General features: G+C 67.0%; 101 protein-coding genes and 5 tRNA genes (2 of these 106 only partly in view). 43 read left to right on the forward strand and 63 right to left on the reverse strand.

Going from position 1 to position 115,343, the window contains the following annotated elements; translation table 11 throughout:
* The 3 genes from ACOQPE_RS15345 to ACOQPE_RS15355 form a co-directional block, all read right to left on the reverse strand.
* Positions 1 to 196 carry the beginning of an acyl-CoA thioesterase gene (locus tag ACOQPE_RS15345; protein ID WP_420609750.1) on the reverse strand. It extends 656 nt beyond the left edge of the window, so the window shows 196 of its 852 coding nt (coding positions 1–196); it begins with the start codon at positions 194 to 196; its stop codon lies off the left edge, out of view.
* A 63-nt stretch (positions 197 to 259) separates the two neighbouring features.
* Positions 260 to 565 carry a carboxymuconolactone decarboxylase family protein gene (locus tag ACOQPE_RS15350; RefSeq protein WP_420609751.1) on the reverse strand — a complete coding sequence of 102 codons (306 nt, stop codon included), beginning with the start codon at positions 563 to 565 and terminating at the stop codon, positions 260 to 262.
* 24 nt (positions 566 to 589) lie between these two features.
* The gene (locus ACOQPE_RS15355) at positions 590 to 856 is read right to left on the reverse strand and encodes a hypothetical protein (protein ID WP_420609752.1); all 267 of its coding nucleotides are present in this window, start codon (positions 854 to 856) and stop codon (positions 590 to 592) included.
* A gap of 179 nt (positions 857 to 1,035) precedes the next feature.
* On the opposite strand from ACOQPE_RS15355, the gene ACOQPE_RS15360 reads away from it, so the two are divergent.
* Positions 1,036 to 2,127: a Zn-dependent alcohol dehydrogenase gene (locus ACOQPE_RS15360; protein WP_419856034.1), complete on the forward strand. Its 1,092-nt coding sequence runs from the start codon at positions 1,036 to 1,038 to the stop codon at positions 2,125 to 2,127.
* Positions 2,128 to 2,170: 43 nt separating this feature from the next.
* A complete protein-coding gene (locus ACOQPE_RS15365) occupies positions 2,171 to 3,295 on the forward strand; it encodes a DUF418 domain-containing protein (protein ID WP_420609753.1) in 1,125 nt (374 codons plus the stop codon).
* A 42-nt stretch (positions 3,296 to 3,337) separates the two neighbouring features.
* On the opposite strand, the gene ACOQPE_RS15370 is transcribed toward ACOQPE_RS15365, so the two are convergent.
* Positions 3,338 to 4,249, reverse strand: coding sequence for an MBL fold metallo-hydrolase (locus ACOQPE_RS15370; RefSeq protein WP_420609754.1), 912 nt, complete (start codon positions 4,247 to 4,249; stop codon positions 3,338 to 3,340).
* A 10-nt stretch (positions 4,250 to 4,259) separates the two neighbouring features.
* Positions 4,260 to 4,523, reverse strand: a complete 264-nt coding sequence (locus ACOQPE_RS15375) for a hypothetical protein (protein ID WP_420609755.1) — start codon at positions 4,521 to 4,523, stop codon at positions 4,260 to 4,262.
* An 80-nt stretch (positions 4,524 to 4,603) separates the two neighbouring features.
* On the opposite strand from ACOQPE_RS15375, the gene modA reads away from it, so the two are divergent.
* From modA to ACOQPE_RS15390, 3 genes are read left to right on the forward strand one after another with little or no spacing between them, the layout of a single operon-like run.
* Positions 4,604 to 5,458: a molybdate ABC transporter substrate-binding protein gene (gene modA, locus ACOQPE_RS15380; protein WP_419856029.1), complete on the forward strand. Its 855-nt coding sequence runs from the start codon at positions 4,604 to 4,606 to the stop codon at positions 5,456 to 5,458.
* A complete protein-coding gene (gene modB / locus ACOQPE_RS15385; RefSeq protein WP_420609756.1) occupies positions 5,455 to 6,294 on the forward strand; it encodes a molybdate ABC transporter permease subunit in 840 nt (279 codons plus the stop codon). Before modA ends, modB begins: the two co-directional genes overlap by 4 nt.
* The gene (locus ACOQPE_RS15390; RefSeq protein ID WP_420609757.1) at positions 6,279 to 7,469 is read left to right on the forward strand and encodes a sulfate/molybdate ABC transporter ATP-binding protein; all 1,191 of its coding nucleotides are present in this window, start codon (positions 6,279 to 6,281) and stop codon (positions 7,467 to 7,469) included. Before modB ends, ACOQPE_RS15390 begins: the two co-directional genes overlap by 16 nt.
* Before the next feature lie 30 nt (positions 7,470 to 7,499).
* Here the strand turns inward: ACOQPE_RS15390 and ACOQPE_RS15395 are convergent, their stop codons facing one another.
* Positions 7,500 to 8,654: an epimerase gene (locus tag ACOQPE_RS15395; RefSeq protein ID WP_420609758.1), complete on the reverse strand. Its 1,155-nt coding sequence runs from the start codon at positions 8,652 to 8,654 to the stop codon at positions 7,500 to 7,502.
* A 93-nt stretch (positions 8,655 to 8,747) separates the two neighbouring features.
* Here ACOQPE_RS15395 and ACOQPE_RS15400 point away from each other — a divergent pair, with 93 nt between their 5' ends.
* Positions 8,748 to 9,464, forward strand: coding sequence for a hypothetical protein (locus ACOQPE_RS15400; protein WP_419856025.1), 717 nt, complete (start codon positions 8,748 to 8,750; stop codon positions 9,462 to 9,464).
* A 21-nt stretch (positions 9,465 to 9,485) separates the two neighbouring features.
* Here ACOQPE_RS15400 and ACOQPE_RS15405 read toward each other — a convergent pair whose 3' ends face one another.
* Positions 9,486 to 11,786 carry a N,N-dimethylformamidase beta subunit family domain-containing protein gene (locus tag ACOQPE_RS15405; RefSeq protein ID WP_420609759.1) on the reverse strand — a complete coding sequence of 767 codons (2,301 nt, stop codon included), beginning with the start codon at positions 11,784 to 11,786 and terminating at the stop codon, positions 9,486 to 9,488.
* A gap of 38 nt (positions 11,787 to 11,824) precedes the next feature.
* Positions 11,825 to 12,232 carry a rhodanese-like domain-containing protein gene (locus ACOQPE_RS15410; RefSeq protein ID WP_419916009.1) on the reverse strand — a complete coding sequence of 136 codons (408 nt, stop codon included), beginning with the start codon at positions 12,230 to 12,232 and terminating at the stop codon, positions 11,825 to 11,827.
* Positions 12,233 to 12,396: 164 nt separating this feature from the next.
* Here ACOQPE_RS15410 and ACOQPE_RS15415 point away from each other — a divergent pair, with 164 nt between their 5' ends.
* Complete coding sequence (locus tag ACOQPE_RS15415) at positions 12,397 to 14,787, forward strand: hydantoinase/oxoprolinase N-terminal domain-containing protein (RefSeq protein ID WP_420609760.1); 2,391 nt, start codon at positions 12,397 to 12,399, stop codon at positions 14,785 to 14,787.
* A gap of 21 nt (positions 14,788 to 14,808) precedes the next feature.
* Here ACOQPE_RS15415 and ACOQPE_RS15420 read toward each other — a convergent pair whose 3' ends face one another.
* A complete protein-coding gene (locus tag ACOQPE_RS15420) occupies positions 14,809 to 16,332 on the reverse strand; it encodes an amidase (RefSeq protein WP_420609761.1) in 1,524 nt (507 codons plus the stop codon).
* 66 nt (positions 16,333 to 16,398) lie between these two features.
* Here ACOQPE_RS15420 and ACOQPE_RS15425 point away from each other — a divergent pair, with 66 nt between their 5' ends.
* The 6 genes from ACOQPE_RS15425 to ACOQPE_RS15450 all read left to right on the forward strand — a co-directional run bounded on the left by ACOQPE_RS15425 (position 16,399) and on the right by ACOQPE_RS15450 (position 23,330).
* Complete coding sequence (locus ACOQPE_RS15425; protein ID WP_420609762.1) at positions 16,399 to 18,024, forward strand: flavin-containing monooxygenase; 1,626 nt, start codon at positions 16,399 to 16,401, stop codon at positions 18,022 to 18,024.
* 28 nt (positions 18,025 to 18,052) lie between these two features.
* Positions 18,053 to 19,204: an acyl-CoA dehydrogenase family protein gene (locus ACOQPE_RS15430; RefSeq protein WP_420609763.1), complete on the forward strand. Its 1,152-nt coding sequence runs from the start codon at positions 18,053 to 18,055 to the stop codon at positions 19,202 to 19,204.
* The gene (locus ACOQPE_RS15435) at positions 19,201 to 20,394 is read left to right on the forward strand and encodes an acyl-CoA dehydrogenase family protein (RefSeq protein ID WP_420609764.1); all 1,194 of its coding nucleotides are present in this window, start codon (positions 19,201 to 19,203) and stop codon (positions 20,392 to 20,394) included. Before ACOQPE_RS15430 ends, ACOQPE_RS15435 begins: the two co-directional genes overlap by 4 nt.
* 38 nt (positions 20,395 to 20,432) lie before the next feature.
* Positions 20,433 to 21,251 (forward strand): enoyl-CoA hydratase/isomerase family protein, encoded by an 819-nt coding sequence (locus ACOQPE_RS15440; RefSeq protein WP_420609765.1) that lies wholly within the window; start codon positions 20,433 to 20,435, stop codon positions 21,249 to 21,251.
* On the forward strand, positions 21,251 to 22,441 hold the full coding sequence (locus tag ACOQPE_RS15445; protein ID WP_420609766.1) for an acyl-CoA dehydrogenase family protein: 1,191 nt from the start codon (positions 21,251 to 21,253) through the stop codon (positions 22,439 to 22,441). The genes ACOQPE_RS15440 and ACOQPE_RS15445 overlap by 1 nt, the downstream gene beginning before the upstream one ends.
* 61 nt (positions 22,442 to 22,502) lie before the next feature.
* Entirely contained in the window at positions 22,503 to 23,330 is an 828-nt protein-coding gene (locus tag ACOQPE_RS15450) for an acyl-CoA thioesterase (RefSeq protein ID WP_420609767.1), read from the forward strand.
* A 24-nt stretch (positions 23,331 to 23,354) separates the two neighbouring features.
* Here the strand turns inward: ACOQPE_RS15450 and ACOQPE_RS15455 are convergent, their stop codons facing one another.
* A complete protein-coding gene (locus tag ACOQPE_RS15455) occupies positions 23,355 to 23,798 on the reverse strand; it encodes an ArsI/CadI family heavy metal resistance metalloenzyme (RefSeq protein ID WP_420609768.1) in 444 nt (147 codons plus the stop codon).
* 90 nt (positions 23,799 to 23,888) lie between these two features.
* Here ACOQPE_RS15455 and ACOQPE_RS15460 point away from each other — a divergent pair, with 90 nt between their 5' ends.
* The 3 genes from ACOQPE_RS15460 (at position 23,889) to ACOQPE_RS15470 (ending at position 27,211) form a co-directional block, all read left to right on the forward strand.
* Positions 23,889 to 24,668: a 2-keto-4-pentenoate hydratase gene (locus tag ACOQPE_RS15460; RefSeq protein ID WP_420609769.1), complete on the forward strand. Its 780-nt coding sequence runs from the start codon at positions 23,889 to 23,891 to the stop codon at positions 24,666 to 24,668.
* Positions 24,665 to 25,705, forward strand: coding sequence for a D-2-hydroxyacid dehydrogenase (locus ACOQPE_RS15465; RefSeq protein WP_420609770.1), 1,041 nt, complete (start codon positions 24,665 to 24,667; stop codon positions 25,703 to 25,705). The genes ACOQPE_RS15460 and ACOQPE_RS15465 overlap by 4 nt, the downstream gene beginning before the upstream one ends.
* 171 nt (positions 25,706 to 25,876) lie before the next feature.
* Complete coding sequence (locus ACOQPE_RS15470; RefSeq protein ID WP_420609771.1) at positions 25,877 to 27,211, forward strand: bifunctional o-acetylhomoserine/o-acetylserine sulfhydrylase; 1,335 nt, start codon at positions 25,877 to 25,879, stop codon at positions 27,209 to 27,211.
* A gap of 37 nt (positions 27,212 to 27,248) precedes the next feature.
* On the opposite strand, the gene ACOQPE_RS15475 is transcribed toward ACOQPE_RS15470, so the two are convergent.
* The 4 genes from ACOQPE_RS15475 to ACOQPE_RS15490 all read right to left on the reverse strand — a co-directional run bounded on the left by ACOQPE_RS15475 (position 27,249) and on the right by ACOQPE_RS15490 (position 32,651).
* A complete protein-coding gene (locus tag ACOQPE_RS15475) occupies positions 27,249 to 28,445 on the reverse strand; it encodes a CaiB/BaiF CoA transferase family protein (RefSeq protein WP_420609772.1) in 1,197 nt (398 codons plus the stop codon).
* Positions 28,446 to 28,449: 4 nt separating this feature from the next.
* Positions 28,450 to 30,165: an N-acyl-D-amino-acid deacylase family protein gene (locus ACOQPE_RS15480; protein ID WP_420609773.1), complete on the reverse strand. Its 1,716-nt coding sequence runs from the start codon at positions 30,163 to 30,165 to the stop codon at positions 28,450 to 28,452.
* Positions 30,166 to 30,237: 72 nt separating this feature from the next.
* Positions 30,238 to 31,254: a glycosyltransferase family 2 protein gene (locus ACOQPE_RS15485; protein WP_420609774.1), complete on the reverse strand. Its 1,017-nt coding sequence runs from the start codon at positions 31,252 to 31,254 to the stop codon at positions 30,238 to 30,240.
* The gene (locus tag ACOQPE_RS15490; RefSeq protein ID WP_420609775.1) at positions 31,251 to 32,651 is read right to left on the reverse strand and encodes a sugar transferase; all 1,401 of its coding nucleotides are present in this window, start codon (positions 32,649 to 32,651) and stop codon (positions 31,251 to 31,253) included. The genes ACOQPE_RS15485 and ACOQPE_RS15490 overlap by 4 nt, the downstream gene beginning before the upstream one ends.
* Positions 32,652 to 32,683: 32 nt before the next feature.
* On the opposite strand from ACOQPE_RS15490, the gene ACOQPE_RS15495 reads away from it, so the two are divergent.
* Positions 32,684 to 33,115: a hypothetical protein gene (locus tag ACOQPE_RS15495; protein ID WP_420609776.1), complete on the forward strand. Its 432-nt coding sequence runs from the start codon at positions 32,684 to 32,686 to the stop codon at positions 33,113 to 33,115.
* Here the strand turns inward: ACOQPE_RS15495 and galE are convergent.
* Positions 33,105 to 34,112 carry a UDP-glucose 4-epimerase GalE gene (galE, locus tag ACOQPE_RS15500; protein WP_420609777.1) on the reverse strand — a complete coding sequence of 336 codons (1,008 nt, stop codon included), beginning with the start codon at positions 34,110 to 34,112 and terminating at the stop codon, positions 33,105 to 33,107. The genes ACOQPE_RS15495 and galE overlap by 11 nt on opposite strands.
* 188 nt (positions 34,113 to 34,300) lie before the next feature.
* On the reverse strand, positions 34,301 to 34,618 hold the full coding sequence (locus ACOQPE_RS15505; RefSeq protein ID WP_420609778.1) for a hypothetical protein: 318 nt from the start codon (positions 34,616 to 34,618) through the stop codon (positions 34,301 to 34,303).
* Here ACOQPE_RS15505 and ACOQPE_RS15510 point away from each other — a divergent pair.
* The gene (locus ACOQPE_RS15510) at positions 34,605 to 35,426 is read left to right on the forward strand and encodes a DUF3048 domain-containing protein (RefSeq protein ID WP_420609779.1); all 822 of its coding nucleotides are present in this window, start codon (positions 34,605 to 34,607) and stop codon (positions 35,424 to 35,426) included. The two genes, ACOQPE_RS15505 and ACOQPE_RS15510, sit on opposite strands and share 14 nt — an antisense overlap.
* Before the next feature lie 22 nt (positions 35,427 to 35,448).
* On the opposite strand, the gene rsfS is transcribed toward ACOQPE_RS15510, so the two are convergent.
* A complete protein-coding gene (rsfS, locus tag ACOQPE_RS15515; RefSeq protein ID WP_420609780.1) occupies positions 35,449 to 35,868 on the reverse strand; it encodes a ribosome silencing factor in 420 nt (139 codons plus the stop codon).
* Positions 35,869 to 35,870: 2 nt separating this feature from the next.
* Positions 35,871 to 36,464 (reverse strand): nicotinate (nicotinamide) nucleotide adenylyltransferase, encoded by a 594-nt coding sequence (nadD, locus tag ACOQPE_RS15520; protein WP_420609781.1) that lies wholly within the window; start codon positions 36,462 to 36,464, stop codon positions 35,871 to 35,873.
* A gap of 353 nt (positions 36,465 to 36,817) precedes the next feature.
* Between nadD and ACOQPE_RS15525 the strand changes: the two genes are divergently transcribed.
* The gene (locus tag ACOQPE_RS15525) at positions 36,818 to 37,684 is read left to right on the forward strand and encodes a sigma-70 family RNA polymerase sigma factor (protein ID WP_323673526.1); all 867 of its coding nucleotides are present in this window, start codon (positions 36,818 to 36,820) and stop codon (positions 37,682 to 37,684) included.
* Complete coding sequence (locus tag ACOQPE_RS15530) at positions 37,662 to 39,092, forward strand: class II 3-deoxy-7-phosphoheptulonate synthase (RefSeq protein ID WP_420609782.1); 1,431 nt, start codon at positions 37,662 to 37,664, stop codon at positions 39,090 to 39,092. The genes ACOQPE_RS15525 and ACOQPE_RS15530 overlap by 23 nt, the downstream gene beginning before the upstream one ends.
* 9 nt (positions 39,093 to 39,101) lie before the next feature.
* On the opposite strand, the gene ACOQPE_RS15535 is transcribed toward ACOQPE_RS15530, so the two are convergent.
* The 18 genes from ACOQPE_RS15535 to clpX all read right to left on the reverse strand — a co-directional run bounded on the left by ACOQPE_RS15535 (position 39,102) and on the right by clpX (position 59,884).
* Positions 39,102 to 40,538 carry a vWA domain-containing protein gene (locus tag ACOQPE_RS15535; protein ID WP_323673528.1) on the reverse strand — a complete coding sequence of 479 codons (1,437 nt, stop codon included), beginning with the start codon at positions 40,536 to 40,538 and terminating at the stop codon, positions 39,102 to 39,104.
* Positions 40,539 to 40,570: 32 nt separating this feature from the next.
* Entirely contained in the window at positions 40,571 to 41,452 is an 882-nt protein-coding gene (locus tag ACOQPE_RS15540) for a MoxR family ATPase (RefSeq protein WP_323673529.1), read from the reverse strand.
* 112 nt (positions 41,453 to 41,564) lie between these two features.
* A complete protein-coding gene (locus ACOQPE_RS15545; RefSeq protein ID WP_420611407.1) occupies positions 41,565 to 42,797 on the reverse strand; it encodes a glutamate-5-semialdehyde dehydrogenase in 1,233 nt (410 codons plus the stop codon).
* 33 nt (positions 42,798 to 42,830) lie between these two features.
* Positions 42,831 to 43,925 (reverse strand): glutamate 5-kinase, encoded by a 1,095-nt coding sequence (proB, locus tag ACOQPE_RS15550; protein WP_420609783.1) that lies wholly within the window; start codon positions 43,923 to 43,925, stop codon positions 42,831 to 42,833.
* Between the two features lie 46 nt (positions 43,926 to 43,971).
* Entirely contained in the window at positions 43,972 to 45,228 is a 1,257-nt protein-coding gene (gene obgE, locus ACOQPE_RS15555) for a GTPase ObgE (RefSeq protein ID WP_420609784.1), read from the reverse strand.
* 48 nt (positions 45,229 to 45,276) lie between these two features.
* On the reverse strand, positions 45,277 to 45,528 hold the full coding sequence (gene rpmA, locus ACOQPE_RS15560) for a 50S ribosomal protein L27 (RefSeq protein WP_323673062.1): 252 nt from the start codon (positions 45,526 to 45,528) through the stop codon (positions 45,277 to 45,279).
* A gap of 46 nt (positions 45,529 to 45,574) precedes the next feature.
* Complete coding sequence (rplU, locus tag ACOQPE_RS15565) at positions 45,575 to 45,886, reverse strand: 50S ribosomal protein L21 (protein WP_420609785.1); 312 nt, start codon at positions 45,884 to 45,886, stop codon at positions 45,575 to 45,577.
* A 68-nt stretch (positions 45,887 to 45,954) separates the two neighbouring features.
* On the reverse strand, positions 45,955 to 47,781 hold the full coding sequence (locus ACOQPE_RS15570) for an Rne/Rng family ribonuclease (protein WP_420609786.1): 1,827 nt from the start codon (positions 47,779 to 47,781) through the stop codon (positions 45,955 to 45,957).
* Positions 47,774 to 48,670 (reverse strand): TIGR03936 family radical SAM-associated protein, encoded by an 897-nt coding sequence (locus ACOQPE_RS15575; protein WP_420609787.1) that lies wholly within the window; start codon positions 48,668 to 48,670, stop codon positions 47,774 to 47,776. Before ACOQPE_RS15575 ends, ACOQPE_RS15570 begins: the two co-directional genes overlap by 8 nt.
* On the reverse strand, positions 48,660 to 50,669 hold the full coding sequence (locus tag ACOQPE_RS15580) for a TIGR03960 family B12-binding radical SAM protein (protein WP_420609788.1): 2,010 nt from the start codon (positions 50,667 to 50,669) through the stop codon (positions 48,660 to 48,662). Before ACOQPE_RS15580 ends, ACOQPE_RS15575 begins: the two co-directional genes overlap by 11 nt.
* A 40-nt stretch (positions 50,670 to 50,709) precedes the next feature.
* The gene (rodA, locus tag ACOQPE_RS15585) at positions 50,710 to 51,879 is read right to left on the reverse strand and encodes a rod shape-determining protein RodA (protein ID WP_420609789.1); all 1,170 of its coding nucleotides are present in this window, start codon (positions 51,877 to 51,879) and stop codon (positions 50,710 to 50,712) included.
* On the reverse strand, positions 51,876 to 54,167 hold the full coding sequence (gene mrdA / locus ACOQPE_RS15590; protein ID WP_420609790.1) for a penicillin-binding protein 2: 2,292 nt from the start codon (positions 54,165 to 54,167) through the stop codon (positions 51,876 to 51,878). The genes rodA and mrdA overlap by 4 nt, the downstream gene beginning before the upstream one ends.
* Complete coding sequence (locus ACOQPE_RS15595; RefSeq protein ID WP_420609791.1) at positions 54,160 to 54,696, reverse strand: hypothetical protein; 537 nt, start codon at positions 54,694 to 54,696, stop codon at positions 54,160 to 54,162. The genes mrdA and ACOQPE_RS15595 overlap by 8 nt, the downstream gene beginning before the upstream one ends.
* The gene (mreC, locus tag ACOQPE_RS15600) at positions 54,693 to 55,535 is read right to left on the reverse strand and encodes a rod shape-determining protein MreC (protein WP_420609792.1); all 843 of its coding nucleotides are present in this window, start codon (positions 55,533 to 55,535) and stop codon (positions 54,693 to 54,695) included. The genes ACOQPE_RS15595 and mreC overlap by 4 nt, the downstream gene beginning before the upstream one ends.
* 53 nt (positions 55,536 to 55,588) lie before the next feature.
* Positions 55,589 to 56,647, reverse strand: a complete 1,059-nt coding sequence (locus ACOQPE_RS15605) for a rod shape-determining protein (protein ID WP_420609793.1) — start codon at positions 56,645 to 56,647, stop codon at positions 55,589 to 55,591.
* Positions 56,647 to 57,135 (reverse strand): nucleoside-diphosphate kinase, encoded by a 489-nt coding sequence (ndk, locus tag ACOQPE_RS15610; protein ID WP_420609794.1) that lies wholly within the window; start codon positions 57,133 to 57,135, stop codon positions 56,647 to 56,649. The genes ACOQPE_RS15605 and ndk overlap by 1 nt, the downstream gene beginning before the upstream one ends.
* 62 nt (positions 57,136 to 57,197) lie before the next feature.
* The gene (locus ACOQPE_RS15615) at positions 57,198 to 58,622 is read right to left on the reverse strand and encodes a bifunctional folylpolyglutamate synthase/dihydrofolate synthase (RefSeq protein WP_420609795.1); all 1,425 of its coding nucleotides are present in this window, start codon (positions 58,620 to 58,622) and stop codon (positions 57,198 to 57,200) included.
* Complete coding sequence (clpX, locus tag ACOQPE_RS15620; RefSeq protein WP_323673050.1) at positions 58,619 to 59,884, reverse strand: ATP-dependent Clp protease ATP-binding subunit ClpX; 1,266 nt, start codon at positions 59,882 to 59,884, stop codon at positions 58,619 to 58,621. Before clpX ends, ACOQPE_RS15615 begins: the two co-directional genes overlap by 4 nt.
* Before the next feature lie 213 nt (positions 59,885 to 60,097).
* Here clpX and tig point away from each other — a divergent pair, with 213 nt between their 5' ends.
* A complete protein-coding gene (gene tig / locus ACOQPE_RS15625; RefSeq protein ID WP_420609796.1) occupies positions 60,098 to 61,657 on the forward strand; it encodes a trigger factor in 1,560 nt (519 codons plus the stop codon).
* A 53-nt stretch (positions 61,658 to 61,710) separates the two neighbouring features.
* A complete protein-coding gene (locus ACOQPE_RS15630; RefSeq protein WP_420611408.1) occupies positions 61,711 to 62,346 on the forward strand; it encodes an ATP-dependent Clp protease proteolytic subunit in 636 nt (211 codons plus the stop codon).
* Between the two features lie 84 nt (positions 62,347 to 62,430).
* On the opposite strand, the gene ACOQPE_RS15635 is transcribed toward ACOQPE_RS15630, so the two are convergent.
* From ACOQPE_RS15635 to ACOQPE_RS15650, 4 genes are all read right to left on the reverse strand, one after another.
* Positions 62,431 to 62,505: transfer RNA gene (locus tag ACOQPE_RS15635), tRNA-Gly, on the reverse strand.
* Positions 62,506 to 62,541: 36 nt separating this feature from the next.
* Positions 62,542 to 63,627: a glycine cleavage T C-terminal barrel domain-containing protein gene (locus tag ACOQPE_RS15640; protein ID WP_420609797.1), complete on the reverse strand. Its 1,086-nt coding sequence runs from the start codon at positions 63,625 to 63,627 to the stop codon at positions 62,542 to 62,544.
* Positions 63,628 to 63,699: 72 nt separating this feature from the next.
* Complete coding sequence (locus ACOQPE_RS15645) at positions 63,700 to 64,650, reverse strand: SDR family NAD(P)-dependent oxidoreductase (RefSeq protein WP_420609798.1); 951 nt, start codon at positions 64,648 to 64,650, stop codon at positions 63,700 to 63,702.
* Positions 64,651 to 64,653: 3 nt separating this feature from the next.
* Entirely contained in the window at positions 64,654 to 65,166 is a 513-nt protein-coding gene (locus tag ACOQPE_RS15650; RefSeq protein WP_420609799.1) for a VOC family protein, read from the reverse strand.
* Positions 65,167 to 65,316: 150 nt separating this feature from the next.
* On the opposite strand from ACOQPE_RS15650, the gene ACOQPE_RS15655 reads away from it, so the two are divergent.
* On the forward strand, positions 65,317 to 66,813 hold the full coding sequence (locus tag ACOQPE_RS15655; RefSeq protein ID WP_420609800.1) for a CoA-acylating methylmalonate-semialdehyde dehydrogenase: 1,497 nt from the start codon (positions 65,317 to 65,319) through the stop codon (positions 66,811 to 66,813).
* 4 nt (positions 66,814 to 66,817) lie between these two features.
* Here the strand turns inward: ACOQPE_RS15655 and ACOQPE_RS15660 are convergent.
* A tRNA-Pro gene (locus tag ACOQPE_RS15660) sits at positions 66,818 to 66,891 on the reverse strand.
* Positions 66,892 to 67,031: 140 nt separating this feature from the next.
* Positions 67,032 to 67,223, reverse strand: coding sequence for a ferredoxin (locus ACOQPE_RS15665; RefSeq protein WP_419855975.1), 192 nt, complete (start codon positions 67,221 to 67,223; stop codon positions 67,032 to 67,034).
* A gap of 233 nt (positions 67,224 to 67,456) precedes the next feature.
* Here ACOQPE_RS15665 and ACOQPE_RS15670 point away from each other — a divergent pair, with 233 nt between their 5' ends.
* Positions 67,457 to 68,299: an LLM class F420-dependent oxidoreductase gene (locus tag ACOQPE_RS15670; RefSeq protein WP_420609801.1), complete on the forward strand. Its 843-nt coding sequence runs from the start codon at positions 67,457 to 67,459 to the stop codon at positions 68,297 to 68,299.
* A 77-nt stretch (positions 68,300 to 68,376) separates the two neighbouring features.
* Positions 68,377 to 69,033 carry an NUDIX hydrolase gene (locus tag ACOQPE_RS15675; RefSeq protein ID WP_420609802.1) on the forward strand — a complete coding sequence of 219 codons (657 nt, stop codon included), beginning with the start codon at positions 68,377 to 68,379 and terminating at the stop codon, positions 69,031 to 69,033.
* 15 nt (positions 69,034 to 69,048) lie between these two features.
* On the opposite strand, the gene ACOQPE_RS15680 is transcribed toward ACOQPE_RS15675, so the two are convergent.
* The 3 genes from ACOQPE_RS15680 to ACOQPE_RS15690 form a co-directional block, all read right to left on the reverse strand.
* Positions 69,049 to 71,958 carry an ATP-dependent DNA helicase UvrD2 gene (locus ACOQPE_RS15680; RefSeq protein ID WP_420609803.1) on the reverse strand — a complete coding sequence of 970 codons (2,910 nt, stop codon included), beginning with the start codon at positions 71,956 to 71,958 and terminating at the stop codon, positions 69,049 to 69,051.
* Between the two features lie 81 nt (positions 71,959 to 72,039).
* Complete coding sequence (folE, locus tag ACOQPE_RS15685; protein ID WP_420611409.1) at positions 72,040 to 72,645, reverse strand: GTP cyclohydrolase I FolE; 606 nt, start codon at positions 72,643 to 72,645, stop codon at positions 72,040 to 72,042.
* 132 nt (positions 72,646 to 72,777) lie between these two features.
* Positions 72,778 to 72,851: transfer RNA gene (locus tag ACOQPE_RS15690), tRNA-Arg, on the reverse strand.
* 136 nt (positions 72,852 to 72,987) lie between these two features.
* On the opposite strand from ACOQPE_RS15690, the gene ACOQPE_RS15695 reads away from it, so the two are divergent.
* A complete protein-coding gene (locus ACOQPE_RS15695) occupies positions 72,988 to 73,461 on the forward strand; it encodes a cupin domain-containing protein (RefSeq protein WP_420609804.1) in 474 nt (157 codons plus the stop codon).
* A gap of 42 nt (positions 73,462 to 73,503) precedes the next feature.
* On the opposite strand, the gene ACOQPE_RS15700 is transcribed toward ACOQPE_RS15695, so the two are convergent.
* The 3 genes from ACOQPE_RS15700 to ACOQPE_RS15710 form a co-directional block, all read right to left on the reverse strand.
* Positions 73,504 to 74,454 carry an NUDIX hydrolase gene (locus ACOQPE_RS15700; RefSeq protein ID WP_420609805.1) on the reverse strand — a complete coding sequence of 317 codons (951 nt, stop codon included), beginning with the start codon at positions 74,452 to 74,454 and terminating at the stop codon, positions 73,504 to 73,506.
* Positions 74,455 to 74,505: 51 nt separating this feature from the next.
* On the reverse strand, positions 74,506 to 74,922 hold the full coding sequence (locus ACOQPE_RS15705) for a hypothetical protein (RefSeq protein WP_420609806.1): 417 nt from the start codon (positions 74,920 to 74,922) through the stop codon (positions 74,506 to 74,508).
* Positions 74,923 to 74,991: 69 nt separating this feature from the next.
* Positions 74,992 to 75,501 carry a glycine/sarcosine/betaine reductase selenoprotein B family protein gene (locus ACOQPE_RS15710; RefSeq protein ID WP_420609807.1) on the reverse strand — a complete coding sequence of 170 codons (510 nt, stop codon included), beginning with the start codon at positions 75,499 to 75,501 and terminating at the stop codon, positions 74,992 to 74,994.
* 206 nt (positions 75,502 to 75,707) lie between these two features.
* On the opposite strand from ACOQPE_RS15710, the gene ACOQPE_RS15715 reads away from it, so the two are divergent.
* The 3 genes from ACOQPE_RS15715 (at position 75,708) to ACOQPE_RS15725 (ending at position 76,500) form a co-directional block, all read left to right on the forward strand.
* Positions 75,708 to 75,783: transfer RNA gene (locus tag ACOQPE_RS15715), tRNA-His, on the forward strand.
* 57 nt (positions 75,784 to 75,840) lie between these two features.
* Positions 75,841 to 75,917, forward strand: a tRNA-Lys gene (locus tag ACOQPE_RS15720).
* Between the two features lie 46 nt (positions 75,918 to 75,963).
* A complete protein-coding gene (locus tag ACOQPE_RS15725; protein ID WP_420609808.1) occupies positions 75,964 to 76,500 on the forward strand; it encodes a beta-class carbonic anhydrase in 537 nt (178 codons plus the stop codon).
* Here ACOQPE_RS15725 and ACOQPE_RS15730 read toward each other — a convergent pair.
* Positions 76,493 to 77,062, reverse strand: a complete 570-nt coding sequence (locus ACOQPE_RS15730; RefSeq protein ID WP_420609809.1) for a carboxymuconolactone decarboxylase family protein — start codon at positions 77,060 to 77,062, stop codon at positions 76,493 to 76,495. The two genes, ACOQPE_RS15725 and ACOQPE_RS15730, sit on opposite strands and share 8 nt — an antisense overlap.
* Positions 77,063 to 77,136: 74 nt before the next feature.
* Here ACOQPE_RS15730 and ACOQPE_RS15735 point away from each other — a divergent pair, with 74 nt between their 5' ends.
* Positions 77,137 to 77,706 (forward strand): peroxidase-related enzyme, encoded by a 570-nt coding sequence (locus ACOQPE_RS15735; RefSeq protein ID WP_420609810.1) that lies wholly within the window; start codon positions 77,137 to 77,139, stop codon positions 77,704 to 77,706.
* On the opposite strand, the gene ACOQPE_RS15740 is transcribed toward ACOQPE_RS15735, so the two are convergent.
* A complete protein-coding gene (locus ACOQPE_RS15740) occupies positions 77,703 to 78,953 on the reverse strand; it encodes an amino acid ABC transporter substrate-binding protein (RefSeq protein ID WP_420609811.1) in 1,251 nt (416 codons plus the stop codon). The genes ACOQPE_RS15735 and ACOQPE_RS15740 overlap by 4 nt on opposite strands.
* Positions 78,954 to 79,092: 139 nt before the next feature.
* Here ACOQPE_RS15740 and ACOQPE_RS15745 point away from each other — a divergent pair, with 139 nt between their 5' ends.
* Both ACOQPE_RS15745 and ACOQPE_RS15750 read left to right on the forward strand, forming a co-directional pair.
* Positions 79,093 to 79,545 (forward strand): very short patch repair endonuclease, encoded by a 453-nt coding sequence (locus tag ACOQPE_RS15745; RefSeq protein ID WP_420609812.1) that lies wholly within the window; start codon positions 79,093 to 79,095, stop codon positions 79,543 to 79,545.
* Positions 79,546 to 79,676: 131 nt separating this feature from the next.
* Positions 79,677 to 80,153 (forward strand): hypothetical protein, encoded by a 477-nt coding sequence (locus ACOQPE_RS15750; protein WP_420609813.1) that lies wholly within the window; start codon positions 79,677 to 79,679, stop codon positions 80,151 to 80,153.
* A 149-nt stretch (positions 80,154 to 80,302) separates the two neighbouring features.
* On the opposite strand, the gene ACOQPE_RS15755 is transcribed toward ACOQPE_RS15750, so the two are convergent.
* From ACOQPE_RS15755 to ald, 3 genes are all read right to left on the reverse strand, one after another.
* On the reverse strand, positions 80,303 to 81,286 hold the full coding sequence (locus ACOQPE_RS15755) for an HNH endonuclease (RefSeq protein ID WP_420609814.1): 984 nt from the start codon (positions 81,284 to 81,286) through the stop codon (positions 80,303 to 80,305).
* A 291-nt stretch (positions 81,287 to 81,577) separates the two neighbouring features.
* Positions 81,578 to 82,870: an ISL3 family transposase gene (locus tag ACOQPE_RS15760; protein ID WP_420608456.1), complete on the reverse strand. Its 1,293-nt coding sequence runs from the start codon at positions 82,868 to 82,870 to the stop codon at positions 81,578 to 81,580.
* A 289-nt stretch (positions 82,871 to 83,159) separates the two neighbouring features.
* Positions 83,160 to 84,272, reverse strand: a complete 1,113-nt coding sequence (gene ald / locus ACOQPE_RS15765) for an alanine dehydrogenase (RefSeq protein ID WP_420609815.1) — start codon at positions 84,270 to 84,272, stop codon at positions 83,160 to 83,162.
* Between the two features lie 100 nt (positions 84,273 to 84,372).
* Here ald and ACOQPE_RS15770 point away from each other — a divergent pair, with 100 nt between their 5' ends.
* The gene (locus ACOQPE_RS15770; RefSeq protein WP_420609816.1) at positions 84,373 to 86,055 is read left to right on the forward strand and encodes an AMP-binding protein; all 1,683 of its coding nucleotides are present in this window, start codon (positions 84,373 to 84,375) and stop codon (positions 86,053 to 86,055) included.
* A gap of 19 nt (positions 86,056 to 86,074) precedes the next feature.
* Here ACOQPE_RS15770 and ACOQPE_RS15775 read toward each other — a convergent pair whose 3' ends face one another.
* Positions 86,075 to 87,061, reverse strand: a complete 987-nt coding sequence (locus tag ACOQPE_RS15775) for an NADPH:quinone oxidoreductase family protein (RefSeq protein ID WP_420609817.1) — start codon at positions 87,059 to 87,061, stop codon at positions 86,075 to 86,077.
* A gap of 162 nt (positions 87,062 to 87,223) precedes the next feature.
* Here ACOQPE_RS15775 and ACOQPE_RS15780 point away from each other — a divergent pair, with 162 nt between their 5' ends.
* Positions 87,224 to 88,228 (forward strand): isopenicillin N synthase family dioxygenase, encoded by a 1,005-nt coding sequence (locus tag ACOQPE_RS15780; protein WP_420609818.1) that lies wholly within the window; start codon positions 87,224 to 87,226, stop codon positions 88,226 to 88,228.
* 31 nt (positions 88,229 to 88,259) lie between these two features.
* Here the strand turns inward: ACOQPE_RS15780 and ACOQPE_RS15785 are convergent, their stop codons facing one another.
* Both ACOQPE_RS15785 and ACOQPE_RS15790 read right to left on the reverse strand, forming a co-directional pair.
* Entirely contained in the window at positions 88,260 to 90,710 is a 2,451-nt protein-coding gene (locus ACOQPE_RS15785; RefSeq protein WP_420609819.1) for a CaiB/BaiF CoA transferase family protein, read from the reverse strand.
* Between the two features lie 58 nt (positions 90,711 to 90,768).
* Entirely contained in the window at positions 90,769 to 91,425 is a 657-nt protein-coding gene (locus tag ACOQPE_RS15790) for a hypothetical protein (protein WP_420609820.1), read from the reverse strand.
* A gap of 137 nt (positions 91,426 to 91,562) precedes the next feature.
* On the opposite strand from ACOQPE_RS15790, the gene ACOQPE_RS15795 reads away from it, so the two are divergent.
* From ACOQPE_RS15795 to ACOQPE_RS15805, 3 genes are all read left to right on the forward strand, one after another.
* A complete protein-coding gene (locus ACOQPE_RS15795; protein ID WP_420609821.1) occupies positions 91,563 to 93,071 on the forward strand; it encodes an amidase in 1,509 nt (502 codons plus the stop codon).
* A 63-nt stretch (positions 93,072 to 93,134) separates the two neighbouring features.
* On the forward strand, positions 93,135 to 93,944 hold the full coding sequence (locus ACOQPE_RS15800) for an alpha/beta fold hydrolase (RefSeq protein ID WP_420609822.1): 810 nt from the start codon (positions 93,135 to 93,137) through the stop codon (positions 93,942 to 93,944).
* Between the two features lie 11 nt (positions 93,945 to 93,955).
* Positions 93,956 to 95,119 (forward strand): CaiB/BaiF CoA transferase family protein, encoded by a 1,164-nt coding sequence (locus ACOQPE_RS15805; protein ID WP_420609823.1) that lies wholly within the window; start codon positions 93,956 to 93,958, stop codon positions 95,117 to 95,119.
* Between the two features lie 49 nt (positions 95,120 to 95,168).
* On the opposite strand, the gene ACOQPE_RS15810 is transcribed toward ACOQPE_RS15805, so the two are convergent.
* The 5 genes from ACOQPE_RS15810 to ACOQPE_RS15830 all read right to left on the reverse strand — a co-directional run bounded on the left by ACOQPE_RS15810 (position 95,169) and on the right by ACOQPE_RS15830 (position 101,554).
* A complete protein-coding gene (locus ACOQPE_RS15810; protein WP_420609824.1) occupies positions 95,169 to 96,074 on the reverse strand; it encodes an acyl-CoA thioesterase in 906 nt (301 codons plus the stop codon).
* 29 nt (positions 96,075 to 96,103) lie between these two features.
* On the reverse strand, positions 96,104 to 97,576 hold the full coding sequence (locus ACOQPE_RS15815; protein WP_420609825.1) for an amidase: 1,473 nt from the start codon (positions 97,574 to 97,576) through the stop codon (positions 96,104 to 96,106).
* Positions 97,577 to 97,653: 77 nt separating this feature from the next.
* Entirely contained in the window at positions 97,654 to 98,988 is a 1,335-nt protein-coding gene (locus ACOQPE_RS15820; RefSeq protein ID WP_420609826.1) for an aspartate aminotransferase family protein, read from the reverse strand.
* Between the two features lie 58 nt (positions 98,989 to 99,046).
* Positions 99,047 to 100,192 carry an aromatic ring-hydroxylating oxygenase subunit alpha gene (locus ACOQPE_RS15825; RefSeq protein ID WP_420609827.1) on the reverse strand — a complete coding sequence of 382 codons (1,146 nt, stop codon included), beginning with the start codon at positions 100,190 to 100,192 and terminating at the stop codon, positions 99,047 to 99,049.
* 9 nt (positions 100,193 to 100,201) lie between these two features.
* Complete coding sequence (locus tag ACOQPE_RS15830) at positions 100,202 to 101,554, reverse strand: aspartate aminotransferase family protein (protein ID WP_420609828.1); 1,353 nt, start codon at positions 101,552 to 101,554, stop codon at positions 100,202 to 100,204.
* Between the two features lie 133 nt (positions 101,555 to 101,687).
* On the opposite strand from ACOQPE_RS15830, the gene ACOQPE_RS15835 reads away from it, so the two are divergent.
* The 6 genes from ACOQPE_RS15835 (at position 101,688) to ACOQPE_RS15860 (ending at position 113,798) form a co-directional block, all read left to right on the forward strand.
* Entirely contained in the window at positions 101,688 to 105,713 is a 4,026-nt protein-coding gene (locus ACOQPE_RS15835; RefSeq protein ID WP_420609829.1) for a hydantoinase B/oxoprolinase family protein, read from the forward strand.
* A gap of 42 nt (positions 105,714 to 105,755) precedes the next feature.
* The gene (locus ACOQPE_RS15840; protein WP_420609830.1) at positions 105,756 to 106,553 is read left to right on the forward strand and encodes an alpha/beta fold hydrolase; all 798 of its coding nucleotides are present in this window, start codon (positions 105,756 to 105,758) and stop codon (positions 106,551 to 106,553) included.
* A gap of 151 nt (positions 106,554 to 106,704) precedes the next feature.
* Positions 106,705 to 109,017, forward strand: coding sequence for a xanthine dehydrogenase family protein molybdopterin-binding subunit (locus ACOQPE_RS15845; protein ID WP_420609831.1), 2,313 nt, complete (start codon positions 106,705 to 106,707; stop codon positions 109,015 to 109,017).
* Positions 109,018 to 109,109: 92 nt separating this feature from the next.
* On the forward strand, positions 109,110 to 111,920 hold the full coding sequence (locus ACOQPE_RS15850) for a class I SAM-dependent DNA methyltransferase (RefSeq protein ID WP_420609832.1): 2,811 nt from the start codon (positions 109,110 to 109,112) through the stop codon (positions 111,918 to 111,920).
* Positions 111,917 to 113,140 carry an AAA family ATPase gene (locus ACOQPE_RS15855; protein ID WP_420609833.1) on the forward strand — a complete coding sequence of 408 codons (1,224 nt, stop codon included), beginning with the start codon at positions 111,917 to 111,919 and terminating at the stop codon, positions 113,138 to 113,140. The genes ACOQPE_RS15850 and ACOQPE_RS15855 overlap by 4 nt, the downstream gene beginning before the upstream one ends.
* On the forward strand, positions 113,079 to 113,798 hold the full coding sequence (locus tag ACOQPE_RS15860) for an HNH endonuclease (RefSeq protein WP_420609834.1): 720 nt from the start codon (positions 113,079 to 113,081) through the stop codon (positions 113,796 to 113,798). Before ACOQPE_RS15855 ends, ACOQPE_RS15860 begins: the two co-directional genes overlap by 62 nt.
* Positions 113,799 to 113,967: 169 nt before the next feature.
* On the opposite strand, the gene ACOQPE_RS15865 is transcribed toward ACOQPE_RS15860, so the two are convergent.
* Positions 113,968 to 114,399, reverse strand: a complete 432-nt coding sequence (locus ACOQPE_RS15865) for a hypothetical protein (protein WP_420609835.1) — start codon at positions 114,397 to 114,399, stop codon at positions 113,968 to 113,970.
* 919 nt (positions 114,400 to 115,318) lie between these two features.
* Positions 115,319 to 115,343 carry the 3' end of an ATP-binding protein gene (locus tag ACOQPE_RS15870; protein WP_420609836.1) on the reverse strand. 1,247 nt of this gene lie beyond the right edge of the window, so the window shows 25 of its 1,272 coding nt (coding positions 1,248–1,272); its start codon lies beyond the right edge, outside the window; it ends in the stop codon at positions 115,319 to 115,321.

Consider the following 115,343-nt stretch of genomic DNA (forward strand, 5'->3'; position numbering starts at 1 on the left):
ATGTCTCGGCGGCGGCAGTGACCGCCGCAAGCGCGCAGCCGCCGTGCATCACACCGAGATAGTTGGCAACGTTCGGCGAGATGGGAAGGTGCCAGCGCAGCTCGTCGTCGGTGGCCTGCACGCCGAAGAACTCGACGACGTCTGCGAGCCGGTCGCCCGGCGACAGCGGCGCCGTGTCCCGTGTCTCTTGGGTCACCGCGCCGAAGCTAGACGAGCCTTCTGATGCATGGGCTCACGGCGCGCGCCGGCGCGCTTGGGCTCAACCCGCTGCCGCGGCCCACGGTGCAGATTGGCCAGCTTGGTAGTGGTCGGGCCGGATGCCGAAGGCTTCGATCATCCGATGCCAGCCGCTGCAGACGGCGAGCAGAGCTCCGAGCCGCAGGATCTGCTGCTCGTCGAAGTGTCGCTGCAGCCGCTCGTAATGCTCGGGCGGGATCTTCCCCGAGTGCTCATTGCCGGAGAGCCAGTCGGCCAGGGCGAGCGCAGCTTTCCAGCCGTCGTCGAGATCGGAGTTCTCGTAGTCGTCCAGCTTGGCCACGACCTCGTCGGTCAGCCCGGTGCGCACCAACGATGCGCTCTTGACCAGGCTTCAGTGGAAGCACTCGTTGCGGTTCGCCATGCGGATGCGGCACATCTCGAGCATGTGACGATCAAGCGCTCCGGGGTCTTCTTCGGGCGTGCCGCCATACACGGCGCCGACCCAGCCCAAGAACATGTCCATCGTGGTCTCATCCGCAGCCAGCGTCCGGAACAGGTTGTCGTCGGTGTAGGCCTTCGCATACCACGTGTCCAAGCGGCGTTGCTGCTTGTCGTCCAGCTCGGTCACCTTTGGCAAGTAGCCGTGCTCATTCGCCATGACTCCCCCTCGACGGCCGTGGCTCGCTGGAATCGACGCTACCGCAACGTCCACCCCGGCGACCGATGGCAGCCCGGACGCGAAGTGCGTCGGCGGGCACGCAGATTCCGCTGCGCGCCTAATCTCGGCAATGTCAAGCGAAGCCACTGACGTGGCCGTACAACGCGAGGGGGCGTCACATGAAGGCTGCTGTGCTCTGCGAACAGCCGGGCGATCTGGAGATCGAGGACTTGCGCATCGACGCGCCCGGACCGCAGGAGGTGCTCATCCAGACCGTGGGCGCTGGTCTGTGCCACAGCGACTTGCACTTCATGGAAGGCCTGTTCCGCACGCCTCTGCCCATGGTGATGGGCCACGAGTCGGCCGGCGTGGTGGAGGCCGTGGGCAGCGACGTGAGCTACGTGAAGCCCGGTGACCATGTGGTGGCGTGCCTGTCGATTTTCTGCGGCCAATGCCACCGCTGCCTGTCGGGCAACCCGCACCGCTGCACCAACATCCGGGCCACCTCGCGGGCCAAGGGCGCCGCAGCCCGACTGGAGCGTGACGACAGCACTGAGGTGGGCCAGATGGCTCGGCTCGGCGGCTTCGCCGAGCAGATGCTGGTGCATCAGAACGCCGTCGTGAAGGTGCGGCCGGACATGCCGCTCGACCGGGCATGCCTGATCGGCTGCGGCGTCACGACGGGCTTCGGTGCGGCGGTGAATACCGCAGGCGTCGGCGTGGGCAGCGTGGTGTGCGTGATCGGCTGCGGGGGTATCGGCCTGTCGGCCGTGCAAGGCGCCCGCGTGGCCGGCGCCGGTCGGATCATTGCAGTGGACATGACGGAGACGAAGCTCGAGACCGCCCGCCAGATGGGCGCCACCGACACCGTCAATGCCGCCGAGGTGGACGACGTGGTGACCGCCGTGAAGGACATGACCAAGGGCGGCGTGGAGTACAGCTTCGAAGCCATCGGCTTGGCCGAGACGGTGCAGCAGGCGTTCAACATGCTCGACATCGGCGGCACCGCCACCGTGATCGGCATGGTGCCGTCGAAAACCAAGGTCGAGCTGCGCGGCATCGACTTCCTGTCTGAGAAGAAGCTGCAGGGCTCGATGATGGGCTCGAACCAGTTCCGCAGCGACATCCCGATGATGATCGACCTCTACCTCGATGGCCGCCTCATGCTCGATGAGATGATCTCGGCACGCATCGACCTCGAGCAGATCAACGAGGGTTACGGCTGGATGAAGGCCGGCGAATCCAACCGCACCGTCATCACCTTCGACTGAGGTCGCTGCCGGCCCGCGAGCCTGCAGTCCTCGCCCGACTGCCATGACGTCGGGTCCGCTGGCAACGCGGGCCGCTGAACGCATCACGACGCTCGACGCCGTGCGCGGCGTGGCCGTGCTCGGCATCTTGACGATGAATGCCGTGGCATTCGGCCTGCCCGCCGCCGCCTACGCCAACCTCGATGCCGGCGGCTCGCGGACGGCGCTGGACTGGGTTGTCGGCGGCGCCGGAGAGATCTTCGCCGACCAGAAGTTCATGGGCCTGTTCTCGATGCTGTTCGGCGCAGGCGTAGTGCTGTTCGCCGAGCGGGCCGCGGCGAAGGGCAGGCGCAGCGTGCTGCTGAGCCTGTGGCGCAACGCGCTGCTGCTGGGCATCGGCATCGTGCACCTGTCGTTCTGGGACGGCGACGTGCTGTTCGCCTACGCCTTGTGCGCGCCGGTCGTGCTCGCACTGCGACGCCTGCCCGTCAAGGTCCTGCTCGCACTGGGCGGCGGGTGCTACGTCGCAGTGGCAGTCGTCTCGTGGTTCGTGCAGTCGTCGCTGCGCAGCTTCTCCAGCGTGCTGATCGACTTCTGGATCTATGGCGACTACTACGGCGTCATCGGGACGTGGTTCCTGACGGACTACTTCGGTCGAGCATTGGGGGCGATGCTCATCGGGGCGGCGCTCTACCGGACGGGTGTCATCGGCGGCAACCGGGCACCGTCGTTCTACCGCCGCATGGCCGCATGGGGCCTCGGCGCCGGGCTGCCGCTGTCAACTGCCGGATTCGCACTGATGGCCGCCACGGGCTTTGATATCGACTGGGCCGTGGCGGGCACCATCCCCAACACGCTGGCCACGGTGCCGCTGTGCCTGGGCTACCTCAGCCTGATTGCGCTGTGGAACTCGGCGAGCAACGGTGGCTTGCGGCGGCGCATCCGTGCTGCGGGACGCATGGCGCTCACCAACTACCTCACCCAGACAGCACTCGGCCTGCTTGTGCTGGGCGCTCTGCTGGACGATCTGAACCTGGGCCGCAGCGGCATCGCCGTGTTCGTGGTGGCCGTGTGGGTGGTGCGGCTGTGGTGGTCGAAGGCCTGGCTGGACCGGTTCGCCTTCGGTCCCGTCGAATGGCTGTGGCGCTGCGCCACGTACCGCCGCTGGCAGCCGATACGCGCTCGCTAGCGAACAGGCCGCACAAACGCAGCCCGTCAACCGCTATCTCGACTACGGCAGGATCGGCGTTGCTTCCATGTAGCCCGGTTCGAGGAACTCGACGTTCGGCGTGACCCGGGCCAGCTCGGCGGCAATGGACGTCGTGTCGGTCGGCACCGAGAAGCCCGGCAGCCAGTTGTCGTGGTGCCCCAGGATGACCTTGCGGGGCCGCAGCAGGTCGGCCTGGCGGCCGATGAACTGCGCCAGCGAGCCCTGGATGGGCTCACCGTCGATGTTGCCGCGGCCGGCCGCCGCGAGGATCGCCACGTCGGGGCGCAGGTCGCGCATCACGCCCGACCAGTGACCCGAGGTGTCCTGGAACAGCACCGAGCCGTCCGGCGCCTCCACCAGGAACAGCAGCGCTCCCCCGTCGCCCCGGTCGCTGTGACCGGCGGCCGACGCAGCGATGTGCGCGCTGGTGTCGGCATCGACTTCCGTCGCCAAGTACTTCATCAGCTCGGCGAACTTCTGCTGCTGCTCCTGCCAGGTCACGCCGAGGTCGCCCAGGCAGACGTGGTCGGGCTGGTCCATCTGGGTGTGCGACCAGACGCAGGAGTGCTGGCTCGGATACACCGACACCCGCACGCCAGCTCCGCGGTCTCCCCGAGCGAGATCCACCGTCTCGCCGCCGGCCACGCAGATCATCCGCTCTTCGGGCACTCCGGCCTCGGCCATCACCCGCACCGACTCGTAGGACGCGACGAGTGTGGCGTCGGTGTTGGCCACGATGCGCTCCGCCCCGTAGAGGTGATCGAAGTGCGAATGGCCCACCAGCACCCAGTCCGCTTCGGTGACATCGTCAGCGGTCAGGCCCGGGCCCACGGCGTTGTCGGCCCGGTCGATGTAGGCATCGAGAAAGATCACCAGGCCGGCCGTGCGCAGCCGGAACGTTGCGCACCCGTACCAGTCGAGCGTCGTAGCCATGCCGGGGACCCTACTCGTCCGCTGGCGGCGGCTCCGTTGCTGGCCCCGATGAGTCGCCGAGACGGGCGAAGAGGGCCTCCAAGCGCGCGACGCGTTCGCGCACCAGCACGATCTCCTCGGACTGATGGTCGATGCGACCGGCGAGATGGAACGTGATCGTCAAGCCCGTACCCAAGACCGTGACAAGCACGGTGACGACGATGCTTGCAGCTGCCACCAGCAGCACCCACGCGTCAACCACGATCGGAGTGGCGGCGAGGACCCCGGCGATCATGGCTTCACCATAGAACGCTTGCTGCTGGACATCGCGCCGGATTTTCGACAACCACGAGCGTCGGGCACACTGGCGAAGCTATGGGCGGCATCCGCGCGGCGACGCACGACACGGAGGTCGCGCACCGTGCGGCGTGGACACGCCGCTGTGCGGCACTGACGCTGCTGGCAATGGCGCCGCTTGCAGCAGGCTGCGCGGCGTCTGAAGGAGACGCCGATGCGGCCGACCGCTCCAGCGCATCCGTCAGCGGCGCGACGCTCGAAGGCAGCCTGCATGTCCTGGTCGCCGCATCCTTGTTGCCGGTCACCGAAGCAATCGCCGCGAGCTTCGAGCGGCAGCATCCCGCAGTCGAGGTGCAGATCTCGGGCGCCGGCAGTTCGGCACTGCGCGAGCAGGTACTCGCCGGTGCGCCAGCAGATGTCTTCATCCCGGCGGACCCGAGTCATGTACGCACGATCCGCAACGGAGTCGGCATCGACGGCCAACCCGTCGTTGTGGCACGCAACTCGCTCGTGCTCGCCGTGCCCGTCGGCAACAATGCCGGCGTCGATTCGCTCGCCGACCTGTCCCGGCCCGATCTGTTGATCGGGCTGTGCGCGTCAGAGGTGCCGTGTGGTGCACATGCTCGAGCCGGGTTGTCGGGCATGCAGATTGAGCCTGCCCCAGACACCGAAGAGCCCAATGTCCGCGCGCTGGCCACCAAGCTGGGTGCAGGAGAACTCGACGCTGCAGTTGTGTACGCCAGCGATGTGATCGCCGAATCCGATCGCATCACGAGCCTGGGCTGGCCCAGCGGGCAACAGCCGGAGGTGACATATGAAGCGGCTGTTCTGGCAGATGCCCCCAACGGCGCGGCAGCCGGTGCGTTTATCGCTTACCTGCAGACGGACACAGCACGCGGCGCATTCGCCGATTTCGGATTCGCAACGCCATGACCGACGCATCGACCGCAACTCCTAGGAGCGACGACAGCGGCGCGCGGCGGACGGCGCGTGACCTGCCGCCTTGGCCGGTCGCGCTGCTCGCCTGTATCGGCGTCGTGCTGTTCGCACTGCCACTCGTGGGCCTTGTTGCGCGTGCGCCCTGGACAGGGCTGTGGACGCACCTGTCGAGCCGGTTCGTGGTGGATGCTGCCGTGCTCTCTGTGGTGTCCTCGATCGCTGCTGCTGCGGTGGCCGCGCTGGTCGGCGTGCCGCTGGCATGGGTGCTGGCGCGGGTGTCATTCCCGGGCCGCTCGGCGATACGGGCGCTGGTGACGCTGCCGATGGTGCTGCCGCCTGTCGTGGGCGGCGCCGCGCTGCTGTTCGCGCTCGGGCGTCGGGGCGTGGTCGGCGGGCCGCTGCATGACGCCACCGGCCTGCTGCTGCCGTACTCGATCTGGGGCGTCATCCTGGCGAACGCCTTTGTGGCCACCCCGCTTGTGATCCTGACGGTCGAGGGTGCCCTGAGGAATCTCGACCGTCGCTACGAGCACGCAGCCGCCACGCTGGGTGCCTCGCGGCTGCGGGTGCTGTGGCGGGTGACGCTGCCGATGATCGGGCCCGCGCTGGGCGTCGCGGTGGTCGTGGCGTGGGCGCGAGCCCTCGGCGAGTTCGGCGCGACCGTCACGTTTGCAGGCAGTCTCGGCGGGCGCACCCAGACGCTGCCGCTGGCGGTGTTTGTGGCGCTGGAGTCGAACCGGGATGCGGCGGTGGCTATCAGCCTGGTGCTTGTCGCACTGTCGCTGGGTTTGTTGATCGCCCTGCGGGACCGCTGGTGGCCGAGCCGATGAGCTTCGACGACACCGGCGCGGCAGTCAGCGGATTGCAGGCCGACATCCGGCTGCGGCGCGGCGAGTTCGAGCTGGACGTGTCGCTGAGCGTCGAAGCGGGCGAGACCGCTGCCCTGCTCGGACCCAACGGCGCCGGCAAGTCCACGATCGTGGCAGCGATTGCCGGGTTGTTGCCTCTGGACGGCGGCAGCGTCCGACTGGCAGGCAGCGTCCTCGACGATCCCGCCGCCGGTGTCTTCGTTCCGCCTGAAGGGCGCCGCATCGGCGTCGTGTTCCAAGACCAAGTGCTGTTCCGGCATCTCAACGCGCTCGACAACGTGGTGTTCGGGCTGACATCTCGCGGCATGCGTCGAGCCCTCGCTCGCGAGCGGGCACAGGACTGGCTGGATGCCATGGATCTCGGCGATCTGGGCCATCGACGGCCTCGTGCGCTGTCAGGCGGCCAGCGCCAACGGGTGGCGCTCGCCCGCGCTCTCGCCTGCGAGCCGGACCTGCTGGTTGCCGATGAGCCGCTGGGCTCGTTGGACGTCACCGCTCGCAACCGTCTGCGGCGCAACCTGGCCGCCCATCTCAGCAGCGGGCGCAACGGCGGCAGTGCGTCGCCCACGGCGCCGCGCCACGGCGCGGGCGGTGTGCCGCGCCTGCTGATCACCCACGATCCCACCGACGCCTTCGTGCTGGCCGATCACGTGCACATCCTCGAGAACGGTCGCCTCACCCAATCGGGAACGCCGGACGAGCTGCGACGCGCGCCGGCTACCGCGTACGCCGCCGATCTGTCGGGCATCAACCTGGTGCGCGGCACCGCCCGCGACGGTGAGATCACCGTGGCGGACGACGACCCGACGCCGTCGCCGACCGGCCGTCGCCCGGCTGTGGTGCTGCACGCTGCGGACACATCGATGTTCGGGGCGGTCTTGGCCACGATCCACCCGCGGGCGATCGCCCTGCACCGGGAGCGACCCAGCGGCAGCCCCCGCAATGTCTGGCGCACCACCGCCGAAGCCGTCGAGCCGCTGGGCGACATCACCCGTGTGCTGCTCGGCTCTCCCCTGCCGCTCACGGCCGACATCACGCCGGGTGCTGCTCACGAGCTTCTGATCCGGCCCGGCACCACCTTGTGGGTCTCCGTCAAAGCCACCGAGGTCGATCTCGCCCCCGACAGCCGCGACTGATCAGCCGGAGCGGCTGACTGTGCCCATCGCTCAGCCGGAGCGGCTGACGGAAGTCCACCCCTTGCCGGCGCCGGGCCGGTCGTCGAATTCGGCGGCGTAGCGATCGAAGAAACCCGGGTCGGCCGCAGCCGCAGCAGCGGCGATGTCGTCGCGGGCGATGGCGGCCTGCCAAGCGTCCATCAGCCGATCCTCGGCCTCGTAGTCGAAGCGATCCACGATCGAACGCTCCATGGCACCCCCGGGCTCTGGGTGGTTCTCTTCACGAGCGAGCCAACGTGCGGTGTCCGTCAACCCCTCCACCGGATCCACGACATCGCGATACCCGAGCTGGTAGATCGCCTTGTCGCAGTTGATGACGCGGTGGTGGGGCGTGCTGCGCTGCGTGAGATGGTGCGACACGGCTGCGTGCTCCCACGGGATCGACACGATCTCGAAGCTGTGGTCGAGCGCCGCAGCAATGATCTCCACCCACTGCAGCAGCGTGGGAGTCCACTCGTCAGACACGTTGTATGCCTCACCGGACGACCGTGCGCCGGCATCGACCGCGGCCAGCACCATCGCTGCGGCATTGCGGGCGTCCGCAGACGCCTGCAATGTCACGCCACCGTCGGGCAGCACGATGCGAGTACGGCCATCGAGCACGCGGCGCACGATCTTCCACTCGCGCGGGCTGATCTGCCCGGGGCCGTAAATCCACGGGTAGCGCAGGTGCGATGCCGTGGGGTGCTCGCGGAACACGACGAGCTCCGTGTTGGCGATCTGGCGAACCTTGTTGTTGACGCGGAACTCAGGCGGCTCATCGGAAACCAGACGATCGTGCTCGCGCGTCGGCACCCGCATGCCAGCGGGCCACAGTGCATCGGCGTCGCCCCAGCCGCTGTAGACGGGAAAGCCACCGATGCTCACGAACTTGGACACGCGGCCGGCCATCACTCGCGCGATCTCGCGCAGCCGGCCGTACATGACCACTGACAGGTCATACGTGGCCGATCCGATGGCGGCAGCGAACCGGTCGGCATCGAACGGGTCCGTGTGGATGTGCTCGACCAGATCGGTGATCTCGTCGACCTCATGGCGTCCCGTGTGCAGGATCGTCACCCGGTAGCCGCGCTCCAGCAAGCCCTTCACCACGTGGGGCCCAGTCGGACCGGTGCCGCCCACCACCAAGGCTGTCTGCTCGCTCACGCCCTCTGAATCTACGACGGGTGCCGGTGAAGCTGACCTCATTCGCCGGTACGCTCCCGCAACGATGAGCGCGAGCGTCAGCGGAACCGGGTCATGAGCGAGTACAAGCGCGGCACCCGGGTAGTAGTCAACGAGGACCTCCCCGGCGTCCCCGAAGGCACGCCAGGCAAATGCGGCCGGGGCCTCGGCTTCGCCATCAAGCGCTACCGCGTGCGCTTCGACAACGACATCGAAGTCATCTCGGTGGCCCACAGCAAGCTGGTGCCCGAGGACGAGTGGCCGCAGTTTCTGGCCCGCAGAGCGCGAGAAGAGATCGAGGCCGCGCAGGAACGAGCGCGCATCGCCGAAGCCCGCGCTGCGGCTGCAGAGTCGCGCGGGCTGCCGGCAGCGAGCACCGACGAACCGGCGGCGGAACCCGCCGAGGCCGCGGCGGCAGATGCACCCGCGCCTGAGGCACCGGCCGCCGATGACGGCGGAGCGGATCCCCGACTTGCAGCGATACTCGCCCGTTCCAAGTCCGCACGCGAGGCAACCGGTGTCCCGGCCCCCGAGAGCAGTCCGGCCCCAGCGGCGGAGAGTTCGACAGACGCGGCAGAGAGCTCAGCTGCCGAGCCGACGCCGGCACCCGCGGCCGAGCCCGCTGCACCCCCACCGGCACCCGCAGCCGCGCCGGAGCGTTCAGCGCCGCCGTCTGGTCCCGAGCGCGTCGAGATACCGGAGTTCGTGCCGGGCCCCGAGGTCGATCCCGACTACGCCCCGGCGGCGAATCGGGTGAGCGAGCTCATCTCCGAGGCACGCAAAGACGGCTGACCGCCCGCCTCGTGCAGCCGTCTACGCAGCTGGCGGCGGGAAGGGCTCAGGATCGGCGAAGCGTCGCACCACGTTGGCCGTGATGCGTGCGACGTCGTTGTCGTAGCCGTCGCGGGCCAGCGCACCGAACCACGAGATCGAACCCACCGAGAACACCGCCCCGCCGTTGGGTGTTTCGTAGAACACCATGTCGGCGCGCACCATGGGATCGGGCGTCGGGAAGTCCACCGAGCCTTCGAACTCTTCCTTGGTGCGCAGCATGCCGGGTCCGAACGTGGTGGCCGAGGCCAGCATCACGGCGTGTTCGGGCGATCCCAGTCGCACGTCGTAGCGATCCAGCTCCTGGCCGGCGGCACCGCCGCCGAGCCCCGACGTGCCGATGCGCTCGCCGGGCACACCTTCGAGGATCCACGCTGCCCTCGAGCCGTCCACCGCGGGATCGCGGACGAAGTAGGTGGCCTTGTCGAATCCCTGCGCGGCGAAGCCGATGCCGCAGATCTCGTTGGGCGCCCGCCCCTGGCGCCGCCACATCCCGCCGTACTCGCCCCCCCAGGCGTGATAGCTCTCCCCCGGCCCGGTCTGCCAGTTGCGCACGCCGTCCTCGGCCCGACGCAGCTCCATGGCACCTGGCCAGTCATCGCTGAAGGCCACCCTCCAGTAGAAGCCGTTGCCGCCCAGGTACATGAGCCGCCCGCCGTTGCGCTGCCAGTCGGCCAGTGCGTCCAGCATGGCGGTCGACCAGTACTCGGGGTGGCTGCCGGTCACCAGCACGCGGTACGGCGCGATGGCGTCGACACCCTCGACATGCAGGTCCTCGTCGGTGACGATGTCGTGGCCGATTTCGAGATGCGCCAGGAAAGCGTTGATATCGGTGTCGGGCGTGAAGTTCCAGCCGTCGGCGCCGGGGCGCAGATTCAGCACGGGCCGGCGGCGCGAGCTGAACATGACGCCGCTGCGGTCCGGGTGCTTCTCGTAGTGGCTGAGGCCGATCTCAGGGTGGTCCCGGATGTACGCATGCTCGGGACGCAGGCGAGCCTTGGTCGGGATGAAATCGGCGCCTTCGAACAGCATCCGGTGATTGGCGTAGGCCATATAGGTGGCGGTCGGCATCAGCAATGCGACATCGGCCGTGCGTGCGCCGCGCGCCGGACGCACGAAGAACGGCACGCGGTCCTCGCCCGCATCGCCACGCACCCGGAAGGCGTAGATCCCGCTCGGCAGGTCCTCCGGCAACGTCGCCTCAACCGTGGTCTCCCACCCGGCGTCGTACAGATCGTCGTGATGGAAATGGACGGCGTCGAAGTGTTCCCGATTGTCGATCCAACGATGATCTGAGCCGTCCCATGCCGGGCCGCTGACCGCACGTGTCGGCAGCTGGTGCAGCACCATCGGCCCGCATGCAGGATCGTCGGCTGGCACTGTCCGTCCGGCCATGTCGACGGAGAGATCCCACGACACGGTGGCGCTGTCGACCCGGAACGTGGGGCGCGCCAGCCGTCCGTCGAAGCGTTCGCCTGCAGGCCCCGCTGCGAGGCACAGCTCGGTCGGAGCGAGATCGCCCGCGTTGACCGGCGTCGTGCCGCTTGCCGCGCCGCCGGTGCCGTGCCGGAACACGTCGTCGTGTGGCACGCCGGCCAGCTCTGCCTCCAGTTTCGAGACCGTCAGGTCGCTCAGCCGGCTTTCCTCCACCGCATCGCGCCCCGGAGAATCGGAGACCGCGGTAGTCACCGCTGCGCTCAGGGTTCCCGAGTCGAGATCCAGTTCGGCATCGAGCAGGTACCACCGATTGCGGGTGAGCGGCAGATCGTCCACCACAACCCGGACTTCGTCGCCGAGCGCCGACGTCGAGGCGACGGCGCGACCTGCGGTGAGATCCAGGCGCAGCGCCTCGATCGCCGCTGAGTCCGCTGGTGCGCCTGCGGTGTGCGCGCACAGGGTCGCTATGCGCGCCGGCCGATCTGGCAGCGTTGGCATCACCCACACTCGGAGACCGAGACGGCGCGCACTCGGTACGTCATCCAACGCTGCAACGCCGTACGAGCCCGGTGTGAGCGGCTGCTCGTCGAGGGCCACCGACCAGCTCCCGGCCGCGGGAGCAGGGCGCTCGTCGAAGCCAGGTCCATAGCGGGTCGGGTCGCCGCAGACAATCTGCGTGATGTCGACGTCGGCCGGTCCGGGCTGGTGCGATGAGGCCATCAGCCGGATCGACTCGCCCGCACGCAGTGTCCACGGTTCGCAGTACCCGGTGATCTGCTTAGGGGGATCGGGATCAGTATCGGCAGGGCCGGGCGCGTTCGCGCGAGCCGCGGGTGATTCAGTCATGAGATTGCTTGTTCAGCAGGCTCGGCTGCTTGCGGAGCTCAGCGCTGTGACCTGAACGTGTCGTAGTCGGTCACGGGCATGCCGTCGGCCCGCCAGCCGCCGAAGCCGGTCTCGACATGGCTGACCTTGCCTACGCCCATGTCCTGCATGGTGTCCGCAGACAGGGCTGAACGGGCGCCACCGGCGCAGCACAGGATGAATTCCCGGTCCTCCAGGAACTCCTGCTTGGTGTAGGGCGAGTCGGGCGAGACCCAGAACTCGAGCATGCCCCGGGGGGTGTGCATCGAACCGGGGATGGCCCCGTCTCGCTGGAGCTCACGCACGTCTCGTATGTCCACGATCAACGCGCCCTCTTCGGTGACACGACGGTGGGCCTCCGCCGGCGAGATGTTGTCGATACGGGTCTTGGCCTCGGCGACCATCTCGTTGACTGACTTGACGCCCATCGGTTCCTCCTGGTGGCGCTGGATTCCCTGCCCGGTCGACCGTCGCACCGCCCGGAGCGGGTCGACCGGTCTCCGTGCCCGCAGTCTCACCGACGCGAGCGCCGGAGTCCACTCGATGCCCGGTTCAGCCCCTAGCGACTGCGAACGCTGGCACACTTGCGGCGGTGACAGCGCCGCTCCGGACGCCGCCAGGCCGCTTCTGTCTAGGCATCGACACCGGCGGCACGTTCACCGACGCCGTCGTGTACGACCACGACACCGACCGGGTCATGGCCGCGGCCAAGACGCCGACGCGGCACGAAGACCTCTACGGCTGCGTGATCGAGGCGATGACGAGCGTGCTGGCAGGCGGCCGGGGCGCTTCGGCCGACGCCGTCAGGGCGGCCGACATCGGGCTTGTGGCGGTTTCTACGACGCTGGCCACCAACGCGCTGGTCGAGGGCGCCGGGAGACCCGCCGCGCTCGTGGCCATCGGCTTCGAAGCTGAGACACTGGCTCGTGTCGGGCTGCGCACCGGCACTGGTGCGACGCCGGGCGTGCAAGACAGCACTTCCCCCGCCGATGGCGGGCTCGATCGACTGACCGGCAGCCTCGTGTCGGCGCCGGTCGTGATCGTTGGCGGTGGCCACGGCGCTCACGGTGACGAACGCGACCCGCTCGATCTCGACGAGCTCGCTCGTGAGCTCGACCGCATCGATACGTCGGTCGAGGCATATGCCGTCGCGGCACAGTTCAGCGTCCGCAATGCCGCCCACGAGCTTCAGGCTCGAGAAGCGATTCGCGAACGCACCGGAAAGCCGGTGACCTGCAGCCACGAACTGTCCCCACGGCTCGGCGGTCCTCGCCGGGCGGTGACGACGCTGCTCAACGCACAGCTCATCTCGATTACGGCCCGCTTCACCGGGGCGATCCGAGCAGCAATGGAATCGCTCCAGCTCGACGCCCGCCTCATGGTGGTCCGGGGAGACGGCTCCCTCGTCTCGGCCGATTTCGTGACTCAGCGACCGATCGAAACCGTGCTGTCGGGGCCAGCGGCCAGCGTCATCGGTGCGCGTCACCTCGCGAGATCCTCAATGGCTGGGCAGGAAACGCTCGACGCTGGCAGTTTGGTGGTCGACATCGGCGGCACCACCACCGACATTGCGGCGATTCGCAGCGGCGCCGCCGTTGCAGCCGACGGCAGCGACGGTGCCGACACGGCCACGGTGGGCGGTCACGCCACGATGGTCACTGCACTGCCGACCGTGACAGTGGGCCTCGGCGGTGACAGCGAGATCCGGATCCCGGCTGATGGGAGCCGCGGCGAACTCGCTGTCGGACCGCGCCGGGTGGTGCCCCTGTGCGTCGCCGCCCAGCGACATCCCGATGTGGTGCTGCCGATGCTGCAACGGCAGCTAGAGGCCGAGCGTCCGCTTGCCGAGTTCGGGCAGGTGCTGCTGCGCGCAGCAACCGGGGCATCAGCCGAGGAAGCAAACAGTCGCACAGGCCAGAACAGCCTCGACAGCGAGATCATGCGACTCGTCGACGGCGCCGACGGTGCACTTCCGCTGGAGAACCTCAAGCGGTCGGCTCGGTGGCGCGGCGCCCTTGAGCGACTCGAACGCAGCGGCCGCGTGCGGCGCGCCGCACTGACACCGACCGACGCCTGCGTTGTGCTCGGCTTGATCGATGCTGGGGCCGGGGCCCGAGCGGCCCGTGAGCCCGACTCCCTTGGGCATGGGGAACAAGAGCAGAGCGCACCGTGGGATGCGGCAGCCGCCCAGACCGGTGCCGAGCTGTTCAGCCGACAGCGCGATCGCTATGGCGTTGACGTTGGCACTGGCGCGGTCGATCTCTGTCGACGGGTCATGCACGTCGCGCTGCGCAGCGCCACCGAAGCACTGCTCAGCGTCGCGCTCGGTGCAGACGGGATAGCCCCTGCCGAAACCAGGCGGCAGCTTGCACAGACCGCCCTCGACCGCCGGCGTCGGGAGCTGGAGAGAACTGGCGCTGATCTGCCCGGCGACGCCGCTGACGAGCGTCGGGCCGACCCGCTGTGGGGTTTGCTCGAATCCAGCGAATCAGCGAGCGTCCCGGTCACCGCGGATGCATCCCCGACTCGGCCGGATCGCGTTCCGCTTGCGCGAGTCGACGCCGGTGTCGGGGTTCCCATCGTTGCCATCGGCGCCCCGGCCGCCACCTACGCGCCGCTCGTCGCCGCACTGCTCGGCGCTGTGCCCATCGTTCCGGACCATGCCGAGGTGGCGAACGCTGTCGGCGCAGCGGTCGCCCGGGTGAGGATCACCAAACAGATCACGGTGACCGCACCGCGGCGCGGCAGCTACCGGGCCCACTGGGGCGACGACCCGCCGATCTGGCACAGTCTCGACGACGCCCGCGAGTGGGCGACGGCCCAAGCATCTGCGGCCGCCCAGGCGGAGGCTGCCGCTGCGGGCGCCAGCGACGCTGCCGTCACCGTCGACTGGGAGACACGCACCGCTCCGAGCAACGGCCGCGAACTCTTCGTGGAAGCGACGCTGCGCGTGACCGCTACCGGCCAACCCCTGCAGCAGTAACCGGCCGCGCAACTGGGGCACTCAAGCCTGGGGTGGGGCGGAAGCGTGAACCAGCCTGCCCTCGGTGCGGCAGGCGGTCTCGAGCGTGCTGAGCCGCTCTACATCGGGAATGGGGCGTGCCGTGACGGGGTCGTCAGCGAATGCTGCCTCCAGTGCTGCAGCAACCCCCAGCAACCGCCGGTCGCTGTAGCTCGGGCCGACGATCTGCAGGCCGAAGGGTGTGCCCTGGCCGTCCAATCCGCACGGCAGCGCCGTGGTGGGGTGGCCCACGACCGTGAGGGCAGCCGACAGCCCCAGCCACGCCATGTAGTTGCGCACGGGCTGACCGTCGATCTCGGCGGGATACAGCTGATGCCAATCGAAGGGCGGCACGCTCACCCCCGGGCAGATCAGCACGTCGATGGTGTCGAACAGCGCATCGGTGGCCCGGAACAGCTCCACCTGGCGCCGCCGGGCCTTGGCGATGTCGAGCACCGTGGTGCTCAGCGCTTCGTCGTAGGTGGCGCGGATGTTCGGGTTGAAGCCGCCGTCAGGTCCCGCAGCATCGGGATCGAACTTGTGGATGCTGCGGTGGTAGTTGGTGGCGAAGATGTCCGACCGGAGCTGCCAGTCGACGTCCAGCGCATCGCTCAGGTCGATGTCGGCCTCCTCGACTGAGCCCACGATCCCGACCAGCCGTTCGACGCGGTCAGCAAAGACAGTCCGCACGGATTCCGAAACCAGCAGCCCGCCGAGGTCGGCGCTCACGCCGACCCGCAGCGATGCCGCATCTTCCGCCGGCAGATCGGCGAAGGCAGCGGCATCAAGTGGGAAGGCCATGGGGTCGCGCCGGGCATCGCGATCGCGGCCCGCGATCACCGACAGCAGCATCGCCGCGTCGGCGACGGTGCGGGCCATCGGTCCCGACACGCTGTAGTTGGTGCGACCGATGGTGCGCTCGTCGTGGGCCACGGTGCCGGGCGTGGACCGGTGGGCGACAACGCCGCAATACGAGGCCGGGATGCGCAGGCTGCCGCCATGGTCCGACCCCGTGGCAAGCGGTGCCATGCCGCACGACAGCGCAACCGCTGAGCCGCCGGAGCTGCCGCCGCAGGTCAGCGACGGGTTGAACGGGTTGCCGGTGGCGCCGAACAGCCGGTTGACCGTGTTGGCGCCGATGCTCAGCTCGGGTGTGTTCGTCTTGCCGATGATGACCGCCCCGGCCGCCCTGACACGCGCCACGATGCCGTCGTCGGCCTCGGGCACGTTGCTTGCGAACGGCACGGCGCCGTAGGTAGTGGTCAGCCCGGCCGTGGCCTGGATGTCCTTGATCGCCACCGGCAGGCCCGCCAGTGGGCCGAGAGGCTCGCCCCGGGCGCGGGCATCATCAATCGCCTGCGCCGTCGACTTCGCAGTGTCGTCGTCGCGAACGACGAGCGCGTTCAGGGCGCCATCAGTCGCATCGGCCCGCTGCAGGCACGACTCCAGCAGCTCCACGGATGACAGCTCGCCGGCCGCCATCAGCAGTCGTGCCTGCGTCGCGGTGAGATCGCACGGCTCGGCCATGCCCGGAGCGTGGCACATCGCCACACCTCAGGCTGCGCTGGACCGGTGTCAGTAGTCTCTCCGGCGATGAGCAGCACCGATGGGCTGAACTCGAACGGCCGCAGGCCGGACGTGCGTGACGTCGTCGTCGTCGGCGCCGGGTTCGCCGGCATGTACTCGCTCCACAAGCTGCGCGAGCTCGGATTCGACGTGGCCGTCGTTGAGCGAGCCGACGACATGGGCGGCACCTGGTACTGGAACCGCTACCCGGGCGCCCGGTGCGATGTCGAGTCGATGCAGTACTCCTACTCGTTCGATCCCGAACTCGAACAGGAATGGGAATGGTCAGAGCGCTACTCGGGCCAACCCGAGATCCTGCGCTACGCCAATCACGTCGCCGACAGGTACGACCTGCGGCGAGACATCCACTTCGAGACGACGGTCGAACGCGTCGACTGGGACGATGATGCCCACCACTGGCGCCTGCAGACCGATCGGGGCCTCTACCGGGCGCGCTTCGTGGTGATGGCCACCGGCTGCCTGTCCACCACGAACATGCCCTACTTCGAGGGCGCAGAGACCTTCGCCGGGCCGACGTACCACACCGGCAATTGGCCGCACGAAGGCGTCGATTTCTCCGGCACATCGGTGGCCGTGATCGGCACGGGCTCGTCGGCGGTGCAAGCGATCCCGGTCATCGCTGCGGAGTGCCGGGAGCTGACGGTGTTCCAGCGCACGCCGAACTACTCGGTCCCGGCGCGCAACGAGCCGCTCGACCCTGACGAGCAGGCTCGCTGGAAGTCCAACTATCGCGACATGCGGGCCAAGATGCTCGAGCAGAACGCCGCGATGGTGCAGCGACTGCCCGACGGTGAAGAACTCGCAAAGGAAGCAGAGGCGGAGGAGTTCTACGAACGCATGCAGGAACGGTGGGACGTGGGCGGCTTCACCTTCTACCGGGCGTACGGCGATATCGCCTTGGACGCCGAATCGAACGATCGGGTGGCCCAATTCGTGCGCGACAAGATCGGCGAGGTCGTCGATGACCCTGAGGTGGCGGCGAAGCTCACCCCGCACAACACCATCGCCTGCAAGCGCCCGTGTCTCGACACCAACTACTACGAGACGTTCAACCAGCCGCACGTGCAGCTGGTGGACGTGTCGGAGAATCCCATCGAGCGCATCTCGCCAGCCGGGGTGGTGGTCGACGGCCGGGAGTACCCAGTCGATGCGATCGTGTACGCCACCGGCTTCGATGCGATGACCGGAACGCTGCTGCGCATGAACATCACCGGTCGCGGCGGCGTGCGGCTGGCCGATCACTGGGACGCCGGCCCGCGCACCTACCTCGGCTTGGGTGTAGCGGGCTTCCCGAACATGTTCACCGTGTCCGGGCCCGGCAGCCCGTCGGTGCTGACCAACATGATCCCGTCCATCGAGCAGCACCTCGACTGGATCTCGCGATGCTTGGTCGAACTTCGCGAGCGCGGCACCGCCACCATCGAGCCCGAGCCCGATGCGGAGGCCTACTGGGTCGACTACGTCAATGCCGTCGCCGACCTGACGCTGTATCCCACGTGCAACTCGTGGTACCTCGGGGCCAACATCCCCGGCAAGACCCGGGTGTTCATGCCGCTGCCGGGTTTCCCGCCCTATGTCGAGGTGTGCGAGGACGTGGCGTCCGACAACTACCGCGGCTTCGCCCTGGCTTGATCACGCGACTTCCAGCGGAGGCCTGCTGATGAGATTCACGCCCACCGAACTGACCGGTCCTGAGCTCGACCTCCAATCCGAGGTCCGCGAGTTCCTGGCGGCCGAGTTGCCGCCCGGCGCCCACGAGCCGTGCCTGGGCATGGCCGCCGATCACGACCGGGAGTTCTCGGCCAAGATGGCCGCCCGGGGCTGGGTGGGCATGGCGCTGCCTTCACGCTGGGGCGGCTCAGACCGCACCGCCGTGCAGCGCTTCATCGTGGTGGAGGAGATGCTGCGCTGGGGCGCACCGGTGGGGCACCACTGGGTGGCCGACCGCCAGACCGGCAACGTGATCCTCAAGTTCGGCAGCGACGAGCAGCGCGAGCGGTTCCTGCCGCCGATCTGCCGGGGCGAGCTGGGCTTCTCGATCGGCATGAGCGAACCCGACAGCGGTTCGGACCTTGCCTCGGTGTCGACCCGAGCCGAACGCGCCGACGACGGGTGGGTGGTGAACGGCACCAAGATCTGGACGTCGAACGCACACATGAACGACTGGTTCATCTGCCTGCTGCGAACCGCCCCGATGGAAGACGGCAACAAGCACGCGGGCCTGTCGCAGTTCCTGATCGACCTGCAATCGCCGGGTCTCGAGATCAGCCCGATCCCATTCCTGGACGGCAGCCACCACTTCAACGAGGTGACGTTCCACGACGTGTTCGTGCCCGATGTCAACGTGGTGGGCCAGCCGGGGATGGGCTGGCACCAGAACACAACTGAGATGGCCTACGAGCGAGGCGGTCCCGACCGCTGGCTGTCGCCGTTCTCGACGGTGGAGCAGCTGCTGCGCGAGGCGGCGGGCACGCCGATGGAAGATGCGGTGTCGGATCTGTTCGGCGAGCTGGCGGCTCGCTGGTGGGGCATCCGGAACCTGTCGCTGTCGGTGGCACGGCTGATCGACGAGGGCGAGGCGCCGTCAGTGGAGTCGGCGCTGGTGAAGGAGATGGGGACTCGCTACGAGCAGGAGGTCGTCGAGAAACTGGTGCAGCTCATCGACGAGGAGTACTCGCCCGAATCCGAATCGCTGTTCGAACGGTTGCTGGCGCAGTGCGTGGTGACGTTCCCCGGCAACACGATCCGGGGCGGCACCATCGAGATCCTGCGCTCGGTCGCCTCGAAGGGACTCCAGGGGCTGCCGGCATGACCGTCACGACCGCCCCCGAGCCGGTCGTGGTCGACGAGTTGATCACCGAGACGGCCGACCGGCTGTTCGGCGAGCTGTGCACACACGAAGCAGTGCAGGCCGCAGAAGACAGCGGCGGCGCACCCGACATCTGGGAGGCGTTCTGCGAGACCGGTTTCGACCTGATCGCGGTGCCCGAAGAGGCAGGCGGATCGGGCGGCACGCTCGCAGAGGCCATCGAGGTGCTGCGGCTCGTCGGCTACCACTCGGCACCGATCCCGGCTGCCGAGAACGGCATCCTCGGCGGCTGGCTGCTGGCCGAGGCCGGCCTCGAGCGCCCCGATGGCCTGGTCACGGTCGTCCCGCCGCGTATCGGAAGCGGGCTGCGGATGGGCAGCGGCGAGCAACCAGCGGGCACAGATGATTCCGCTGGTGGCGGCGCAGCCAGATGCCTGACCGGTACGAGCGCCGGCGATTGCACCGTCGAGATCGGCGACGACGGCAGTGCCCACCTCAGCGGCACGGCGGAGCGGGTGCCGTGGGCACGCAGCGCCGCGGCGATCGTGTGTGTCTGCGAATGCGACGGCACATCGATGGTCGTGTCGGTTCCAGCATCGGGTTGCACGATCACGCCGCTGCCGAACATGGCGGGCGAGCCCCGCGACACCGTCAATTTCGATGGCGCTACCGGACGAGCGGCACCCGCACCCGACGGCGTCGACGCTGGCGCGCTGGCGCAGCGCGGCGCGCTGTCGCGCGTCGCGCTGATGGCCGGAGCGATCGAGAAGATGTGCCAGCTCACGGTCAGTTACACCAACGAGCGGGTCCAGTTCGGCCGACCGGTGGCGCGCTTCCAAGCGGTCCAGCAGCACCTGGTCTGGGCAGCGCAGGACGCAGCACTGGTGCGCATGGCTGCCGAGGTTGCCGCCCGCGAGGCCACGCGGGGCGATGCGCCGTTCGAGATCGCTGCGGCCAAGCTCGTCGCCAACCAGGCGGCGGCCCGGGCAACCAAGGCCTGCCACCAAGCGCATGGCGCCATGGGCATGACCCAGGAGTACCCGCTGCACCACTTCAGCCGACGACTGTGGAGCTGGCGCAAGGAATACGGCTCCGACGCCCACTGGTCGGCCGTGCTCGGCGAGATGGCCACCGGCGTCGGCGCCGACGGCCTCTACCCCCTCATCACCAGCGGCACCGCCGCCTTGGGCTGAGCGGAGCGCTCCGGGGGCGGCGCATCTACGCTCGCCGCATGGATGAGAGCACCTTTGACGAATTCGGCGAGTACGGGGATGTCTCGGTCAAGCTGAGCGATGACCACGTGGCGGTCGTGGAGATTCACCGGCCACCGAATAACTTCTTCGATCTGGAGCTCATCGACGGGCTCGTTGCCGCGTTCGGCGATCTCGACGAGGAGGACGGCTGCCGCGCCAGCGTGCTGTGCTCGGAGGGCAAGAACTTCTGCGCGGGCGCCCAGTTCGGCTCCGACGGGCGGCGGGGTGGCGAGATCACCGCTACCAACGCCGACGGCAGCCCCCGCCACCTCTACGACGCAGCCTTCGACCTGTTCTCCAAGCGCAAGCCGGTGGTCGGCGCCATCCAGGGCGCAGCGGTCGGCGGCGGCCTGGGCGTGGCCTGCTTCCCGGACTTCCGCATCGCAGCGCCAGAGGCCCGCTTCACGGCCAACTTCGCCCGACTCGGGTTCCACCACGGCTTCGGCCTGACGGTGACGCTGCCTCTGCTGGTCGGCAACCAGCAGGCATTGGACTTGCTCTACACCGGCCGGCGCGTGAAGGGCGACGAAGCCGTCGAGATGGGGCTGGCCGACAAGCTGGTGCCGCTCGACGACCTGCGTCGGGCTGCCTACGACTTCGCCTGCGAGATCGCCGGTTCGGCACCGCTGGCCGTCGAGTCGATCCGCTACACCATGCGCGGCCACCTGGCCGATGCCATCAAGGTGGCCACCGACAACGAGAAGGCCGAGCAGGATCGTCTCCGTACCACCAACGACTGGCGCGAGGGCGTGAGCGCCATGAACGAACGCCGGAAGCCCGACTTCACCCGCAGCTGATGCCGAACGTCGAGGACATCCGGGCGGCTCTCGACGGGCTGCTCGAACGCCGCACTGACCAGACGCGCCTGACGTCGATGGGGGCCGGCAGCGACGACCTCGACGACGGCCGGGCCTACTTGGCGGCGACCGTTGACGGCGGCTGGCATGTGCCGACCTGGCCCTCCGCCCATGGCGGCCGCGATGCCTCGGTGGCGGAGAACCAGCTCATCGGCTCGGTGCTGCGTGAGTACGTCGTGCCCGACCTGTACCCGTTTGCCATCGGGCTCGGCATGGTGGGCCCTGCCCTGCTGGCGCACGGCACCGCAGAGCAGCAGGAGCGCTGGCTGCGACCGATCGCTTCGGGCGCCGAGATCTGGTGCCAGATGTTCTCCGAGCCCGAGGCGGGCTCAGATCTTGCGAACGTGGCGCTGAGCGCCGAGCGGGACGGCGACGTGTGGCGGCTCGGCGGCCAGAAGACCTGGACCAGCCGAGCGATGTGGTCGAAGTGGGCCATCTGCCTGGCCCGCACCGCCCCAGAACAGCCCAAGCACAAGGGCCTCACGATGTTCGTGATCGCCATGGATGCACCCGGCGTCGACGTGCGACCGCTGCGGCAGATGAACAACGACGCCCACTTCAGCGAGGTGTTCGTGGACGGCGCTGTGGTGTCCGATGCTTGGCGGGTCGGCGATGTGGGCGAGGGTTGGCGGGTGGCCATGACGATCCTCTCGCACGAACGGGCAGGCGCCGGCAGCCGCGGCGGTGGCGACGGCGCGAAACGTGGCTCTCGCGTGCCCACGTGGATCGCCGATCTGGCCGCGCTCGGCGCGCTCGATGACAAGGTGAGGCGGGACGAGGCCATGTCGATCTACTCCGCCGACATGGCGTCGCGCTGGACCGCCCAGCGGGCAGCGGACGAGGCCCGCTCCGGTGGCAGTCCAGGGCCGGCCGGCAGCGGTGCAAAGCTGAGGACGGTGTCGTCGTACAAGCGACGCGCCTATCTGGCGAATCGCGCCGCGGGAGCCGCAGGCATGCTCGAAGACGGCCCTGGCTACATCGAGACGGTGACGGCACCCTCGATGTCGATTCGGGGCGGCACCGACGAGATCCAGCGCAACATCCTGGGAGAGCGGGTGCTCGGCCTGCCCGGCGAGCCCCGCCTCGACCGTGATGTGCCTTGGCGCGAATCCCGCAAGGGATTGCTGTGACCTTGGCGCGAATCCCGCAAGGGATTGCTGTGAACTGGCGCGAGTCCCGAAAGGGATTGCTGTGACCAGCGGCATCTCCGCGCCCACCACCTATGGCGAGGTCATGTTCCTCGAGCAGCACGGCCCCGATACCTACGTGGGCGTCAGCCCCGAATACATGTGGGGCCGCATCTACGGCGGGCAGGTCATCGCCCAGGGACTGTGGGCGGCGTTCCAGACCGTCGATGAAGCATTCGTGCCGCATTCCGTGCACGCCTACTTCATCCGCGGGGGCACGCTCGACGAGCCGGTCCGCTACGAGGTGGACCGCCTGCGCAACGGCCGCTCGTTCTGCACCCGGGCCGTCGTGGCCCGCCAGAGCGGCGGCGCCATCTTGAACCTGTCGTGCTCGTTCCATGTGGCCGAGCAGGACGCCGAGGTGCAGACAGCACGCATCCCCCTCGCCCCCGACCCGCAGGACTGCCGCAACATCGACGAAGAACGGTGGCCGTGGATCATGGAGCGCCGCCCGCTGCCGAGCCATCCGGGGGCGGGCCAATCGATGGGCTGGGTGCGCATCATCGATCCCATCGACGACGACCCCCGGCTGCACATCTGCGGGCTGGCGTTCACCTCCGATGCCATCCAGTTCAACGCCGCCCGCTCGCTGCACCCGCTGCAGGTGACCCGCGAGCAGTACCAGGAGTCGTTCATGGGGGCGTCACTGGATCACGCGATGTGGTTCCACCGCCCGATGCGCGCCGATGAGTGGCACCTGTACCAATTCGACTGCCACGGTCTCACCAGTGCACGAGGCATGACGGTGGGCAACCTGTTCGCTCCCGACGGCAGCCACGTCGCGACGATCGCCCAAGAAGTGCTGCTCCGCGAGCGCCGACCCCAGAGCTAGCAGAACCAGACGCCGCGGGCGCCGCTAGGCGCAGCAGGCGTCGTCAGCGTGACTCTCGCGCTCCACGCCATCGCCACGTCGTGACAGCACCACGTTGTTCATGACCTCGGCGTCGCCCTGCTTCACGTACCACTCCCAGTCGATGCCGTGCGGATCGGTGGCCCAGGTCTCGACCTTTTCGGCGTAGCAGCACATGGTCTCGTCGATGGTGGAGGTGGTGAGACCGGCCTCGACCATGCGGGCATGAGCCTGTTCCACCTCGCTGGCCGAGGTGGTCTCGACCCCGAGATGGTTGATGGTGCCCCCGTTGCCGGGATTCTCGAACAGCACCAGCTTCAGCGGCGGCTCGTCAATAGCGAAGTTGGCGTACCCGTCGCGCCGCTTGGCCGGTTCGGCGCCGAAGAGCCGCGAGTAGTAGTCGACTGCCTCGTCGATGTCGTCCACATTGAGTGCCAGCTGCAACCTCATGGGTTCACACTACGGCGAGCACCCTGTGCCGCAAAGGACGATCCCGGACATCTGAACTCGCCTGCCGCTAGCGATCTAAGGTGCCCCGCTGTGACTCCGCCACAACAGCTCAACCCCGACCAGCTCGCGGCCGCAGACGCCCTGACCGCGTACTTCGCCGATGGAGGCGAGGCGCCGGTCGAGGCGTTCGCCGACTTGGGCTTCGAGGACGGGCTTGCCATCCAGTGCGAGATGCAGCAACGAGCTGTCGCGAGCGGCGCGGTGCACGTCGGCTGGAAGGTCGGGCTCACGTCGGACCGGGCCCGCACGACGGTGGGCATCGACGACCGGCCATTCGGGCACGTCAACCGGGTGCTCGCTTCGCCCGCCGATCTGCCGTCGGCAGAGATCCGCAAGGTGAGCATCGAGCCCGAGATGTGCTTCGTGATCGGTGAGCGCATTGCCGGCGACGATGTCGACCCGGCCTCGGTGCCCGCCCGGATCGCGCAGGTGTGCGCCGGCTACGAGGTCAACGAAGCACGGGTGGCCGTGGGCGGAAACCTCGCCATGCTCGTCGCCGACAACCTGACGAACTGGGCCATCGTGCGAGGCTCGGGTGTTGACGCGCCGCCGGCATCCGAGCTCGACCACTGCGTGGTGACGGTGTCATGCGACGGCGAGGAACAGTTCAGCTGTACCGCCGCCGACGAGGTCGACAATCCCTACCTGTCGATTGCCCGGCTCGCAGCCACGCTGCACCGGCACGGCATGGCGCTCGAGCCGGGCCAGAGCGTGATCACCGGCGCTTATGCCCGCTTCCGGGCCGAACCCGGCCAACGCTGGGTGACCAGCTACAGCGGCATCGGAGATGTGGAGGCGACGATCTCATGAACACCGATCCCATGAACTCTGGACCGCCAGGCCCGACCATCCTCGACGTGCCCGACGGGCCGCTCAACGTGCTCGTCACCAAGACACTCACGCTGCCCGATGTCAGCCCCGCCGACGAGGCGGCCATTCGCGACGCGGCCGGGCCTGACGCCGTTGTGAACATCGTGGACCGGCCCCGAGACGGAGTTCCGCTGGCCGGCGAGGCACAGGTGATCCTCGGCATCGTGCCGGAGTGGCTGTTCGACGCAGCTCCGAACCTGCGCTGGATCCATGCGACGGCATCGGGCGTCGACATGTTCATGTACCCCAAGTTCCTCGCCAGCGATGTGGTGCTCACCGGCGAGAAGGGACTGGTCGGCAGCCATCTGGCCGACCACGCGTTCGGTCTGCTGCTGGCGCTCGTCAGGCGCATCGCAACCGCGGTCAAGCTGGGCCCCGAGGGCTGGGACAATGATCTGCGCGAGCAGATGCGCTATAGCGAGCTGGAGCTCGAAGGCCTCACGATGGGCATCTTGGGGTTCGGCGGCACAGGCCGGCACATTGCCCGCCGCGCAGCCGCGTTCGGCATGGAAGTGCAGGCCATGGACCTGTACCCGGTGCCGCCCGGCGAGGGCGTCGAGACGGTCGGCGGGCCCGAGTCGCTGCGGGACGTCGTGGCCACCAGCGACGTGCTGGCTGTTGGGCTGCCGCTCACCGCTGACACCCGGGCGATGTTCGACGACGAGATGCTCGCCCTGATGCCCGACGGCGCCATCCTGCTGAACGTGACCCGCGGGGAGATCATCGACGGCCCATCGCTGGAGCGAGCGCTGGCCGACGGCCGGATCGGCGGTGCCGCCCTCGATGTCGCCCCGGTCGAGCCGCTGCCCGCTGACAGCCCGCTGTGGGGGTTTGACAATTGCGTCATGACGCCCCACACGGCCGGGGCGAGCCAGCACCGCGCACGACGCAATCTGGAGCGCTTCTGCCGCAACCTCGTCGCCCTGCGCGAGGGCCGCTCGCTCGAAGGCGTCGTGGACAAGCAGACCGGCTTCTGACGACCCGAAGCGCAAGAAGCAGAGCCGATAGCTGCGGCCAGCACTGCAATAGATCTGTCACAGAAAATCCGACTGGACAGGTCGGGTTTTACCGGTACAGTGCTGCGCGCTCGGCAATCCCGCCGGGTCAGGCACAGCCCGCCTTATGGGGCGTAAGAAATGGAGCTCGACATGAGCGAAACACCCACAGACCCACTCGCCGAGTTGGGATTCGAAACACGAATGATCCACGCGGGCCAAGCGCCAGATAGCGCCACCAACGCCCGCGCGGTGCCGATTTACCAGACCACGTCGTTCACCTTCGACAGCTCCGAGCATGCTCAGAACCTGTTCGGGCTGGCGGAGATCGGCAACATCTACACCCGGATCATGAACCCGACCCAGCACGTGCTCGAAGAGCGCATCAGTGCGCTCGAGGGCGGCGTGCGTACTGCGGTCGGGCTTCCGGGAGCGTTGGCGGTGGCCTCGGGCCAAGCGGCCGAGACCCTGGCGGTGCTCAACCTGGCGGAGGCAGGCGACCACATCGTGGCGAGCCCGTCGCTGTACGGAGGCACATACAACCTGTTCCACTACACGCTGCCGAAGATGGGCATCGAGGTCTCCTTCGTGGAAGACCCCGACGACATCGATTCGTGGCGCGGCGCAGTGCGCGACAACACCAAGGCGTTCTACGGCGAGACCATCGGCAATCCGAAGAACGACATCTTGGACTTCGAGGCGGTCGCGGATGCGGCGCACAGCGTGAACGTTCCGCTGGTCGTGGACAACACGGTGCCCTCGCCCTACCTGTGCCAGCCACTGGCACACGGGGCCGACATCGTGGTCCACTCGGCGACGAAGTTCATCGGCGGCCATGGGACGTCGATCGGCGGTCTCATCGTCGACGGCGGCACGTTCGACTTCGGGGCGTCTGGACGGCACCCGATGTTCACCGAGCCCGATCCCAGCTATCACGGGCTGGCCTACTGGCCTGCTCTGGGTGCCGGATCGTTCATCCTCAAAGCCAGGGTGCAACTGCTGCGTGACATCGGCGCTGCGGTTTCGCCGATGAACGCCTTCTTGTTCCTGCAGGGAATCGAGACGCTGTCGCTGCGCATGGAGCGGCATGTGGCCAATGCCGTGGCGGTGGCCGACTATCTCGAAGGCCATCCGCAGGTCGACTGGGTGCTCTATGCGGGGCTGGAGTCGAGCCCGTACAACGAGCGGGCACGCAAGTACCTGCCCAAGGGCGCCGGCTCGGTGCTGGCTTTCGGCATCGACGGCGGCATCAAGGCGGGTCAGAAGTTCGTGGAGAGCCTCCGGCTGCACAGCCACGTCGCCAACATCGGCGACGTGCGCAGCTTGGCGATCCACCCGGCGAGCACCACGCACAGCCAGCTGACACCGCAAGAGCAATCCGACACCGGCGTCGAGCCGAACCTGGTTCGGCTGTCGGTCGGCATCGAGACCATCGACGACATCGTCGCCGACCTCGATACCGGCTTCGAGGCTGCTCGCAGCATCTGACGCCAAGCAGGCCGGCGACCGATGCCGGCCGGCACAACTAGCTGACGGCGCCGGCGTCGCGCAGGGCGGCAATCTCGTCGGGTTCCAGCCCGAACTGGGCCAGGATCTCGTCGGTGTGCTCGCCCTGCGCGGGGCTGGGCCGCCGGATGTCACCGGGCACCCCGTCGATCTGGGTGGCGTTGCGCACGATGCGGATGTCGCCCATCACCGGGTGATGCACCGGCGCGGCCATGCCCAGGTGCTGAACCTGCGGGTCGGCGAAGGCTTCGGCCACGGTGTTGACGCGCCCGCACGGGATGCCCACAGCGTTGAGGCGCTGCACCCATTCGTCGCAGCCTGCGGTGGCGAGCCGCTCGCCGATGAGTTTGTTCAGATCGGTCCGATTGGCAGAGCGCAGTTTGACCGATGAGAACCGCTCGTCGTCAGGCAGATCGGGCCGGCCGATCTCGACGCAGAACGCGCGCCACAACCGCCCGCCGGGCGCTGCGATGTTGATGTGGCCGTCGGCGGCCTCGTAGGTGCCCATCGGGATCATCGTGGGGTGGTCGTTGCCGGCCTGCGGTGGGTCCTCCCCCGCCACCGTCCAGCGAGCCGCCTGGAAGTCGAGCATGCCGATCATCGACTCGAGCAGCGAGGTGTGCACCCAGCGACCCTCGCCGGTGCGGGATCGCTCGATGAGCGCCACCAGCACACCGATGGCGAGCTGCAGGCCGGCGGTCACGTCGCTGATCGCCACGCCGGCCCTCACAGGACCATGTCCCGGCAGCCCCGTCACCGCCATCATCCCACCGAGGCCCTGAGCGATCTGGTCGACACCGCCGCGAGTCGCGTACGGGCCGTCCTGGCCGAAACCCGAGATGGATCCCATCACCAGCGCGGGATTCACGGCGTGCAGGGTGTCCCAGTCGAATCCCAGCCGGTACTTGACAGTCGGTCGCAGGTTCTCGATCAGCACATCGGCTGCCCGAACAAGACGGTGCAGCAGTTCGCGACCCGACGGGTTCTTCAAGTCGATGACCAGCGAGCGCTTGTTGCGGTGGATGTTGAGGTGATCCGGCGATGCCTCCCGGCCTTCCTCGAAGCCGTCGGTAGGGGCGTCCACCCGGATGACGTCGGCGCCCCAGTCCGCGAGTTGCCGCACGGCCGTGGGGCCAGCGCGCGCAATGGTCAGATCGAGCACCGTGATGCCGGCGAGCGGCAGCTCAGCGGCATCCGGCAATGGCGGGGGATTCACCGGCTCACTGGTTCGCTGGGTCGGCCACCGAACCACGCACAAGCCTGCCGGGACGGGCGCCGGTGAACTCGCCGTCCGCCGACACTTCGGCTCCTGCCACAAACGTGTGCCGGTACCCCGTCGACCGCTGGATCAGGCGCTTGCCGCCGCTCGGCAAGTCGTACACCAGCTCCGGGCGCCCCACGCCGAGCGCATCGAAATCGACCACATTGAGGTCAGCCCGGTAGCCGGGTGCGAGCAGGCCGCGGTCGGCGAGGCCATAGGCGAGCGCGTTGGCGCGGGTCTGCTTCTGCACCAGGAACTCAAGCGGCAGGCCTTCGCCACGGTTGCGGTCTCGAGCCCAGTGGGTCAGCAGGTACGTCGGGTACGACGCATCGCAGATGGTGCCGACGTGTGCTCCCGCGTCGCCGATGCCGCAGATGGTGTGCGGGTCGGCCAGCATCTCGCGGATGACATCCAGGCTGCCGCCGGTGTAGTTCTCGAAGGGGTACAGGAGCAGGGCGTCGCCGTCGCCGTCTGAGAGCAGATCCAGCGCCTGCTCCCACGGGCTGACGCCCAGGTCTGCAGCCCGGGCTGCAACCGAAGCACGGGGATCGGGCTCATAGTCGGGCACGTCGCCGAGCTCGAAAGCACGGGTGAGCGCGTAGTCCATCCACTTGCTGAACCCGTCCAGCGGCCGATCTTCGATCAGGGCCCGACGCAGGCTCTCGTCGTCGCGCATGCGGGCGGCTCGCTGCGGAGTGGGCAGATGGGCGATCTGCCGGTAGGCCGGGTGATTGCCGAAGGGATTCACCGACACGTCGAGTCCGAGCATGACGCTGATCGGTCGACAGCCGACCTGCCCATTCGCAGCAATGCCCGCGGCGTTCGCGGCATGGATGTGATCCAAGGTTTCCCGCCACAGCTCCGGCGCATCGTCGACTTGCAGCAGCAGCACCGACAGCGGGCGGCCGGACAATTCGGCGGCCGCGCGCAGCGTTTCGAACTCGCCGGGGCCGAAGTCGGAGTTCACCTGCAGCACGCCGGCACCGGCCCGTCGCATCGCCCGCGCCACCGCGGCCAGTTCGGGATCCCCCGCCGACAGCGACGGCGTCAACCGGCCGTCCGCCGCCTTGTGCTTGGTGGTGCGGCTGGTGGTGAACCCGAGCGCCCCCGCGTCGAGTGCCTCGGTGACCAACTCGGTGATCCGGTCGAGCTCCTCGGCTGTCGGCACCTCGGCGTGGTCAGCGCCGCGCTCGCCCATCACAAAGAACCGCAGCGCTCCGTGGGGCAACTGGCTGCCGATGTCCATCACCCGGGGAGTCGACGCGAGCGCATCGAGATACTCCGGGTAGCTGGTCCAGCGAAAATCGATGCCTTCCGCGAGCACCGTGCCGGGAATGTCCTCCACTCCCTCCATCAAGTTGATGAGGTAGTCCTCGGTGCCCGGCTTCACCGGGGCGAAGCCAACGCCGCAGTTGCCGAAGATGGCGGTGGTCACCCCATGCCACGACGACGGCGTCATCTCGGGATCCCAGGTGGCCTGCCCGTCGTAGTGGGTGTGTATGTCCACCCAGCCCGGCAGCACGAGGTGTCCCTCGGCGTCGATCTCGCGGCGACCCCGGCCGGCCACCTCTCCCACTTCGGCGACCATCCCGTGGTCAATGGCGACATCGGCTGTACGCGGCGGGCCGCCGCTCCCGTCAACGACAGTCCCGTTGCGGATCACGACATCAGCCATGTGTGCGAGCGTACCGAGTGGCACCGAACCGGAACCGAGGTCGCACAGCAGACCGGAATGCCCGCTGCTGCGTCACCTCTCGCCGTCTGCCGCCCAATCCGCCGGCGGCATGCGCTCGTCACGGCGGCGGCCGATCAGAAAGCCCGTTCCCCACGACAGGTGCATGACGGCGAAGGCCACCGCTGCCCGCAAGTGATCACCGACGGAGGGAAGGCGCTGACGGAGCCGGGCTGCGGCCAGCGCGCACGCACCGAGATATGTGGCCGGCACGATTCCGCCGCGCGGGCGACCGCGCGCCAGCTCGAATGCAGACACCGCCAAGCCGACGACCAATGCAGGCGCTGCGAGCTGCCGCAGCCGCATCGAGCGTGGGTGTCGGTTGATCACCACACGCTTCCAGGCGCCGTACTCGAAGTACTGGCGCGCCAAACCAGCCCAGGTCGACCGGGGCTGGTACTCCACGACCAAGCTCGGGTCCAGCCACACCATGTGACCCTGCTCGCGCAGGCGCCAATTCAGCTCGTAGTCCTGGTTCCGCACCAACGACTCGTCGAATCCGCCCACAGAAGCGAGCACGGCAGCGTCGAACACGCCCAGGTACACCGTGTCGACGGGTCCTTCATCGCTCCCGTGCCGGAATACGGCCGGACCGCCTCCGAATGGCGACGACAGTGCTGCGGCAATCACCCGGCTCACGTCACCCTGGCCCACCGGCCGCTGCACGCCGCCGACATTCGCCGCGCCAGTGCGCCGCAACGTTGCGACGGCTCGCTCCACATAATCGGCCGGGAGTCTGGCCTGGGCGTCGACTCGCACAATGACCTCGCCGGCAGCAGCACCGATCGCCAGATTGAGACCCGACGACGTGGTGCCCGCCGGGTTCTGGATCACCTGCAGGGGCCGCGTGCAGTGGGCCGATGCAGCGACACTGCTGGTGTCGTCGGCGCTCGGTGCAACCGACACGATCACGTCGAGCTTTCCCCGATAGGTCTGGGCACTCACCGCGTCGAGGCATCCGGGCAGCTCAGCGGCGCAGTTGCGCGCCGGAATCACCACCGAGACGGAGGGCAGGTCACCGTTGCTGCTCACCGGGCGTCACGGCGAGCCATGACCACGAGGCTCTTCGCCATGATCTCCCAGTCGAGCACCGGCGACCAGTTGACGACGTACTGCAGGTCGTGACCGAGCTTGTAGCCGGGATCGGTCTGGTAGTGGCCCTGCGTCTGCGCGAGCCCCGTGATACCAGGCGGCACATCGTGGCGCCTGCCGTACCCAGCGATCTCGCGCTCGAGCCGGGCGACGAATTGCGGTCGTTCGGGCCGGGGTCCCACCAGCGACATCGCGCCGGTGAGCACATTCCACAGCTGCGGCAACTCATCGAGCCGGCTGCGGCGCAGCCAACCCATGCCGCTCACCACCCGGGGATCATTCGAGGCAGCCAGCACATGGCCGTTGGCCTCGGCATCGCGCGTCATCGTGCGGAACTTCAGCAGCACGAACGGCACGCCGCTGCGCCCCACACGTTCCTGTCGGTACAGCACGCCGCGGCCGCCCACGATCCTGACGTAGATGGCAACGGCGGCAGTGAGGGGCAGCGCAAACGGGGCGAGCAGCACCAAGTACGCCAGATCCAACAGCCGCTTGAAGCGCAGGCGACACACCGGCAGCGCATGGTTTCGGAGCGCTACGAACGGCATTCCCCCGATCTGCCGACTGCGCTGCAGGCCGAGCAGTGTGTCCGCCGGTGTGATGCGCCGGAAGACGCCGACATTGCGGAGCTCCAGTTCGCCGAGCGGCTCGGGATAGATGCTCTCCAACGGCTCGCCCGACAGGAGCAGCAGCTCGGTGACCTCGAGGCGATCTGCTTCACCGATGATCAGCGCAGGGTCGGTCAGGCTGCCCGCGACCACTGCGTCGGCCTCGGCGTCAGCGAGGTGCTCGGCAGCGGACTCGATGTCAGCAGCCGAACCCACCAGCAGCATGCGGGGCTTGCCGTACCGAAGCAGGCGCACGCGACGCGCACCCCAGCGGTTGAACGAGATCAGCACGGCACCCGCCACGGCGAGCACCACCAGGTTGCCCCTCGGCATCAGGTAGCGACCCGTCAGCAACGTGACCGTGGCGTCGCCGCCCACCGCCATGAATGTCAGGAGCATGGCGCGTGGCAGCCATGGCCGATGCCCCAACCGTTGCTCGAATTCGTAGAGCCCGCCGAAGTAATAGACGGTCATGTGCAACAAGGTGGCCACTCCGAAGCCGATCAGGTAGTGCGTCCGCGGGTATGTCGGCCAGTCGAGCCCGAAGCGCACCACTGTGATGGCCGCCATCAAGGCGAACAACGTCACGGCGTCGACGACGTAGAGGAACCGGAAGCCTCGCCGGCCCGACGGCACCGCGGATGAGTTCGCGGCTTCGCCAGCCCGCTCAGCCTGTTCGGCGATGTTCGGTGTGGTGTCCGGCAGTCGATGCCGCTCCTGGACCACCATCGGGCCGATACTACGCTGCGCCTCTCCCGACGGTGGGTGCGACGATCGGCATCGCAGCCCTCGCCGACGCGATCCGTCGATTGCTGCAGGGCCCCGCGGCAAAGCTCCGAGCGCCGCTGGGAGCAGCCGCGGCGGCAGTGACGCTGGTGACGCTGGCCTTCGTGGTGACGGGCTCGACGCGGGATTTCTATCTCGACAGCCCCGCCGATGCCGGGGCTGTTCTGGAACAGGCACAAGATGATCCACGAGTCGGCGAAGCGGAATTGGTGTGGTTCACGTCGGGCATCTGGACGCCGCGTTGGATCTCGTACTACCTCGACCTGCCGGTGTGGATGCTCGACGAGTCCATGCTCGGCCAAGTCGCTGCCACTGACGTGATCCTCGTGCGCAATGACCGGGTGCCCTCTTTCGTGCCCCCGAATCGATGGCCGCGCCGCTGGCCGCCGGTGAGGACTACACGCTGATCTCGGCGCAGGCACTCGCAAATCGCCAGTGATCGGCGAGCATCTGGCCCAGGTCTCGCTGCGCGCTCCAGCCGAGCTCAGCTTCGGCGCGACTGCAGTCGGCCCATGACTCGGCGATGTCGCCGGGCCGGCGGCCCACGATCTCGCAGGGGATCGGCCGACCGGTGACAGCCTCGGTCGCGGCCACCAACTCTCGCACCGTGGTGCCGGCCCCGGTACCGAGATTGAACACGCGGCTGCGGCGCGTGCCGAGGTCGGCATCGAGCGCCGCCACATGCCCTTCAGCCAGGTCCGTCACGTGGACGAAGTCGCGCACGGCTGTGCCATCGCGAGTGTCGTAGTCATTGCCGAAGATCTGCAACCGGCTGAGGGCACCCAGCGCCACCCGCATGACCGCTGGAACGAGATTCTGGCCAGCAGTGATCGGCTGCTCGCCGATACGTCCCGAGGGGTGCGCACCTACCGGGTTGAAGTAGCGCAAGATGACGGCCTGCATGGCCGAGGATGCCGCCGTGTCGGCGAGGATGCGCTCGCACATCAGCTTGGTGGTGCCGTACGGGCTCTGGGGTGCAGCAGGCGTCTCCTCGCTGACCGGCAGCTGCTCGGGCGTTCCGTACACCACTGCCGACGAGCTGAAGACGAAGCGATCAATGCCACGCTCCACCGCGATCTCGGCCAGACACAGCGTTGAGAGAAGGTTGTTCCGGTAGTACCGCAGCGGATCGGCAAACGACTCCGGAACGCTCTTGTGCGCTGCGAAGTGCACGATCGAATCGAAGTCGTGTTCATCGCAGAGCTCGCGGACGGCGGCGCGATCCGCCGCGTCGCCTTCGACGACAGCCAGATCCGGCGTCGTCAGCAGGCGGAGCTCGCCAACCGCGCCGCGCCGGGCGTTGGAGAAATCATCCAGTACGACGACATCGCGCCCAGCCGCATGCAGAGCAGCCACCGTGTGGCTCCCGACGTATCCGGCGCCACCGGAGACGAGCGTCGTCATGTGGGCAGTGTGCCACCCTCCCACGACAGGCGACCGGTATGGTGAATATTCGGTCGGATGGCCGCGGTGGCCCTGCTGCACACATCGAGGAGCAGACCTTTGGAGCACGTCCGCGAACCGTTCGACGAAGGCCGCCAAGGCGCGGTCAGGACGTTCCGCAGCACCGGCATCTCTGCAGGCAGAACGCGTCAACGGCTGAGTTGGGCGACTTGGCTCGCAGCACTGATGCTGCTGGCAGCGTGCTCGTCCATCACGGTGCCGCCGGAGACGACCGAGGTCGAATCCGCACCGACTGCCACGCCGACGACGGCCGTCACACCGCCCACTACCGCCGCACCGCCCGTTGGGACGGCACCTTCGACTACTGCAGCGCCCGTCACCTCGGTGCCCGTCACGGAGCCCGCTACGTCCACCACGGTCGCCGCGCCGCAGTTCACTGCGCCGTTCACCGGCTTGCCGACGCCTACCGAGATATTGCGGCCCGCCGCAGTCGTGAAGATCGACAATCACCCCCGAGCCTTGCCGCAGTGGGGCCTCAACCAAGCCGACGTGGTCTACGAGGAACTCGTCGAGGCCCGGCTCACGCGATTCGCAGCGATCTTCCATTCCACCAATGCCGACGTGGTCGGCCCTGTCCGCTCGGCTCGCACCGGCGACTTTGCACTGCTGTCGAACCTCAACCGTCCCATCTTCGTGAACTCGGGAGCCAACGATTACACCGCGCGAGCCCTCCGCCGGGTCGACGCCATCGCCATCATCGACGGGGCCGCTATCGCCAAGGGCGTGTTCGAACGCTCGCCGGAGAAGAACGCCCCCCACAATCTCGTCACCGACACCGCTCGCATCTATGCAGCGGGCGCAGCCGAGGGCAGGACGCCCCCGAAGTACTTCCGGTTCCGTGCCGAGGGCCAGCCGCTGCCGCGGGGCACGTCGGTCAGCGGCGTGGACGTCGACTACGGGCAGATCAAGGCGTCATACCGCTGGGACGCGGCCGCGGCCGGCTGGGCTCGCACCCAGAACGGCAACGACCACACCGACTTCGACGGCGTTCGAATTGCACCCGAGAACGTCATCGTGCAGTTCGTGCGGTATCGCCAGAGCCCAGCGGATGCTGCCACCCCAGAGCCAGTGCTGACGGGTAGCGGAGAAGCTTGGATCTTCAGCGACGGCATGCTGGTGCGAGGCACCTGGGAGCGCCTGTCGGAGCTCGACGTCACGGTGTTCCGCTCCGACAATGCCCTCATCGTGCCGCTGACACCCGGGCGCACCTGGATCTCGTTGGCCCGCGCAGGAACGGCGGAGATCGTCCCCTGATCCGGTGGGCTCAGCCCGTCGATCAGTCGAACTCGTGGCGAGGCACGTCCGACCACAATCGCTCGAGGTCGTAGTACTCGCGGCTGGGCTCGTGGAATATGTGCGCCACGAACTCACCGAAGTCGAGCAGCACCCATTGCGCCTCGTCGAGCCCCTCGGTTCGAATCGGCCCGGGACCGCCGGCCGCTTTCACGTGCGCTTCCATCAGCTCGGCGATACGTCGCACGCGTCGCACATTGGGGGCGCTCGCGATGATGAACCAATCAGTGATGGCGAGTACATCGCCCACGTCGAGTGCCACGATGCGCTCAGCAGACATCTCCGCGGCGCCGTCCACCGCGGCTTGCACCAGGGGCGGCACGTCTGCGCCTGTGTTGATCGGATCCCGCTGCAGGGCGTGAACCCCGGAAGAAGCCGGGGACGCCTGCGGAACCGATGCCACGTTCACGGAGAATAGAGCCTGCACTCGACGATGTAACTCATGACGGCTGGCGGCACGAGCTGAACTACCTGAGGCGGGATCTCCTGGTGGGCGCGATGGGTCAGCAATTCGCGCACGAACGTGGCTGAGGCCTCGACCGGTTCCATCAGCACAATCTCGGTACGCCAGCCTTCGACATGTATGGGCGGCTCGCCTGGTGGTTGCACAACCGCGAGCGTCACACGCTCAGCGAGCTCGGCGGCCCGGTGCCACGTCGTCACTCCGCTCGCTGCGGCGGGACCCATCACCAGCACAGTCTCGGCCCCGGGCTGCGTGAGCTGTGCGACGGTGTCGATGGTGTAGGTCGGCCCGCCTCGCCGGATCTCCAGATCGCTCACGGCCGTGCCAGCGACATCGCGAAAGGCCAGCCGGGCCATGGCGAGCCGGTGATGGGCGGGCGTGACGACCCGCTCCGCTGACTTCTGCCACGGATCGTTCGCCACCACGATGTGGAGCATGTCGATGTCGAGCTGCTCTCGCGCGCAAATCGCTGCGGCAACGTGACCGGCGTGAGGAGGGTCGAACGTGCCCCCGAAGATCGCTTGTCGCGGCGGCACCGCAGCAGTGTAGAGTCACGCCACACATCAGTTCTGTAGCGCGCACCGGGGAACCACTGCATCGATCGGCAAGCCTCCGGTGGCGGCTGTTTGCGCGCGTCATGCGCCATGTGCTACTTTTGACTGTCCGCCCAAAGCAGTGCTGCACGAGGTCCGGGTTCTCGGGCCTGGCATCGCATGCGGGCGTACAAGCAAGATCGGCTCCGCCACAACGGCGGTGCCACGCCTGAGTTGGGGCTGCCGCAGTCCTGCGAGGGCTGAACATACCCGGTGCCCCCACCGGGTGGCATGCCAGGGCGGCATGCAAGCGAATACGAAGAACCGGCTGCCCCCTGCCGGTTGGAGCGAATGTCATGGATTCAGTTGGCCAGTACCTGAACGAGATCGGTGCGGTGGCACTGCTCACCGCAGAAGACGAGCGGATGCTCTCCCAGCAGATCGAGGCAGGACGAGATGCCAGGACGCGCCTCGACAGCGACGAGGAGCTGTCGGTGGCCGAGCGGCGCGAACTGCGCAAGGCCGTGCAGACCGCTGCGGCCGCGCGCGACCGCTTCATCCGGGCGAACCTCCGCCTGGTCGTGTCGATCGCGCGCCGCTACCCGCTGCCTCCCACGCTGGAACTGCTCGACCTGATCCAGGAAGGCAACCTCGGCCTGGAGCACGCCGTCGAGAAGTTCGACTGGCGGCGCGGCTTCAAGTTCTCCACCTATGCCACGTTCTGGATCCGGCAGTCGATCGGGCGCGCACTCGATCAGAAGGGCAGCCTCATCCGCCTGCCTTCGGACCGCTCTGCCACGTTGCGAGCCGCGCTGCGGCACAACGGTGGAGACAGCGACTCGCTCGACGACGAGAACGCATGGCTGCAGCGGATCAGCACGCCCACCTCGCTCGACAAGACCGTCGGCGACGACGGCGACAGCGCGCTCATCGACCTGATCGGCGACGATGCGCCCGGCCCGGAGCACTACGCCATCGAGTCGGCCCGTAAGACCATGGTGCACTCCATGCTCGGTCGCCTCGACCCGCGGGCCCAGTACGCCGTCAAGCGGCGCAACGGCCTCATCGACGGCGAGCAGCGCAGCTACCGCGAGATCGGCGAAGAGCTGGGTGTGACGGCCGAGGCGGCACGCCGCCTGGTCAAGCGCGCCGTCGATGAGCTGCAGAGCCTCGCCGCCGACGGCGAGTTCGTAGACATCGATGCCGACGCAGACGCTGTCTGACGACGCAGCCTCACCATCCGGCGCGCCCAGCCCCGCCGGACCTCCCGAGCACGCTGCGGACTGGCATCCCGGCTCATGGGCCGACCGGTCCGCCGGTCAGCAGCCCGAGTGGCCCGACGCTGACGCGCTGGCGGCATCGCTGGCCGAGCTACGCCGGCGTCCGCCGCTGGTATTTGCAGGCGAGGCCAGGCGGCTGACCGAGCTGCTCGGGCACGTCTGCGCCGGCAAGGCTTTTGTACTGCAAGCCGGCGATTGCGCTGAGTCGTTCGAGCTTTCGACCGCAGATCAGATCCGCGACCGCCTCAAGGTGATCCTGCAGATGGCCGTGGTGATGCAATACTCCGCCGGGCTGCCCATCGTGAAGGTGGGTCGGATCGCCGGTCAGTTCGCCAAGCCGCGCAGCTCGGCCACTGAGACCCGCGACGGCCAGACGCTGCCCATCTTCCGCGGCCACATCGTCAACGACATCGCGTTCGAACCCGAAGCCCGCACACCCGACCCGTCCCGCCTGCTGCACGCATACAGCACATCGGCGGCAACGCTCAATCTGCTGCGGGCGTTCACACGGGGCGGCTACGCCGACCTGCGGCAGGTGCACGACTGGAATCAGGAGTTCGTGGCCTCCAGCCCGGCTGGCCAGCGCTACGAGGTGCTGGCCAGCGGAATCGATGCGGCCCTGCGGTTCATGAACGCCTGCGGACTCGACACCGACGACAGCGCCATGCGGCAGGTGGAGCTCTACACCAGCCACGAGGCGCTGCTGCTGGGCTACGAAGAAGCGCTGACCCGTACCGACAGCATCACCGGCGATTGGTACGACTGCTCGGCGCACATGCTGTGGGTCGGTGAGCGCACTCGCGAGCTCGATGGGGCCCACGTGGAGTTCTTGCGGGGGGTACACAATCCGATCGGGGCGAAGCTGGGCCCCACCGCCACACCCGACGAGGCGCTGGCACTGTGCGAAACGCTGAACCCGAAGCGGATCCCCGGGCGGCTGACCCTGATCAGCCGTATGGGAGCCGGCAACGTCCTGGAGTGCTTCGAACCCATCCTGCGGGCGGTCACCGACGCCGGCCACCCGGTGGTATGGCAGTGCGACCCCATGCACGGCAATACCTTCAGCACCGAAGACGGGGTCAAGACGCGCCACTTCGACGCCATCCTGGCTGAGATCCGCCAGTATTTTGCCGCTCACGCTGCCGCTGGCACCTGGCCCGGAGGCATTCATCTCGAGATCACCGGCGATGCGGTCACCGAGTGCATCGGCGGCAGCGACGAGCTGGCTCAGCACCAACTCGGCGACCGCTACGAAACCATGTGCGACCCGCGCCTCAACGGCCGCCAATCACTCGATCTGGCCTTCTTGGCCTCCGACCTGCTCGCGTCGGCCAGAAACGGCGCCGGTTAGGCCCGCCGGCTAGGCGAGGTTGTCGACGAAGCCTTCGAGCTGACGCAGGTTGCGACACTCGAATACGCCGTCGGTATAGGTCGAGTACTCGGTGATCACCGAGTCGCCGGTGTCCCAGTACGACCGGGGCTCTGGGTTCAGCCAGAAGACCGAACGGGCCCGCTTCTGGCACTCCTTGAGCACCCACGCGTTCGTCGAGTGGTAGTTGTTGCGGGCATCGCCCAGGAACATCATCGTCGACTTGGCGTTGACATCCTTGCCGAAGTTCTCCCAGAACACGCCGAAGGCATGGCCGTAGTCGGAATGGCCGTCGACCCAGACGACATCGGCTTCGGTGTTCACCCGGTGCACCGCGTTGGTGATGTCTTCCTCGTTCTGGAACATGTGGGTGACTTCGTCGATGCCGTCGATGAAGACGAACGAGCGCACCTTGGAGAACTGGTTCTGCAGTGCATACACAAGGTGCAGCGTGAACCGGGCGAATGCTGCCACTGAACCCGAGATATCTGCGACCACGATGAGCTCGGGCTTGTTCGGCCGGGGATGGCGGAAGCGCGGCTCCGCGGGCACGCCGCCGTAGCTGAGCGAACGCCGCACTGTGGCCCGGAAGTCGAGGGGACCGCGCCGCTTGTGCTTGCGTTTGCGCGCCAGGCGAGCGGCCAGCTTGCGGGTCAACGGTTGGATAGCCTTGCGGATGTTCGCCATCTCTTCACGGCTGGCGTGCATGAAGTCGACATCTTCGGGAAGCGGCTTGCGCAGCGTTTTGGCCATGGCCTCGACGCCCCGGTCGGCCACGAGTCGACGCCGGATCTCCGCTTCGATCTCGCGCTTGAGCTGCTCGATGCGGTTCTCGAATTCCTCGCGTTCGAGCCGTTCGGCGAGCGGCGTCATCTCGCCGTCGTAGCGCTGCGAGGACTCCTCGATCAGCCGATCCAGCATCCCGTCCAGATCGAGGTTGCGCAGCGTGCGGTACAGGTAATAGGTGCCGCCGACGGGCCGACCCGGTTCCATGCCCGCAAATTGCGTCACTGCAGCTCGGGCCATGGCCGCCATCATTGCCTCATCGGCGTTCAGCAGCGCCCGGAAGAGCATCTCGGCAATCTCCTCCGGCGACATGTCCTGCCCGCCGCCGCGGCCGCCCATGCCCTGCATCTGCTGGGACATCCACTCTTCGAGATTGTCGGGATCGAACTCCCCGTTGCCTTCCTCGTCGCCGACGTTGTATTCCGGCCCGCGCAGCGAGAAGTACACCTCGAAAACTGTCTCGAATGCCCGCCAGTGCTGCTCGTTCTTGACGAGCGTGGCCGCGAGCGCGTACTTGAAAGCGTCGCGGTCTTCGATAGGAATGTGCTTGACGGCCTCCATGGCGTCGAGGTTCTCCGTCAACGAGACCGGCAGGCCAGCGTTGCGCAGCTCCCCGACGAAGCCGCTGAGCAGATCCAGCATGGCTGACCCCCGTCTCCCGTCTCCTGCCGCGGCTAGGCCTCGACCGTCAGCTCTTTGGCGGCCTTCTCGATATCAGATTGGTACTTGAGCAGGATGTGGAGCGTTTCCTTTGCCTGCTCGACATCGATGTTCTCGATGCCCAGCAGCACCAAGGTGCGGGCCCAGTCCAAGGTCTCCGACACTGACGGCGCCTTCTTCAGCTCGAGCTGGCGGATCGAGCGCACGACACGTGCGATCTGCTCGGCCAAGTTCTCGCTGATGCCAGCGACCTTGGTGAGAACGATCTGCTTCTCGCGTTCGAGATCGGGATAGTCGATGTGCAGGAACAGGCAGCGCCGCTTGAGTGCCTCGGACAGCTCGCGAGTGTTGTTGGACGTCAGGAACACCAGCGGGATCTGGCTGGCCATGATCGTGCCGAGCTCGGGAATCGAGACTTGGTAGTCCGACAGGATCTCGAGCAGCAGCGCCTCGGTCTCGATCTCGACCCGGTCCACCTCGTCAATCAGCAGAACCACCTTGTCTTCGGCGCTGATGGCTTCGAGCAGCGGACGGGTGAGCAGGAATTCGTCCTGGAAGATGTCGTCCTGCAGCTCCACCCAGTCCTCGTGCTCCGCGTCGACGCCCCGGTCGGCCTGGATGCGCAAGAGCTGCTTCTTGTAGTTCCACTCATACAGCGCCTTGGCCTCGTCGAGCCCTTCGTAGCACTGGAGGCGGATCAGGCGGGCGCCGCTCATCGCTGCCACCGACTTGGCCAGCTCAGTCTTGCCAGTGCCTGCTGGTCCTTCGATGAGGACTGGCTTGCCGAGACGCTCAGCCAGGAACACCACGCTGGCGATGCCGTCGTCGGCGAGGTACTCGACTTTCGCCAAGCCTTCACGGACACCCGAGAGGTCTCCGAACATTGTCTCGTTCATTCTGGGTGTCTCCCCTGTGGGTGTCAGAGTGGGTGCCGGGCCGTCGGCACTGCGTCGCCGGGCAACTGGACCGGTCAGACAGTGTGGCAGCCGCGGCCACCTTTCGGCACGGCTACCCCCGTGTGTGACCCGTTCCGGTCACCACGAACTTGGTGGTCGTGAGCTGTTCAAGGCCCATGGGGCCACGGGCATGCAGCTTTTGGGTGCTGATTCCGATCTCTGCGCCGAATCCGAATTCCTCGCCGTCCACGAAGCGTGTCGAGGCGTTGACGAGCACAGCGGCGGCATCCACCCGGCGGGTGAATTCCTGGGCGGCGGCCAGATCTCCGGTCACGATGGCCTCGCTGTGGCCCGTGCCGTGCTGATTGACATGGTCGATGGCAGTGTCGAGGTCATCGACGACCGCAACGCTCATCTTGAGCGCGAGGAACTCTGTCGCGAAGTCGTCTGGGCTGGCCGGGCCGATCTGGGGTGAGATGGCCTGCGCCGCCGCGTCGCCCACGAGCTCCACGCCGTCCAAATCGCCGACGATGCGGGGCAGGAATGCGTCAGCCACGTCGCGGTGCACCAGGAGTGACTCGGCTGCGTTACACACCGAGGGGCGGCTGAGCTTCGCGTTGGCGACGATGTTGGCTGCCATGTCCAGATCTGCTGCCGTGTCGACGTACACGTGGCAATTGCCGTCGCCGTCGATGACGTAGGGCACGGTGGCATTGGCGAGCACGGAGGCGATGAGCGCCGGGCCGCCCCGGGGGATGAGACAGTCGATGTGATCGCGCAGCCGCATGAACTCGGTGGCGGCGCTGTGGCGCGTATCGGTGACCAGCACCAACGCGTCTGCGGGCAAGCCCGCTTTGACCAGGCCCTCGCGCAGCGCTTCGGCGATCGCCATGTTGGAGTTCAGCGCAGCCCCCGAGCCCCGCAGGAACGCTGTATTGCCCGACTTCAGGCACAGCCCGAAAGCGTCTGAGGTCACATTGGGCCGACTCTCATAGATGATCGCCACCACGCCGAGCGGCACCCGGACCCGCTCCACTGCCAGACCGTTCGGCCGCACCCACCCGTCGACCACTTGGCCGACCGGGTCGGCGAGGGCCGCCACGTTGCGCAGGCCTGCCGCCATGGCCGAGATGCGGCCAGGGTCGAGCCGAAGCCGGTCGATGAGCGTCGCCGAGGTGCCGGCAGCTTCAGCGTTGGCCACGTCGTCGCGGTTGGCCGCGAGCACGGTGTCGCTTGCCTCTTGCAGCAGATCTGCGGCCGACAGCAGGGCCTCGTCTCGCACGGCACCGGGCGCTTGTGCCAGAACGGTCGCCGCGGCCTTCGCACGCTCACCGAGAGCGATCATCTCCACGTCAGGCACCTGTGCAGGCTAGTGGCGTCACCCCAGAACGACGAGATCGTCGCGGTGCACAACCAATGGGTGCAAGCCTTCGGGCAATTGGTCGCTGCGCAGGCCCGCTGTGGCTCGCAGGCCCTCAGCGTCAATGGCCGCGAGGCCCTTGGCGAAGGTCTCCCCTTGCGGGTCGACGATGTCCACGGCTTCGCCGGCGGCGAAGGAACCCTCAAGCCCGACGACGCCGGCTGCGAGCAGCGATTTTCCGCCTGCCGACACAGCGCGACGGGCGCCGTCGTCGACGGTTACCGATCCTCTCGCCGCGACGGCAAAGCCGATCCAGAGCTTGCGAGCAGAGACTCGTGCATCTCGTGCCGGCACGGTCGTGCCGACACCCGGCCGGGCCGCGGCGGCGTCGGCGACCACGTCGGGGCGGCGGGCGGAGGCGATCACCGTGCGCACACCGCTCCACGAAGCCATCCGGGCCGCTGCCAGCTTTGAGGCCATACCGCCGCTGCCGACCGCATTCGCGGAGCCCGCTGCGGCCTGCAGGGACGGGCTCACCTCCAAGATCTCCGAGATGAGCGAGGCTTCCGGGTCGATGTTCGGGTCGGCAGTGAGGACACCTGGCATGTCGGTCAACAGGATCAGCACATCGGCGCGCACCAGGTTGGCGACGAGGGCGGCAATCCGATCGTTGTCGCCGTAGCGGATGGCGTCATCGGCGATCGCGTCGTTCTCGTTGACGACCGGCACGACTCCGAGATCGAGCAGGTGATGGAACGTAGCTCGGGCGTGCAGGTACTGGTCTCGGTCACGGAAGTCGTGCGGGGCGATGAGCACTTGGCCGACCACCATCCCCTCGGCGGCGAACAGCTCCCGATAGGAGGCCATGAGGTCGATCTGGCCGACTGCTGACAGCGCTTGGAGCCGTTCCGGTTCGGTGGGGCGCTCGACGTCCAACCGCTGCACGCCTGCAGTGATCGCACCGGAGGTGACCACGATCACTTCGTGACCGGCTGCGCGCACGACCGCGACATCCGATGCCAGCTTCGCGACGGCATCAAGATCGACGCGCCCGTCCGACGTGGTGATGGACGACGTCCCGATCTTGGCAATCAGCCGCAGTGAGCCAGGCATCGACGTCAATCCTGTCGTCTCGCGGTTCTCAACACAGTCACCCGAGTCATGTATCTGGCTCGTACGTGAATTCGAACTCGCCGATGCGCACCAAGTCACCCGACTGGGCGCCGTTGCGAGCCAAGGCCCGTGACACGCCAAGCTGCTCCAAGCGCCGCTGCGCCCACGCCAGCGCAGCAGGATCGGTGAGATCCGACAGAGCGACGGCGCGGCGGGCTTGACGGCCCTCAATCTCGAAAACCCCGTCTGCAAGGCGCAGCACCGTGACGCCGGTGGGTTCGGGGCGGTGGACGACATATTGGGCAGGAGCCTCGTCGGCGTGCCTGGCTTCGGACACCAGATCCCGTAGCTGGCCCAGAACCGGCGCCACGCCTTCGCCGGTCACAGCGCTGAGCCGCGGTCCGTCCCAGGCGAGGTGGGCTACGTCGGCCTTGGTGCCCACCACCAGGCGACGCCGCGCTGCGAGCGCGGGATCGTGAAGCTCGAGTTCGCCGAGCAGCACATCCACCTGCTCATGGGGATCACGATCTGCGACTTCCGCCAAGTCAGCCATGATGAGCAGCACCCGGGCTCGCTCGACATGCCGCAGGAACTGGTGCCCGAGGCCCTTGCCCTGAGCGGCACCGTCGATCAATCCGGGCACATCCGCAATCACCATCTCGAAGCTGTCGGCGTCGATTCCCGAGCCGTCGTCGAGCCGCACCACTCCGAGACTGGGCGTGAGCGTCGTGAAGGGATACGAAGCGACCTTCGGCCGCGCCGCCGACACGGCGCTGATGAAGGTGCTCTTGCCTGCGTTCGGCAATCCCACCAGTGCGACATCGGCCATCAGCTTCAGTTCCAGGCCCAGCCAGCGCTCCTCGCCGGGCTCGGACTGCTCAGCGAAATGAGGTGCGCGCATCCGATTCGAAGCGAAACGGACATTGCCCCGGCCGCCGCGCCCGCCCTGCGCCGCCAGCCAGCGATCGCCGGCATGCACGAGGTCGGCCAATACAGCGCCGTCACGGTCGCGGACGATCGTGCCTTCGGGCACCCGTACCAGCTCATCGGCACCGTTGCGGCCATGCCGTTTGCGCCCCTGGCCGTGGCCTCCATCCGTAGCGCGCCGGAATGGGAAGTCGCGGAATGCCAGCATCGATGCCACGTTGCGGTCGGCCACCACCCACACATCGCCGCCGTGCCCGCCGTCGCCGCCATCGGGGCCACCGCGCGGCACATGAGACTCGCGACGGAAGGACACGCAGCCCGCCCCGCCGTCACCGCCCTTCGCGTGCAGCTGGCACTCGTCGACAAAGTCGCTCATCAGCGTCCTCGCAGACGCTTACAGGTCTCGGGATGAAGTACGGGCGAACTACGACGGCACAACGTCAACGAGCCGGCGCCCGCGGCGGAAGCCGAAACGCACGACGCCGGGAGCTGTCGCGAACAGCGTGTCGTCCTTGCCGCGGCCCACATTCCGCCCCGGATGGAACTTGGTGCCCCGCTGGCGCACGATGATGCCGCCGGCGTCGATGGTCTGTCCCGAATAGACCTTGACCCCAAGGCGCTTTGCCACAGAGTCGCGCCCGTTGCGAGTGGAGCCTCCGCCCTTGGTCTTCGACATGGTGCTGTCCTTTGGTGTCCGATCTCGCGTGCCTGCCGGGATGCCCCTAAGCGGTGGCGATGTGGGTGATCTCGACCGTGCTGTAGCGCTGTCGGTGTCCCCACCTGCGCCGGTTCGTGGTGGCGTTCTTGTAGGTGAAGCCGTCGATCTTGGGCCCCTTGACCTCGCCGACCACCCGGCCGGTCACCGAGGCTCCGACCAACTCGTCGGGCGTCGCCAGCACTGCGCCGTCATCCACCACCAGAACCGGCGTGAAGGTGACCTCTTCGCCGGGCGGCACCGCGAGCAGCTCAATGTCGAGCCGCTGGCCGGCCTCGACGCGGCGCTGCTTGCCGCCGGTAGCGATGACTGCGTACATCGGTTGGAGAGGATACCGATGAGGCCGCTGGATCGGCGAGTGGCTTTTGGAGGCTCAGCCTCTGGTCCTCAGGCAAACAGCGATTCGCGCAGCTGGATACCGCGTCCCTCGCACACATCGCACGGGTCCGACATCGACTCCAGCAACCCCTCACCGGTGCGCATCCGGGTCATCTGCACAATGCCCATGTCCGAAATCGGTTCGGTGGCCGTGCGGGTCTTGTCGCGGGCGAGCGCCTCGTTCAGCGTCGACATGAGCTTTTCCCGCTGCTGCTTGTCGTCCATGTCCACGAAATCGATGATGATGATCCCGCCGATGTCCCGCAGCCGCAGCTGCTTCGCAATCTCGGTGGCGGCCTCCAGGTTGTTCTGGAACAGCGTCTCGTTCAGGCTGGACTTGCCCACGTTGCGCCCTGTGTTGACGTCGATCACCGTCAACGCTTCAGTGTGCTCGATGATGAGCGACCCGCCCGACGGCAGCCAGACCTTGCGGTCGGTGGCCTTGCCCACCTGCTCAGCCACGTGCACCCGCTCGAACAGCGGCAAACGTTCAGCGACCGGGTCGTAGTACCGGATGCGGTCCACCAGCGGTGCCGCCACCGCCTGCATGTAGCCCTTGACCTGTTCGAACAGCGCCGGGTCATCGATCACCACTTCACGGAAATCGGCGGTGAACTGCTCCCGGATGATGCGCACGGCCAACTCGGGCTCCCGGAACAGCAGCACAGGCGCATCGGAGCGTTCCGCCAGTTCGGAGATCTTGGTCCACTGCTGCGTGAGCCGTTCGATGTCGCGGCGGATTTCGGCCGCAGTGACGTTCTCGGCAGCCGTCCGCAGGATGACACCGAAGCCATCGGGGATCTCCTTGGCCAGCAGGCTGCGCAGACGGCGCCGCTCGCGGCTGGGCAGGCGGCGCGAGATGCCCATCACGCTGCTGTTCGGAATGAGCACCACGAAGCGGCCCGGCAGCGACACCTCCGTGGTCAGGCGAGCGCCCTTGTGGCCGATCGGGTTCTTGATGACCTGACACATGACCGTCTGGCCATTCTTGATCAGCTCGCCGATCGCGGGCCCCGCCACGGAACGCCCCCGGCGCCCGCCGGCCCGTTTGCGCTCCGATCCGTTGTCATCATCGCTCTCGTCGGACGCAACGGTCAGATCGCCTCGATAGAGCACGGCCTGCTTGGGCGTGCCGATATCGACGAACGCCGCCTCCATGCCCGGAAGCACACGCCGTACCCGACCGAGATAGAGGTTCCCGTAAATCTCGGAGACGTCGTCGGAAGGCCGGCTCACGTAGTACTCGATGAGCGATCGGCCTTCGAGCACGGCGATGTGCGTCGCTCCCTCGGAGACATGAACGCACATCCGGTAGCGGCCCAGCGGCTTGCCGTTGCGGTACTTGCCGCGGCGCTCAGTGAGCTGGTCGTCGTCGAGCTCCAGCGGCCGCTGATCGGCCAGGATGGCTTCGACAGGCGCATGGGAGCCATTGCGAGTCTCCGCGGTGCTCGTAGCGGCCTCGCTGGATCGGCCGCGTCCGCCGCGTCCTCGACCGCCCCGCCTGCGACGGCGGCGCCCACCGGAGCCCTCGCTATCGGGTGCTTGCTGAGACGGCGCCGGGCGGCTGTCGCCGATCTGGGGCTTGCGAGCCGGCGGCGGCACCGGCGGCACCGGCGGCTTCGCAGACTCAGGCTCGGCTTGAGGCGGATCGGCCTTCGACTTCTGCTCGGGTTCAGCTCCGGCTTTGGGCTTGGCCTTGGATGCCGACTTCGCCTTGGTCTTGGGCTTTGCCTTGGATTCTGGTTTGTCCTCGGTGGGTTCGTTCTGCGTGGGGGGCACGACCAGTCGTCGTTTGCGCACGGCAGGGGTTGTGTCGTTCAGTGTTGATTCATCCACTGATGGGTTCCTTGTGTCTCTGGGCGCACATGGCAGGCACGGCCGGTTCGGCTCGTCCCGCGGCGCCGCTCGTCCATTGATGTGTTCTCCGGGCTATGCCCATCTCGTGTGCCGGCGCGAGCGCCGGCACCAGTTCGCTAGGGCGCACCACCCGGGGCGTGGCTGACAGCTCGGCGCTCAGCACCGCCCCTCGATCCGAGCATCCGACCACCTGCAGCACCTCAACGCTGGGCCGAATATTCGAACTCACGGTCTCGCCTTTGTGCACCCGTTCAGTTACGACGGTACCGGCGGCAAGGAGGTCTGCAACCGCTTTCGCTGCTGCGGATGCATCGAGCCCGACGATCTCGAACTGCCAACCGCACGTGTGAACCGCCGCTTGCAGCGACGGGCCGCGTCCGTCGACCAACGTCACAGCGGACACCTCCATGCCCACCGGCAGCGCCTCGCTGAGCGCCCCTGCAACGGTGCAGTAGCTCGGGGCAGTCGATGGCAGCCCGCGTTCGCAGGGTGCGTGAGTTCCGCCCCGGCAGACAATCACAGGACCCGCTGCATGCCTGGCACCTGGCTCTGCAGCACCCCCGTCGCGCACCGCGTCTGCAACGAGCGGCAGCTCCACGAACTCGGCCTCCGATTCGTACCCGGTGGGCAGCGCCAGTCCAAAGCTCAGCTTCATCCGAGGCGAGAAGCCCTGGCTGTAGGCCACCGGCAACCCCACCTTGCGCACGGCGCGCTCGGTGACGCGCGCCACGTCGCGGTGACCGATGAACCGGATCTTGCCGACCTTGGAAAAGCGGACGCGCAGCCTCAACGACATCTCCCACCCATGAGGGTGGGAGCGGCACTGCAGCTCGGCACCAGCGTCAGGGCCCAGCGCATCATGCGCCACCCCCGCTCGGTGCGCCTGCGCCCGCCAACTGGCGGGGGCGCAGCTCAACCGGCACGAGATGGCCGGTCGCGAGATCCTGTCCCGTCCCCTGACTGCCGCCATTGGGGGCGACAGGGGACGCAACCATGTGCTCGATCCCATATTCAGTACAGGCCCCGCAGTCGTAGCACGGGGTCCATCGGCAGTCAGGCAGGCCATGCCCGGCGAGGGCGTCCTGCCAGTCGTGCCAGAGAAAGTCGCGGTGCAGCCCGGCGCCGATGTGGTCCCAGGGCAGCACCTCGTGCTCGCCTCGATGGCGATACACGTACCAGTCAAGGCTGAGGCCGCACGCTGCCATGGCCTCTTCCCATAAGGCCAAGTCGAAGCGCTCGCTCCACTCCTGGAACGTGCCGCCCTTGCGCCAGACGTATTCGATGACCGCCCCGACGCGGCGATCACCCCGGCTGGCGATGCCCTCGGCAGTCGACGCGGCCGGATCGTGCCACTTCAGCTGCACTCGCCGATTGCGGCCCAGCGCCGAGCGCACCAACCGCACCTTGCGCGCCAGCTCTTCGGGCGGGTTCTGCCCGAACCACTGGAACGGCGTATGCGGTTTGGGCACGAAGCCCCCCAGCGACACGGTCACCGATGCGCGCTTGGTGTATTCCTGCCCGATCTGGGTGCAGGCAGCGGCCAAGTGGGCGATGGCTTCGGTGTCGGGGTCCATCTCCGAAGGCAGCCCCGTGAGGAAGTACAGCTTCATGCGATGCCAGCCCTGGCTGTAAGCCGAGCGCACCGCCCCGTACAGGTCTTCTTCAGTGATGAGCTTGTTGATGATCTGGCGCAGCCGCCACGAACCGGCCTCCGGGGCGAAGGTGAGCCCCGTGCGGCGGGCGCGTGACACTTGGGCTGCCACATCGACGGTAAACGCATCGACGCGCATGCTGGGCAGCGAGACGCTGATCCGGTTGGCATCAGCGCCGGCTGTGTTGCTAGCGCCGGCTGTGATGTTGCCGCCCGTGACCGTGTCGCGCACGAGCTCGGCGATCCCGCTGTAATCGGCCGTCGACAGCGACATCAAGCTGACTTCGTCGTAGCCGCTGCGCTCGAGGCCTGAAGTCACCATCTCGCGGACCTGGGCAGCGGGGCGCTCACGAACCGGACGAGTGATCATTCCCGCCTGGCAGAAACGGCAGCCCCGGGTGCATCCCCGGAACACCTCGACCGAGAGCCGGTCATGGACGACCTCGGTCACCGGCACGAGCTGCCGCCGCGGATACGGCCACTCGGCAAGATCGGCCACCGTGCGCTTGGCGACCAGCGCCGGCACGTCCGGGTACTTCGGCGTGACGGCGGCGAGTGCCGGCCCGTCGTAGGCAACGTCGTACATCGCCGGCACATACACACCCTCGATGCCGGCGAGGTCTCGCAGGATCGTGGAGCGCGTGCCCGGCCGCTTGCCGGTTCGCTTCCAGGCACCGACCGCTTCGGTGATCTCGGAGACCACTTCCTCGCCATCGCCGATGACGAAGAAGTCCACGAAGTCCGCCAGGGGCTCGGGGTTGTAGGCGCAATGACCGCCGGCGCCGATGAGCGGGTCGTCATCGTTACGCCGGGCTGCACGCACTTCCAACCCCGCCAGATCGATGCAGTTCAGCACGTTGGTGTACACGAGCTCAGCCGAGAGGTTGAAGGCGATGATGTCGAAGTCGCCTGCCGCCCGGTGCGTGTCCACCGAGAACAGCGGTAGCCCCGCGGCTCGCATCTCGGCTTCCAGATCGATCCACGGCGCGTATGTGCGCTCGGCGCTGGCGTCCGGACGCTCGTTCAGCAGCTCATAGAGGATCTGCAAGCCCTGGTTCGGCAAACCGATCTCGTACGTGTCGGGATAGGCCAGAAGCCACGACGTGAGGTGCGGGCCGGCGGTCGGTCGTTGCATCCCGTCCTCGCAGCCGATGTACCTCGCCGGCTTGGAGACACGTGGCAGCAAAGGCTCGAGCCGGGGCCACAGCGTTGTCATTGCAACCTCAACGCTACCGGCCCAGCCAGATAGTGAAGCGTTAGAGGGTGTAGCGCCGCGCTCCGACACTGATGACGATGCCTACCGCTGCGAAGGCGGTGACCGTGCCAGAACCGCCATGGCTCATGAGCGGTAACGGGATACCAGTGATGGGCATGATGCCGATGGTCATGCCGATGTTCTGAAACACCTGGAACAGCAGCATGGAGAGGATGCCGACGGTGAGTAATCGTCCGAACGGGTCGCTGGCGACGCGGGCAATCTGCCATATGCGCACGGACATGTAGGCATACAGCGCGAGCAGGAGCGTGCCGCCGACGAGGCCGAATTCCTCTCCCAGCGCCGTGAAGATGAAATCGTTGTGCTGCTCGGGAACCAAGTCCAGGTTGGTTTGGGTGCCTTGCTTCCAGCCTTGGCCCCAGATGCCGCCCGCACCGATGGCAATCTGGCTCTGACGCAGGTTGTACGAGGCTTCCAGAGGCTCGAAGTCTTGATCTAGGAATGCCGTCAGGCGGTTTCGCTGCGTCTCGCTGAGCAAGCGGGGGCCTTGGAACGCGTCGATGCTGAACACCAGCACGAGCGCCAGGATTCCGCTGAGCGAAATGACCACGATGTGGCGCAGCTGCGCCCCTGCGACCAGCAGCATGCCCATGGCGACGGCCACGAAGACCAGCATCGTGCCGAGGTCTGGTTGCAGGTAGATCAGGCTCATGGGCACCACCAGCAGCAGGCCCGCGTTGAACAACGTGTCGAAGCGCAGGTATCCCTCGTGGCTGGCCACGAACGCCGCCAGCGACACGATCACGACGAGCTTGGCGAACTCGGAGGGCTGCACCTGGAATCCGACGCCCGGCAGCACGAACCACGACCGCGCATTGCGAATCTCGGGTCCCCAGAACAGCAGCGCCCCCAGCGCCCCGAGAGCCAACAGGTAGGCAGGTGTCGCGTAGAAACGCAGCACCCGGTAGTCGACAACGGCAGCGATGATCATCACCACGATGCCGACGCCCACGAAGATTGCCTGGCGTCGCGCCACGGTCCACGGGTCGCTGCCTTCGAAGGACAGGCTTCGCCATGTGGAGGAGTAGTTCATCGCGACGCCGAGCAGCGCTATCGCTATCGCAGCCAGCGCCAATGAGTAGTCGGCGAACCACGCTGGCGACTGCAACTCGCGCCGTGTTTGGGAACGATTCAGCAGCCGTGCGATCATGACCCAGCCCCAGCCCTGATCAGTGCCCCTCTGCGGCGCGTTTGATTGCGCCGCAGTGCCCCCCTGCGGCGGGTTTGATTGCGCCGCAGTGCCCCCCTGCGGCGGGTTTGATTGCGCCGCAGTGCCCCCCTGCGGCGCTGGGGGCTGGCGGGCAGGGCACCCTCGATCTGGTCCACATCGGGGATGCCGTCGCCGTCCGCATCCGAGGGCGTGTTCGCCCGAGGCAGCTGGATGCCCCACGGGCAGCCTTCGGGCACGTAGCCCAGGAATGCCGGATCACCTCGCAGCGCCTCTGGCACCTCGGGGCACTCGGGCTGAGGCGGCGAGAACGCAATCTGGGGCTCGGGCCAGCGCTGCTCGTAGGCCCGCACTGCCTCAAGGATCCGCCGAGCCACGGGTGCGGCTGCCTCGCCGCCGTAGCCCGCTTCTTCCATGACCACAGCGACGGCATAGCGAGGATCGTGTGACGGCGCCCAGGCAACGAACACTGCCGTGTCCTCCTTCTTGCGCCGCAGCACTGCGTTCAAACCCTGCGCCTGGGCCGTGCCGGTCTTGCCCGACACCGGATAGCCCTCGTGGTCATAGCCGTCGAAGGCTTTCGCGGCAGTGCCCCGCAACCGGGAATTCGTGACGTTGCTCAGCCCTTCCCTCACCACAGCGCTTCCTGCGGGGAAGTCCACCACATCGAGCACCCGGGGTTCGAAGGTCAGTACCGGCTCGCCGAACGACTCGGCGCGGCGCGAAACCACCGCTTCGACGATGTTCGGCGAGAAGAGCGTCCCGCCATTGGCCATCGTGGCGTAGGCGTTGGCGAGCTGCATCGGTGTCACGGCGACAAGCCCCTGGCCGATACCGGTGTTGATGTTGTCGCCCGGGAACCATCGCGCTGGTTCGTCGTAGGGGTTGTAGGCCTCGGGGCTCAGCTCGAAGAGGGTCTGCTTGACGTCACCGTCGGGCACCCGGCCCGATTTCTCGAACGGCAGCTGCACGCCGGTCGGGGATCCGAAACCGAGCGAGCGGGCCATGTCCTGGATTGCCCACTGCTCAGGGCCATCGATCCAGAACAGGTCGTCGGACACCTTGTAGAAGTACGCGTCGCTCGATCGGGTCAATGCCCCGGAGAGGTCCAAGGTGCCGAGGGCAGCCCTATCGGCATTGAAGAACGTGCAGCGGCCGGTGCAGCCACGCGCATCGGGGATCCTGTAGTAGCCCACGTCGTGGAAGGCCGCCCGCGGCGAGATGAGCCCCGCGTCCAGACCGGCGAGCGCCGTCACCGGCTTGAACACCGACCCGGGCGAGTAGGTGCCTTGCACGGCGAGGTTGTTGAGCGCACCGGGAGCGTAGGGATTCTCGAATACCGACCGGTACTCCGCCAACGACAGTCCCTCGACCATCCACGTGGGGTCGTAGGTCGGGTGCGACACCATGGCCAGCACGTCGCCGTTGCGCACGTCCATCACGACAGCAGCCCCGGTGAGCGCCGGGTAGAAGAAGCCGGAGTCCTCGCTCACTGTCTTGCGAGCGGCGATGAGTCCCTGCCGCAGGTATGACTCGGCGGCGGCCTGCAATTCGACGTCGATGGACAGCACGATGTCGTCTCCCGGTTCGGGGGGGACATCGGCCAATATCCGCTGCACGCGGTCTTGCCGGTCGACCTCGAGCTTGGTGCGCCCGGGTTCGCCGTGGAGCTCCGCTTCGAAGAGACCCTCGATGCCAGCCCTGCCGACCCGCTCGTACGGCAGGTAGCCGTCATCGATCAGCTCGCGGTGCTGGCGCTCCGACATCGCACCGACGTAACCGACGATGTGCGCGCCCACCTCGTTCTGGGGGTACACCCGCACCCAATCCCACCTGGCCTCCACTCCGGCAATCGAGCGCTCCGCCACCCTCAGCAGGCCGTCTTCATCGAGACCCGTCGCGACCACTTTCGGGGCGAGCGGGTGGGTGCGCTGGTCTGCAAAACCCTGGCTCAGACGCTCGGCAGGCACATCGAGCAGGTCAGCCAGTTCGGTCAGCACGGCTTCGGTGTGCTGCTCGCTGTATCTCGAGTGGTCATAGGTCACCACGCCGGTGCGGACGTTGTCCGCGAGCACCACGCCATGGCGGTCGAGGATGCGGCCGCGCGTCGGCGGCGTGATGATGATGCGGACCTGATTCGACTCGGCAGCCACCGCAAACTGCTCCGTTTCGAGTACCTGCAGGTACCACAGGCGGGTGAACAGCGCTCCGAACAGGCCCACTATCACGATGCCGATGAAGGCCATCCGGCGGCGGACCCGCTCATCCACCGCGCGCCCCGCTTTCTGGACTGACGGTCATGCGCGGACGGATGATGAGGGCCCAGCGAGTCGCTCGCTCGAGCAGCGGATTGGTCAGCAGGGACGCAACGCCGGTCACGATGGCGATGCGAACGATCGGTGCCTCCGTCACGTAGACGAGATCCATCAGCCAGCCAGCGCCCGCGAACAGGCCAATCCCGCCCGCTGCCAGCAGTGACGCGATGGCAGCGCGAGCGAGCCTGCCGGCCGAAGGGATCTGCTCGGTGATGGCACCCGACAGATACCCCACCAGCGTGAGCACGAGCAACGACATGCCGAACGGCGTGTGAAGGATGAGATCGGAAGCAAGCCCACAGCCGCCGCCGAAGGATGCCCCCGTACTGCGACCGCCCATCATCCCACCGGCGACGGCCAGCAAGACCAGCGGATCGACGATGACTCCCGCCGGGGTGATGTGTGCCAGCAAGCCCACGTGAACGACGACGGCAACAGCCAGCACCAGCGTCGACCGGGCCAGCGGCCCGGCGCCGGCCATCATTGTTCAGCCTCTGGAGGCTCGCGATCCACGATCACCGGCTCGGGAACGTTGGGCTCGTAGAGCAGCACCTGTACCCAGCGAAGGCGCTCAAGATCCGCGGCAGGGTGCACGGTGACTCGCTGCGCGCCCCGCACTGCATCCGGTTCAACATCGGTGACCGTGCCCACCAACAGCCCTGCCGGGAACGTGCTGCCCGCAAAGCCGCTCGTCACCACGGTCTCGCCGGGGATGACGACGGTCTCCAGCTCGATATAGCTGACCTCCAGATCGCGGCCCGGCCCCCGTCCCGAAGCCAAGCCGTCGTCGCCGGATCGGACGATGCGCACGCCAGCGTCGAAATTGGGATCGGTCAGCAGCTCGACGCGCGAACGGGTGGTGCTGGCCTGCACCACCCGTCCGACCAGTCCGTCGCCGCTCTCCACTGGCATGCCCTCCCGGATGCCGTCACGTCGCCCCTTCGCTAGCTCGATCGTGCGTTCAAAGTTGGACACAGGTGCGTCGATGACCCGCGCCGTGACACGGGGGATTGCCGGGGCAGCGTCGCGGGCGCCCACCAGCGCAAGCAACTCCTGGCGATCCCGTTCCAACTCGCCGACACGCAGCACCGATGCCTCGGCTTCAGCCAACTCGCCGCGCAGCTGCGCGTTCTCAGCCTCTAAGTCGTCGTAGCTGACGATCCCGCGCCAGGCGTTGCGAAACGGTTCGGCCACCCAGTCGCCGAACGTCCGCACCGGTCCCAGAAGATCCAAGGTCGCGCCGCGGGCAGTGTCCAGCACACCGCCCGAACCGCGCGCGTCGAGCGTGAGCAATGCGATGGCCGTCACGACGAGCAGGGCCAAGCGGAGCCAGGTGCGTCTCCGAATGCCGGCGCGGCGGGCCACGGCCGGGGGCGTCAGCGCCCCTCGGTGGAGGAGTACAGCACTCCGTGGAGGACGTCGAACTCTTCGAGCGTCTGGCCTGAACCGCGCACGACGGCAAACAGCGGGTCCTCCGCGATGTGGACTGCAACGCCTGTCTCCGAGCGCAGTCGATCCGGCAGTCCGCGCAGCATCGCCCCGCCGCCCGCAAGCGTGATGCCGTAGTCCATGACATCGGCTGCCAACTCTGGCGCCGTGTCATCGAGCGTCGCCTTCACCGAATCGACAATGGCGCTGACCGGCCCCGCGATCGCTTCGCGAATCTCTGCGCTGTCGACGCTGACCGACTCGGGCAGCCCGCTGACCATGTCGCGGCCGCGGACCTCCGCGTAGATCTCCTGCTGCAGCGGCCACGCCGACCCGAGTGCGAGCTTGATCTCCTCCGCGGTGCGCTCGCCCACGACCAGACCGTGCTCCTTTTTGACGTGAGCGCTGATGGACGCATCGATCATGTTGCCGCCGATGCGTGCCGAGCGCGCCGTCACGATGCCGCCGAGCGAGATCACCGCCACTTCCGTGGTGCCGCCGCCGATGTCGACGATCATGCTCCCCTGCGCCGATTGCACCGGCAGGCCGGCGCCGATCGCCGCGGCCATCGGCTCCTCGATGATGTACGCGCGGCGCGCGCCTGCGTACTCGGCGGCTTCCTGCACCGCACGCTGCTCCACGCCAGTGATCCCCGATGGCACGCAGATCACCATGCGCGGCTTGGGCCAGCGCGTCTGGCTGACCTCGTTGATGAAGTGCCGGAGCATCTTCTCGCAGATGTCGAAGTCTGCGATCACGCCGTCCTTGAGGGGGCTGATCGCAGTGATGTTGCCGGGAGTCCGACCGATCATCCGCTTGGCTTCGAGGCCGACGGCCAGCGAGTTGCCAGTCATGGAGTCGACTGCGACCACCGAGGGCTCATTGAGCACGATGCCCCTGCCGCGGACGAAGACGATCGTGTTCGCAGTACCGAGATCGACAGCAATGTCCCGGCCGCCGAACACCGAACCGCGCCGGCGGGGCCGGGATGACCCGTTCGACGCCATCAGCCGCTCACCTCACTGATCGACGCAGCACTCTCGGCTGCGCCGTTACTCGCGGTGTTGCTGGCTTGCGCGAGCGACGGGAAGAACAGGGCGATCTCCCGCTGGGCAGAGGCTTCGCTGTCAGAGCCGTGCACGAGATTCTCGGTCGGAGACAGCCCGTAGTCGCCCCGGATCGTACCGGGCGTCGCCGTGGCGGGATTGGTGGCACCCATGAGGGTGCGCACCACCGCGAACACGTCGTCTCCTGCATCGGCGGGACCCTCGAGCACCATGACCACTGACGGCGAGCGCGTGATGAACTCCAGCAGCGGCGCGTAGAAGCTCTTGCCAGCGTGTTCGGCGTAATGCTGTTCGGCCGTGTCGCGCTCGATGACCCCGTGCTCCAAGGCCGCGATGGCGAGCCCCTTGCGCTCGAATCTGCCAAGTATCTCGCCGACGAGGCCGCGCTCGACAGCGTCGGGCTTGCAGATCACCAGCGTTTGCCGCATCGCTGTCTCCCTCGGCCTGGCTCGCGTCGTGGCGCGATGCGCCGTCGGCTGCGCGTCCGAGGCTAATGCGGGTCAACCCCCAGAAGTCGCCGCGCTTCAGCGGCAACGTACAGCGAGCCGCTCACCACCACGATCCCGTCGGAACCGGCCCTTTCACACGCAGCGTGCACAGCTTCCGAAACACTGGGCGTGTTGATGATCTCCGGCGGGCGCCGGTGACCAGTGGTCTCGCCGTCAGCACCCGCAGCAGCTTCCACGGCCGCAGCGATGTCCGCAGGCGGCAGGGCGCGCGGCCAGTCGGCCGCGGTAGCTACTACTGCGTCGAATTGGTCGAGGCCGAGTGCTTCGCAGAACGCAGCGGGATCGTGCGGTCTGTTCGCCCCGATGACCAGCACCCTGGCGCTGCCGGCACCGTCCGAATCGACCAGCAGCGACTCCGCCAGCGTGTCACGCAATGCAGCGGCACCGGCGGGATTGTGCGCCCCATCGATGACCACCGTCGGCTGCCGGGCGACGATCTCGAAGCGGGCTGGCAGCGAGACGTCGTCCAGCGCAGCCGCAACCACGTCGCCGTCCAGACTCCGTCCGAAGAATGCTTCGACCGAGCTGATGGCGGCGGCGACATTCGTTGCCTGGTGGGCACCGTGCAGCGGCACAAAGAGCTCAGCGTGCTCGCCGAACGGCGTGCGAACCGTCACCAGCTGACCTCCGACAGCAGGCCGGCGCTCGGCGACATCCCAGTCAACGCCGCGCTGCCACAGCTCAGCCCCCGCCCGCCTGGCGGCGGCAGCCACAATGTCGCTGAGCTCCGGTGTCGTCTCGCCGCAGACCACGGTGGCTCCGGCGGAGATGATCCCTGCCTTCTCCTGAGCCACGTCTGCGAGCGTGGGCCCGATGATCTCGAGATGGTCGGCACCCACATTGGTGATGACCGCCACCGCAGCGTCCACCACGTTGGTCGCATCCCAGCGCCCGCCCATGCCGACCTCAATCACGTTGACATGTGCAGCGGAGGCAAACCAGTTGTACGCGGCCGCAGCCATTACCTCGAAGTAGTTCGGCCGTTCGCCGCAGCGCTCGATCACCATCGGCTCGAAAACGGCGATCTCGCTGACCGCCATCGTGAACGAGTCGTCGTCGAGCGGCTCGTTGGCCACTGCGATCCTGTCATTGACACGGTTGATGTGCGGCGAGGTGTAGCTGCCCGCAGCGAGGCCGCACGCCCCGAGCAGTGCTACAGCCAGCCGTGCCGTGCTGCCCTTGCCGTTGGTTCCGGTGATGTGAATCGCAGGCACGCTGTCCTGCGGGTCGCCCAGGACACCCATGAGCGTCCACATGCGATCCAGGGTGGGCGGCGTCGCCTCGGGGCTGCCGAGCAGCCGCTCAAGATCGATGTGGGAATCCAACCAGTCGACAGCGGCCTCGTAGTCGCGCAGCGGGCCAGCTGCTGATGCTGGCTGACCAGTGTCTGACGGCCCAGGGTTCAAGATGCGCGGCGCGTCACGGTTGAACGGGGCACCAGCGTCGGGTTCACCTTGTCCAGCACCACGTTCCGGTCGACGATGCAGCGGGCGACGTCATCACGGCTCGGCAGGTCGTACATCAACCCCAGCAGGACCTCTTCGAGGATCGCTCGAAGTCCCCTGGCGCCGGTGTTGCGCAGCATCGCCTGATCCACGATTGCCTCGAGTGCGTCGGAGGTGAATTCGAGCTCGACGTCGTCGAGTTCGAACATCCGGCGGTACTGGCGGACCAGCGCATTCTTCGGCTCGGTGAGAATGCGTCGCAATGCGTCGGGACCCAGCGGGTCGACGACGCCCACCACCGGGAGCCTGCCGATGAACTCGGGTATCAGGCCGAAGTGACGCAGATCTTCGGGCAGCACATCCGGCAGGATGTCGAGCGCAGAGCTGTCTGTGGCGTTGCGCAGCGTTGCCCCGAAGCCGACGCCGCGCTCGCCGACACGGTCGGCGATGAGGCGCTCGAGCCCGTCGAACGCTCCCCCGCAGATGAACAGCACGTTGCTGGTGTCGATCTGCAAGAACTCCTGGTGCGGGTGCTTGCGGCCGCCCTGCGGGGGCACCGATGCCACGGTGCCCTCCAAGATCTTGAGCAGAGCCTGCTGGACGCCCTCGCCCGAGACGTCCCGGGTGATCGATGCGTTCTCTGCCTTGCGTGCGATCTTGTCGATCTCGTCGATATAGACGATCCCCGTTTCGGCGCGCTTCACGTCGAAGTCCGCTGCCTGCAACAGCTTCAGCAAGATGTTCTCGACATCCTCGCCCACGTAACCGGCCTCGGTGAGCGCCGTGGCATCGGCGATGGCGAACGGCACGTTGAGCATGCGCGCCAGCGTCTGCGCCATCATCGTCTTGCCGCAGCCGGTGGGGCCGATCAGCAGGATGTTCGACTTGGCAATCTCGACGTCTTCAGCGGCGCCCGGGCCGGAGGGCTCGAGGCGCATGCGCTTGTAGTGGTTATAGACAGCCACCGAGAGAATCGTCTTGGTCCTGTCCTGATCGATGATGTAGTCGTCGAGGAAGGCGAAAATCTCGCGGGGCTTGGGCACCGCTTCGAACGGCGTCTCGGTCGTCGTCTCGATCTCGTCGTCGATGATCTCGTTGCACAGGTCGATGCACTCGTCGCAGATATAGACGCCCGGGCCCGCGATGAGCTTGCGCACCTGCTTCTGGGACTTGCCGCAGAACGAGCACTTGAGCAGTTCGCCGCCCTCGCCGAACTTCGCCACGCTGCACCTCCCTCCTGCGAATGAGCTTGCCGACTCTTGCACAGCTGTGCAACACCGGGGCGTTCACCCGAGTCGTCCGCCAAGGATGGCACAGCACGCGCGATAACACGTGATGCGTTGGGCCGCTGCGGCGGTGGCACGACGCGTCGCGGCGAGGCATTGTGCCTCGCGCCGAACGGGGCTCTGCCGGTGCGCCGGTAGGCTCCGCGCTTCGTGAAGACGACGCTGACGCCGCTCGATCCAGCGGATTTCATCGGGCCCGCGCCAGTTACTGAACCCGATCCGTCCCAACCTGACGGTGCATCGGCGGGCGACGACGCCGGGAGCCCAATCGCCGAGAAAACCGATGTCTCGGACGGCGAGGACAGCCCACGCGACAGCGAGGCCACGAGCGAGAGGTTCATCGGACCTCGCGTCAAGCTGACCGTCGAGGTTGACGCCGAGACATTCGACACCGACATCGAGGCTGCCTTCCGCAAGCTCGCTCGCGAAGTGCGCATTCCCGGTTTCCGTCCGGGCCGTGCACCACGTCGCGTGCTGGAGTCGCACTTCGGGTCTGAGATCGGCCGTGCTCAGGCGCTCGAAGAGGCGGTGCCCCGCTACTACGCCGAAGCGGTGCGTGACAACCATGTCGACGTGGTGAACCAGCCCGAGCTGGAGCTGACCCTCGACGGCAGCGACGGGCCAGTGGCGTTCGAAGCGACCGTCGAGATCCGGCCGGTGGTGTCGGTCTCGGGCTACGAGGACCTGCAGATCGAGATTCCCAGCCCAGTGCCGACCGACGAGGAGATCGACGCCCGTATCGACGAGACGCGCCGCCAGTTCGCCGATATCGCCGAGGTGGATCGTGCCGCGGCGCAAGGCGATCGCGTCACGATCGATATCGAGGGATCGGTGGAGGGAGAACCGCTTCCCGGGCTCGCGGCGCAGGACTATCTCTACGAGGTCGGCAGCGGCGGCATAGTTCCTGAGGTCGACGAGCATCTGACCGGCTGCGAGGCCGGCACCGATTTGTCGTTCAGCGCACCGCATCCGGTGCAACCGGAGATGGAGATCGACTTCGAGATCACCGTCAACACGGTGTCGGAGCTGGTGCTGCCCGAACTCACCGACGACTGGGTGGATGAGAACACCGAGCACGACAGCGTTGCCGAATTGCGCGACGCCACCGCCCGCCAACTGAGCTTCGGCCGCATCATGCAGGCCAACATGGTGCTGCGGGAAGAGGCGCAGAAACAGATTGCGGACCTCGTGGAGGGACCGGTTCCCGACGCCATGATCAGCGGGGCAATCGCGGATCGAATGCAGGAGCTGGGCAGCGGGCTGCAGCAGCGGAACATGACGATCGAGGAGTGGCTCGAGGCGACCGGCCAGGAGCCGGCATCGTTCATCGGAGAGCTGCGAGACGACGCCGAGCGTGGCGTCCGTCTCGACTTGGCACTGCGCGCCGTGGCAGCGGCCGAATCGCTGGAAGCCGACGACGATGACATCGACGGAGAGCTGGAACGCATGGCAGCGACCGACGGCCGCAGCGCCGCCCAGCTGCGCGAGGTCATCGCCGACACCGACGGGCTTGCACACTTGAGCTCAGCCATTTGCAAGAGCAAGGCGCTTCAATGGGCCATAGAAGCCGCCACACTCATCGGACCGGACGGCGACACCATCGAGCGTTCGGCGCTCGAACTGCCCACGGCTGACGATGCCGGGGGCACCGACGACACAGACGACGATCTTGACGGCACAGACTCTGACGACAGAGGGGACACACCGTGACAGCCAAGTTCTCCGCAAGTTCGCATGACGCTCGTCCTCAGGGGGACCACAGCATCGAGCGGTACCGCGCCACCAACTACCTGGTGCCCACCGTCGTGGAGCAGACCAATCGGGGCGAGCGCGCGTACGACCTGTACTCCCGGCTGCTCAAGGAGAACATCATCTTCCTGGGCACGCCCATTGACGACGTCGTGGCCAACTTGGTGTGCGCGCAGATGATCCACCTCGAGTCGGAGAACCCCGACAAGGACATCAACATCTACATCAACTCGCCAGGCGGCGACATCAGCTCACTGTTCGCCATCTACGACACCACCCAGTACATCCGCAACGACATCACCACGATCTGCCTGGGACAGGCGGCCTCGGCGGCCGCAGTGCTGCTAGCCGCGGGCACTCCGGGCAAGCGGATGGCGTTGCCCAATGCGCGAGTGCTGCTGCACCAGCCCTACGGGCAGGCGATAGGTCAGGCGACCGACATCGAGCTGGCGGCCCGGGAGATCGACCGGATGCGTGAGCGTCTCGAGCGGATCATTGCGCACCACACCGGCCAGGATCTTGAGCGCATCCACACCGATACAGAGCGTGACTTCATCATGGATGCTGATGCTGCCAAGGAATACGGGATCATCGACGAGGTGATCGCGAACCGCCAGGTGCTCGAGGACGGTCCGATCCGCGCCGCCTAGCTGGAGCGGACGACGGGAATCACTGAGCCCCCCGCAGCACACCATGTGCTGCCGGCATCATCAGCTCGGAAGGCTGAGGTTCTCTGGAGCGGACGACGGGAATCGAACCCGCATCATCAGCTTGGAAGGCTGAGGTTCTGGCCATTGAACTACGTCCGCGTGGGGCGCCGAGGGTAGCGGCGCGCGGCGGCACGGTTAGTCGATGTTGAAGGGCAGGGGCGTGGTGGTGGCCGTTCGGTTGGTGCTGTCGACGCTGACTTGGAGCTCGGTGCCGGGTTCGAACCAGGGTGGGTCGAGCAGTGCTAAGCCGATGTTGGCTTTGAAGCGCGAGGAGCGTGCGAGGGCTCGCAGCGTGCCGACGGGGTGGCCTTCGGGGCTTTGAATCGAGCGTGGTGATCGCAGTGGTGACGGGGGGTCGCCTTCGATCACAAGACCGACGAGGCGTCGCTGGCTGCCTGATGCGCGACGAGCCTGCAGCGCTGCCTTGCCGATGAAGTCGTGGCCTGTACGGCTGCCGTCAACGTCGTCCAGGCTGACGAAGCGGCCGATGCCTGCTTCGTCGGGGTCGGTTTCGGGATCGGTGTCGCCGCCGAATGACAGCAGGAAGCTCTCGATGCGTTCAGAGTTATTCGGCGCTCCCACGCCGAGCCCGAAGGGTTCGCCTGCTTGCCACAGCAGGTCCCAGAGCTGCTCGCCTTTGGTGCCGTCCATCAGGAAGAGCTCCAAGCCGTCCTGGCCGGACCAGCCGGAGCGGCACACCACTAGGGGGATGCTGTCGGTTTCGCTGCCGCCTTGGGGGCAGTGGTCGTGGCGGACGAAACGGAAGAAGCGGATGTCGCGTACCCACTCCCCCAGTGCGGCGGCGACAACATCGGTGGCTCGAGGGCCCTGGATCGCCAGCGGCCAGACATCGGGCTCGGTGACCTCGACGTCATAGCCGCCTTCGCCGGCCACCGCCCGTGCCCACAGCAACACATCGCTGTCGGCAATCGAGAGCCAGAACGTCGTCTCGTCGATTCGCAGCGCCATCGGGTCGTTCACCAAGCGGCCGTCGTGATCGCACATCGGCGCATAGCGGGCCACGCCTACCGGCAGGTCGCGCAGGTCGCGGGCGCAGAGGTAGGTGGTCAACCGGTGGGCGTCCGCCCCCGTGATCTGCACCTGCCGTTCGCAGCCCACATCCCAGATCGCTGCCGCCTGGGTGAGCGCCCGGTATTCGGCCGCGGGATCGTCGGTGCCAATCGGCAGGACTGTGTGATTGTACACCATCGCCTTGGTCATGCCCGCCGCCGCGGCGCGATCGGTAAATGGGGTGACCCTGGTTCTTGGGCCGACGATCAACTCCACCTGGTGCTAGCGGCCGAGCACCTGCAAGTGCCCTTGGTCGCGCAAGCGCTCGATGAACGCTTCGGTGTAGGCGTCTTCGGGGTCGTTTCGCACCGCTTGGTCGATGGCGTAGGCGTCATCTCCAACCAGGATGCGCCAGCGGCCGGCCAGGACATCGGTCAGGATGATCTCGGCCGCCTGCCCAGCACTGGTCGGCGCGTCGTCACGGAACCGGGTGTTGCGGTCGTTGAGCATCGCTTCGACCTGCTCATCGCTGAAGGCATCGAGGTCGACCCCCCGAGCCGCCATGTTCTTGCGGATGAGGGGAATGTCAACCCCGTGGGCGGAGAAGCTGTTCAGCGCGATCGAGGTGCCGATGTGCCCCGGCATCACCACGTGGGCGCTGACATGCGGTGCGTGCAGGGCCAGATCAACCTGCAGCGCTTCGGTGAAGCCCTTTACCGCGAACTTGGCTGCGCAGTACGACGTGTGCGGCAGGCCGGGGCCGACCGTCGCCCAGAAGCCGTTGATGCTGCTGGTGTTGACCATCGCTCCCGCCTCGGAGCGCACGAGCATGTCCATGAACGCCCGGGCGCAATTCAGCACGCCGTTCCAGCACACCTCGAAGGTCTTGTCCCAGGCGGCTCGCTGATCGTCGATCACGAAGCTGCCGCCACCGCCGACGCCGGCGTTGTTGAACAGCAGGTTGATGTGGTCGGTGTCGTGCTGGGCAGCAACTTCGACGGCGAACGCCGCCACGGCGTCGGGGTCGGTCACATCGCAGTCGTGTGTAGTGATGCGCACGCTGCTTGCGCCGCTGGCGGCCAGCTCTGCGGTTCGTGCCAGCTCCTCGGCGTTCAGGTCGCACGCCGCGACATGCGCCCCGGCAGCTGCCAGCCGGCGAACCAGCTCGCGGCCCATGCCCGTGCCGCCGCCGGTCACCACGGCGATGCATCCCGCAAAGTCAGTTACTGCCATTGCTCAGCCCTCCGTAGGCCCATCAGCGAACATCGCCGCAGCCGCGGCTTCCATGTCCTCTGGGCTCACATCTCGCATATGGGTCGCGATCGACCACTTGTGCCCGAACGGGTCGCGGATGCTGCCGAAGCGGTCGCCCCAGAACATGTCCTCGGGCGGCATCAGCACCTCCGCGCCCATCGCCACCGCTTTCTCGATGGTCGCGTCACAGTCATGAACGTAACGGTGCATCGTCACGGTCGAACCGTTCAGTGCCGCAGGCGCAGAGGGTTCGCCTCCCCACTCCGGGAAGTCGTCGGCCAGGAAGAGCAAGCCGTCGCCGAGCACTAACTCGGCGTGCATCACCTTGTCGCCGCCCGGCGCCATCTGGCGGTTGGTCTCCTGGGCACCGAAGGCGGCTGTGTACCACTCAATGGCATCGGCCGCTCCTCCGGGAGATCCGTCGGTTCGGGCTCCGATGGTCATGTAGGGCACGACGAAAGGCCGATCTGCAGGAATCGGATTCACATCACTCATGGGCGCGGACTCTAGCCACGGCCTGCTGGCCGCGATGCCGCCGCTGAGCGTTCCCACCCACCCCGTAAGGCTGCGAAAATCAGGGCCTATTGGAGACGGGTATTCGGCGCGCTCGCCCGACGCTGAGCGCTGCCGGCAAGGAGGACTCACATGAGGCAGGTCGACCACTGGATCGGAGGTCAGCGCACGCAGGGTGCGCCGAAGACGATGTTCGAGGTGACCGACCCGGTCGCGGGCAGCGTCATCGCCGCGGTGCCCATGGCCTCGCCGGGCGATGTGGATGCCGTCGTGAGCGCGGCACGCACAGCGTGGGAGGGGTGGCGGGAGGCCTCCATCTCGTCGCGCGCAGCGGTGATGTTCGCGTTCCGCGAGCTGCTCGAGGAGCACCGCCTGGAGCTGGCCGAGATGGTGTCGGCCGAACACGGCAAGGTGCGGGCCGACGCCTTGGGCGAGATGCGGCGAGGCATCGAGGTGGTGGAGTTCGCCTGTGGTGTCGGCCAGCTGCTCAAAGGCGAGCGCACCGACGACATCAGCACCGAGCACGACGCCTACACAGTGCGCCAGCCGGTCGGCGTGGTGGCAGGCATCACGCCGTTCAACTTCCCGGCGATGGTGCCCATGTGGATGTACCCGGTGGCCATCGCCTGCGGCAACTGCTTCGTGCTCAAGCCGTCCGAGAAAGACCCGTCGGTGGCGGTGCGTATCGGCGAGCTGTTCGCCGAGGCGGGGCTGCCCGACGGGGTGTTCAACGTGCTCCACGGTGATGCCGATGCAGTGAATGCGCTGTGCGAGCACCCGGGGATCGACGCTGTGAGCTTCGTGGGCTCCACGCCCATTGCCCGTCACGTGCACCGCACGGCGTCGATGGCCGGCAAGCGGGTGCAGGCGCTCGGCGGGGCGAAGAACCACATGATCGTGCTGCCCGATGCCGACATCGGCCAGGCGGCCGACGCCGCCGTGTCGGCCGGCTATGGCTCAGCGGGTGAGCGCTGTATGGCCATCTCGGTGGTCGTGGCAGTGGGGGCCGTCGCGGATGACTTGTCGGAGGAAATCTGCGAGCGCATCGACGCGTTGCGCATCGGCCCCGGTCTCGACGCTGAGCCCATGGACATGGGGCCGCTGGTGACCGCCGAACACCGCGACCGGGTGCTGAGCTACATCGATCTGGGCGAAACCGAGGGCGCGGTGCTGCGGCGCGACGGCCGTGAGCTGGTAGTGGATGGCCACCCCGATGGCTACTGGGTCGGGCCCACGCTGCTCGATGAGGTCACCGCTGAGATGAAGGTCTATGAGGACGAGATCTTCGGGCCCGTGCTGTGCCTGGTGCGGGTGGATTCGTTCGAAGAGGCGATGGAGCTCATCGAGAACAACCAGTTCGGCAATGGCGTGGCGCTGTTCACCCGTGACGGCGGGGCGGCGCGGCGGTTCCGGCGTGAGGCCCCGGTTGGGATGGTCGGCGTGAACGTGGCGATCCCGGTGCCGATGGCGTACCACTCGTTCGGAGGCTGGAAGGACTCGCTGTTCGGCGACCACCACATGCACGGTCCCGAAGGCATCCGCTTCTACACCCGCCTCAAGGCGGTCACCGAGCACTGGCCCGACCCCGCCGACCGCGGCGTCGACCTGGGATTCCCCACCGCCCGCTAGGCAGTCGGGAAGGCGGGATTTGAACCCACGACCCCCTGCTCCCAAAGCAGGTGCGCTACCAGGCTGCGCCACTTCCCGAGTCTGAAGAGCTGAGTCAGCAGGGCTGACGGTTCTGCTTCGAAGATCGATCGTACCGCTGGCGGTACGGAGGGCCTGCGTGGATTATTAGATCGATGCCGGCGCTTCGCGTTGCCGACAATCGGTGCGACGCGGTGAGGTCAATCGTCGACGGCGATGACTTGGGTGGGACAGCTCGCGGCTGCAGTTCGCACGGCGCTGTGGTGTTCGGCGCTGGGGCTGTCTTCGAGGAGCTGTACGAGACCGTCGTTGCCCACCTCGAAGATGCCCGGGGCGATCATCTCGCAGGAACCGCTGCCGATGCACTTGTCGACGTCAATGGTGATCTTCACTGTGCCTCCAGCTCGTCAGGCATCCCAGTTGCCGGCTCCCATTCTTGCGAGCCGAACGCTTGCTCCCGATGCGTCAGCGCAACGCTACGCCACGTCGCCGCAGGAACGGCACCGCTCCGGCCCGCGCCTGCACCTCCCAGCAGTCGGGCACCGGCGACTCCTGCCCGTTACTCTCAGCGGCGGCCGCGACCGGCCGCTAGCGCAAGCGCTTCCCTACCTACAGGAGGACCACTGTGAAGATCGGCGTAATGATGTTCCCCACCGACAAGGCCATCGGGCCGGTCGAGTTGGCCAAGGCTGTTGAGGAACGAGGCTTTGAGTCGCTGTGGTTCCCCGAGCACAGCCACATTCCCACGAGCCGCGAAACGCCCTGGGGCGGAAACGAGGGCGCACCGCCGCTGCCCGAGGAGTACTGGCGCACACACGACCAGTTCGTGTCGCTGGGCGCCGCCGCAGCGGTCACCGAGAACATCATGCTCGGCACCGGCATCACGCTCGTTGCCCAGCGCGACCCGATCTGGCTGGCCAAGGAAGCCGCCACGGTGGACCGGATCTCGAACGGCCGGTTCATCCTGGGCATCGGCTACGGCTGGAACAAGGAGGAGCTGCGGAACCACGGCGTGAAATACACCGACCGGCGCGCCATCACCCGCGAGATGATGCTGGCGGTGCGCGAGCTGTGGACCAATGACGAGGCCGAGTTCCACGGCGATTGGGTGAACTTCGACTCGTCGTGGGCGTGGCCGAAGCCGATCCAGGAGGGCGGCCCGAAGGTCATCCTCGGCGGTGCCGCCGGGCCGAAGACCATCGCCGACATCGTGGAGTTCTGCGATGGCTGGATGCCGATCTCGGGCCGCTACGACTTCGACGTGCCGATGAAGCAGATCCGCGAGTCGGCGATCGAGGCCGGCCGCGACCCCGATGAGATCGAATTCGGCCAGTTCGGCACGCCCCCCAAACCGGAGATCCTGGAGAGCTTGGCGGAGTCGGGCTGCACCCGTGTGGTGCTCGGGCTCCCGCCGGCCGATGCCGACACGGTGCTGCCGATCCTCGACAAGTACACGGCGCTGCTGTAGCAGCTTCACGTTCCGCCGCAGGCCTCGGGCCTGCGGGATTGCACACTGCTGGCCGCGCCAGCGGGAACAATGTGGCGGTGACTGACAGCGCGCCCGGCGTGGAGCATCTCGATGTTGTCGACGAGGTGGGGCGCTACGTGCGCACCGCCCCACGGGACGAGGTGCACGAACGCGGCGAGTGGCACCGGGTGTTTCACTGCCAGATCGTGACGCTGCGTGACGGCGTGCCGACCGCGGTGCTGCAGCAGCGTTCTCGCGCCAAGGCGGCCTTTGCGGGGCTGATCGACGTCAGTGCGGCCGGGCATCTCGCCGCCGGCGAGACACCGCTCGATGGGGTGCGGGAGCTCGAAGAAGAGCTCGGCCTGTCCCCCGCCGGCACCGACCTCGTGCCGCTCGGCGTACGCCGGCTGGCCGACGACAGCGGCGAGGGCACACTGAACTGCGAGCTGACCAGCGTGTACCTGCTGCGCGACGACCGGCCGCTCGCCGACTACGTGCTGGCCCGCGACGAGGTCGACGCGGTGCTCGACGCGCCAATCGCCGACCTGCTCGCACTGTTCGGCGGTTCCCGCTCGCTCACGGTGCAGGGCGTCTCGTCGGCCGGGCATCCCGACGCCAGCGAGGTCACGTTCGAAGTGACGCTCGACGACTTCGTGCCGGGTGCCGAGTACTGGGTGGTGCTGATGGTGATGGCCCAGCGATTCCTCGCCGGCCAAGGCCCGCTCGCCGTCTAAGGCCGAGCCGGTCGCTCAGGCGTGCTCGGCAATGAGGGCCAGCATCGCGCTGCCGTAGGACTCCAGCTTGGCCGGCCCGATGCCCGGTACCGCGAGAAGCTCAGCGTCGTTGCGGGGACGCTGCGTGGCCAGCGCAATGAGAACTGCATTTGCCGACACAACATATGCGGGCACGCCATCTGCACGACTTCGCTCGAGGCGCCAGGCGCGCAGCGCTTCGAACAGTGCCGCATCGTTCGGATCGGTTGGCGGTTCGGGTTTGGGTCGGCGGGCCGCTGACTGCGAGCCGGTGCCCGGCAGTACCGCTGGGTCGGCTGGGTCGCCCTGGCCGGCGCGGCTGCCGGACCTTGGGCCAACTCCGGACCCTGCGCCTCCCCCGGACTCTCGCGACGCTGATCCGTCGAGCATCGGCTCGGGCTCGGCCGGCAGCGGCGGAGCGAGTTCGCTGAGCTCGACCAAGAACGGCGACGGCGGATCGTCGCTGATGAAGGTCACGGATACAGCACAGCGAGTCAGTGCCACATGGAAGACACGGCGTTCTTCCTCGATGTCGTGGGCGAGACGGTGCGGCATGAGGCCTTCGGAGGCCTCATAGACGATGACGTGGGGCCATTCGAGGCCCTTCACCCGGTGGACGGTCGCGAGCCGCACACCCGGTTGCCCCGCCGGATTCGCCGGCGCAGCCCCGCTTGGCGGGCGGGCCTCGTCATTGCCGAAGCCAGCTGCGTCCGAGGCGCCGAACCCTGACAAGCGGTCAGCCAACCACGCAGCGAAGCTGGCCGGGTCGGGGTGCAGGTGCGCCACCGAGATGAGCGCCCGCAGGTCATCACCGTGAGCGGACCTGTCCACGGACCGGCGCGACGCATCCAAGCGGGTGTCAAGGCTGTACCCCAAGCCCAGCTCATCCCGAACGATCTCGAGAATGGCTTCGGTGGTGAGCTGCTCGTTCGCGGTTCGCTGTCGCAGCATGTCGATGTCGTCCGCGTACTCGTCGATCTTGGTCGCTGTGCGGTCGTCGCTGAGTCGGGCCGCCAGCGCGCGCAGCGCGCCGAGACTGCGCTGCTCGCCGATCCACTCGATCACGCGAGGAGAGATTCCGCGCGGCGGCCGGCGTGCCGCATCCGATAGCGCGCCGCCAGGCAGTGCGTGACGGGGCGCGACCGCCAACTTGAGCCACGCCAGCGCGCCTGCGACACCGGTGCGCTCCATGAACCCACGACCCAGTGGCGCGTCCGCCGCTACGCCCATCTCCCCGAGCACGATCTGCGGCACGAGCAGCGTGCTGTTGACCCGCGTCAGCACCGCGATGTCGGAAGGCTGGGTGCCGCTGTCGATCAGGGCCGTCACGGTCTCGCGCAGCGCCGCTGCCGACTCCGGCCCCGTCTTGACGGCGAGTGCCCCGTCGTTGCGGTCGCCGTCTTGTCGGGTTTGCGACTCCATCGTCGATGACGCGTCGCCGATGGACGCATCGGGAGTTGCCTCGGTGATCTGCTTGTCGATGCGGCGGCGATTGTGTGACAGCAGGTTGATCGCTGCGTCGACCACCGGCGGCGGGCAGCGGTAGTTCACGTTCAGGTGATGACGTGCCGCCCCCGGGAAGTACTTGTCGAAATCGATGAGCCACTGCGGGGACGCTCCGGCGTAGCCGTAGATGGTCTGATCGTCGTCGCCGACAGCGAACACGTCGGCGCGCGGCCCCGCCAGCAGCCGGATCATCAGCAGGTGGGCCGGCGTCAAGTCCTGGAATTCGTCTACGAGCAACGCACCGCACGCACGGCGTGCAGCGGCACGGGCTGCCGGGTCGACTAGCAGGATCTCGATCGCCCCGATGATCTGCTGGTCGAAGTCGACCAACCCGTCAGCAGTCAGGCTCTTGACGTATTGCGGCGCCAACGTCGAGAACTCCGGCACGTCAGGCTGGAAATCGCCTTCGACTTCGACGGGGTCGCGCAACCCCAGCCGTGAAGCACTCAGTGCCTCCAGCCATGGTGCGAGCTGATCGGTCATCGCCCTCCGGCGACGCTTGACGAGGCCGTCAAGGCGATCTCGCACACCCATCTCGTCGATGACCTCGACCCGGCCCCGGCCGGCTGGGCGGGCAAAGGGACCAGTGCCGTTGCAGATGGCCAGGGCGATGCTGTTGAGGGTCCGCACTTGCAGTCCCTTCAGGTCACGAGTGCGCTCTTCCATCTCGCGGCGGGCTCGGACGTTGAAGGCCACCAAGCACGCCGCTTCCGCGGCAACCCCCAGGTCCCTCACGAGATAGCGCGCCCGCTCGGTGAGCACCCGGGTCTTGCCCGACCCGGCCGGTGCCACGATGCACGCAGCCCCGCCCAGGTGGCCGACGGCCGCTTGCTGATCCGGTGCCAGGTCGGCTTGCGGCATGGCCGGCTGCACCCCGCGCAGGTTCCCTGCCGCCAGATTGGCTGCAGGCACCACCGGTGCAGCAAGTTCGAACGCCTCCAGCGGCCCTCCGTCGCACCACACCGGCCCGGCATCGGTGAGCACATCGCCGTCGCTCTCGGCATGCGTGCTCGACTCGCTCGCGAACACGCCGCCGAGCCGCAGCGCCGCCTCAACGGGAGCGAATCGGGCCTGCTCGGGCTGCCGAGCGTCGACGGCGTTAGCGGTGATGAGGTGCGCCAGCACTTCCGATCGCATGGTCAGTCCCGGCGACAGTTCCCACCACGGCGCCTGCCACACCGGCGCAGCATCGGGCAGATCACCGTCGAGCTCAATGACCAGCCGGGTCCGCTGCAACCAAGCGTCACGCAAACAGCGGCCAGCCGCCGCGCTGAAATCACCGAGGCTGACGTGCACGCGTTCGCAGTCGGCCCACGCGCCAGGTGCCGCGTCGCCCGGCTGTACCAGAACGCTGCGTCCTAACTCGGGTGGGCCGGCGAGTGCGTCCGCGGTCAGTCTCATGCGCGACTTGCGCTCACGCAGAACGTGGCCTGGGCACAGCACCGTGCCCGCGGTTCGGCCTGTGGCTCAGCATGTGGCCCGCTAGCGGCCGACGCCGATGAGGTGCATCGCCTCCGCACGGGTGGCCGTGTTGCGGAACTGTCCGCGCACCGCCGAGGTGATAGTGAGCGAACCGGGCTTCTGCACACCCCGCATCGACATGCACTGGTGCTCGGCCTCGACAACCACGAGCGTGCCCCGCGGCTCGAGCACCTCCATCAGCTTGTCGGCGACCTGGGTGGTGAGCCGTTCTTGCACCTGCGGCCTGCGGGCGTAGGCCTCGACGAGCCGGGCAAGTTTCGACAAGCCGGTGATCATGCCTCGCTCGCCGGGGATGTAGGCGACATGGGCACGGCCTACGAATGGCATGAGGTGGTGCTCGCACATCGAATAGAAGGGGATGTCACGCACCATGACCATCTCGTCATGGCCGGTCTCGAACTGCACCTTCAGGTGATGCTCGGGGTCTTCCTGCAGGCCAGCGAACACTTCTGCATACATGCGAGCGACGCGCTTGGGCGTCTTTTGCAGGCCGTCCCGATCAGGGTCCTCGCCGATCGCGAGCAGGATCTCCCGGACTGCCTTCTCGATGCGGTCCGTGTCGACCTGCTGGTCGGTCACGGCACCATTCGTCTCAGCGATCGACATCGCACCATCGGCGACCGCGGGCGTCGCAGCAGCGTTCGTGTCAGAAACTGAGCCCTGCGGCATCCGCTGAACCTACCCGCGTCAACCGCGGACACCATCGCGATTTGCGATCGCGACCTGCGGCAACCGATGCGCCCCCGGCAGGACTCGAACCTGCAACCGGCGGGATAGAAGCCCGCTGCGCTGTCCAGTTGCGCCACGGGGGCATGGGCCACGCGGACCCCGAGCCATCCTGCCACCCAACTGGCGCTGGTCCAAGGGATCAGCGACACAACGATGGCCTGCTCGGTACATTTCTGAGACCGGCCTTCAGATGGCCTCGACGCTCAAGGGAGACCGAACGTGACCGAGCAGGATCTTGGTTTCCGCTTCGACACCAACGAACTCAAGTGGATCCACTACGAGGGCGGGCCACGGTTCGACTACCCGATCGACTACGACATCGCCGTGCTCGGCCACCAGGAAGACATCGGGCGGCTGGACCTGCTCATTCGCTGGGCGCCAGACGCTTACTGCCACTTCCACCGACACGTGGCCACGACGACGTCGCTGGTGCTCGAGGGAGAGCATCACGTCATCGACATCGATGACGACGGCAACGAGGTGCGCCACGACGTCCGGCCGGCCGGCACGTACTGCAGCGGCCCCGGCGGCGACGTGCACATGGAGCGCGGCGGCCCCGAGGGCTCGCTGGTGCTGTTCTCGATGCACGAGCCCACGGGCCGGATGTTCGAAGTGCTCGACGCCGACCACAACATCCTGGCCGAGAACACCATCGAGTCCTTCAGAGAACAAGCCCGAGAACTCGCAAGCTGACCCCGAGCGCAACTGAGGCCCGCTGGAACCCTTGGAGATGGGCTAGCGGGAGGGCCAGCGCAGGATGCCGGTCTCGGTGCGGCCGTCGGCTTCGAGGTAGTCCGGGTCGCCGGGGAAGGCGATGCGGTGCGGCCCTTCGTTGTCGTAGCGGATCCGCACGTGCTCGTCGTCGTCGGGCGTTCCCCTGCCGGCCGCCGCTACCGCGTCGGCCACCGTTCCGAATCTGGCGAGTCGGTGCAGCATGCCGATGGTCGGCGTCATCATCACCATGTCGCCGGTCTCGTTGCGCCGGATGGCATCCGCAGGGCGAACCCACTGGTGCTCGACCGCCTCGTCGTGATCGGGCAGCGGCACTTGGCCGTCAGGCATGGCGGTGAGGAAGAACCGCGTGTCGTAGCGGCGAGGGGAACCCAGCGGCGTCACCCAGCGTCCGATGAAATAGACGTTGTCGCCGTCGAGCAGCAGGTCTTCGCTGCGCACCGTCTCGATGAAGTCACGCTCGCCCGCATTGACCTCGTCGCGGTACTGCGAGAACCGCTCGGCCACATCGGGCGGCGAGAAGTCGATGATGCCCGAGGGCAGATCGCGGGGATCCTCCACGCCGACCGGGTGGTCGTGATGAGCGAGCAAGATGCCCGCCTCCTCGAACGTTTCCCGCAAGGCCGCTACCCAGAACGCGATACCGCCCCGCTCGATGCCGATCTGAAACGAGGCATCGTCATCGGTCAGGCCCGACACCGTCTCGTCGGCAATCTGGGTGGCATCTTCGGGATCGACGGCACCGCCGGGATACACCCACATGTCGCCCACGAAGATCGACCTGGCGTTGCGCTTCAGCATCAGCACATGGGGGTCGTTCTCGTCGGACAGGATCATCACCGTCGCTGCATCGCGCACGGGAACGGCTTCGGGGTCGTAGTCGCCCCCGCTTCCGGGTGACTTGGCACCCACCGAGGCGCGACGCTCTGGGGCTCCCTCAGATGGTTCAGTCACCGGCGGCCTGGCAACCCAGTCAATAATCGATCGAGTGACCGGTCGATCGACTCAGTAGTCGATGCCAGCGCACACGAGGCACTCTTCGCCGTCGTGGCTGACGCGAGCCGCTGCTGCGTCCTCGTCGGTCTGGTACTGCGGCGTCGGGTGGCGCTCGACTCGGTCGTCGTCGTAGGTCGCCGTCGCAGCAGCCTCTCCGGTCGGCACCGCACACTCGGGCAATTCCTCGGCCTTGGTGGACGGTGCGAACACCCGGTCCTTCCAACGGTCCGAATCCGACCAGCGGTACGGCAAGTGGGCCATGGAGCCCGGTACGCGCAAGTTCTCGAACGCGGCCAATGCGTCACGCAAGATCTGCTGGTTGAGCTCCGGCTCGTGAGGACGGCCCGAGGTGTGGCCTAGCGGGTAGTCCAGGTAGACGGAACGGGGCGGCCAGGCCGCCCGTGTGATGTCGCGTGCGCTCGACATCGACAGCGTCGGGACTCCTTCGGCCTCGATGGCCCTTGCGATCAGACCCCCGGTCTGATGGCAGACCGGTCACACCGGCACGAGCAGCACCACGTCGAGCTCGTCGGCCACGCAGCGCTTGGCCAGCTCGGGGATCAGCTCCTCGCGCACACGCCGGGTGCTGTAGATGCCGCCCATGAGGGTGTAGGCGTTCGGGCCCAGCTCGCCGATCTCGCCACTGTCCCGCAGCGCACGCAAACCCTCGATGGGGAACACGCAGCTGATGTCAGAGCGGGCATCGGTGAGGTCATAGGCAAAGTGCGTGGCCCGTAGGTCGGAGACATCGACGTCGGTAGGGATCGCCCGGTACGTCGTGTCGTCGCGGTAATGGAACGCCGTCTGGCCCACGGCATAGACGCCGCCGGTGGCAATGAGGCCGACGCGGCACTCCGAGATCGGCTTGGTCAGCGGTGTCCACGGCGGCGGCGTCTCGCTGTGCACCCAGCGGTACTCGCCGTAACCCAGCCCGATGTACTGGGCCGTGATCCGCGGGATGTACTCAACAGGTGGCTGGCAGGCCGCGACAGTCTGAGTGCTCACGCTCCTACGGTACGCGGTCGCGGCCCCGCTCGGCTGAAGCTGTAGATGCCATAGCGAAGGAGGCGGCAGGAAGCTCTGCGACGTTGCGACCTGCCGGATCGCTGGAGCAGAGAATCCTGCCGCCTCCGCAGCGGGCGCACCCTTCCGCGCGCCTCCGAAAGTCGGTAGCGAGGCCCCCGCGACCGTGGCATCCTTGACCACCCCGTGCGGGTCGTAGCTCAGTTGGTTAGAGCGCCAGTTTGTGGCACTGGAGGCCGGGGGTTCGAATCCCCTCGATCCGCCCGCCGCTTCCGCCGACCGCTTGTGTCGGAGGGCGTCGTTAGCCTTGCGGGGCACCATGCGCCTCTAGCTCAATTTGGCAGAGCAACGGACTCTTAATCCGCAGGTTCTGGGTTCAAGTCCCAGGGGGCGTACCACAGGCTCGCCGGAGCGCTCCGGCATGTGCACTGATGAGGTTGTCTGATGGGCCAAGGCAGCGAACCGGAATCGTCCGAATTTCGACCGTCGGCCGACGAGCTGATCGAGCACAACCGACAGGTCGCTGATGCCGTCAAGACACCCGGCATGGCAGCGCCACCCAGCCGTCACGTGGCCATCGTGACCTGCATGGATGCCCGGATGGATCCGCTGGAAGAACTGGGCTTGACGGTCGGCGAAGCGCACGTCATCCGCAACGCAGGCGGTGTGATGACCGACGACGTCGTCCGGTCGCTGTGCATCTCCCAGCAGCTGCTCGGCACCCGGGAGATACTGGTCATACACCACACCAAGTGCGGCATGTGCGGACTCGACGAAGCCGCCTTCAGCAACGTCCTCGGCCAGCGCCTGGGCGCCCGGCCGAGCTGGCCTATCTGTTCGTTCGCAGACCCCGCCGACGACGTGCGCGCCGCCATCGCAACGCTGCACGCCTCACCGTTCATCGAGCACGACACCGCAGTCCGCGGCTTCATCTACGACGTCGACACCGGCCTCCTCAACGAGGTGCCGGCGCTTAGCTGACGGCGGTCGCGGCAGTTGGCCAGCCGGGGACGCCTTCGTCACGCTCCACTCCGGTGCTGTTGAGCAGCCCGCTCACCATCCGGTAGCAGCCCGATGCCGCGATGAGGTGCACCATCTCGGCCTCGCTGAAGTGGGCAACCGCTTCGGCCCAAGTGGCATCGGACACGCAGTCGTCGGAGTACAGGTCGTCCACCACCTGCAGGAGTGCCGCCTCGGCTGGCGTCCAGTTGCCCTCGGGAATCGGCCGGGTGACGAGGTAGATCTCCTCGTCGGTCATGCCCTCGGCTTGGGCGATCAGCGTGTGCTGGCCGAACTCGTAGACCGACTGACAGTTCCAGCCCATGCGCAGCACGGCGATCTCGACATCGCGACGCGACAGGTCGCCCTTGTACAGGATGGCCAGCGCGTACTCGCCGAACGCCTTGGAGATGGGACGGCTGTGCGCGATGGTCGCAATGACGTTGACGGCGTTGGCGAATGAACTCTCCATGGCCTCGCGGGCTCGCTCGGCCACCTTGGGGATCGGCTCAAGGCGTCGGGAAGTGGGTCGTGGCAGGTGCATCGGCGGGCAGTCCTCTCGTCGGTCCCGCGACTGTAGGAGGGTCGCCCATGCGCCGCCGTGCTTAGGCTGCGGGCATGACCGAGCCAGCCATCTCGACGTTCCCTGTGCCCGACATCGCGGACATGCCCGACGATCTGCGAGAGCGCATCGAGCTCATCCAGTCCAAGACCGGCTTCGTGCCGAATGTGTTCCTGGCGCTGGCGCACCGGCCCGAGGAGATGCGGGCATTCATGGCGTACCACGACGCGCTCATGGAGGGCCCGAGCGGGCTCAGCAAGGCCGAGCGGGAGATGATCGTGGTGGCCACCAGCGGGGCCAACAACTGCCTGTACTGCGTGGTGGCCCATGGCGCGATCCTGCGCATCCGCGCCAAGGATCCGCTGCTGGCCGATCAGCTCGCGGTCGACCCGTCCAAGGCCGATCTCACTGACCGGCAACGGGCGATGATCGACTTCGCCCTCAAGATGTGCAGCGAGCCGTGGTCAGCTTCGGCCATAGATCACGACGAGCTGCGGGCTCACGGCTTCAGCGACGACGACATCTGGGACATCGGCGCCATCACGGGTCTGTTCGCCCTGTCGAACCGCATGGCCCACCTGACATCCATGCGGCCCAACGACGAGTTCTTCACCATGGGGCGCTAGCGGGCCGGGTAGACCAGCTCGCCCTCGGCCGCATCGGCGGGGGCGACCACCACAATCCGGCCGTCCTGCACCTGCACGATCCCCATCGGCTTGGCAACGTTGACGCCGCGGTCGTCGAAACGAACCGGGCCGTAGAAGGTGTCGATGTCGAGGTCTCGCAGCGCCTCGCGCACCGCATCGGTGTCGAGGCTGCCGGCAGCCTCGATGGCGCGGTGCAGCGCGATCGCGGCCGTGGTTGCCCCCGCTGCCTGATAGATGGGCGGTTCATCCCACAGGCTCTGGTAGGTGTCGGCGTAGGCACTCGCCGTGCCGAAGCTCGGGCCCTCATAGGCCATCACCGCTTCCCACCCCGTCGGGCCGAGCACGCCGTCGGCGCCGCTGCCGATGTCGGAGATCAGCTGCGGGTTGGCCGGGCCGACGGTGATGAGCATCGCGTCGGGGCGGAAGCCCTGCTCTTGTGCTGAGCGCAGGAACAGCACGGCGTCGTCGTAGTGGCCGCCGCCCACGAAGATGTCGGGCTCGAGTGCCGCAAGCTCGGTCATGAGATCGTCGACGCTCTCGACGCCGACCGGGTAGCTGTTCATCGCCAGCACCTCGACGCCGTTGGCCTCCAGGTGGCGCTGCGCTCCCTGTGCCACCGACGTGGCGAACGGGGTGTCTTCGTGAGCCACCACAGCGGTGCTCGCACCGCGTTCTGCGAGCAGCTCGATGCTCGACCGTGTGTAGTCCGAGGCGACGACACCGACATAGAACAGATTGCGATAGCCCCGCTCGAAGAGGCTGTCGGACGCGCCGTTGCCTTCCACCATGATCACGCCACGGGCCTCCGCCGCAGCGCTAGTCGGCCCGGTGAGCGTGCTGGAGTACGGACCGAGCAGGAAGTCGACTTGGTCGTCGTCGATGAGCTGCTCGATGAGCGCGGCTGCCCGGTCGGGATCGGACTCGTCGTCGTGATAGATGATCTCGGCCCGGTAGCGGCCATCGCCGACGTGGATCCCGCCGTGCTCCTCGTTCACCCACTGCAGCCAGGTGTCGTAGCCCTGGCGCACAGCCTTGCCCTCAGCGGCGAACCGGCCCGTCTCGCTCAGCGCCGCGCCGATGCGGACCGTGCCGTCGAAGCCGTCACTGCCGCCCTCGCCGGAGTCGCCCCCGCCGGTGCAAGCCGCCGCCAGCATGACCGCCGCTGCCAGGACCACCGCCGTTTGCGCCCAGCGACGCCACGGCGTGCGGAGTTGAGATTGCTTCATGTCCAATCCTCCGGTCTCGGGCAGGACTGCTGCCCAAGATCCGATCGGCAGGGTATGAGCAGGTCCGCGACGCGGCACCTAGTGCGCTTCATATTGGCCCTGCTGGCCTCACGTCCTGCGCATCTCCCGCTACCCGCACGTGACTGGTAGAACCGACCGGGTGGAGCCGAAGGCGCTGCCGGGTCCTGCATCGGAGCGCATGTCGAAGCAGCGATCCCGCGATACGGGACCGGAACGGCTCATCCGCTCAGCGCTGCACCGGCGTGGCCTGCGCTACTTCGTGCACCGCCGGCCGCTGCCCGAGGTGCGCCGCGAGGCCGACGTGGTGTTCCCCCGCCTGCGGATAGCGATCTTCGTAGACGGCTGCTTCTGGCACGGCTGCCCCGAGCACGGCACCAAGCCCCGCCGCAACGCCGAATACTGGGAGACCAAGATCGCCCGCAACCGAGCCCGCGACGCCGACACCGACGCCCGCCTGCGAGCAGCCGGCTGGACCCCAGTCCGCATCTGGGAACACGAATCCCCCGACAAAGCCGCCAACGAAATAGAACAGCTCATCCGCAACCGAGCCCGCCACCTCGCCAGCGGTTAGGCCGCTGTTTCAGGCAGCGTTCAGAGGAGTGTGCAAAACCAGCAGGCGCGACCGCGTCAGATTCGCATCCCTTGATGTGCAAGAGCAGCAATCCGCACTGTGCGGATTGTTCAGAACTAGCTTGAACACTGGTGGACGGCGACGAGATTATCGGTCGGTTCAGAAACGACCAGTCGTTCAACAACATCACTCTCACGCTGTTCCTGCACTACAGAGACAGCCGTTGTCAGGTCGCAGTTCTCGGCCCAGGTCTCGCGTGGCTACGCGCCGGACACGGTGGTGACTACGTGACCGTCGACGGCGACGCGCTCCGCGGTGTGCTGTCATCAGCTTGCGAACTCATTGCCGAATATGAGGGCCTAATGGGACCAACCCCAGAAGACCCTAAGGACCTCGAAGCACATGACGCGCAGCTTGAACGCGGCATATATGCAGCGATGACGCACTTGCTCAACGTCACCCCCGACGGGGACTCACTGCTGGAGAGTTGGGATGATGCCGCCGCAGCCACATGGGTCGTCAAATCGTTCACCCGACCTGGCACGCCTTACTACGAGTGGGGAAAGTTGGGCGATTGGCGATTGACGTCAAGGCTCCAACTGCTCTAGTCGCGGACTGCGTGGCCGCGCATACGAGTCCCGATGAGGGCGGATGCATCACACGTGGGCGCCACCAAGTCAATCTCTGGTGTGTTGGCATCCGCGTGCCACACCTCCGACCGGTCGCGTAAGGGCAACGCACAGCCATCGGCCGCCTCTCAGCGCATCGGGTCCCGATATACGTGCTCCTGATGCCATTGGAGATATTCCTGACCGGGTGACTGTGCTGCATGGGGCACAAGTAATGAGTCAGCTAGCGCTTTACCGAAGTACCGGTCAACTCCCGGATCGGTCCTAGAACTCCGGAGCAGCCTTTCGGAGCGATGCACGCGGAGTCCTCCGTTAACGGTGATCAAGCCTCGATCGAATGCCGCGTCATGCGTTGGGCACGCCGCAATGCCATTCGACGGGTCGAGCCGCTCAAAGTTGCTTGAGACTGACCACGGCTTGATGTGTGAGGCGATCACCAGCCGCTCTCCACGAAGGCGCCGCGGTGCAAATCCGCAGAAACCGCACGTGTAGTCGAATCTGGACAGCACGTCAGCGGCGAACTTGTGCTGACCGATTCGGGCTCTGCACTTTGCGAGCCGAGTCGTCTCCTGCTCCACCAGGGATTGGTCGGCGTCGGCGCTGCGCTCGGCCTCTGCATCAAGAACATCCTCATATCGGGCCGCGCGAAGTTCCTCTTGGCCAAGCAGATAGAACTCCTGTTCTGATAGCAAATTGAGGAAGTCCGGCAGCTGAGATGGCCCGAGTCCGAGCTCCCGAGCGGCTCGCAAGGCGACCTGATACAGATGCAAGAATTTCATGCTGTCTGTATCCATTTCAATGAAAAAAGGACGATCAAACTTCGCTGCGTGTGCGTGCGTGCCGTCGAGGTTGAGCATCTTGTTGGTGAGCGAATTTGGAGGCCTCTTGAAGAGTTCTGCAAGATCATTGACGACCTCAGGCATACGGTCTCGAGAAAAGCCGCCGTGCTGATGTGGATTCACCACGAAGAAGAGGCCGTAGCAGAGAACCGTTTCAACCGGTGTGAACGCCTCTTGACGCTTGCCGGGACGCCGCTGTCGGGTCGAGATGCGCTGCCACTGCGCCAGAGCTCCTGAATCAGTCAAGTCCAAGTAGTCGCTCAGCGACGCCACTTGGACACTCTGTCAGGTTCGCAGTTCCAGCGGACGACACTCGCAGGGTTCGGCGCAACCTCGCAACAGCCGGCCATCGCGAAACTGGGGCAGCGAACCCAAGACTGCGTTCTCCAGCACCTCGTCGAGATGCTCTGAGCAGGCGAAGACAGTGAAGCTCAACCTGCCGCAATCGAGCTTCCAGGAAATGCAGTACAGCGCTCCCCGCCCCGATGGCGGCCGTGGACACACTTGACAGTCCCGATAACCGAAATCGACAGACACGACCAGTCGAATCTGGCTCTTCGTGTTTTAGCGTGGAGTCAGCGTGTCGAGCAGGGTCCAGTCGGGCTTGCCTGCATACAGCAGGACTCGTGTGCGGTAGTGGTCGAAGTTGGTGATCCCGAACGACACCCGCTTGATCAGCTTGGCGAGGTTGTTCGCTGCTTCGGTCGGCCCGTTGGTCACACGCGACCGGTGCCAGTTCGTGATCTGGGTGCGCCAGGTGGCCAGGGTGCGGCCGAGCTTGTTCAGCTCCGCCGAGAACGTGTCGTCTTGGAGGTCGCGGGCGAGCTCGTCGAGCGTCTCGGCGGCGACGCTGCGTTTTGGGATCCGGTAGACGCCGCGCAGGGTCTCCTTCGCGTGCCACGCGTCGCGCACCTCGCCGCGGGGGTCGCCGGCTGCGAGCAGGCCCCGCAGCTTGGCTCGTCCGCGGTCGGTGACTCGCTCGGACGCTTTGAGCAGCAGTCTGCGTATCCGGTAGAGGGGGTCGTGTTTGGTGCCTCGCCCGCCGGTGGTCTCGTTCTGAACCCGGCGGCGCACGTCGTCGATAGCCGAGTTGGCGAGCTTGATCACGTGGAACGGGTCAGCGACCTGGCGGGCGTGCGCCAAAGCGTCGGTGAACGTCTTGCGATAGGGACCCGACAGGTCCATCACGCCCCAGCGGATCTGCTTGCGCCATAGCGACGATCTCGCTCGGATCCATGCGGTGGCCCCGTCGGCGCTGCGACCAGCGACTATGTCGAGCAGCCTGCCGCGGCGGGTGTCCACGATCGTGGTGCCCCAGTGCTTTTCTCGGTACCGGCCGCGGCGGAACATCAAAATCTCGTCCAGGCCCAAAGCGGTTACCCCGTCGAGGCGTGCCGAGTCGGCATCGAGCAGCGCCGATCCCCACCGGTGCACTGCCCGCATCACCGTGTGCCATCCCGCACCCAGCTCGGCGGCGATCTCGCTGACCGCCCGACCGGCACCCGCGCGGCGGGTCGCGTGACGCGCTGCCCGGCTGGTCATCCGCGCCCTGGGCGGCGCGACTGCGGGGTCCTGGTCGGTGAACGTGCCTACCGCGCACGACCCGTCGGGGCAGCGCCAGCGGCGCTTGCGCCACCCCAGCCGCACCGGCCGCCCGAACGCCGGCAGATCAGCCAGCCTCACCGTGCTCGCGCTGTGCGCCCACACCGGCCCCCCGCAGCCGACACAGCACGGCCGCCCCGCCAGCTCGACCCCGATCTCGAGCGGACCGCCGTCGCGGTCCCTCACACCGGTCACCGTCACGCCGGCGCCCAAGCCGACAACCACATGCAACGCGCGAATAGCGTCAACCCTCACAGGGATCCTCCAGAACTCGGGGCTACGAACACCTCCGATTCTGGGGGATCCCTCCCAATCAGGCCGTGACCCTCACACAGCTACTCCACGCGCAAACGCGAAGCGCCTCGAATCTTGCCGCCTGCTTGTGGAACTACATCGAGCGGTGTGGTGAGAGTCATCGGTCCCCCTTGGTTGACCCAACGAGGCGATGCTGCCGGCTCGGATCCAGCGGAGGCCGGCAATCACAATGCGGCGCGAACGCGGCAAGTAGGTCGAACGAGGCACCCGCCTTCGCTGAACTTGAGCGTCAGAAGCCGAGGGCGGTGAGGGGGTCGGTGTAGGGGAGATCGAGGGCGGCGGCTACGTGGGGCTCGGTGACGCGGCCTTTGTAGACGTTCAGGCCCGCCCGCAGGTGGGGGTCAGTGCGGAGGGCGTCGAGGCCGTTCTCGGCGATGGCCAGCACTCTCGGCAGGGTGGCGTCGCTGAGCGCACGGGTGGAGGTGACCGGCACGGCGCCGGGCATGTTCGCGACGCAGTAGTGCACCACGCCGTCGACCACGAGAGTCGGCTCGGCATGGGTCGTGGGCTTCGATGTCTCGAAGCAGCCTCCTTGGTCGATGGCCACGTCGACCACCACCGATCCGGGACGCATCTGCTTGATCAAGTCGGCCGTCACGAGCTTCGGCGCCCGGGCACCGGTCACCAGCACGGCGCCGATCACCAAGTCGGCGTTCTGCACTTCGGTCTCGACGGTCGCTCGGGTGGACGTCACCGTGACGACCGACGCACCGAAGCGCTGCTCGAGGTGGTCGAGCGCGGCGGGGTCGATGTCGAGCACCCGCACATCGGCACCCATGCCGATGGCGATCTCGGCGGCGTTCTCGCCGACCACTCCCCCGCCGATGATCGCCACCCTGGCCGGCGGCACGCCGGGCACACCGCCGATCAGCAGGCCGATGCCCCCATGTGCGGTCTCGAGTGCCCACGCGCCCGCCTGTACGGCAAGTCTCCCGGCAACCCGGGACATCGGCGCCAGCAGCGGCAAGCCGCCACGCGAGTCGGTCACGGTCTCGTATGCGACACAGGCCGCACCCGACTCCACCAAATCGGCCGTCTGGTCGGGGTCTGGTGCCAGGTGCAGGTAGGCGAACAGAATCTGGCCCGAGCCGAGCATCTTGCGTTCAGACGCCTGCGGCTCCTTGACCTTGACAACCAGCTCAGCCTTGTCCCACACCTCGCTGCAGCTTCGAATGAGAGCACCGGCAGCTTCGTATTCGGCATCGGACACACGGATGCCAGCACCGGCACCGGACTCGACCAGCACTTGGTGGTCGTGCAGCACCAGCTCGCGCACGGCGTGCGGCGTCAGCCCGACGCGTTGCTCGCCCGCCTTGAGCTCACGAGGCAATCCGATCAGCATCCGGTCACCTCCCGAGCAGGTGCCCAATTCCCCATGCGCCCGCTGAGGGGGCGCACCCCGTTCGGGCCACGAAGCCCGGGCGAAGTCTACGATTCCGCCAATGGGCACCCGTGACCAGGGGACCAACGGCGACGTAGCAGAAGCGGGCGGCGTCAGCACCGACGGCTGGACATTGCCAACGCTTGTGCGTCACGCGGCGGTCACTCATGCCGACCGCGAATTTCTCGCGTTCGAAGACGGCCGCACGCTCAGCTTCGCCGAGCTCGACAGCCACACCGACCGGCTCGCTACCGCGCTCGACGATCTCGGCCTGCGGCCGGGCGACCGGTTGCTGGGTCTGCTCACGAACAGCCTCGAGTTCATGCTGCTGATGATCGCCACCCACAAGCGGCGGGCAATCTTCGTGCCGATCAACACCGACTTGCGCGGTGCCTTCCTGGAGCATCAGGTCAACAACTCCGAGCCACGCATCGTGGCCGTCGACCACGGGCTGCTGGAGCGCTTCGATGACATCGAGCCCGGCTCGCTCGCGTCCGAGACCGACATTCAAGCCACGATCCTGGTCGACGACGGCGACTACGGCGCCGGTGCCGGCGGTGTGCTCATGGGCTCGGCGGAGATCTCCATCGAAGAGCTGCTGGAGACCGAGGTGCGTCGCGAAGCGGTGCTGGCGGCCGAACCGAGCGATGTCTGCACGATCATGTACACCTCGGGCACCACCGGTCCCGCCAAGGGCGTGCTGATGCCCCAGGCGCACTGCTACCTATTCGGCCTCGGCACCGCTCGGAGCCTGCAGATCACACCGGAGGACCGCTTCTACTGCTGCATGCCGATGTTCCACGCGAACGGGCTGTTCATGCAGGTGTTTGCGTCACTGCACGCCGGCGCCTCGGTGTACGTGGAGAAGCGGTTCAGCGCAGGCAAGTGGCTCGACACGGTGAGGCGGCACGAGATCACCCTGACGAATGCCCTCGGGGTCATGCCCGAGTTCATCTGGCGCAGCCCGCCGACGGACGGCGACCGCGACCATCGACTGCGGGCCGTCATCGCGCTGCCCGTGGCGGCGGAATGGGCGGCAGCGTTCGAAGAGCGGTTCGGCGTGCGGATCATGCAGGGCTACGGCATGACCGAGGTCAACATGGTCGCCTACACCAGCTTCGACGACCCGGTGATGTCGGGCTGCGCCGGGCGGCCGCTGGCCGACTTCTTCGACGTGATCGTGGCCGACCCCGAGACCGACCTACCCGTCGCGCCCGATGAGACCGGCGAGATCCTGGTGCGTCCCAAGGTGCCGTTCTGCTTCAACGTGGGCTATCACCGCATGCCCGAACGCACCGTGGCGGCGTGGCGAAACCTGTGGTTCCACACCGGCGATGCAGGACGGCTCGACGAATCCGGGCGGTTGCATTTTGTGGACCGGCTGAACGACCGCATCCGCCGGCGCGGCGAGAACATCTCCAGCTACGAGGTCGAGACGGTGATCAACGGCTACAACGGCGTGATCGAGTGCGCCGTCGTTGGCTTGCGGGTCGAGGGTGCCGGCGGGGAGGACGAGGTGCTGGCCGTCGTCGCCGTCCGCGGGCCAGCGCCCGATCCGGTCCACTTCCTGGATTGGTGCGTGCCCCGCATGCCCCGCCACAGCGTGCCGCGCTACCTGCAATTCGTGCGCGAGCTCGACAAGACCGCTTCCGGCAAGATCCGCAAGCAGGCCATCCGGGACGCAGGCGTCACCGAGGACCTGTGGGATCGGGAGTCAGTCGGCTACACCGTCGCACGCAGCTGAGCGGGCAGATCAGGCTCGTCTACAGGTCTGGGCGGAGCAGGACCCGGCCGGTGGTCTTGCGCTGGTGCAACGCCTGCAGACCGTCGATCAGGCCTTCGAGCGGCAGCTCCTGGCTGACGAGCGGGTCGAGCCTGCCGTCGGCTACCTGCGGCCAGATCTCGGCGTAGCACTCGTCGAGCACCTCGTCTTTGCGGCCGCGGTAGCCGCCCATGTGCACGCCGACCACCGAGTAGTTCTTGACCAGCAGGTGGTTCGCCGGCGCTTGCGGAATCGTGCCGCTGGCGAAACCGACCACGAGCAGGCGGCCTTCCCATGCCACCAGCCGCCGGGCGACATCGAAGTACTTGCCGCCGACGGGGTCGTAGATGATGTCGCAGCCCCGCCCGCCGGTGGCATCCATCACTGACTGGTACAGGTCGTCGTTGTCGTAGTCGATGACGATGTCCGCGCCGAGCTGGCGGCAGGTCTCCACCTTCGCAGGTCCACCTGCGGCAGCGAGCACGGTGCAGCCCGCAGCCTTGGCCATCTGCACCGCAGCCGAGCCGACGCCGCCCGCCGCAGCGAGCACCAGCACGGTCTCGCCTGCCTGCATCTGCCCTCGCCGGTACAGCGAGAACCACGCCGTGCCGTAGATCACGTTGGCTGCACACGCATCTGGGATCGACACATCGTCGGGCACGTGCCGTGCCGTGGCGCCCCTGATGAGCGCTTCGCTGGCATAGCCGCCCCAGCTGCCGACACCCGAGCCGATGACCCGGTCACCGACTGTCAAGTCGCACTCGGGGCCGACCGCGGTCACGGTGCCGGACGCTCCCATCCCGGGCGTGAACGGCGGGTCCCACCGCTCCTGGTAGGTGCCTTGGCAGTGCAGGATGTCCGCGAAGTTGAGATCGGTGGCCTCCACGGTGATGCGCGCCTGGCCCGGACCCGGCTCGGGTGAGTCGTACTCGCCCAGCTCCAGCACATCCCACGGATAGCCCAACTCGTTCAGTCGCCACGCTCTCATCGGTTCCCCTTGCAATCGCTCGTATCGCTGGTCGGGCGGGCTCGATGCAACCCCTCCGAACCGGCAGAACCGTACCAATGGCCCGTCACACGTTCAGGGGCTCGGCGCCGCCGACACACGAGCCGTCCCACGCGTACGCTCGGGAGAGCACAAGGAGGCACCGTGGCGCTCACGACGCAGGACCGCAGCACGGCAGGGCCGACGGCCGACACAGCAGACGTCATTCCGGTCTTGGACCTGGCGCCGCTCAACGACGCGGTGCCCGATGCCACAGCTCAAGCTGCCCTCGCCGCCGAACTGCGCGACGCCCTCACCGAGGTGGGCTTCTTCTTCATCGTGAACCACGGTGTGCCGGCCGAGACCATCGAGCACATGTTCGACGAGGCCCGCCGCCTGCATGCGCTCCCGCAGCCGGTGAAGGACTCGATCCCGATGGGCAAGCTGGCAGGCGGCTATCTCGGCATGGGCGGCGGCACGTCGTACGCCTCCGACATCGCGGGGCCGGTGCGCAAACCCAACCAGAACGAAGCGTTCTTCTGCCATCGGCACGGCTACCACACCGAGAACCAGTTCCCGCCGCTCGACGACTTCGCACAGAGCTGCGAGACCTACATCGACCAGCTGATCGCTCTGGGCTCACGGATGCTGCCGATCCTGGCGCTGTCGCTCGACCTGCCCCGCGACTACTTCGACCCGCACTTCGACAAACCCAGCGTGACCCTGCGCATGTCGCACTACCCGCCGATGGACTACGACGACAACGAGTGGGGCCTCGCGCCGCACACGGACAGCTCGGTGTTCACGTTCCTGCCGGCCAACGACGTGCCGGGGCTGGAGATCCGCCCGGCGGGGTACGACTGGATCAAGCCGCCGCAGATGGCCGGCTCCTACCTCGTGAACAGCGGCGACATGCTGAAGCGCTGGACGAACAACGTGTACCTGTCAACTGCACACCGGGCACGCAACCTGTCGGCCGGCGACCGGTACGCCGTGCCGTTCTTCTACGGAGCCCGCGACGACGCAATGGTCAACCCGGTGCCCACCACGGTCAACGACGAGCGCCCGGCCCGCCACGAGCCGATCACCTACGGCGACTACCAGCGCTGGTTCCTGAACCGGAACTACGAGAACGTCACCGGCGAGAAGGTCGGCACGTTCGAGAGTTGAGCCCCGGCGCCCCGGCCCAGGCCGCAGCCGACTATTCGAGCACGCCCGCCACGGCCAGCTCGGAGATCTGATCCTGGTCGTAGCCGAGCAGCTGCTCCAGCACCACGAAGGTGTGCTCGCCATAGGTCGGGCCCGCGTGGTCGATGCCGTCTGAGCTGCGCGACATGGCGAATCGCGCTCCCTCGACCCACATCGTCTCGTTGATGCCGTGCGGCACGTTGCGGAAGTGGTTGCGGTGCGCCAGTTGCGGATCGTTGGTCATCACTTCGGAGTTGGCGACGGCGTGGGCTGGCACGCCGGCGGCCTGCAGCTCGACGTGCGCTTCGACGTTGTCGCGCTCCGAGGTCCACGCGGTAATCCGGTCGGCAATCTCGGTCGCTCGTTCGCGCCGCTCCTCGACACCCAGACCAGCCACGTCGTCGGCACCGATCACACCGCACAGGCCAGCCCATTGGTCGTCGTTCTCGCATGCCACGGCGATCCAGCGGTCGTCGCCTGCCGATGCGAACACCCCATGAGGCGACATCGCGGGATGGTCGTTGCCCATCTTGTCGGGCAGGTGCGCGTTGACGTCGTAGTCGAGCACTGCAGGCGCCAGGAAGGTCATCGACGACTCGGCTTGCGACAGGTCGATGTACTGGCCCTCGCCGGTGCGATCCCGATGATCCAAGGCAGCCAGCAGAGCAGCGCTCAGGAACTTGGGCGACACGTAGTCGGTATAGGCGCCGAACACGCCCGCAGGGTCGCGATCGGGCCAACCGGTCATCTCATAGAAGCCCGACATGGACGCACCCATCGTGCCGAAACCGGCCAGCGACGACAGCGGTCCGCTCTGGCCGAACAGGCAGCTCGACGCCATGATGATGTCGGGCTTGACCACTCGCAGGTCGTCATAGGACAGGTTGAGGTCGGCTAATGCATGGGGCGAGAACGACTCGGTGACAACGTCGGCCCAGCGCACCAGGTCCAGGATGAGGTCGCGGCTCTCCGGCTTGGAGATGTCGATGGTGATGCCGAGCTTGCTGGCATTCATGTTCTGGTACAGACCGCCATTCTCCGCACCCGCCTCATCGTTGAGGAACGGCTGGATGGTGCGGGCCGCCTCCACCTTGTGCGTGGACTCCACACGCACCACCGTGGCGCCCCAGTCAGCGAGCTCGCGGGTCGAGCCCGGCCCGGCCATCACCCACATGAAGTCCAGGATCTTGACGTCTGCCAGCGGCAGTGCCGGGTCGCGGTGACCTGCGGCGGCAGCAGCCACCAGACCTTCGGAGGTCGCCACCGAGACCGGGGCCCCCACCTCGGCCAGCACCTCATCGGTGTGCTGGCCGACCGTTGGCGGCGGCGTCGAGATATCCAACGGCGCGGCGCTGAATCGAGCGCACGGGCCGGGGTAGCGCACAGAGTCGAGGCCGCCGGTGGGAATGTCACGCCAGAAGTTCCGCTCGGCGTACTGGGGCGCCTCGACCACGTCGGCGACCGTGGTGATCGGCACGATCAGCAGGCGCTTGTCCAACGCCACCTCCAGCAGCTCTGCCTTGGTGCGTGTGGCGGTGAAGTCGGCGGCGACCTGCTGAATGCGCTCGTACTCGGTGGGCGGGATGCGCCCGGTGATCACGCCTTCCACGAAGTTGATCCAGTCGATCTCGAGATCGCTGTCGGCGCAGCCGCCCTCGGAGTGCATCCACTCGAACAGGCGGGCCCCGAACGGCCCGATGGACTCGCCGAACAGGATCGTTGCCGACACGTAGCCATCGGAAGCAGGTGAGCGCAGCCGCACCCGGAACGGCCCCAGACGGGCGCCGCCGCTCATGCGGAGCAACTCGGGCGAGTTGTACAGGTGGCACAGCGTGGCCGACTGGGTGGCTTGGGTGACGGCCTGCTGGGCGCTCACGTCGACGTGCTGGCCCAGACCGCTGCGCTTGCGTTCCCGCAAGGCGATCAGTGACGCCACCGCCGCCTCGGCAGAGGCGTGCAGGAAGCATTGATCGAGCGGGATGCGCAGCGGGGGGCGATCCTCGTCGCCGACCACGTTGGACAGCATGCTTGCTGCCGAAACGATGAGGTCGGTGGCCGCCCAGTCCGCCTTCGGTCCGGACTGGCCGAACGCCGTCACTGACGTATAGACGAGCCCGGGATTGACGTCGGCCATGTCACTCGGGCCCAGGCCACGGGCGGCCATAGCACCTGGGGCGTCGGATTCGATGAGCACGTCGGCGGTGGCTGCAAGGTCACGCATCCGCTGCTGGTCGCCGGGATCGTCGAGATCGAGCGCGACGCTGCGCTTGCCGCGGTTGTACGACCAGAACCACAGCGACGCTTCGGGGTCGCCCTCGCGCCCTGCGACGAACGGGCCGACGGCGCGCGCAGCCGACCCGCCGGGCGGCTCCACCAAGATCACGTCCGCTCCTAGATCAGCCAGCAGCGCTCCCGCCATCTGGCCTCGATGATCCGACAGGTCCAATACTCGACAGCCCAGCACGACGACGCCCTTCCGTTGGTTGCGCGCAGAACCTAATACGCCTCCAAGTGGCCTCTGATCAGCGCCCCAGCACCGGCTGGGCCTCCACCACTCGCATCGACACGGGTGTCGGCACCACGACGGGCCCCACGGTGCCTGCGAGCCCGGTGTTCGATGTCCAGCGCACTGTCCAGACCGTCTGCACGATGCCGCGGAAACGGCCGGTCAGCCCTGCAGTGGAGGCACGCTGGAAGACGTGACTGCACAGCGAGCGAGTGCCGGGCACCAGCCAGGGCAGGCCGGGACCTGGGCACGACACCAGCGGTGAACCATCACCGGGAACCATCTGCAGGGTCACCGGCGTAGCGACGAGGGTGACCACGACCTTCCCAGCGGCGACGACGCGCACGATGGGCCGCCAGCTCGCAGCCGACACCCAGAACCACGTATCGATGCCGACCAGCGTGCGGACTCGTTGTGCCGGCGGTGCGAAGAACGGCACCGGGCGCGGGAACGACAGCGACGACAGGCCCAAGTTGGCGGCCTTGCCGACGCGCTCGGCCTTGTGGGCAGGATCCCGGCTGTCCACCTCGATGCGCAGGTCTCGCAGCACGGGATCTCGTGCTGGTGGCCGCTCAGGTAGCGCTGAACTGCCGCCCCGCAGTGACAGGGCGGGCCCCGCCGACGCCGCCGGTGCGATGGAAAGGCTCAGCAGGCCCAAGCTTGTGCCCAGCATGATGAATTTTGTGATATTTCGCATGTGCCTACCGTCGTGCTGCAGCACGCGGCGAGCAAGCGATTTTTGACGTACCGGCGCAGGCAGGCAGCAGCCGGATGCGGCGAACTAGGTTGCCTGCACCGTTCAACACAAGCGTGGCCAGCACGAGCCCGGCCACCACCAACTTGTCAGTGCAGGAGGTCCGGCACATGGCCGCGGACGATTTCGCCTACGCCACGACTATGGAGACTGCGGCCGCCATCGCCGCAGGCGACGTCTCCTCTAGGGAACTGCTCGAAGCGGCCCTCGCACGGGTGGACCGTCTCGACGGTCCCATCAACGCCGTGGTGGCACTCGATGCCGAGCGCGCACGGGCCGCTGCCGATGCGGCAGACGCAGCAGTGGCCCGCGGAGACGAGCTGGGGCCGCTGCACGGCGTTCCCGTCACCATCAAGGACTCGTTCCAGACCGAGGGACTAGTCACCACCTCCGGCGCGCCGGCACTCGCCGACTTCGTGCCTGAGCGCGACGCCGATCCCGTCGCTCGCTACAAGGCTGCGGGGGCGGTGGTGTTCGCCAAGACCAACCTGCCGCTGTTCGCAGGCGACGCGCAGTCGTACAACGAGGTGTACGGCACCACCGCCAACCCGTACAACGTCGAGCACACCCCCGGCGGATCGTCGGGCGGCTCGGGCGCGGCGCTGGCAGCGGGCTACACCCCGCTCGAGCTCGGCTCCGACATCGGCGGCTCCATCCGCATCCCGTCGCACTGGTCGGGCGTCACCGGGCACAAGCCCAGCTACGGCGTCGTGTCGGCACTGGGCCAGATCCCCGGCATGCCCGGCACGCTCAGCCAGGCCGACATCGCAGTTGCAGGGCCGATGGCACGTGACGTCGACGATCTCGAGATGGCCCTCGACATCCTCGCCGGGCCCGACGCGTGGAACTCCAAGGCGTACACGCTCGACCTGCCGCCGGCCCGCCACAGCGACATCTCCGACTTCCGGGTGGCGGTGTGGCTCGACGAGGAGCTGTGCCCGATCGACAGCCAGTACCGGGAGCTGCTGCTGGGAGCTGCCAGCGCACTGGAGCAGGCAGGGGCCCGGGTGGACACCGAGGCTCGACCGTCGTTCACGTTCGAGAAAGCCGTCGACACGTTCCTGCATCTGCTCTCCGCGGCCGAAGCCGGCACGTGGACGCTCGCCCAGCTGGAGGAGATCGCCTCGTCGAGCGATGAACCTCAGGGCGATCTGGGCATCTGGTACGCCGCGATGCGCCACCGGGAATGGCTGAGCTGGCACGAGCGCCGGCTGCAGCAGCGCAGGCGCTGGGAGGAATTCTTCACCGACTGGGATGTGGTGCTGCTGCCGGTGACGCCCACCGCTGCGGTCCGCCACGACCACAGCCGCCCGGCCACCAACCGCCGCATCACGGTGAACGGCGACAGCCGGCCGTACTTCGACATCATCAAGTGGATGGGGCTCACCGGCGTGTCATGGCTGCCCGCCACCGTGGTGCCGGTGGGCACCGTGCCGACGGCCGGGGGCGATCTGCCGGTCGGGGTGCAGATCGCGGGACCATTCCTGGAAGACCGCACCACGCTGGCCGTGGGCCGCTTCCTGAACGAGGCGCTCGGTGGGTTCCAGCGGCCGACCGGCTTCTGAGCCACGCAGCGCTCGTTCTCCAGCCAAGAGCCAGCACAGCTTGCGAACCCGTCGCAGCGCGCCATGACCGCGGACGAAGAACGTCTTCACGCAGCCGTCCACGACGGCGACGGTCCGCTGGCGCTGCTGGTGCACGGTGCGCTGGGCAGTCGCTCGTACTGGGATGACAACCTCGGCGCGCTGCGGGCGGTCTGCCGCCCGGTCGTGATCGAGCTGTGGGGGCACGGCAGATCACCCAGCCCTGCCGATCCCGAGCGGTACCGGCCTCACAGCTACGTGGCCGAGTTCGAGCGGCTGCGCATCGAACTCGGCGCTGAGCGGATCTGGATGATCGGACAGTCGCTGGGAGCGGCACTTGCTCTGCACTACGTGCTCGCGCACCCCGCTCACGTCATCGGCGCGGTGCTCACCAACTCTTCTTCCGCCTTCAGCGAGCCCGCAGCGTGGGCGGAGCGAACCGAGACGATGGTGGAAGAGCGGGCGCTCGAAGTCGAAGCGCATGGCATCGAAGTGCTGCGCGACAGCTGGATCAACCCGGGGCGATCGAAGCGCATCTCGCCTGCCGTGCGCGCCAAGCTGGCAGGCGAGTTCTCTGAGCACAACGCGACGGGGCTCGTCAACTCGTTTCGCTTCACCAATGCGGGAGTGCCTCTCGGGGACCGCCTGGCGGACGTTGCCGTTCCCGTGCTGCTCACCAACGGCACCGAGGAGGGCCGCTTCCAGCACCTACTGCCGAGAGCGAACCAGATTCCCGGCCTGGAGATGGCCGAACTGCCCGCGTCTCACGCGGTGAACGCCCAGGACCCCGCAGGATGGAACGCCGCTGCCACCAGGTTCATCCGGCAACACGCCGACACACTTCACGCCCGCTAGAGGAGGCGCACATGGGAACAGGTCCGCTCGAAGGCATCACCGTCGTGGACGTCTCCAGCGCAGTCGCAGGCGCGTGGGTGTCAACGCAACTTGCCGAGATGGGTGCCGACGTGGTGCTGATCGAGAAGGTGGGCGCTTCCGACGTCATGCGCCTGACCGGCGCGATCGTGGGTGATCAATCGGGCTGCTGGGTGCAGATGCACCGAAACAAGCGCGGCATCGACCTCGACATCCGCGACGAGCGCGGGCGCGAGATCTTGCTGCAGCTCGTCGAGGGTGCCGACGTGTTCGTCCAGAACTTCCGACCGGGGGTGGCCGAGCGCCTGCGCATCGGCTACGACGATCTCAGCGCTGTCAACCCCGATCTCGTCTACCTGTCGGTGTCGGGTTTCGGCCCCGACGGGCCTTATGCGCACCAACCGGTGTACGACCCGATCATCCAGTCGTTGTCGGGCATGACGGAAGCGCAGGGCGGCGATTTCGTCAAATCGGCCACGGCCGACAAGACCACGGCGATGACGGGCGCCAACGCTGTCCTCGGGGCCTTGCTGGCCCGGGCGAACGGCGCGGGCGGCCAGCATGTCGAGGTCAACCTGCTCGATTCCACGCTGTCGTGGATGTGGCTCGACTACTTCTGGAACGAGTCGGTGCCGGAGGCCACGCCCACGCCCTCCTACAGCGAGTGGTACAGCCCCTGGGAGACCACTGACGGCGCGGTGGGTGCCATCTGGCCGTCAGACGACCAATACCGCCGCGTGTGCATCGCGCTCGATGTGCCGCACCTGGCCGACGATCCTCGCTTCGCCACTCGCGAGGCCCGGATACGCAACTCCAATGAGCACCAGCAGGAATTCGCCGAGCTGCTCGGCGAGTTCACCACGGCCGAAGCGCTGAAGCTGCTCGAGAGCGCCGACGTTCCGTGTGCGCCCGTGCTGGACATCACCGAAGTGTTCGATGACCCCCAGGTGAAGCACAACGAGACGGTGCTGACCCACCATCACCCCGTGGCGGGCCAGGTGCGCACTACCCGCTTTCCGGCCCGGTTCAGCAAGACGCCCACCGAGCTCGAGCGCCTGGCTCCGACCAAGGGCGAGCACACCGACGAGGTGCTGGCCGAGCTAGGCCGCTCCCCCGCCGAGATCGCCCAACTCCGCAACGACGGCATCGTCGCCTGAGCGGCTTCGACTGCCGGTCGCACCTGCGAGCCGGGCAGGCCGGTTGGCCCTAGAGGCGGGCGAGGGCCTCCTGGACCGCGGTGGCCACGAGGCGGCCGTCCTGCCAGAAGCGGGCCTCAGCGGTGCCGCGGTTGCCGCCTGCCATCAGCGGACGCTGCTCGCAGTAGATCCACTCGTCGGCGCGGGCCGGAGCGTGGAACCACATGGCGTGATCCAGGCTCGCCACCTGCACTTCGCTGTCCAGCCAGGTGACGCCGTAGGGCACGATGACGTTGTCGGCGAGGCTGTCGTCGCTCATGTACGCGATGACCGCTTCGTGGATGGCCGGATCGTCAGGCAGCCGGCGGGGAGCCCGGAACCAGTAATCGATGCCGCCGCGTGGCGAGGGCCCGGTCGGCGCCCAAGGCGCGTGGGCCAGCCGGTACTCCACGGGGCGGGTCATGTACGACCACTGCTCGCCGAAGATCGGGCCCACCTCGGCGATGCACTCCTGGAAGGTGGGCAGCGACTCGGGCGGCGGCGCGTTGTCAGGCAACGGACACTCGATGTCGACCTTGCCCGTCTCGGGAACGTGGAAGGTCGCCATCAGCTCGAAGATGAGCCGGTCGAACTGGTGGGCCTGCGCCCGACGGCTGCAGAACGCCCGGCCCTCGCGCACGCGGTCGACCGTGTACTCGACATCGGCCATGCCGTCGCCGCCCCGCAGGAACACGGCGTGCACCGAGTTCATCAGCCGGCCCTCGTCCACGGTCCGCTGCGCTGCGACCACCGCTTGCGCCAGCACGTGGCCGCCGTACAGCCCGAACTCGTCGAAGCCAGAGCCCTTGCCGCGGAACGCATCGGCGCCATCGCCGTTGCGCTGGAGGTCCAACAGATCCAGCAGTTCGTCCAAGGCCGCGTTGACGGCCCCTGTGTCGTTTGTCGCGGGGGTGTCTGTCGCGGGGGTGTCTCTCACGGCCTAGTTCTCTAGCAGACCACGCACCGCTATTCGTAGCCCGGAGGCGAGACGAAACCGCCGAGCGTGCGCTCGATGAGCGACGCATAACGGATGCCACGCCGGTCGCCCAGGTGCGGCGCAACGACCTGGATGCCGACCGGGAGGTTCAACCCGTCGGCCGTCAGCCCGACGGGAGCGACGGTGCCGGGCAGGTACACGCTGCAGCTCCAGCCGGCCCAGAAGAGCTGGTCGACGCCCAGCTCCTGGCGGCCGTCGATGTCGATGGTGCGAGAGGGACGGGTGCCGGTGTGGTCGTGAACGAATGCCGCCGATGCGGCGATCGGGCACAGCAGCAGGTCGTAATCGTCGAAGTACCTCGCCCAGGCGGCCCGGTAGCCCTCGCGCTTGTTGTGATGCATGAACCACTCGCGGTGGCTCATCGTCATCGCGTAGTCGACCAGCGACTGGTAGTCGCCCTCGCCGTCGTTGTACCGGTGGGCGCGGGACTGCGCGTCGCTCCACATCGCCTCGTCGGCCAGCGCGCCGGTGGCGGCGCGCAGCAGCATCAGGTAGTTCTCGTGGAACTCGTGCTGGTCGATGGCGGGCGTGGCTTCACTGACATCGGCGCCAGCGGCTGCCAGCGCATCCACCGCCCGCTGCAGCGTGTCGATCATGGCGGTCGAGTTGCGGATGACCGGGGTGTCGAGCATCACGCCCACCCGGAAAGCCCCGAGCGTGTCGCGGTGTTCGGGCTCCAGCGCCACGCTGTAGCCGTTCGCGTCCAGGCCGGCCGGCCCAGCCAGCGCATCCAGCGCCACATCCAGGTCGGCAGCGCTGCGCGCCAGCGGCCCGCACACGGCGATGTCGCTGCCCACCAGGGCCCCGGGCACGGCGTGACCGCCATCGGGCACCAATCCGAAGGTCGGCTTGTGGCCGAACACGCCGCAGTAGTGCGCGGGGTTTCGGATGGACGCACCGATGTCGGAGCCCAGTTCCAGCGAGGCCATGCCGGTCGCGAGCGCCACCGCCGAGCCGCCCGACGAACCGCCAGGCACACGGGTCAGGTCCCACGGGTTGTTGGTGCAGCCGTAGATGTCGTTGAAGCTCTGCCAGTCGCCCAGCATGAGCGGCACGTTGGTCTTACCCCAGATCACCGCGCCGGCATCCATGTATCGGGTCACCGTGACAGCGTCGGCGTCGGCCACATTGTCGGCCCATGCCGAATTGCCCCACGTGGACGGCGTGCCAACCCAGTCGAAGGCCTCCTTGATGGTCATCGGCACGCCGTGCAGGGGTCCCCAGCACTCCCCGGCTGCGAGCGCCGCGTCGGCCTCGGCCGCCCGCTGGCGCGCCTCGTCGATCTTGGTCACGATCACCGCGTTCACCGCAGGGTTGAATCGCTCGTAACGATCCAACGCGCCCTCGAGCGCCTCGACGGCCGACACGCGACCTTGGCGGATCAGCGAGGCCAGCTCGACGGCTGGCAGCAGGTTCGGATCTGTGTCGGTTTGGCCCGTCATCGCGCTGAGACTAGAAGCCAGTTTGAGTCCGCGCCGGGGCTCGATTCTGCGGCACGGTCCTGCCGCTCGGCCTCGACTCAGGCCGCAAACGCAGCCGCGGCGCCGTCCAAGAGAAAGGCGATGTCATCGTCGGTGGCAGCCAGGCTGATGCTGCCGAATCCCCCTCCGGAGAGATAGACGCCAGCCGCTTGGATCGCGTGCTCGAAACGTTCCAGCTCGGCTGCCTCGTCGCTGCTGAGATGCGCGTCGCGGTAGTTGCGGATGTGCCTAGTGTGCGGATGCACCTTGAACAGACTCCCCCGGCCGGTCACCTGCCAATCCACACCTGCTGCATCGATCGCAGACCGCAGGCCGTCGCGCACCGCGTCACCCAGCGAATCCAGGCGGACGAAGGCGTCGTGGTCGAGCTGGTTCATGGTCGCGAACCCGGCGGCCATGGTGACGGGATTCGCCGTGAACGTCCCGCCCGAGGGCACCTTGGCACGGGCGCTCCCCGACCGGGCAAACGTCGACATCGGCCCCTCGCGCCCCGCAACCCCGCCCACGGGGAAGCCCCCGCCGATGATCTTGGCCACCGCGGTGATGTCGGGGTCGATGCCCAGCAACGTCTGCGCCCCGCTGAAGCCCAGCCGGAACGAGATCACCTCGTCGAGCACCAGCAGCGCACCCACCTCGCGCGTCGTTTCCCGCACCGCGGCAATGAAGTCGGGTTCGATGGCAGGTAGCCCGACCTGGCTCGGCATCACGTCGAGCAGCACCGCGGCCAAGCGGTCGCCCTGGCGTCGGATCGCCGCCCGAGCCCCGTCGGCATCGTTGAAGTGGATGACGCTGACCTCCTCGGTCACCGAATCGGGCGTGCCGACCGAGTACGGCACCGTCACCGGTGCTGCCGCATTGCCCCAGTTGGTGGGGTTCGACGCCAGCGACGCTTCGGCGTGGTCATAGGTGCCGTGGTACGCGCCCTCCACCTTGATGACGTTCGGCCGCCCGGTGAACGCCCGGGCCGCCTTGAGCGCCCCCATGACCGCCTCGGTGCCCGAGTTGCAGAAGCGGATCAGCTCGAAGCTCTCCACCCGATCGCACAGCAGCGCCGCGAGCTCGATCTCTACGTTGCTGGCCATCGCGAACGCAGTGCCGCGGGCCATCTGCGCGCTGACGGCTTGCGTCACCGCCGGATTGGCGTGCCCGACGATGATCGAGGTGAAGTTGTTGTTGCAGTCGAGGTAGCGGTTGCCGTCGACGTCGGTGACCCAGGCACCCTGGCCGTGATCCACGTAGATCGGGTTCGGCCGCCGCAACAGCGTCGCCCGCGACACGCCGTCGGGAATCCACTGGTGCGCCTTCTCATACAGCGCAGCCGACTGCGACTCTGAGCGTTGGCCACCCGCGTGTGACCCGATCCGTTCCGTCATCGGCTCAGTGTCGCAGAGCCGCCGCAACGGCGGACGGAATGCTGCGGCGGCTAGATAGCTAGATGGCGCCGGCGCGGCGGTAGGCGTCCAACACGAGCCCGTGAAAGTGGTGCACACCGTGCTCGGAGAGCCCGGAGCCGTCTGGATCGCACACGATGCGGCCCTGGGTGAACGCCGGCGTGCGCATCCCGTTCTGGACGCTCTCCACGATGCCGATGTCCTCGGGTTGGAGGATCTCGTCGATGTAGCGCATCGACTCGATGTCGCCCGGGTCCAGCTCCGCCGATTCGAAGTAGAAGTCGATCGTCTCGTGAGTCGTCTCGGGCCCGGTGGGCACCATCTGCATGATGCTGAAGTTGCCTCGACCCGGGTAGCGCATCAAGCAGGTGTTGGGCCACAGCCACCACACGGCGAGATTCTTCACGCTGGAGCCCTCGACGTCGTAGGCCGAGTTGTCCGAGTGGCCCGCCCGTGCCATGTGGCTGGAATAGATGCCGTGCGTGGTGACCCGATAGGTGTCCATCTCCACCAGCGTCACGAAGTCTGGGTGGGCGATGTGGCAGTGGTAGCACTCGAGGAAGTTGTCGACCACGTTCTTCCAGTTGGAGGCGATCTCGTAGCTGAAGCGCCGGACGTGGGTCAGCTCGGCCACGTCGGGCGCCCAGCGCGCGATCTCGGCGCCGAAGCCACCGGATTGGACCGCCAGCGACTCGGCATCGGGGTCGAGGTTGACGTAGACGAAGCCGCCGAACTCCTCCGCCCGGACTGCCTGCAGGCAGATCTGCGACGGGTCGAACCCCGGCACCCGGTCCGTCTCGCGGGCCCGGTGCAGCTGGCCGGACAAGTCGTAGGCCCAGCCGTGGTACGGGCACACGATGCTGCCGGTGTTGCCGGCCCCGGCGAGCACATGGTGCGCCCGGTGCTGGCAGACGTTGTAGAACGCCCGCAGTTCGCCGTCGTTGCCTCGCACCAGCGCGACCGGCATGCCAGCGACCTCCAGCGCCACGTAGTCGCCGGGGTTGCGCAGCGACTCGACGTGGCACACCCACTGCCAGCTGCGAGCGAACACCTCACGCTGCTCGATGTCGTGCCAACGCTGGGAGATGTACGCATCGGCGTGCAATGACATCGAGTTGGCAGGGTCGGCGTCGAAGCCCGCAGCGATGTTGACGGGAGCGTCGTGGTCAAGCGGCGTCGTCGGCATTGCCCCGCATTATCCCCCCGGCAGCGAGGCCGCTGCGGCCATCAGGAAGTGCTCGATGTCTTCGTCGGTGGTGGCCAGATTCAGCGAACCCAGGCTGTCGCCGATGAAGTACACGCCGTTGGCCTGCATGCGCAGGCCGAACTGCTCGACGACCGCCTTCTCGTCGCTGGATTGGTAGGAGTCGCGGTAGTTGCGAATGTGTCGCTGGTGGGAGTGCACCCGGAACAGGCTGCCCCGGCCCGTCACCTGCCACTCCAGGCCCGCACGGTCGAAGAGCTCCCGCAGGCCCGAGCGCACCGCTTCACCGATGTAGTCGAGCCGGGCGAACGCGTCGTGGTCGAGTCGAGTCATCGTCTCGTGGCCGGCAGCCATCGTGATGGGGTTGGCCGAAAACGTGCCGCCGGAGGGCACCTTGGCCCGGTCGCCGTCGATCCGCACAAAGGTCTCCATCGGACCTGTGCGCCCAGCGATCGCTCCCACCGGGAATCCCCCGCCGATGATCTTGCCCAGCGTGGTCAGGTCGGGGTCGATCTCTGCCAGCGTCTGCATGCCCCCGTGGCCCAGCCGGAACGTGATCACCTCGTCGAGCACCAGCAGGGCCCCCACCTTGCGGGTGGTCTCGCGCACGGCTGCGATGAACTCAGGTTCGAGGTCGGGCATCCCGACCCGGTTCGGCATCGGGTCGAGCAGCACCGCGGCAAGCTGATCCCCGGCCTGCTCGATGGCCACGCGGGCGCCCTCGGCGTCGTTGTAGGCGATGATGCCGACCTCGTGCGCGACTGAGGTGGGCGTGCCGAACGCGTAGGGCACCGTCCGGGGCGCAGCCACATCTCCCCAGTTGCTGGGATCTGCCCCAAGGCTGGCCTCGGCGTGGTCGTAGGTGCCGTGATAGGAGCCTTCCACCTTGATCACGTTGGGGCGGCCCGTGAACCCGCGTGCTGCCTTCAGCGCAGCCATCACGGCCTCGGTGCCGGAGTTGCAGAAACGGATCAGCTCGAAGCTCTCCACGCGCTCGCAGAGCAGTTCGGCCAGATCGATCTCGACATCGTTGGCAAGCGAGAAGGCCGAGCCCCGCGCCATCCGCACCGCAACGGCTGCTGAGATGCCCGGATCGGCATGGCCGATGATGATCGAGGCGAAGTTGTTGTTGCAGTCGAGGTAGCGGTTGCCGTCCACATCGGTGACCCACGCACCGGCGGCGTGGTCGACATAGATGGGATGGGGGCGCCGCAGCAGCATCGACCGCGACGAGCCGTCGGGAATCGAGCGCTGGGCCCGCTCATAGAGCGCCGCCGACTGCGGTGCGCTCCAGCCCTGCTCCCGCATCTGGCCTCCCCGATCAGGCCGGGATCGTCCCGGCATCGGCTCAGTCTCGCAAACCGCGGTTGCGCTTTCAGCGCTGCGGCACCCCCACGGCGAGAGCAATCGCGGCTGGTTGGACCCCAATCGGCGACTGCACAAGCTGTGGGTTGGGCAATGCTGCGAGACTGGGGGGATGAGCGAGTCCACGACCACACCTGGCCCCAACGGCAGCACCGGTGGGGCCGACCGCTCGCAGCGACGACCGGTGGCGCCGTGGCGCATCGGTGTGGACGTCGGGGGCACCTTTACCGACTTGGTGCTGGCCGACGACCACGGCGACACCTGGGTGGCGAAAGTGCCCTCGGTCCCAGCCGACCCGAGCCGCGGTGTGCATGCCGCGCTGGCACGCGTCGCTGTCGAAGCGGGGCTGCCGCTCGATGAGGTGCTGGCCGACTGCTCGCTGTTCGTGCACGGCTCCACGGTGGCCACCAACACGATGCTGGAGGGAACCGGCGCCACCGTCGGCCTGATCGGCACCGACGGATTCCGCGACACGCTCGAGATCCGCCGGGGGCTGCGCGAGGACCAGTGGAATCACCGCGCTCCCTACGCCCCCGTGCTGGTGCCTCGCTACCTGCGGACCACGGTGCCGGGCCGCATCGACGCCGACGGCACCGAGCACGCTCCGCTCGACCTGGGCGGCCTCAGCGAGATCCTCGACCAATTCGACAGCCACGGCGTGGAGGCCGTGGCAGTCGCCTTCATGAACTCCTTCGTCAACGACGCACACGAGCAAGCCGCAACCGAAGCGGTGCGCGAGCAGTGGGACGGCGACTGGGTGACCGCATCGGCAGCCGTGTCGCCGCTGATGGGCGAGTACGAGCGGACCTCCACGGCGGTCGTCAATGCGGCGCTCTCGCCGAAGATCGTGTCGTACCTGCAATCGCTGAACGACGATCTGGCGGCCGCCGGTTTGCGCCACTCGATCCTGCTGGTGCAGTCCAACGGCGGTGCTGCCTCGGTTGACCATCTGTCCGAGCGGCCGGTGAACCTGCTGCTGAGCGGACCCGCTGCTGCCGTGGGTGCACTGAACCTGTACCGCGAGGCGGTCGACACCGCACTGCACAGCTCCGCGACACGCACTGCGGCGCAGCCGGGCAATCTCGTCTCGATGGAGATCGGCGGCACGTCGTGCGACGTGCTGCTGATGTCGGGCGGCGAAGTGGACACCCGCGACGAGATCATGATCGCCGGCTACCACGTCTCCACCCCGGCCATCGACATCCACACGATCGGCGCAGGCGGCGGCACGATCGCCGGCGTCGACGAAGCCGGACTGCTGTATGTAGGACCCCAGGGCGCCGGTGCTGTCCCCGGTCCTGCCTGCTACGGCAACGGCGGCGAGCTCCCCACTGTCACCGACGCCCAGCTCGTGCTGGGCCGACTGCGTCCCGGCAAGTCGGCCGGCGGCACCTTGGACCTCGACATCGACGCCGCCCGCGAGGCGATCGAGGTCCACGTGGCCGAGCCGCTCGGGATGACCATCGAGGAGGCCGCCGCCGGGATCGTGGAAGTCGTCGAGCAGCATCTGCTCAGCGCCACCGAGCACATCTCGATCGAACGGGGCCATTCACCCCGGCGGTTCACGATGGTTGCCGCGGGAGGCGCCGGCCCGATGCACGGCGCCCCGGTTGCTGCGGGTCTCGGCTGCGAGCGTGTCTATGTGCCCCGGGACGCCGGTGCGCTGTGCGCCATCGGGATGCTCCACGCCGACGTGCGCCAGGACTTCACCCGCTTCCTGATGGGCTCGCTCGACGAGCTGGACACCGCGGAGATCGAGGCTGGGCTGGCCGAGCTGCAAGCGGACGCGCTCGACGTCATGGGCGCCGAGGGCTTTGATGCAGCCGCTGTGACGCTGGACTGCGAGCTGGAGCTTCACCACCCCGGCCAGCTGTGGTCGATCCGGGTCCCGGCATTTGTCGGCAGCGCCGCAACCGTCGACGTCGCTGCTGTGCGCTCAGCGTTCGAAGCCGAGTATCAGCGCCTGTACGGCCACGTGCAGACCGACGGCACGATCATGATCGCCTCGTTGCGCTTGATCGCCCGCGCATCGACGGGCGACGTCGTCCCCACGGCTGCGCCGCTCGCGGTCGCCGATCCTGAGCCGTTCGAGACAAGATCGGTGTGGCACGGCGCATCGGGCTGGTGCCCGACGCCGGTGTACGACGGCGAGACGCTGCGCTCGGGTCACCAGATCGTCGGGCCGGCACTCGTCGAGGAGCTGACCACCACGATCGTCGCTCGCCCCGGCGACCGCCTGTGGGTGGACGCCAGCGGCGACCTGTTCATCGATCTCGCACCCAGCGAGGCCGAGGCGACCGAAGGCGGGGCGACCGGTCGAGCCACGACGACGCGTGCGGGCGGCGAGCTCGACCCGGTCGTGCTGGCCGTGATGCAGAACCGGCTGGACCAGATCAGCCGCCACATGGGCTGGGTGATGACTCGCACCGCCCGCAGCACGATCTTCAGCCAGAGCCACGACTTCTCCTGCTTCGTGACGACTCCCGACGGGACGCTGGTGGCCAACGCCGACGGCATCCCGATCCACACCGGCGGCGGCGGATTCGCCGTGCGAGCGCTGCTGGCCAAGTACGGCGGCCGCATCGAGCCCGAGGACGTGTACCTGCTGTCGGACCCCTATGTGGCCGGCGGCAACCACCTGCCCGACTGGGTCATCGCCCGGCCGATCTTCGCCGAATCAGACGAATCAGACGAGTCTGTCGACGGCGCTGACGCACCCCCGCTCATCGGCTTCTGCTGCAACCGCGCGCACCAATCCGACATCGGCGGCGGCCTGGCCGGCACCTACAACCCCGAAGCCACCGAGATCTGGCAGGAGGGCATCCGCCTGCCGGTGCTCAAGCTGGTCGAAGCCGGCACGGTCCGGGAAGATCTCTGGGAGCTGCTGCTCATCAACTGCCGCACACCCGAGCTGCTCGACGGCGACCTGCTGGCCATGATCGGCTCGACCCGGATCGGTGCCGAACGGGTCATCGGGCTTGCAACCGAGCTGGGCATCGACGCCTACCAGGCCTATCTCGACGGCGTGCTCGAGCACGGCGAGCGCCGCATGCGCGCCGCCATTGCGGCCCTGCCCGACGGCACCTACTACGGCGAGGACCGCACCGACAATGACTGCTTCGGACCGGCAGACATCGCCGTGCGCGTCCGCATGACCATCACCGGCGACGAGATGGAGCTGGACTTCACCGGCACTGATCCGCAGATCGAGGGCTTCAAGAACAGCTCGGTCGCCAACACCTACTCGTCGGTGTTCCTGGCGCTGTCGTCGTTCTTCGACACGTCGATCCCTCGCAATGAGGGCACCTACCGGCCGGTCACGGTCATCGCCCCCGAGGGCAGCATCGTGAATGCCCGGCCGCCGGCACCGATGACCATGAACACGGTGTACGTGGCACACGAGATCGTGATCGCCACCTGGCAGGCGCTCGCCCAGGCGGACCCGGGCAGGGCATGTGCGGCGTGGTCCAAAACGATGCACGGGCATGTGGCCGGCCGCAATGACGACGGCACCACGTGGGTGATGTACCAGTGGCACGCCATGGGCACGCCAGGCGCCACCGCAGAGCGTGACGGCTTCGTGCAGATGGGGCACCTGATCAGCCTCGGCGGCCTCGACATGCCCAACCTGGAGTTCCACGAGCAGATGTATCCGGTGCGCTACGTGCGCCACGAGCAACGCCGCGACAACGCCGGGCCGGGTCGCCGCCGCGGCGGCACCGGGGTGCGGTACGAGGCCGACATCCTCCAACCCGCCATCTGGTCGTTCCGGGCGGAAGGCCTCGACACGCCCTCGGGACACGGTGTGCGCGGCGGCGGCACCGGCGGGGTCGGCTTGGAGTGGATCGCTCCCGTCGACACCGAGTCCGACGGGCCGACGTTCGTGCCGCCCAAGTACGGCGTGAAGCGGATGGGTCCCGCACGCATGATCGCCGACACGCCCGGCGGGGGCGGCTGGGGCGACGCGTTCGAGCGTGAGCCCAGCGCAGTGCTGCGGGACGTGATGGACGACGTTGTCAGCGTCGAGGGCGCCCGTCGCGACTACGGGGTTGTGATCGGCGACGATGGCCGATCCGTCGATGTCGAAGCGACCGCTCGACTGCGTGCAGACGGTCCGACCGCTTCAACGACCGCCTGACCCCCCAGAGAATCCTGATTCCCCGACAGGGAGACGTTCGCAATGACGCTCGTGCTCGTTCACGGCAACCCCGAGACAACCGCCATCTGGGATCCGATGCGCGCCGCCCTCGAGCGCCACGGCATCGGCCCTGCCGACGTTGTGGCGCTGTCGCCGCCGGGGTTCGGCGTACCGGCGCCCGAGGGCTTCGGCGCCAGCATGAACGAGTACAGGGACTGGCTCGCAGCCGAGCTGGAGCAACTGCTCGCGGCCGGCGCCGAGCACGTGGACCTGCTGGGGCATGACTGGGGAGGTGGCCATGTCATGCGCATCGCCATGGAACGCCCAGACCTGATCCGCTCGTGGTGCACCGACGTCATCGGCCTGTTCGATCCCGACTACGTCTGGCATGACGCGGCACAGCTCTGGCAGACACCCGAGGGAGATGCCTCCATCGAGCGCATGATCAGCCGTCCTGACGACGAGCGAGTCGCCTTCTATGCAGGTCTCGGCATGGGACCCGAGGTGGCCGAAGCCGTGGTGCCCCACATCAACGCCGACATGGGCCGGTGCATCCTGGCGCTCTACCGCGATGCTGCCCAGCCCGCCATGGCCGACCTGGGCTTCAACATCGCTGCGGCCGGCCGACGGCCCGGCCTGTGCATCCTGGCGGCAGGCGATCACTTCACCGGCGGCGGTGTCATGCATCGCCGTATCGCCACCCGCGCGGGCGCCAGGGTCACCGAGCTGCTGGACGTGGGCCACTGGTGGATGTGCGAGAACCCGGGCCTCGCGGCGCACACCGTGGCGAGCTGGCTGGCATCGCTCGACAGGGCCGCCACCGCTCGGGCCGACGGCTGAACAGCCTGCCCTACTGCCCATCCTGCAGCGCTCAGCGCCGGCTGGGCGTTGGGCTACTGTCGCGGCTGACGCCCGGTCGTGCGCGGCCGGGCACGCCGTTCTGAACGCAATCCGGCGCCCCGCAGGGGTGCCAGCCACAAGGGGGCAAGCGATGGCCGCATCGGGTTCGATCCTGGGAAATCCTGTTCAGCGCAAGGAAGATCCTGGACTGCTGACCGGGGCGAATCACTACGTCGACGACCTTGACGTCGACGCGGCGCGAGTCGCCTTCGTGCGCTCGCCGGAGGCTCACGCCGAGATCGTCTCGATCGACACCTCCGAGGCGGCGTCCATGCCGGGCGTCGTGGCGGTGTACACGTCGGAGAATCTGCCGATGGATGCGTTCCAGGGCTTCCCGATGATGCCGCCGGACTTCAACCGCCCGCCGTTGGCGGCGGGCCGGGTGCGCTTCGTCGGCGACATGGTGGCGGCAGTGGTCGCAGAGACCCAAGCGCAGGCGAATGACGCAGCCGAGGCTGTTTACGTCGACTACAGCCCCCTGCCGGTCGTCTCAGACTTCGAGCGGGCGGCCGATCCCGACTCGCCCGTCGTATGGGACGGGCAGGCATCCAACGTGTGCTTCCCGTTCGCTATCCCGGGCCCGGATGAGGAGACCGGCGAGCGGCCGGGAGTGGATGCCCTCGCCGGCGCTGATCAGGTCGTGTCGGAGCGCATCGTCACCCAGCGCTTGGCAGGCGCTCCGATGGAGCCCAACGGGTGCGTGGCCGTGCCGGGTGGCGACGGCAGCATGACCCTGCACCTGTCGGTGCAGAACGCCCACTCCCAGCATGAGGCGCTCGCACCCGCGCTCGGCCTCGAACCGGATCAGCTGCGGGTGACCGCGCCGTGGGTTGGCGGCGGCTTCGGCCCGAAGGCCGCGGTGTACCCCGAGTACATCGTCGTCGGCAAAGCAGCCCAAGCATTGGGCCGCCCGACCCGGTGGACCGAGAACCGCACCGAAAACATGCTGTCGATGGTGCAGGGCCGCGCCATGGTGATGAACGTGGAGATGGGCGTACGCAACGACGGCAGCATCGTTGGCCTGAAGGCGCACGTGATTGCGGACGCCGGCGCTTACCCGATCATCGGTGCAATCCTGCCGATGCTCACAGGAATGCTCAGCCAGGCCGTGTACGACATTCCCGTCATCGACTTCGTCTCGCAGACGGTCATCACCAACACCACGCCGATCGGTGCGTACCGCGGCGCCGGGCGTCCAGAGGCGACCCAGATGGTGGAGCGCATCCTGGACAAGGCCGCTGCCGCGATCGGCATGGACCCGGCCGAGATCCGACGCAAGAACTACCTGCAGCCCGATGCCTTCCCGACCGCCTTGCAGACGGGCGTCAGCTACGACTCCGGCGAGTACGAGCAGGCCCTCGACGCCGTGCTCGAAGCCTCCGGTTATGCCGATCTGCGAGCCGAGCAGCAGGCCCGGCGCGACGCCGGCGACTCGAAGCTGCTGGGCATCGGCGTGTCGTCGTACGTGGAGATCACCGCTCCGGTGGGCCTGCACGTGGAGTACGGCAGCACCGAAGTGCACGAAGACGGCACAGCCACGATCCGGGTGGGCACCTCCAGCCACGGTCAGGGCCACGACACGGCATTCAGCCAGATCGTCGAGGGAGTGCTGGGCATTCCCATGGATCAGGTCACCCACCTCGATGCCGACACCGCCGAGGTGCCCTCGGGTGCGGGCACGCTGGGCTCGCGCTCGCTGCAGACGGCTGGTTCGGCCGTGTACCTGTCGAGCCAAGCCGTGCTGGAAAAGGGCAAGCAGCTCGCCGCTCACCTGCTCGAGGCGTCTGCCGACGACATCGTGGTAGCCGAAGGCGGCCTAGCAGTTGCCGGCGTGCCGACCAGCTCGGTGAGCTGGGCCGACATCGCCAAGCTGGCCAACGACGACAGTGCCCGCCCGTCAGGTCTCGAGGCAGGCCTGATGGCCGAGGAGAACTTCGACGGCACCGATTCCACGTTCCCGTTCGGTTCCCATGTGGCCGTCGTCGAGGTCGACCGCGACACCGGCGAGGTCGAGTTGGTGCGCCACGTGGCGGTTGACGACTGCGGCACCATCATGAATCCGCTCATCGTGAACGGCCAGCAGCACGGCGGCATTGCCCAAGGCATCGCGCAGGCGCTGTACGAACACGTCGAGTACGACGGCGACGGCCAGCCCCGCAACCCGAGTCTCGGCGACTACCTGGTGCCTTCGGCCGCCGAGCTGCCGAGCTTCGAGGTGTCCAACACCGAGACCGCCAGCCCCCGCAACCCGCTGGGCGCCAAGGGCATCGGCGAGTCGGGCACGATTGGCTCCACGCCGGCGGTGCACAACGCAGTGTGCGATGCGGTGGCCCACCTGGGTATCGACCACATCGACATGCCCTGCAGCCCCCAGAACGTCTGGCGAGCACTGCAGAGCGCCTGAACCCGCACCACAAGCCGACGGCATTACAGCGGCCGTTGCGAGTTCATTCTGCCAACACGGGTTGGCCTGAACCAGCCCGTTAGGTTGCCGTGATGCTCTCGTGGAACGAGATCAGGGTGCGCGCTGCCCAATTCGCTACGGACTGGGCGGATGCTTCCTATGAAAAGGGCGAAACTCAGAGCTTCTACGACGCTTTCTTCGACGTGTTCGGCAAGCGACGGCGCGACGTGGCGCGCTACGAAGAGCATGTCAAGAAGCTGGACAATCGGAGCGGTTTCATCGATCTGTTCTGGCCGGGTGTGCTGCTAGTGGAACAAAAGAGCGCCGGGCGAAGCCTGCTGGCCGCCGCGGAGCAGGCGGGTGCCTACTTCGATGCCATCGCAGAGCGCGAGCGACCCCGTTATCAACTGTTGTGCGACTTCAGGACATTCGAGTTGCTCGACCGCGACACGCGTGAGGAAATCCGGTTTCCGCTCGCCGATCTGCCGGATCAAGTCGAGAACTTCGCGTTCATCGTCGGTCAACGGCGTCGGGCACTTCGCGAGGAAGACCCGGTCAACATCGAGGCCTCAGAGCTCATGGGCCGTCTGCACGACGCGCTCGACGAGTCCGGCTACCGCGGCGACGACCTTGAGCGGTTCTTGGTGCGGATGGTGTTCTGCATGTTTGCCGACGACTCGGGCATCTTTCCGCGTCAGGACATGTTTCTCGACTTCCTGGAAGACCGCACCTCAGTCGACGGCACCGATTTGGGGCCGCGGCTGTCGCATTTGTTCGAGGTGCTCGATACACCAACGGAGGAGCGGCAGGCCAAGCTGGACGAGGACTTGGCGCGCTTCCCATATGTAAACGGCGATCTGTTCGCTGAGCGGCTGTCGACTGCCGACTTCGACGGGGAGATGCGCGCTGCGCTGCTGGACGCGTGCCGGTTCAACTGGTCCAAGACCTCGCCCGCAATCTTCGGTGCGCTGTTCCAGTCTGTGATGGAGCCGATCGAGCGCCGATCCCAAGGTGCCCACTACACCACCGAGCAGAACATCCTTCGGGTCATCGAGCCGCTGTTCCTCGACGACCTGCGCGCCGAATATGACGCACTGTGTGCCAAGCACAGCGGCGATGTCGTGGCCGAGCTGTACCGCCTCCGGGACCGCCTCGGAGAGCTGCGCTTCTTCGATCCCGCATGCGGCTGTGGCAACTTCTTGATCATCGCCTACAGGGAGCTGCGCTTGTTGGAGATCGACGTCCTCGACGAGATCGCAGCACGCACCCGGTCGTCGGCTCAACAGGTGATGCCGTTCGAGGTGAAGTCGGTCATCGACGTCGACCAGTTCTATGGCATCGAGATCAGCGAGTTTCCAGCTCGTATCGCGGCCACATCGCTGTGGATGATGGACCACCTCATGAACCGCGAGCTCGCCCACACGTTCGGCGAGCCCTACGTGCGCATCCCGCTCGAGAAGTCGCCCCACATCGAAGTCGGCGACGCGCTGGAACTCGACTGGGCAGACTTCCTGCCGCCCTCCGAGTGCTCCTACGTGTTTGGCAATCCGCCCTTCATCGGTGCCAAGTTCCAAAGCACCGAGCAGCGTGCGCAGGTGCGGCGCATCGCCCAGCTCGGCGGCAGCGGCGGAACGCTCGACTACGTCACAGCGTGGTTCATCCGCGCCGCCAAGTACATCCGCCAAACCGATACCGCAGCCGGCCTCGGACAACGCCCGCCGCGAATCGGGTTCGTCGCAACCAACTCGATCACCCAAGGCGAACAGGTCGCACAGTTCTGGCCTCTCATTTTTGAGCGACACAACCTCGACATCTCATATGCACATCGAACTTTCGCATGGGGCTCCGATGCTCGCGGCAAGGCACATGTTCACGTCATCATCCTCGGTCTCGACCCTGCCGAGCACGCTCCAGCACATCGGCCGCTCTATGCATATCCCGACATCAATGGCGAACCGCTCGTGGGCACCTGCAAGATCATCACGCCCTACCTGCTCGACGGCACCAGGCACAAGAACCCCCGTTTGACCGTCAAAGAAGAAGGCCGGCCAATCAACGGATTGCGACGGTTACTGACCGGCTCAAAGCCGATCGATGGCGGTCACTACATATTCAACCGAGAGCAGCGCGAGTCACTGCTCGAACGAGAACCGGCTGCGGCGTCATTCGTCGTTCCCTTCATCGGCGCCCGCGAGTACCTGCAAGGCGGGGAACGCTGGATTCTCAAACTGCAGAACTCTTCACCGAGAGACCTCGCACGCCTGCCCGCTATCCGAGAACGCATCGCCGCCGTACGCGAGTACCGGCAGAATAGCAAGAGCAAGCCGACCCAGCAGCTGGCAGACACACCCACTAGCTGGCATGTGACCGTGATTCCGCAGGAACCATTCTTGGTGCTACCAGAGGTGAGCTCGGCTTCCAGGGAGTACCTTCCGATCGGCTGGCTCGAGCCGCCTTCGGTGCCAAGCAACAAACTGAGGATCTTGCTCAACGCCTCTCTCGCCGAGTTCGGCCTGTTGAACTCGGCGATGCACATGGCCTGGATGCGAACTGTCACCGGGCGCATGAAGAGCGATCCCCAATACTCGGTAGGTGTCGTCTACAACACCTTTCCGGTGCCCCAAGGCCTCACGGTCGGCAACGCGCCAACACCACTCGATGCTCCAGCGCAAGCAGTACTCGACGCGCGCGCGGCACACCCGGAATCCACACTGGCGGAGCTTTACGCTCCGGACCTCATGCCGATCGAGCTTCGCAAAGCACACCGTGACCTCGACCGAGCTGTCGACCGCCTCTACCGCGGCAGACCCGCGTTCAAGTCAGAATCCGAACGCCTCCAGCACCTCTTCGGCCTATACGAACAAATGAAGGCGCCACTAAGTTCATACCGGGACGGCAGATGACACATTTTCGATCGCTTACAATCGAAAACTGGCGTCAGTTCGGTTCCGTACAGATTGGCTTTCATCCTCGGGTAACCGTCATTACTGGTGCCAATGGCGCAGGAAAGACCACACTGCTAAGTGTATTGAGCCAACATTTTGGATGGGCCCCCGCATTTGTTGGCACGCTCCGCATAGATGCCAAGGGTGCGAGACGGTATTTCTCAGGGCTATTCAGACAAGCTACTAGCGGCAATGTTGAAGTCGGACGCCTCGCATATGGTGATGGGTCCATTGCAACCTTGCAAGTACCCGCAGAAGGCGCCTCCTTTCAGGTTGCAATACAAGGTCGGCAAACAGTGCCAGGCATATATATCACATCTCACCGACCCGTCTATAGCTATCAGCAGGTCGGTCAGATCCCCACACAAATTCAGGCCAGCAACCAGCTATTTGACCAATATTTGAGCAACCTTCGACAATATTATCAACCGAATGCTCGCATAGAATCTCCTAGCTACCGACTAAAAGCGGCCCTAATCTCATTAGCCGTATTTGGTTATGGCAACCAGGCAGTCGCTCCCGACGAAGAGGCGCGGAGTACCTTCGAGGGGTTCTCCGAAGTCCTCCGAAACGTGCTTCCGCCTGACCTTGGTTTTCGGCGGATTGTGATACGTATGCCAGAGGTCATCTTGGAGACACGCACAGGCGATTTCTCCATTGACGCAGCGTCAGGAGGCGTGGCGGCACTAGTCGACGTAGCTTGGCAGATATATATGAGGTCGCGATCAGATGACAGTTTTGTCGTGATCATGGACGAACCCGAGAATCACCTGCACCCCCGACTTCAGCGCGCGGTACTGCCAGGTCTCCTGAGCGCGTTCCCGCAAGCGCAGTTCATCATTGCTACGCACAATCCCTTTGTGGTAACGTCGGTTCGAGATTCAAATGTAGTTGTTCTCGACTTCACCGATGAACGTGTTCAGTCTACGAGTCTGGAAGATATCGATCGATCTGCATCTGCCAATGAAGTCCTCACAGATGTCTTGGGTGTGCCATTCCCTGTGCCACTTTGGGTTGAGGACGAGGTAGAGAGGATTGCGAACTCAGTACGAGATCAAGAACTGACTACAAATCTTCTGACTGAGCTACGCACCCAACTTCGAGAGATTGGTTTGGGTGACTTATTCCCCGACGTCGTGGACAGGTTGTTGCCGAGTAGCGACAACTCTGGGGCTTAGCGAAGTGATTTGTTTAGCTAAAGGGCAGGAACCGGCTGTTCTGGCTCAGAATGTGGCCTCTTGGACAGCCGAATACTTGCGCTGGCACTTCAATCGCAATGGTACCGCGCCGCGACACTATGCTCACCCGGATATACGTAGTGCACTCCGGGTTGAGACTCATGCCAAGTGCGCCTATTGCGAGGGGCGCATTAATGATGTCGCTTACGACAACATCGAACATAAACTCCCGAAGAGCACTTACCCCGACCTGGTTTGCACCTGGGACAATCTGACCATTGCCTGTCCAAGATGCAACACCAACAAGGGTGACTATGATTCGGTCAATTGCCCGCTGCTCGACCCGTACACGGATGAAGTTGAGGATGACTTGGCCTTTGGTGGCCCATTGGCGCTTCCTCGTGGGGGACCACGCTCGCGTGCCACCGTAGCTCGCCTAGGCCTGAACCGAATGGAGCTTCTCTATGGTCGTGCTCAGGTATTGGAGAAGCTCGATCTTCTGCTCGACCTTGTCGAGCGCGCAGAAGGCCAACCTGCAGTAGCCGAGTCACTGTGGCTCGACATCGACACGCTCACGGCCGCTAGTAGCGAATTCGCGTCAGCGTGTCGACACTTCCTTGCGTCTGAAATCACCAAACGTGGCCTTGCTAGACCCTGAGCTCGCGGAGTCCGGAAGGCCTCGGCGCCAGTAGGAGCTTCCATACGCCCGCGGAGCGGCGCTAGCGGCGTTCAAGGAAGTCGAGATCGCCGGTCGGCGGCTGCTCGTCGACCCTGACGGAACCTGCCTCTACGACCCAGAGACCGGCCAAGTCGCGTTCTCCGCTGGGTCAGGTCATCAACTCGCGGTCAGTGAGGAACTCCCGCAGCCACTCGACGAGACGCGTGTGGGCGCTCTGAACCTCTTGGCGCACGTTGAGCGGGGTGAGATCGTCATAGATGGACAGGTCGTCAATTTCGTCGAACACATCGCCAATTGTTTGGCCCGCCGCGGTGAGTCTGAGGGCCGCACCGACGAGGATGGCTCTTGAGGCTACGTTCTCACCGACCAATTTGAGTTGGTCATTGTTGAGGGCGGCAAGGTCCAGTTCGGTTGCGGATTGGTTGTTGGCCCGCAGGGCGTCGAATACGTGCTCAAGTTGTTCGTCGTGGTGGTGGAGATGGTCGCCCTGCGCGCTGAGGTCGTGTCTGATGTTGCTGATTGCTTGGCGCATTTCTTGCACGAAGCCACGCGGTACCCATCCCTGCTCGTCATCTGCCATGCGTCCCTCTCCCGTGTGTTGACGGCGCGCGGAGACTAGCCGCGGCGCTTCGGATCGTTCGCAGTTCGGCGCGTGTCCTGCATCTCAGGCACCAGCAGCAACCGTGGTGCGGCGGCCCGACAGCCCGCAACAGTCGCCGCCACAGCGTCATGGGGAGCGGCTCGGGCGGGATGCCGTGCTGTTCTTTGTAGCGCTTGACGCCTTGAGCTTCCCTGCGGGATAGAAGGGCATCATCCAAATTGATTTTGAAGAAAAGTGCTGTAGCCGCGCCGATCCCTTGGAGAATGGCACCGTTGTTGAACGCCCAGATCATGAGTACGACTAGGAGCACGTTGAGGGCGGCAACCATTGGCCGGATTACGAGGCTGAGCATGAGTCTGCCCCGTGGCGAGAAGTCAGAGGCTTTCGGGCCGCCCGGTGTATGCACGCGTCGGCGGTAGGCGGCGATCCACTCGGCTAGGAACTCGGACAGCCTGCTGTTGTGCAAGGCACGGCACGCTACCCGTGAGGTTCGGTCGTGACGGTGCTGAAGGGCTGCTTTAGACCGTGCTCCCCTGCTAAGGGAGAGGCTGCGGGTTCAAGTCCCACCTACACATGCAGATCGGTCCCAGCGATGCTGGGATCCTCTACGAGCATGCTCTCAAGGCATTGCTCGCGGTCAAGCGGGGGCATCTGGAGTTTCTGTGGCCGAGATTCGCCCAAACGCCAGGTTGCGAGCTCAACGGCCACACGCCCTCCGTTCGTGATGTACGCGAGTCTGCTCGCACTTCGACGAGCAGCGCAGCGCGTGTGGTCGAACCACGGCTTGCCATTGTCGCGCCGAATGACGGGGCACACCATGTGCACCGAGTTGAACGTGGTGACAAAGCGCAGGGCCATCACACGTCGTGGTCGGAAGCGTTGTTTGCATCGACGGTGCTCAGGGGCCGAGTGCTGTGATGGGG

This window comes from Candidatus Poriferisodalis sp. (assembly GCF_965219595.1).
Classification (GTDB): Bacteria; Actinomycetota; Acidimicrobiia; order Acidimicrobiales; family Poriferisodalaceae; genus Poriferisodalis.

Bases quoted from the DNA above. Each gene is read 5' to 3' on its own strand.
- ACOQPE_RS15855 (WP_420609833.1), top strand. From the start codon at position 111,917: ATGACACATTTTCGATCGCTTACAATCGAAAACTGGCGTCAGTTCGGT.
- ACOQPE_RS15645 (WP_420609798.1), bottom strand. From the start codon at position 64,650: ATGGCAGTAACTGACTTTGCGGGATGCATCGCCGTGGTGACCGGCGGC.
- ACOQPE_RS15835 (WP_420609829.1), top strand. From the start codon at position 101,688: ATGAGCGAGTCCACGACCACACCTGGCCCCAACGGCAGCACCGGTGGG.
- ACOQPE_RS15465 (WP_420609770.1), top strand. From the start codon at position 24,665: ATGAACACCGATCCCATGAACTCTGGACCGCCAGGCCCGACCATCCTC.
- ACOQPE_RS15480 (WP_420609773.1), bottom strand. From the start codon at position 30,165: ATGGCTGATGTCGTGATCCGCAACGGGACTGTCGTTGACGGGAGCGGC.
- ACOQPE_RS15455 (WP_420609768.1), bottom strand. From the start codon at position 23,798: ATGAGGTTGCAGCTGGCACTCAATGTGGACGACATCGACGAGGCAGTC.
- ACOQPE_RS15815 (WP_420609825.1), bottom strand. From the start codon at position 97,576: ATGACGGGCCAAACCGACACAGATCCGAACCTGCTGCCAGCCGTCGAG.
- ACOQPE_RS15420 (WP_420609761.1), bottom strand. From the start codon at position 16,332: ATGGCCGAGCCGTGCGATCTCACCGCGACGCAGGCACGACTGCTGATG.
- ACOQPE_RS15805 (WP_420609823.1), top strand. From the start codon at position 93,956: ATGGGAACAGGTCCGCTCGAAGGCATCACCGTCGTGGACGTCTCCAGC.
- ACOQPE_RS15775 (WP_420609817.1), bottom strand. From the start codon at position 87,061: ATGAGAGCGTGGCGACTGAACGAGTTGGGCTATCCGTGGGATGTGCTG.
- ACOQPE_RS15725 (WP_420609808.1), top strand. From the start codon at position 75,964: ATGGGCCAAGGCAGCGAACCGGAATCGTCCGAATTTCGACCGTCGGCC.
- ACOQPE_RS15490 (WP_420609775.1), bottom strand. From the start codon at position 32,651: ATGGTGGTCCAGGAGCGGCATCGACTGCCGGACACCACACCGAACATC.
- ACOQPE_RS15545 (WP_420611407.1), bottom strand. From the start codon at position 42,797: ATGATCGCTCTCGGTGAGCGTGCGAAGGCCGCGGCGACCGTTCTGGCA.
- ACOQPE_RS15400 (WP_419856025.1), top strand. From the start codon at position 8,748: ATGAGCGAGTACAAGCGCGGCACCCGGGTAGTAGTCAACGAGGACCTC.
- ACOQPE_RS15655 (WP_420609800.1), top strand. From the start codon at position 65,317: ATGAGGCAGGTCGACCACTGGATCGGAGGTCAGCGCACGCAGGGTGCG.
- ACOQPE_RS15410 (WP_419916009.1), bottom strand. From the start codon at position 12,232: ATGGGCGTCAAGTCAGTCAACGAGATGGTCGCCGAGGCCAAGACCCGT.
- ACOQPE_RS15540 (WP_323673529.1), bottom strand. From the start codon at position 41,452: ATGAACGAGACAATGTTCGGAGACCTCTCGGGTGTCCGTGAAGGCTTG.
- folE (WP_420611409.1), bottom strand. From the start codon at position 72,645: ATGTCGATCGCTGAGACGAATGGTGCCGTGACCGACCAGCAGGTCGAC.
- ACOQPE_RS15580 (WP_420609788.1), bottom strand. From the start codon at position 50,669: ATGACAACGCTGTGGCCCCGGCTCGAGCCTTTGCTGCCACGTGTCTCC.
- ACOQPE_RS15770 (WP_420609816.1), top strand. From the start codon at position 84,373: ATGGGCACCCGTGACCAGGGGACCAACGGCGACGTAGCAGAAGCGGGC.
- ACOQPE_RS15535 (WP_323673528.1), bottom strand. From the start codon at position 40,538: ATGCTGGATCTGCTCAGCGGCTTCGTCGGGGAGCTGCGCAACGCTGGC.
- ACOQPE_RS15800 (WP_420609822.1), top strand. From the start codon at position 93,135: ATGACCGCGGACGAAGAACGTCTTCACGCAGCCGTCCACGACGGCGAC.
- rplU (WP_420609785.1), bottom strand. From the start codon at position 45,886: ATGTACGCAGTCATCGCTACCGGCGGCAAGCAGCGCCGCGTCGAGGCC.
- obgE (WP_420609784.1), bottom strand. From the start codon at position 45,228: ATGAGCGACTTTGTCGACGAGTGCCAGCTGCACGCGAAGGGCGGTGAC.
- ACOQPE_RS15530 (WP_420609782.1), top strand. From the start codon at position 37,662: ATGCCGACGCAGACGCTGTCTGACGACGCAGCCTCACCATCCGGCGCG.
- galE (WP_420609777.1), bottom strand. From the start codon at position 34,112: ATGACGACGCTCGTCTCCGGTGGCGCCGGATACGTCGGGAGCCACACG.
- rpmA (WP_323673062.1), bottom strand. From the start codon at position 45,528: ATGTCGAAGACCAAGGGCGGAGGCTCCACTCGCAACGGGCGCGACTCT.
- ACOQPE_RS15735 (WP_420609810.1), top strand. From the start codon at position 77,137: ATGACCGAGCCAGCCATCTCGACGTTCCCTGTGCCCGACATCGCGGAC.
- ACOQPE_RS15790 (WP_420609820.1), bottom strand. From the start codon at position 91,425: ATGCTGGGCACAAGCTTGGGCCTGCTGAGCCTTTCCATCGCACCGGCG.
- ACOQPE_RS15595 (WP_420609791.1), bottom strand. From the start codon at position 54,696: ATGATGGCCGGCGCCGGGCCGCTGGCCCGGTCGACGCTGGTGCTGGCT.
- ACOQPE_RS15605 (WP_420609793.1), bottom strand. From the start codon at position 56,647: ATGGCGTCGAACGGGTCATCCCGGCCCCGCCGGCGCGGTTCGGTGTTC.
- ACOQPE_RS15370 (WP_420609754.1), bottom strand. From the start codon at position 4,249: ATGGCTACGACGCTCGACTGGTACGGGTGCGCAACGTTCCGGCTGCGC.
- ACOQPE_RS15845 (WP_420609831.1), top strand. From the start codon at position 106,705: ATGGCCGCATCGGGTTCGATCCTGGGAAATCCTGTTCAGCGCAAGGAA.
- ACOQPE_RS15820 (WP_420609826.1), bottom strand. From the start codon at position 98,988: ATGACGGAACGGATCGGGTCACACGCGGGTGGCCAACGCTCAGAGTCG.
- ACOQPE_RS15705 (WP_420609806.1), bottom strand. From the start codon at position 74,922: ATGTCGAGCGCACGCGACATCACACGGGCGGCCTGGCCGCCCCGTTCC.
- ACOQPE_RS15850 (WP_420609832.1), top strand. From the start codon at position 109,110: ATGCTCTCGTGGAACGAGATCAGGGTGCGCGCTGCCCAATTCGCTACG.
- ACOQPE_RS15430 (WP_420609763.1), top strand. From the start codon at position 18,053: ATGAGATTCACGCCCACCGAACTGACCGGTCCTGAGCTCGACCTCCAA.
- ACOQPE_RS15525 (WP_323673526.1), top strand. From the start codon at position 36,818: ATGGATTCAGTTGGCCAGTACCTGAACGAGATCGGTGCGGTGGCACTG.
- ACOQPE_RS15445 (WP_420609766.1), top strand. From the start codon at position 21,251: ATGCCGAACGTCGAGGACATCCGGGCGGCTCTCGACGGGCTGCTCGAA.
- ACOQPE_RS15405 (WP_420609759.1), bottom strand. From the start codon at position 11,786: ATGACTGAATCACCCGCGGCTCGCGCGAACGCGCCCGGCCCTGCCGAT.
- ACOQPE_RS15840 (WP_420609830.1), top strand. From the start codon at position 105,756: ATGACGCTCGTGCTCGTTCACGGCAACCCCGAGACAACCGCCATCTGG.
- ACOQPE_RS15650 (WP_420609799.1), bottom strand. From the start codon at position 65,166: ATGAGTGATGTGAATCCGATTCCTGCAGATCGGCCTTTCGTCGTGCCC.
- ACOQPE_RS15825 (WP_420609827.1), bottom strand. From the start codon at position 100,192: ATGCCGACGACGCCGCTTGACCACGACGCTCCCGTCAACATCGCTGCG.
- ACOQPE_RS15830 (WP_420609828.1), bottom strand. From the start codon at position 101,554: ATGCCGGGACGATCCCGGCCTGATCGGGGAGGCCAGATGCGGGAGCAG.
- modA (WP_419856029.1), top strand. From the start codon at position 4,604: ATGGGCGGCATCCGCGCGGCGACGCACGACACGGAGGTCGCGCACCGT.
- ACOQPE_RS15425 (WP_420609762.1), top strand. From the start codon at position 16,399: ATGAGCAGCACCGATGGGCTGAACTCGAACGGCCGCAGGCCGGACGTG.
- ACOQPE_RS15640 (WP_420609797.1), bottom strand. From the start codon at position 63,627: ATGACCAAGGCGATGGTGTACAATCACACAGTCCTGCCGATTGGCACC.
- ACOQPE_RS15360 (WP_419856034.1), top strand. From the start codon at position 1,036: ATGAAGGCTGCTGTGCTCTGCGAACAGCCGGGCGATCTGGAGATCGAG.
- ACOQPE_RS15470 (WP_420609771.1), top strand. From the start codon at position 25,877: ATGAGCGAAACACCCACAGACCCACTCGCCGAGTTGGGATTCGAAACA.
- ACOQPE_RS15440 (WP_420609765.1), top strand. From the start codon at position 20,433: ATGGATGAGAGCACCTTTGACGAATTCGGCGAGTACGGGGATGTCTCG.
- ACOQPE_RS15375 (WP_420609755.1), bottom strand. From the start codon at position 4,523: ATGATCGCCGGGGTCCTCGCCGCCACTCCGATCGTGGTTGACGCGTGG.
- ACOQPE_RS15365 (WP_420609753.1), top strand. From the start codon at position 2,171: ATGACGTCGGGTCCGCTGGCAACGCGGGCCGCTGAACGCATCACGACG.
- ACOQPE_RS15680 (WP_420609803.1), bottom strand. From the start codon at position 71,958: ATGAGACTGACCGCGGACGCACTCGCCGGCCCACCCGAGTTAGGACGC.
- ACOQPE_RS15730 (WP_420609809.1), bottom strand. From the start codon at position 77,062: ATGCACCTGCCACGACCCACTTCCCGACGCCTTGAGCCGATCCCCAAG.
- proB (WP_420609783.1), bottom strand. From the start codon at position 43,925: ATGCCTGGCTCACTGCGGCTGATTGCCAAGATCGGGACGTCGTCCATC.
- ACOQPE_RS15435 (WP_420609764.1), top strand. From the start codon at position 19,201: ATGACCGTCACGACCGCCCCCGAGCCGGTCGTGGTCGACGAGTTGATC.
- ACOQPE_RS15740 (WP_420609811.1), bottom strand. From the start codon at position 78,953: ATGAAGCAATCTCAACTCCGCACGCCGTGGCGTCGCTGGGCGCAAACG.
- ACOQPE_RS15865 (WP_420609835.1), bottom strand. From the start codon at position 114,399: ATGGCAGATGACGAGCAGGGATGGGTACCGCGTGGCTTCGTGCAAGAA.
- modB (WP_420609756.1), top strand. From the start codon at position 5,455: ATGACCGACGCATCGACCGCAACTCCTAGGAGCGACGACAGCGGCGCG.
- ald (WP_420609815.1), bottom strand. From the start codon at position 84,272: ATGCTGATCGGATTGCCTCGTGAGCTCAAGGCGGGCGAGCAACGCGTC.
- ACOQPE_RS15355 (WP_420609752.1), bottom strand. From the start codon at position 856: ATGGCGAATGAGCACGGCTACTTGCCAAAGGTGACCGAGCTGGACGAC.
- ndk (WP_420609794.1), bottom strand. From the start codon at position 57,135: ATGCGGCAAACGCTGGTGATCTGCAAGCCCGACGCTGTCGAGCGCGGC.
- rodA (WP_420609789.1), bottom strand. From the start codon at position 51,879: ATGATCGCACGGCTGCTGAATCGTTCCCAAACACGGCGCGAGTTGCAG.